This window comes from Pseudoxanthomonas suwonensis (assembly GCF_010093235.1).
Lineage (GTDB): Bacteria > Pseudomonadota > Gammaproteobacteria > Xanthomonadales > Xanthomonadaceae > Pseudoxanthomonas > Pseudoxanthomonas suwonensis.
The window spans coordinates 1-99,233 of sequence record NZ_PDWP01000015.1; the positions used below are offsets into that span (position 1 = coordinate 1).

Below are 99,233 nucleotides of genomic sequence, written 5' to 3' on the forward strand. Positions count from 1 at the left end.
CTATCGCGTTGATCACCTGTTCTCTTCGCATCGATGCCAGTTAACCAAAGACCATGTATACACTCACCTAGTCACTTGATTCTGTTCATCTTTTAAAGCAGAATACGGCAAACGATTTGCTCCGGGGTCGCGTGGGCTCGGAGGTGTGTATAAGCGACAGTGCCGGTCCCGATCGACGCGCACCTGCCGCATCCGCGACCGCGCAGCCCGTCCGCGCTGGTGGTGCTGGCCACCCTGGCGGTGGGCTTCACCCTGTGGGCGGCGCAGGAGGTGATCCTGCCGGTGCTGCTGGCGATGTTCTTCGCCCTGGTCGGCAATCCGCTGATCCGGCTGCTGCGCAAACTGTGGATCCCGCGGTTCCTGGCGGCGCTGCTGGTGCTGCTGGTCGGCCTTGCCGCCACCACCACCCTGGCGGTGCAGCTGGTCGCGCCGGCCACGGCCTGGGCCGAACAGGCCCCGCGCGAGGCGCGCAAGATCGGCCGCGAGCTGCAGAACCTCACCAGGCCGATGCACGAGGCCAACCGCATCGCCGAGGACATGGCCCGCGCCGCTGCCGGCGAGGCCAACCGCAAGGTGCAGGTGGTGCGCACTCGGGTGGACGATCCCTACGCGGTGCTGACCCGCACCCCGCGGCTGCTGGCCTCGGTGCTGGCGGTGATCCTGCTGACGTTCTTCTTCATGGTCTACGGCGAGAACCTGCAGCGGAACGCCATCGCGCTGCTGCCCGGGCGCCAGCAGAAGAAGTTCACGGTGGAGATCCTGCAGTCGATCGAGCACCAGGTCTCGCGCTACGTGCTGACCATCAGCCTGATCAACGCCGCGGTCGGCCTGGTGTTCGCCGGCATCCTGGTGGCGCTGCGCTTCCCGCTGCAGGAGGCGCTGCTGTGGGGAACGATGGTGATGCTGCTGAACTACGCGCCCTACGTGGGGCCGCTGATCGGCATGATCGCGATGCTGCTGGTGGGCTTCATCCGCTTCGACGAGACCCTGGCCTCGGTGACCCCGGCGGTGCTGTACCTGGTGCTGCACACGATCGAGGGCCAGCTGGTCACGCCGATCATCCTGGGCCGCAGCATGGCCCTGTCGCCGCTGGTGCTGATCCTGGCCCTGATGCTGTTCGGCTGGCTGTGGGGCCTGGTCGGCCTGCTGCTGGCCGTGCCGTTGCTGGTGTGCGTGAAGCTGGTGCTCGAACAGCTCGAAGGCATGCAGGGCTGGGCCCGGCTGCTGGAGTAGCCCGGGTAAGCGCAGCGCACCCGGGTCTGGCTCCCCGTCCTTGCCCGGGACCCCGGATGCGGCCTGCGGCCTTATCCGGGCTACTCATATCCCCCCCAGCGCCGCGTAGCCCGGGTAAGCGCAGCGCACCCGGGGCCAGACCCGCGCAATGCGTGCGGTCCGGGAACAGGTGCGGCCTGCAGCCGCGTAGCCCGGGTAAGCGCAGTGCACCCGGGTTCAGGCGCGCGCAATGCGTGCGGCCCGGGAACAGGTTCGGCCTGCAGGAAGGAGCCTCGTACCCCGAGATGGCACGGCCATGGCGACGGCCCGGACCTGATCGCGCCCAAGAGGCGCAGGGGCGCGATACGACCTGCGGCCTTATCCGGGCTACGGATCTCCGTCCCCCGGTGGGAGAGGGCCAACGGAGCGTTCCGCCCACGCCCCCGGCCCCGGGCCTACAATGGCCGCCGTGAGCTTCACCGTCCGCGCCATCACCCTCGACCTCGACGACACCCTGTGGCCGTTCGCGCCGATCGGCGCCCGGATCGACCAGGTGCTTTACGAGTGGATGCTCGAGCACAGCCCGGCCACCGCGGCGATGTTCCCGGTGGCGGCCATGCGCGAGCTGCGCGAGCGCTCCTTCCGCGAAAACCCGCACCTGCACCACGACCTCTCCGCCCTGCGCCGGCTGACCCTCGCCGAGGCGCTGCAGGCCAGCGGCGCGTCGCTGGACCTGCTGGAGCCGGCCTACGAGGCGTTCTACGCCGCGCGCAACCAGGTCGAGTTCTATCCGGACGCGGTCGATGCGCTGGCGCGGATCGCGGCGAAGGTGCCGGTGGCCGCGGTGAGCAACGGCAATGCCGACCTGGAGCGGATCGGGCTGATGCAGCACTTCGCCTTCCAGCTCGGCTCGCGCGACCACGGCTACGCCAAGCCGCACCCGAGCATCTTCCACGCCGCCTGCCAGCGGCTGGGCTGCGGCCATGGCGAGGTGCTGCACGTGGGCGACCACGTGGAGATGGACGTGGCCGGCGCCGCGCGCGCCGGACTGCGCACCTGCTGGATCAACCGCACCGGCGAGGCGTGGTCGCATCCGGAGCTGGAGCCCGACCTGCATTTCGACACCCTGACCGCGCTGGCCGACTGGCTGGACGCACACCTGGCCTGCTGAAGGCCCACACCCGGAACCACCCGCATGAACTCCGCCTACGCCCACGGCCCGCAGGTCCTGCCCGAGGGCGCCTGGGCGCCGCAGGGCGAACTGCCGGCCGACCAGCTGGCCGCGCTGCAGCTGGGCTGGGGCCTGGGCAGCTACCGCTTCGAGCGCTACAAGCGCGGCGGCCGCGCCCCGGCGCAGCTGCTGCTGGAAAACACCGACGCCGAGGCGCTGGACGTGCTGGCCGCCTGCGCGCGCGTGCGCGACTGGGTCAACACCCCGACCGAGGACATGGGCCCGGACCAGCTGGAGGCGATCGCCCGCGAGCTCGCCCAGGCGCACGGCGCCGAGGTCGAGGTGGTCGCCGGCGACGAGCTGCTGGCGAAGAACTTCCCCGCCATCCACGCCGTCGGCCGCGCCTCGCACCGCGCGCCGCGCCTGATTGCGCTGCGCTGGGGCGATGCCTCGCACCCGCACGTCGCCGTGGTCGGCAAGGGCGTGTGCTTCGACACCGGCGGCCTGGACATCAAGCCGGCCGACGGCATGCGCAACATGAAGAAGGACATGGGCGGCGCCGCGCACGCGCTGGCCCTGGCCGGCCTGGTCATGGCCCGCCGGCTGCCGCTGCGCCTGACCCTGCTGGTGCCGGCGGTGGAGAACTCGATCGGCCCCAACGCGCTGCGTCCGGGCGAGATCATCGCCACCCGCAAGGGCGTGAGCGTGGAGATCGACAACACCGACGCCGAGGGCCGCCTGGTCCTGTGCGACGCCCTGGCCTATGCCGCCGAGCAGAAGCCGGGCCTGGTGCTGGACTTCGCCACCCTGACCGGCGCGGCGCGCATCGCCCTGGGCCCGGACCTGCCGGCGCTGTTCGCCAACGACGACGCCGTGGCCGAGGGCTGGCTGGCCGCCGGCCGCGACACCCGCGACCCGGTGTGGCGCATGCCGCTGTGGCGTCCGTATCTGCGCTACCTGGCCAGCAATGTCGCCGACCTGGCCAACGCCGGCTCGCGCATGGCCGGCTCGGTGACCGCGGCGTTGTACCTGGAGCGCTTCCTGCCCGAGGACCTGCCGTGGGCGCACCTGGACACCTATGCCTGGAACGACAGCGCGCGCCCGGGCCGTCCGGCCGGCGGCGAGGCCCTGGGCCTGCGCTCGGCCTACGCCCTGCTCAAGGCGCGCGTCGGCGGCTGAACCCCGGGCCATATCGGCAAGGCCGGAGGGCCGCGCGGCAACGCGCGGCCCTCTGCGTTCCCGGATCCGGCTGCGCGGGCAGACACCGGTGGGCGTGCGCACCCGGTCCTTGCGGCGGGCACGCCGCATGTCGGAATCCGGCGGCAAGCGGCTGAAAGAGGCGTGGCACCTGTGCGATCCTCCCGCGCTCGCACGGCGGGGAGCGCCGCGAAACAACGGCCGTGCGCGGACATTGACTGCAACGGAAGGCAGGATGCTCGACGACCTGGGGATGGCAACGCTCTGGATCAGGGCAACGGCGGTCGCAACGCCGGGCTTGGGGCTGCCCGTCTTGCCTGCCTGCAAGGGGAGGCTGGCCGCCTCCACGTCCAGCCGTCCACGAGCGGCGCATGCAGGACAAGGCGAAGGTCAACACGCGGGTCGGCTGGATCGTGTTCGCAGTGTCCCTGCCGGCCTGGTTCTGGCGGGTATCGCACCGAGCCTGCGCCCACCGCTCCCCCCGCGTCCGGGGGAACGCAGGGCAAGGGCGCACATCGAGAGGGAAGCTGGATGCTGAAACTCCTGCGTGCCCTGTTCCTGATACTGGGCATCCCAAACGCGGTGCTCGGACTGCCTCTGCTGGTGGTGTGGATCCAGCGGTCCAGCTCGGACGCGCCACTTGGACTGGACGCTCTCGTTCCGGCGGGCTCCGCCGGGCTGACCCTGGGTCTGTACTTCCTCCTCAGCCTGCAATTGCGGGTGAAGGGGCAGGAAGCGCTTGACGCCGTGCGTCGCGGCGAAGCGTTCGAGAGCGGCCCCAACCTGATCGTGCCCGCGGCCTGGGCAGGTCTTGGCGTGCTGGTCGTGGCCGTCGTCCATGCCACCCCGGCTGGCCAGCGGGCGCTTCCCGTTGCCTTCGCCCTGCTCTGCCTCTTCCTGTTCGCCTGGCTTGGCTGGCCCGGCATCCGCCCGATGCTGCGCCGCGGCCCGGTGCTGCGGATGGACGCGGAGGGCATCGAGCACTTCCGCTATGGCTACATCCCCTGGCGCGTTGTGGCCGGCATATCGCTTGAAGTCCAGCGGCTGCCACGGGCACGGTGGCTGAAGCTCCATATCTTGTGGCTGGGCGTCCGCGATGCGCAGCGCTACCTGGACAGGTGGCCGCGCGCCACGCTCATCCTGCCTTCCTGGACCCGGCGCGCCCGCGGCACCCGGGAGTACACCCCCCTGCCGGTGCTGTTGCACATGTTCGGCATGCCCCCAGCGGCCATCCACCAGGCCGCATGCAAATTGCGCATGCGCGACCGGGCCCCGCTCCTTGTGAACTGGACGCACGAAATGGACGGGCAGGAAGTAGCCGTCCGGCTGGAACGCGAGACCCTGCTCGCAAAGAACCGGGCACTCGTGCAGCCGGTGCTGGAGGGCGCGGCGGATGGCGTCACCGTGGAAGAGGCCGCCCTCCTTCCGCACGACCGCGAAATCCTCGAACGGGCGCGGGCCATGAAGCCGGCGATGGAGTGGCTGCGGGCAAAGGAAAATGCCCGCAGGAGCAGGCTGCCCTTCTGGCTGGTCCTGACGCTGATCTTCGTGCTCTCCCTCGCCGTGCGCCTGCTGAGGTAGCCGGAGGCAGCGTCGTCACCGCCGGGCCACGCCGGATCCGGCGCGACGGTCGCTCCACCCGTCCGCGAGGTCCTGCATGCGCATGCCGAACGCGCCGCCGCGCGAACGCCGCCATGCCCGCATCGCACGGGTGGTAGATCTGGTGATGCTGGCGCTGAGGAGGGGGCGTGCTGCGCCTGGACCGAGCCACGGCGCGCGGGATCACGCGATCCGCCGAGTGCAGGGGTCGCTGCTACAGCCAGCCCTTCTGCCGCGCCAGGCGGTGCGCCTCGATGCGGTTGGCCGCGCCGAGCTTGCCGATCGCCTCCGACAGGTAATTGCGCACCGTGCCCTGGGACAGGCCGAGCCGGCTGGCGATCTCGGCCGAGGACAGGCCCTCGCCGGCCAGGCGCAGGACCTGGCGCTCGCGCTCGTTGAGCGGGTCGGCTTCGGTCCAGGCTTCCAGCGCCAGCTCCGGGTCGATCGCGCGGCCGCCGCGGTGCACGGTACGCAGGGCCTCGGCCAGGCGCTCCGGTGGGGCGTCCTTGAGCAGGTAGCCACGCACTCCGGCATCCAGGGCGCGACGCAGGAAGCCGGCGCGGGCGAAGGTGGTGACGATCACCACCTTCACCGGCAGCTCGTGGCGGGCGATGCGCGCGGCCAGGTCCAGGCCGCCGAGGCCGGGCATTTCGATGTCGGTGACCAGCAGGTCCGGCTGCAGGCGTTGCAACTCACGCCAGGCCTCCTCGCCGTCGGCGGCCACCCCGGCGACCTCGATATCGGCCTCCATCCCCAGCAGCGCGGCCAGCGCGCCACGGACCATGGCCTGGTCTTCGGCCAGCAGGACGCGGATCACCGGTGGCGGCAGGTGGTGGACATGGCGTGCAAGTTACCAGAGCCGTCCGCGCCGCCCGCAGTAGCCGGGCCGCTCAGCCCTGGGCGGTGGCGGGCTCGGCCGGCGCCAGCGGTTCGCGCGCGGCTGCCTCGCGCAGCGGCACCTCGGCCAGCACGCAGGTGCCGCGCGGACTGGCCGGTTGCAGCAGCAGGCGGCCACCGAGGCCGTCGATACGTTCGCGCATGCCGGTCAGGCCGTTGCCGGGGCGGATCGCACCGCCGCGGCCGTCGTCCTCCACCCGCAGGCGGCAGGTCCCGTCGTCGACCTCCAGCGAGACCTGCACGTTGCGCGCGCGGGCGTGGCGATGGACGTTGGTCACCGCCTCGCGCAGGCACAGCGCCAGCGCGGTCTCCAGCTCCGGCGGCAGCTGCGAGGCGTCGTTGCGCAGCAGGTGCAGGCGGATGCCCTCGCCCTGCAGCAGCAGGCCGGCGGCGGCGAGCTCGGCGGCGAACTGGGCCGAGCGGATGCCGCTGACCGCCTTGCGCACCTGCGACAGGGCCTGGCGGGCGACGCCGCCGAGCTCGTCGATCTCGCGCCGCGCCGCGGCCGGGTCGCGCTCCAGCAGCTTGCCGGCGAGGTCGGCCTTGAGCGCCACCAGCGACAGGGTGTGGCCAAGCAGGTCGTGCAGGTCGCGGCCGATGCGCTCGCGTTCGGCGGTGGTGGCCAGGCGGCGCACCTCGTCCTGCGACAGCTGCAAGGCCTGCTCCTTGCCCTCCAGCACCTGCTGCAGCTGCACCACCAGGCCGATGGCCAGCGAAGTGAACGGCATCCACACCATCGCCGACCACGGGTAGCCGAAGTAGCGGGTCACCCCCACGAACAGCGCGTTCAGCGCCAGCAGCGCAAGCGGATAACCCCACCAGCTGCGCCAGCGGGCCATGCCCAGGAAGATGCAGCCGAACATGAAGTAGCTCATGCCCGCCGGGTACCAGGGCACCAGCACCAGGCACAGGGCGGCCAGGCCCAGGGCGAAGATCGCCACCCGCCGCGCCGGCGCGAGGACGCTGGCGGTGTAGAGCGCCAGGAAGAGCGGGTAGGAAACCAGGGTGAGTGTCGTCCAGCGGCGGTCATAACCGTCGGGAGTGAACACCGGGACGATGAACACCCAGATGGACCAGACCACATGGACGTACTCCGACCACGCCGGGCGACCGCGGCGCATGGCGCAGCCGGCCATGGAATCGGGAGCCGGGCGCAGCATGCGGCCCAGCATGGTTCCGGCAGTTCCGGTGGTGGCAGTGGACATCGCGTTCTCCCTGGCGACGCAGCGATGGTACGCCGCCGGTTGTCTGGGGGCGCCGCGGGGCCGGCTGGGAGTCCGGCGCCGTGGCGCGAAGTGGCCAGTGCCAGGGCCACGGTGGCCAGTCTCCGCGCCGGCGCCGCGGCCGGCCATGCACGCCTGCCACGAAGGACAGGTGACAGCTGTCACTGGGCGCGCGACCGGCGCCGGTCCAGAGTTCGCCCCGCGCCGTCCATCGCGCCGCGGGCCGCCTCCATCGCCCGCAACGCGTCCTCCGCCACAAAGTGACTTCCGGCAACTCGCGCCGGGCAGGCTTAGGCTGGACACTTCCGACGGCTCCTATGCACGGGATTGCAATGAACGACAACGCTGAACTGCTCAAGCAACTGCGCATCGAGCGCAACCAGCCGGAAAAGAAGACGCCTGGCCCGCTGCAGGTGGTGATCCCGCTGGCGATCGCCGGCGTGGTGCTGCTGTCCATCGCGATCGCGTGGTGGCTGCTGCGCGACGGTGGCGGCCCGGAAGTGCGCACCGCCCAGGCCGCGCCCCTGTCCTCGGGCCCGTCCGCGGCCTCGGTGCTCGACGCCAGCGGTTACGTCGTCGCCCGGCGCATGGCCACGGTCTCGGCCAAGGTCACCGGACGCGTGCAGGAAGTGCTGATCGAGGAAGGCATGCGGGTCGAGGAAGGCCAGGTGCTGGCGCGCCTGGATCCGGTCGACGCCGATGCCCAGCGTGCGCTGGCGCAGTCGCAGCTGGCCGCCGCGCGCGCCCAGATCGAGAGCGTGCAGGCGCAGCTGGTGGAGGCCGAGGCCAACGCCACCCGCCTGGAACGCCTCGCCGCCGGGCAGCTGGTCTCGCGTGCGCAGTACGACCAGGCCGTGGCCCAGCGCGACAGCCTGCGCGCGCAGCTGGCCACCGCCCAGCGCAACGCCCAGGTCGCCGGCGACCAGCTGCGCATCGCCGGGCACGGCGTGGACAACACCGTCGTGCGCGCGCCGTTCTCCGGGGTGGTGATCGCCAAGGCGGCGCAGCCGGGCGAGATCGTCTCGCCGCTGGCCACCGGCGGCTTCACCCGCACCGGCATCGGCACCATCGTCGACATGGATTCGCTGGAGGTCGAGGTCGACGTGGGCGAGGCCTACATCGGCCGGGTCAGGGCGAAGATGCCGGTGGAAGCCACGCTCAACGCCTATCCGGACTGGAAGATCCCGGCCGAGGTGATCGCCACCATCCCCACCGCCGACCGCGGCAAGGCCACGGTCAAGGTGCGCATCGCGCTCAAGGAGAAGGACCCGCGGATCGTGCCGGACATGGGCGTGACCGTGAGCTTCCTGGAGCAGGCGCCGGAGAACGACGACGAGCCGCGCACCGGCGTGCGCATCCCGGCCGAGGCGCTGGTCGAGCGCGATGGCCAGGCGCTGGTGTTCGTGCTCGGCGACGACGACCGCGTCAGCGAGCGCCAGGTCCAGGCCACGGCTTCCACCGGCAGCACCCGCGACATCACCTCCGGCCTGGCGCCGGGCGAACTGGTCGTGCTCGATCCGCCGGAAGAGCTGGCCGACGGCGACCGGGTGAAGCCCGCCGGTTCCAACTGACACAGCCGCACTGCGGCGCCCTCCCCTGGCCCGACGGCCACGCATTCCAACGAGGCAAAGCCATGGCAACCCTGGTTTCGATCCGCAACCTCACCAAGACCTACCAGCGCGGCCCGGAGAAGGTCGAAGTGCTGCATGGCATCGACCTGGACATCCAGGAGGGCGACTTCGTCGCGCTGATGGGACCGTCCGGCTCGGGCAAGACGACCCTGCTGAACCTGATCGGCGGACTGGACACGCCCAGCTCCGGCAGCATCGAGGTCGCCGGCCAGCGCATCGACCAGCTCGGCAGCGGCCAGCTCTCGCACTGGCGCAGCCAGAACGTCGGCTCGTGTTCCAGTTCTACAACCTGATGCCGGCGCTGAGCGCGCAGAAGAACGTGGAGCTGCCGCTGCTGCTGACCAGGCTCGGCGCCGCCCAGCGCAAGCGCAACGCGCAGATCGCATTGCAGCTGGTGGGCCTGTCCGAGCGCGTCTCGCACAAGCCCAACGAGCTGTCCGGCGGCCAGCAGCAGCGCGTGGCGATCGCCCGCGCGATCGTCTCCGACCCGACCCTGCTGATCTGCGACGAGCCCACCGGCGACCTGGACCGGCAGTCGGCCGAGGAGATCCTCGGCCTGCTGCAGGCACTCAACCGCGAGCACGGCAAGACCATCGTGATGGTCACCCACGACCCGAAGGCGGCCGGGTACGCCACCCATACCCTGCACCTGGACAAGGGCACGCTGGTCGAGCAGGCACCCCAGGCCGCCTGACGGCGCGGAGGACATGCGATGAAATACCTGCACCTGATCTGGGCGGCGCTGTTCCGGCGCAGGACCCGCACCTTCCTCACCCTCGCCTCGATCCTGGCCGCGTTCCTGCTGTTCGGCATGCTCGACGGCATCCGCACCGCGTTCGCCGACCTGGGCCGCAACTCCGACGGCGCGCAGCGCCTGCAGACCACCTCGCGGCTGTCGATGATCGAGAGCCTGCCGATGTCGCTGGCCAACCGCATCGAGCGGCTGGACAACGTCGAGGCGGTGACCTGGGCCAACTGGTTCGGCGGCGCCTACCAGAACCCGCGCAACCAGCTGTTCACCTTCGCCGTGGCGCCGAACTACCTGGACCTGTACCCGGAGATCGAAGTCGATCCGGCGCAGCGCAAGGAGTGGGACGCCACCCGTACCGGCGTGCTCGTGGGCGAAGGCCTGATGCGCCGCTTCGGCTGGAAGGTCGGCCAGCAGATCCCGCTGCAGTCGACGATCTTCCCCAACAGCGACGGCACCCTGAACTGGTCGTTCGTGATCTCCGGCACGCTGCGCGCCAAGGACGGCAAGAACGCCGGCTTTACCGAGAACATGCTGCTGCTGCACTACAAGTACTTCGAGGAGTCCACGCCGTACGTAAACAGCGACGTGGGCTGGTACATCAGCCGCGTGGCCGACGTGCGCCGCAGCGACGCGGTGGCCAAGGCGATCGACGCGCTGTCGGCCAACTCGCCGCACGAGACCAAGACCATGAGCGAGGCCGCGGCGATGGCCTCGCAGCTCAAGCAGATGGCCGACATCGGCCTGATCGTCGGCTCGATCATGGGCGCGGTGTTCTTCACCCTGCTGCTGCTGACCGGCAACACCATGGCCCAGGCGGTGCGCGAGCGCACCTCCGAGCTGGCGGTGCTGCGCACCATCGGCTTCACCGCGCAGTCGGGGCTGGGCATGGTGCTTGCCGAATCCGTGCTGCTGGTACTGCTGGGCGGCGTGCTGGGCCTGGCCCTGGCCACGGTGCTGGGCCAGATCGTCAACGCCGTCGCCGGCGGGATGATCAACCTGCCGACCATCGGCCTGCAGAGCTGGCTGCTCGGCCTGGGCCTGATGGTGGCGATCGGCCTGCTGGTCGGCGCGCTGCCGGCGATCCGGGCGATGCGCCTGAACATCGTCGATGCACTGGCCGGACGCTGAGGGGAATGATGATGAACCTGATCAAGAAGATGCTCCGTGGCGCCCTGGTCGCGCTGGTGCTGGTGGTGTCCCTGGTGCTGTGGGTCCTGGCCCCGTGGCAGGTGCTGCTGCCGGTGGCCGTTCTATTCGCGCTGTGGATGCTGCTGACCCGCAGCGGCCGCCAGGCCGCCTCGGTGACCACGGTCGGCGTGAGCACCCTGGCCCAGCGCCTGGGTTCGTCCTCGGTGGTGGTGATCGGCATCGCCGGCGTGGTCGGCGTGCTGGTCGCGCTGCTGGCCATGTCCGAGGGCTACCGCCAGACCGTGGGCAACACCGGCAACGACGAGACCGCCATCGTGCTGCGCGGCGGCTCCTCGGCCGAGCTGATGTCGGTGCTGGAGCGCGAGGCGATCAGCACGATCGAGCGCGCGCCCGAAGTCGCCCGCGACGCCGAGGGCCGGCCGCTGGCCTCGCCGGAACTGCTGGTCGCCGCCAACCTGCCGCTGCGCGAGGGCAAGGACGACGGCAGCGTGACCCTGCGCGGCGTCGGCCCGATGGCGTGGCAGGTGCGGCCCAACGTCAGGCTCGTTGAGGGCCGCCAGTTCGAGCCCGGCCGCCGCGAGCTGGTGGTCGGCAAGGGCACGCAGCGCCAGTTCAAGGACCTGGACGTGGGCAAGACCGTGCGCATGGGCAGCAACACCTGGACGGTGGTCGGCGTGCTGGAGTCCGGCGATTCGACCGAGTCGGAGATGTGGGCCGACGCGGAAATCGTCTCCACCACCTACCGCCGTGGCAGCAGCCGCGCCAGCGTGATCGCCAGGCTGACCAGCGCCAAGGCCTTCGACGCGTTCAAGGCCACCCTCGCCGCCGACCCGCGGCTGAAGGTGGAAGCGACCACCACCCGCGAGTACTTCCGCCGCCAGTCCGAGGGCCTGTCGAAGGTGCTGCGGGTGATCGGCATCGTGGTCGGTTCGATCATGGCCATCGGCGCGGTGTTCGGCGCGCTCAACACCATGTTCGCCTCGGTCGCCTCGCGGGCGCGGGAGATCGCCACCCTGCGCGCGATCGGCTTCCGCGGCATGCCGGTGGTGGTGGCGGTGATGCTGGAGACCATGCTGCTGGCGGCGCTGGGCGGCATCATCGGCGGCCTGCTGGCCTGGCTGATCTTCAACGGCTACACCGCCTCGACCGTGGCCGGCGGCGTGGCCCAGCTGACCTTCGAGTTCAAGGTCACCGGCGCCCTGCTGTGGGAAGGCCTGAAGTGGGCCCTGGCCATCGGCTTCATCGGCGGCCTGTTCCCGGCCCTGCGCGCGGCCAGCCTGCCGGTGACGGAGGCGCTGCGGGCGGCGTGATGGCGTAGCGCCACGCGCGGGCCGGGAATACCGCGCGTGGTTGACGATCGAGCCCTGCTGCATCGAACGCCCGGCCTCGTGCCGGGCGTTTTCTTCTGGCGAGTGACCCCGCGTAGCCCGGATAAGGCCGCAGGCCGCATCCGGGGACCGCCGATACTGGAGGACCCCGGATGCGCTTCGCTTATCCGGGCTACGGTGCTGGAGAACCCCCGGATGCGCTTCGCCTATCCGGGCTACGCTGCCACGGCAGCGCCTGGGACGAGCCCCCACACGCGCCCGAAGCAATCGCCGGCATAAAAAAAACGCGCCACCCAGACGCAGCGCGTTCTTCATATCCGGCTGGCCGGAAGCCACACAGGATCCGACCCTCTCCCAATCCCCCCCCCGGAGGAGAGGGCCACTGCCCCTCAGGCCTTCTTCAGCGCGGCCAGGATGCGGGCGGTGATCTCGTCCATGGTGCCGACGCCGTCGATGCGGGTCAGCGTGCCGCGGTTCCCGTAGAAGCCGATCACCGGGGCGGTGGAGTCGTTGTACACCTGCAGGCGCTTGCGCACCGACTCGGGGTTGTCGTCGTCGCGACCTTCGGCCTTGGCGCGGCCGGCGATGCGCTCGACCAGCAGGTCGGTCGCCACGTCCAGCTGCACCACCGCGTCCAGCGGCTGGCCGATCTTGGCCAGCAGGCCGTCCAGGGCGTCGGCCTGGGCGAGGTTGCGCGGATAGCCGTCGAGGATGAAGCCCTTGGCCACGTCGTCACGGCCGAGGCGCGACTCGAGCATGCCGAGCAGGATGTCGTCGGACACCAGCTCGCCGCGGGCCATCACTTCCTTTGCCTGCAGGCCGAGCGGACTGCCGGCGGCGACTTCGGCGCGCAGCAGGTCGCCGGTGGAGATATGCGGGACGCCCAGCGTTTCCTTCAGGCGGGTAGCCTGGGTTCCCTTGCCGGACCCGGGCGGGCCAAGTAGTACAAGTCGCATCAATCGACTCCCTGGATGAATGTTCCGTAGGGGCCCGGGGCGCTAGACTCCCCACCGTCCCTGGCGGCGCGCGCTGCGCCGCACCAAGGTCCGGCAGCTTACCGCATCCGGCCTTCCAGTCCCAGAACAATGTCCCGTCCCCAGGAGTCGTCCATGGCCCGCGCCAAACCCGAAGGCACCCTGCTGTACGCCCAGTCCGGCGGTGTTACCGCTGTCATCAACGCCACCGCCAGCGGCGTGATATCCGAGGCGCGGGCGCGGGGGGTGAAGGTGCTGGCGGCCCGCAACGGCATCCTCGGTGCGCTGCGCGAGGAACTGGTGGACACCACGAAGGAGTCGGCCGCCGCCATCGCCGCGCTCGCCCAGACCCCGGGCGGCGCCTTCGGTTCGTGCCGCTACAAGCTCAAGAGCCTGGACGCCGACCGCGCCAAGTACGAGCGCCTGCTACAGGTGCTGCAGGCGCACGACGTGCGCTGGTTCCTCTACAACGGCGGCAACGATTCCGCCGACACCGCGTGGAAGGTCTCGCAGCTGGCGAAGGAATTCGGCTATCCGCTGACCTGCATCGGCGTGCCCAAGACCATCGACAACGACCTGGCGGTGACCGACACCTGCCCGGGCTTCGGTTCGGCCGCCAAGTACACTGCCGTGTCCGTGCGCGAGGCGGCGCTGGACGTGCAGGCCATGGCCGAGACCTCGACCAAGGTGTTCGTGTACGAGGCCATGGGCCGCCACGCCGGCTGGCTGGCCGCGGCCGCGGGCCTGGCCGGGCAGTCGCCGGACGATGCCCCGCAGATCATCCTGTTCCCAGAGCGCGCCTACGACGAGGCCGCGTTCCTGGCCCAGGTCGACAAGGTGGTGAAGAAGGTCGGCTGGTGCGTGGTGGTGGCCAGCGAAGGCATCCGCGACAAGGACGGCAGGTTCGTCGCCGACGCCGGCGGCGGCAAGGACGCGTTCGGCCACACCCAGCTCGGCGGCGTGGCTTCGTACCTGGCCGGCAAGGTCAAGGACGGGCTCGGCTACAAGGTGCACTGGACCCTGCCGGACTACCTGCAGCGCTCTGCCCGGCACCTGGCCTCGAAGACCGACTGGGAGCAGGCCCAGGCCGTGGGCAAGGCGGCGGTGCAGTACGCGCTGCAGGGCCGCAACGCGGTGATGCCGGTGATCGTGCGCACGTCGTCGACCCCGTACCGCTGGAAGATCGAAGCGGCGCCGCTGCACAAGGTCGCCAACCACGAGAAGACCATGCCGGCCGGCTTCATCCGCAAGGACGGTTTCGGAATCACCGCCAGGGCACGTGAATACCTGGAGCCGCTGATCCGCGGCGAGGCCCCGCTGGCCTACGGCCGCGATGGCCTGCCGAAGTACGTGACCCTGAAGAACACGCCGGTGAAGAAGAAGCTGCCGGCCTGGGAAGGCTGAGGCCATGGCGGCAGGCGACGCGGCCGAAGGGTTGGCCGCGTTGCTCGCCGCGCTGGAGGCCGGGCTGCACCATCCCGGCCGCGACTGCGGCCGCGGGCGGCTGCCTGCTGCATCCGGATTTCCACGAGGTGGGGCGCTCCGGCGCCCGCTACGACCGCGACACGGTCATCGGCGTCCTCGCCAGTGGCACGCCGCGCCCGCAGGTGCGGGCCGGCGGCCACCGCGTGCAGCGGCCTGGCCCGGGCTGGGCGCTGCTGCATTACCACTCGGTGCAGGTGGGCAGGGATGACGGCGCCAGCCATGCCACCTGCGCAGCTCGATCTGGACCCGGGTGGCCGACGGCAGCCGGCAGCTCTCACCACCAGGGAATCCCGGTGGATCGGGACACACTGCCCCTGTACTGAGCGTGCCTGCCGGGGCTGGCTCAGCCGCAGGCGCCGGAAGGCGCCTGCACCACGGCGCTGAACTGCGGCAGCGACGCCGCCGCCGAGGCAGCCTGCTGGCGCCCTTCCTCCAGGTAGACGCGGGTCTGACCCTGGCCATCGCGCGCCACGGTCCCGCCGGCCTTGCGCCAGACCTGCACCACGGCCTCGCGGCCCGCACAGGCCGCCTCCGGGATCCGGACCACGTCGTTGAGCGTCCAGCCGGCGGTGGCCGACGGTTGCGCCCGCGCCGCGTCCACGAAGCGCGCCCGTGGCTGGCAGGCGCCACCGACCGGCACCACCTGCAGGTCGTAGCCGGCCGCGGCGTAGCGGCCTTCCAGGCGCACGCAGGCCTCGGGGATCTGCCGCACCGTGTGCAGCGCGCCAGGCGCCTGCGGCGCGCCGACGCGGGGCGTGGGGCCTTCCGCCTGCGGCTGCGCGCGCAGGGGCATGACCAGCGCCAGGGCGGTGGCCAGCAGGACCAGCAGCAGGGACTGGCGGTAGGCGGCGTGGCTGCGCACGGCCTGGACGCCGGTGGCGCGGTGGGGACGCAGGGGATGGCGGTTCATGTGCAGCGCGCGTGCGGGGGGACTACAGCCTGACGCGACCTAGATGAACGTCGTGTGGCCTTCTGCACTCCGCTGCGGTCATACTCCGCCCACTCCACGGAAGTCGAACACGGTGCGACGCGTCTCGGTAACGGGTCCGTTCCAGTGCTTCATGGCTCGCCAGGCGTGGTCCCTCCCTGTTCGACTCCGGTCGGACGGCATCCACACACCTCGGGAGGGGTCATGCTGGAACAACACGGTCTGACGCTGGCGCTGTCCTGCGCCGTACTCGCAATCCTCTACGGCATCATCTCGGCACGCTGGATCCTGGCGCAGCCAGCCGGCAACGAACGCATGCAGCAGATCGCGGCGGCGATCCAGGAAGGCGCACGCGCCTACCTCAACCGCCAGTACCTCACCATCGCCATCGCCGGCGCGATGCTGTTCGTGCTGGTGGGGCTGTTCCTGAGCTGGTACACCGCGATCGGCTTCGCCATCGGCGCGGTGCTTTCCGGCCTTGCCGGCTACATCGGCATGAACGTATCGGTGCGGGCCAACGTGCGCACCGCCGAGGCCGCGCGCCGCGGCCTGCGTCCGGCGATGGACGTGGCGTTCCGCGGCGGCGCGATCACCGGCATGCTGGTGGTCGGGCTGGGCCTGCTGGGCGTGGCCGGTTACTTCTGGCTGCTGCAGAAGCTGGGGCTGTCGCTGGCCGACAACCTGCACGCACTGGTCGGCCTGGCCTTCGGTTCCTCGCTGATCTCGATTTTCGCGCGCCTGGGCGGCGGCATCTTCACCAAGGGCGCCGACGTTGGCGCGGACCTGGTGGGCAAGGTCGAGGCCGGCATCCCCGAGGACGATCCGCGCAACCCGGCGGTGATCGCGGACAACGTCGGCGACAACGTCGGCGACTGCGCCGGCATGGCCGCGGACCTGTTCGAGACCTACGCGGTGACGGTGATCGCGACCATGCTGCTGGGCGGGCTGATGCTCGACCAGGTCGGGCCCAACGCGGTGCTGTACCCGCTGGTGCTGGGCGGGGTGTCGATCGTGGCCTCGATCATCGGCGCGTTCTTCGTGCGCACGAAGGAAGGCGGCTCGATCATGGGCGCGCTCTACAAGGGCGTGATCGTCTCCGGCGTGCTGGCGGCGATCGCGTTCTGGCCGGTGACCACCTCGCTGATGGGAAGCTCGCCCGTGGGGGCCGGCAACCTCTATGCCTGCGCGCTGATCGGCCTGGTACTTACGGGGCTGATCGTGTGGATCACCGAGTACTACACCGGCACCGAGTACGGCCCGGTGCGGCACGTCGCCCAGGCCTCGACCACCGGCCACGGCACCAACATCATCGCCGGCCTCGGCGTGTCGATGAAGGCGACCGCGCTGCCGGTGGTGGCGGTATGCGCGGCCATCTGGGGCGCGTACGCGCTGGGCGAGCTGTACGGCATCGCCATCGCCGCCACGGCCATGCTGTCGATGGCCGGCATGGTGGTGGCGCTGGACGCCTACGGCCCGATCACCGACAACGCCGGCGGCATCGCCGAGATGAGCGAGCTGCCGCCGGAGGTGCGCGCGGTGACCGATCCGCTGGACGCGGTGGGCAACACCACCAAGGCGGTGACCAAGGGCTACGCGATCGGTTCGGCGGCGCTGGCGGCGCTGGTGCTGTTCGCCGACTACACGCACAACCTGCGCGCGGCCAATCCCGGCACGACCTACGCCTTCGACCTGTCCGACCACACGGTGATCATCGGCCTGCTGATCGGCGGCCTGATCCCCTACCTGTTCGGCGCGATGGCGATGGAGGCGGTGGGCCGCGCGGCAGGTGCGGTGGTGGAGGAAGTGCGGCGGCAGTTCCGCGAGATCGCCGGGATCATGCAGGGCACGGCCAAGCCGCAGTACGACCGCGCGGTGGACATGCTGACCCGGTCGGCGATCAAGGAGATGATCGTGCCCTCGCTGCTGCCGGTGGCGGTGCCGGTCGTCGTCGGCCTGCTGCTGGGACCGAAGGCGCTGGGCGGCCTGCTGATCGGCACGATCGTCACCGGCCTGTTCGTGGCCATCTCGATGACCACCGGCGGCGGCGCCTGGGACAACGCCAAGAAGTACATCGAGGACGGCAACTTCGGCGGCAAGGGTTCGGAGGCGCACAAGGCCGCGGTCACCGGCGACACCGTCGGCGATCCCTACAAGGACACCGCCGGCCCGGCGATCAACCCGCTGATCAAGATCATCAACATCGTGGCGCTGCTGCTGGTGCCGCTGCTTTGATCGTTGGTGGTTGTTGAACGAGGAAGCCCCGGTCATGCCGGGGCTTCGTCTTTTTCCCTCTCCTCCCGGGGAAGGGCGCACGCTCGCGCGGCCCGGGCGCGAGGCAGATGCGTAGCCCGGATAAGGCCGAAGGCCGCATCCGGGACCCTCCAGGTCGTCAGGGCATCGCGGGGACCCCGGATGCGCTTCGCTTATCCGGGCTACGCGCCTGTTGCTGGTGCCGCTGCTTTGATCGTTGGTGGTTGTTGAACGAGGAAGCCCCGGCCATGCCGGGGCTTTTTCGTTCTCCCCTCTCCCTCCGGAGCAAGGCCCGCAAGCTTGAGCGGCCCGTGGGACACGAAGCAGGGATTGGACAAGGAATCGGAGTCCGCGCACCCGCGCGCACCAGATGCGTAGCCCGGATAAGGCCGAAGGCCGCATCCGGGAGCCTCCAGGTCTCAGGCCATCGCGGGGACCCCGGATGCGCTTCGCTTATCCGGGCTACGAGCCTGGCGCCGCTGGCTTGATCGTCGATGCTCGTTGAACGGAAAAGCCCCCTCTCCCGTGGGGAGAGAGGAGCAAGATGCGTAGCCCGGATAAGGCCGAAGGCCGCATCCGGGACCCTCCAGGTCGTCAGGGCATCGCGGGGACCCCGGATGCGCTTCGCTTATCCGGGCTACGAGCCTGGCGCCGCTGCTTGATCGTCGATGCTCGTTGAACGGAAAAGTCAGATGCGTAGCCCGGATAAGGCCGAAGGCCGCATCCGGGACCCTCCAGGTCGTCAGGCCATCGCGGGGACCCCGGATGCGCTTCGCTTATCCGGGCTACGCGCCTGGCGCCGATGCCTTGATCGTCGATGCTCGTTGAACGGAAAAGTCAGCCCGCCATGAAGGCCTCGATCTCGTCGGCCGAGCGGGCCAGGCCCTCGGTGAGCACGCGGTGCCCGTCCTCGGTCACCACCACGTTGTCCTCGGTGCGGATGCCGATGCCGCGCCAGCGCTCGTGCACGGAGGTGTCGTCCGGCATCACGTACAGGCCCGGCTCGATGGTGAACACCATGCCCGGCTCCAGCAGGCGCGACTCGCCGTCGATGCGATAGTCACCCACGTCGTGCACGTCCAGGCCCAGCCAGTGGCCGCTCTTGTGGCGGTAGAAACGCCTGTAGCGCTCCTCGGACAGGTTCTTCTCCAGCGAACCCTTGAGCAGGCCCAGGCGCAGCAGCCCCTCGGTGAGGGTCTCCACCGCCGCTTCGTGCATGGCGATCCACGGCGTGCCAGGCCTGGCCAGGGACAGCGCCGCGGCCTGCGCCTGCCCGACCAGGTCGTGCAGCGCGCGCTGCTCCTTGCCGAAGCGGCCATTGGCCGGGAAGGTGCGGGTGATGTCGGCGGCGTAGCAGCGGTATTCGGCGCCGGCGTCGACCAGCACCAGGTCGCCGTCGCGCACGCGCGCGTTGTTGGCGATGTAGTGCAGCACGCAGCCGTTGGCCCCGGCGCCGACGATGCTGGCATAGGCCGGGCAGGCATCGGAGGCGCGGAACACGCGCTCCAGTTCGGCCTGCAGTTCGTACTCGTACATGCCCGGCCGCACCGCGCGCATGGCCTCCTGGTGCGCGCGGATGCTGATCTCGGCCGCCTTCTGCATCAGCCGCAGCTCGTCGGCCGACTTGAACAGGCGCTGCTCGTGCAGCAGGTGGCCCAGTTCGAGGAATTCGTGCGGCGGCTGTGCGCCGTGGCGGACCTGGGCGCGCACGCGGTTGACCCAGCCGATCAGCTTGAGGTCGAACTCGGCGTCGCGGCCGAAGTGGTAGTACACCCGCGAGCGGCCTTCGAGCAGGCCGGGCAGGATGTCGTCCAGGTCGTCGATCGGATAAGCGTCGTCCATGCCGAACGCCGCCACCGCGCCTTCCTGGCCGAACCGCGGACCGTCCCAGGCCTCGCGCTCGGGATCGCGCTCGCGGCAGAACAGCAGGGCCTCGCCGTGCCTGCGCCCGGGCACCAGCACCAGCACCGCGTCCGGCTCCGGGAAGCCGCTGAGGTACCAGAAATCCGAGTCCTGGCGGTACGGGTAATGGGTGTCGTGGCTGCGCACGCGCTGCGGCGCGGCCGGCAGCACCAGGATGGCGTCGTCGCCGGCCATGCCCATGAGCTGGCGGCGCCGGCGCGCGAACTCCGCGACGGGGATACCGGTGATCGAGCGCATCAGTTGAAACTGCGGCGGTGGCGCGGCCCGAGCACGCAGTCGCCGTGCAGCAGCAGGGTCGCCACCCGCACGAACTCCTCCAGTTCCGAGAGCGAGGCCTCGTCCTCCTCGTCCTCGTCGATGTCCTGGACCCGGGCCCCGGCGAGCTTGCCGAGGTCCTGCAGGGCCTCGCTGCCTTCCTCCGACAGCGGCGGCTTGGCGCCGGCGGCCAGGCCGAAGGCACCGAGGAAGCCACGGCACCAGTCGAACAGGGCCTGCGCGCGCTGGCGCACGCCGGCATCGTCGTCGGCCAGCAGCAGCTGGAACGCGAATTCGCCGTCCTCCAGCTGGGCCACGCTGCCCTCGCGCAGGCGGTCCAGCGCGCTGCCGGCCGGCGGAGCAGGCAGGGAGGCGTCGGCCATCACCCGGGCGGTCCATTCGCGCACGTCGGCGCCGCCCCCGGCCAGCCAGCCGCACAGGGCCCCGTGCAGTTCGGCGGGCGTGGCGGCCAGGCCGAGCTCGCGGCTAGCCGCGGCGACCTCCTGGGGAGTGGGCAGTTGCGACATGTCGGGCGGGGGTCTGGAGGGACGCCAAGTGTATCAATCCGGCCGCGACGGCCCCGTGGCCGGCCGTCCGGGGTCGCTTGACCGGCGCGCGGGGCGCTGCCTATCGTGGCTTCCCATGGAACCCACGCCCGACGCCACCGCCCGCCTCCGCGCCCTCGCCGCGCGGATCGAGGCGCTGGCCGACCGTTGCCAGCGCCTGGCCGACGAGAACCGCAGCCTGCGCCTGCAACAGGAGCAGCTGATGGGCGAGCGCGCGCAATTGCTGCTGAAGAACGAGCAGGCGCGTTCCCGGGTCGAGGCGATGATCGCGCGGCTGCGGTCGCTGGAGCAGCACACGTGAGCACCGAGCCGGTAGAAGTCCGCATCCTGGACCGCGAGTACACCGTCGGCGTGCCGGCCGGCGAGCGCGACAGCCTGCAGGCGGCCGCCCGCCTGCTGGACTCGCGCATGCGCGAGATCCGCGGCAGCAACCGGATGGTCTCGCTGGACCGCCTGGCGGTGCTGGCGGCGCTGAACCTGGCCCACGAGCTGCACCAGGCCCGCGAGGAACGCGACGCGCGCGAACGCGAGCTCACCCGCGTCCTGGACACCCTCGAGCGCCGGCTCGACAGGCTGCTCGGCCCGGCAACGGAAAAGCCACAAGACTGAATGCGCGTCGCGATCGACCGCGTCTTCGCCATCTGAACCCGGCATTGCCGAAATCTCCCGATTTCACGCCGTGCAGGCTAGGCAGGCCGCGCGGCATGGCTATAATCAGCTCGCGTTCTCTGCCGTGTTCGACAGCTGGCAAAACATTCGCCTTGTCCCTTAAAAACGACACCGGGGATGCGACGACGCCGGGTGTGCATGTCCGCCATGTAGCGGGAAGCCCGAAGGTTTCCGACCGTTCCCACTTGAACCTCGGGTTCAAGGTCGTTTCGCCGCATCGGCATGGTGGAGAACCATTCTTCCGACGACGCCTCCCACCGGGAGGCGTCGTTTTTTGTGCGTCGCGCCGCGGCGGCCGGGCTTGGCGCGACCGGCGGCGACGGCCATCATGCAGCGCCACCCCGCCCGGATTGCCATGACCCAGGACCGTCCCACCCTGCGCCGCGAGCTGCGCGAACGCCGCCGCGCGCTGCCGCCGGCCACCCGCATCGCCGCCGCCCAGGAACTGGCCGATCGCATCCTCGCCCTGCCCTTCCTGCCCGAACGCGGCTATGTCGCCGGCTACTGGGCGATGGATGGCGAGATCGGCCTGCACGTGCTGCAGCTGAAGCTGCCAGCGGGACTGGTGTGGTGCCTGCCGGTGCTCGATGGCGAGCGGCTGCGCTTTTCGCCGTGGCGGTCGGGCGACCCGCTGGTCACCAACCGCTTCGGCATCCCGGAGCCGGACGTGGAGCCGTCCTCGGCGCTGGAACCGGCCGACATGGCGATGGTGGTGATGCCGCTGGTCGGCTTCGACGCCGGCGGCCAGCGGCTGGGCATGGGAGGCGGCTGGTATGATCGCAGCTTCGCATTCCGCCGCGACCGCGCAGCGCCTCCCTGGCTGGTTGGCGCCGGTTTTTCCGTGCAGCAGGTGGATGCGCTGGAGGGGGCGGAGTGGGACGTGGTTCCCGACGCCATCTGCACCGAGACCCGGACCCTGCTGCGCCCGACGGCCGGCAGCCCGCAGCACGAGAACGACCCGAAGTGAGCGCCCGCACCCGCTACTGGCTGATGAAGTCCGAACCGGACGCGTTTTCCATCGACGACCTGGAACGGGTCGGCACCGAGCCCTGGAACGGCGTGCGCAACTACCAGGCGCGCAACTTCATGCGCGACGGGATGAAGGTCGGCGACGGCGTGCTGTTCTACCACTCCAACACCAAGGTGCCGGGCATCGTCGGCATCGCGAAGGTGGCCAGCGAGGCCTATCCCGACGAGACCCAGTTCGATCCGAAGTCCGACTACCACGACCCCAAGGCCACCCGCGAACAGCCGCGCTGGTTCCTGGTGGACGTGGCCTTCGAACGCAAGCTGGGGCGCACCATCCCGCTGGAGGAGATCAAGCAGCACGCCGACGAACTGGGCGAAGGCTTCCCCCTGGTGGCCCGCGGCAACCGCCTGTCCGTGTTCCCGGTCACCGCGGCGCAATGGAAGCTGCTGCTTTCGCTCGAAAAACCGTGATTCGGGATTCGTGATTCGGGATTGGCTAAAGCAACAAGCTGCCCCCAGAGTCACAGTCACGAATGACCATCCACTAATCCCGAATCCCGAATCCCATGTCAGAAGCCAAACGCCTGGCCGGCGAAAAGGCCATCGATTACGTCGAGGACGGCATGATCGTCGGCGTGGGCACCGGCTCGACCGTGGCCTACTTCATCGAGGCGCTGGGGCGGATCAAGGGCCGCATCGCCGGCGCGGTCTCCAGCTCCGAGCAGAGCACGAAGCGGCTCAAGGAGCTGGGCATCGAGGTGCTGGACGCCAACGCCGCCGGCCCGCTGAAGCTGTACGTGGATGGCGCCGACGAATGCGATCCGCACAAGCGCCTGATCAAGGGCGGCGGCGCGGCGCTGACCCGCGAGAAGATCATCGCCGAGGCCAGCGAGACCTTTGTCTGCATCATCGATCCGGCCAAGCAGGTGCCGGTGCTGGGCAGGTTCCCGCTGCCGGTGGAGGTGATCCCGATGGCGCGCAGCCTGGTCGCCCGCCGCATCCTGGCCCTGACCGGCGGCCAGCCGGTGTGGCGCCAGGGCGTGGTGACCGACAACGGCAACTGGATCCTGGACGTGCACAACCTGTCGATCACCGACCCGGTGGCGATGGAGACCGAGCTCAACCAGATCCCCGGCGTGGTCAGCGTGGGCCTGTTCGCGCGCCGCCCGGCCGACATCGTGATCGTGGGCGGCGAGCCGCCACGGGTGCTCTGACCCGGACCCGGCGTGCCCGTGCGCGGCCTTGACCGCCGCGCCGGGTTTGCCCCACCTTCCGGCCCAGGTTCCGCTGCTGGTGGTCCCATGACCCGACTGATCCGCCGCCTCGCCGTCCTTTCCGCGTTGCTGCTGCTCTGCGGCTGCGCCTTCGCCCGCACTCCCTGGGTCGAGGTGGGCGGCGAGCGCTTCCAGGTGGAGATCGCCGCTACCGTCGAGGAGCGCGCGCTCGGCCTGATGTTCCGCGACCGCCTGGAGCCGGGCCACGGCATGCTGTTCATCCACGAACGCCAGGAACCCCAGGCGTACTGGATGAAGAACACCCGCATCCCGCTGGACATCCTGTACTTCGACAACGACCGCCGCCTGGTGTCGCAGCAGCGCAGCGTGCCGCCCTGCCGCAGCGGGCGCGGCTGCCCGGCCTACCCCAGCGAGGCCCCGGCCCGCTACGTGCTGGAGCTCAATGCCGGCGAGGCTGCGCGCCTGGGCCTGCGGGACGGGGACGAGCTCATCTTCGGCCCGGGCATCCCGGCCGCCGACTGAGGCCGCAGGCGACGCCGCGTCGCAAACCGTGGCGTACGGGCTTGATTGTGGCCACCGCGGCCCCCAGTCTTGGCGACATGGGGAAAACGCACATCCAACTTCCCGACTGGAACACCCTGGCAGCGCTGGATGACGCGGCGCTGCCCCTGCTGCCGACCGCCCTCCTGATCGCCCGCGACGAATACCCGGGCCTGGATCCGGCCGAGTACGACGCCCTGGTCCAGTCGCACGCCGACCACCTGCGCACCGAGGTGCAGGCGATCGAGTCGACCGCGCTGAAGATGGCGGCGATCAACCGCCACCTGTTCGAGGAAGTCGGCTACACCGGCAACCACGACGCCTACTACGACCCGCGCAACAGCTACCTCAACCAGGTGCTGGAGCGGCGCCTGGGCAACCCGATCTCGCTGGCGGTGGTGCAGATGGAAGTCGCCCGCCGCCTCGGCATCCCGCTGGACGGGGTGTCGTTCCCGGGGCACTTCCTGGTGCGGCTGCCGGTGGACGGCGGCCTGCTGGTGATGGATCCGTTCAACGGCGGCCGTCCGCTGGCGGTGGAGGAGCTGCGCGAACGCGCCCGCCCGCACCTGGGCGGCGAGGCCCCGGACGACAAGGTCCTGCTGCAGATCCTCACCCCGGCCCCGCACCGGGCGATCCTGGCGCGGGTGCTGCGCAACCTGCACGGGGTGTATGCCGAGGCCGGGGAATGGGACCGCGCCGCGCGCAGCGCCGACCGCGTGCTGCGGCTGGTCCCGGAGGAAACCGATGCCTTGCGGGACCGCGGCCTGGCCTACCTGGAGCTTGGCCATATCGAGGGCGCGCGCCGCGACCTGACCCGCTATCTGCAGCAGTCGCCGGATGCGTCGGATGCCGAATCGATCCGCGAGCGCCTGATCGACGTGGCCGGCCGCCGCGCCGTGCTGCACTGAGCCTGCCGCGCCGCCCCTCGGGGCGCGGCGCCGGGCTCAGATTTCCATCATCTCGAAGTCGTCCTTGGTGACCCCGCAATCCGGGCAGGTCCAGGTGTCCGGGATGTCCTCCCAGCGCGTGCCCGGCGGGATGCCCTCCTCCGGCAAGCCTTCGGCTTCGTGGTAGATGAAGCCGCATACCACGCACATCCAGCTGCGGTAGGGGGCGGTGTCGGTCTCGCTCATCGGATAATGCAGGCCTGCGGTTGGGGCGCCATTGTCCCACAGCCCGGTATGACGGAATCGCCATGAACCCTGCCCCGCCCCCCGCCGCCCGCGGCCTGTACCTGATCACCCCGGACGAGCCGGATACCGCGCGCCTGCTGGCGCGGGTGGAACCGCTACTGGGCGCTGGCGTGGCCTGGCTGCAATACCGCAACAAGGCGGCCGGGCCGGCACTGAAGCGCGCGCAGGCCGGCGCCCTCCAGACCCTGTGCGCACGCGCCGGGGTACCGCTGCTGGTCAACGACGACGCCGCGCTTGCGGCCGAGGTCGGCGCGGCCGGCGCCCATCTGGGCGAGGACGACGGCGCCCTGGCCGCGGCCCGCGCCCTGCTCGGACCGGATGCCATCCTCGGTGCCTCCTGCTACGACAGCCTGCAGCTGGCCCGCGACGCGGTCGCCGCCGGCGCCAGCTACGTGGCCTTCGGCGCGTTCTTCCCCACCACCACCAAGGTCGTGACCCGCCGCGCCACCCCGGACCTGCTGCGGCAGGCGGCGGAGCTGGGCGTGCCGCGGGTGGCGATCGGCGGCATCACCCCGTGCAACGGCCGCGCCCTGGTCGAGGCCGGCGCCGACCTGCTGGCGGTGATCGGCGGGGTGTTCGACGCGCCCGATCCGGTGGCGGCGGTGCGGGCCTACCAGCGCTGCTTCGGGGCCGGCGCCGGCTAGCGGCCGCGTGGGGCGGCCCCGCGTGGGCGGGCCTACAATGTGCAGCTTCGCCGCACTGGAACCGCCCACGATGAACCACGACCGCTCCCACGCCCTGTTCTCCCGCGCGCAGCAGCTGCTGCCGGGAGGCGTGAACTCCCCGGTGCGCGCGTTCAAGTCGGTGGGTGGCGAACCGTTCTTCGTGCAGCGCGCCGACGGCCCGTACCTGTTCGACGTCGACGGCAACCGCTACATCGACTACGTCGGCTCGTGGGGCCCGATGATCGTCGGCCACAACCACCCGGCCGTGCGCGAGGCGGTGCAGGCGGCCATCGGCAACGGCCTGTCCTACGGCGCGCCGTGCGAGGCCGAGGTCACCATGGCCGAGACCATCACCCGCCTGGTGCCGTCCTGCGAGATGGTGCGCATGGTCAACTCCGGCACCGAGGCCACGCTGTCGGCGATCCGCCTGGCGCGCGGCGCCACCGGCCGCCAGCGCATCGTCAAGTTCGAGGGCTGCTACCACGGCCACGGCGACTCGTTCCTGGTCAAGGCCGGCAGCGGCATGCTGACCCTGGGCGTGCCGACCTCGCCGGGCGTGCCGGCGGGCCTGAGCGAACTGACCGCCACCCTCAGCTACAACGACTTCGAGGGCGCGACGAGGCTGTTCGGGGAGATCGGCGGCGAGATCGCGGCGGTGATCATCGAGCCGGTGGTCGGCAACGCCAACTGCATCCCGCCGCGCGAGGGGTATCTGCAGCACCTGCGCGAGCTGTGCACGAAGCACGGCGCGCTGCTGATCTTCGACGAGGTGATGACCGGTTTCCGCGTCGCCCTCGGCGGCGCCCAGGCGCACTACGGCATCACCCCCGACCTGACCACCTTCGGCAAGATCATCGGCGGCGGCATGCCGGTGGGCGCCTACGGCGGCCGCCGCGATCTGATGCAGCAGATCGCCCCGGCCGGCCCGATCTACCAGGCCGGCACCCTGAGCGGCAACCCGGTGGCGATGGCCGCCGGCCTGGCCATGCTGGAACTGATCCAGGCGCCGGGCTTCCACGAGCGACTGTCCGCCGCGACCGTGCGCCTGTGCGAGGGCCTGGAGGCCGCCGCGCGCGAGGCCGGCGTCGCCGTCACCACCAACCAGGTCGGCGCCATGTTCGGTCTGTTCTTCACCGACCAGAAGGTGGAGACCTACGCCCAGGCCACCGCCTGCGACACCGCCGCGTTCAACCGCTTCTTCCACGGCATGCTCGAGCGCGGCGTGTTCCTGGCGCCGAGCGCCTACGAGGCCGGCTTCGTCTCCAGCGCGCACGACGAGGCGGTGATCGACGCCACCCTCGAAGCGGCGCGCGCGGCATTCAGGAGCCTGGCGGGATGAGCTCGCCGGCCGGGCCGGCAGCGGAAGCGCGGGACGACGCCCGCGCCGAGGGCGCCAGCCTGTTCGAGCGCGAGCACCTGCCGGCCTCGACCGGGGGCGCGCGCTTCCGCTGGTTCAGGCGGATCTTCCACCACGACGCGCCGGACGAACGCAATTTCGACCTGGTGCTGATCCTGGTCATCCTGGCCAGCGTGGTGGTGGTGCTGCTGGACAGCATGCCCACGGTCAAGGCGCGCTGGCATGCCTGGCTGTATGCGGCCGAGTGGCTGTTCACCCTGGCCTTCGCGTTCGAGTACGGCGTGCGCCTGTGGGTGGTCAAACGCCCGCTGCGCTACGCCTTCAGCTTCTACGGCATCATCGACCTGCTGGCGATCCTGCCCACCTTCCTCTCGCTGCTGTTCCCGGCCACCGCCTCGTTCACCGTGATCCGCGCGCTGCGCCTGCTGCGCGTGTTCCGGGTGCTCAAGCTGGTGGAGTATTCCAGCGAGGCCGGGGTGCTGATCCAGGCGCTGGTGCGCAGCCGGCGCAAGATCCTGGTGTTCATCGCCGCGCTGCTGACCATCGTGGTGGTGTTCGGCGCGCTGATGTACGTGGTCGAAGGTCCGGAGAACGGGTTCACCAGCATTCCCGCCGGGATGTACTGGGCGATCGTCACCGTGGGCACGGTGGGCTTCGGCGACATCGCGCCGGCCACCGCGTTCGGCCGCTTTGTGACCTCGCTGCTGATCGTGATCGGCTACAGCATCATCGCCGTGCCCACCGGCATCTACACCGCCGAACTGGCGCGCTCCCTGCAGCCGCGGCGCCGCCACGTGCGCTGCGGCAACTGCGGCCTGCCCGACCACGAGGCCGATGCCTGGCACTGCCGCAAGTGTGGCACCGTGCTGCCGCGCGAAGAGTGAGCGCGGACGCGGAGGACGGGGCGCCCCGATGAAGCCGCGCATCCACCAGCTGCTGCTGGATTTCGACAACGTGCTGGCGCACTACCGGCGCGAGCAGCGGGTGGCGCACCTGGCTGCCCATGCGGGCACCGGCTTCGAGCAGGTCTGGCAGGCGCTGTACGGCTCAGGGCTGGAAGCGCGCTACGACGCCGGCGAGATTTCCACGGCCGACTACCTGCAGGCACTGGGCGAAGGCATCGGCACGCCCGTGGGCGAGGACGCGTGGCTGGATGCACGCATGGCCGCCACCCGCGCCGATGCCCGGGCGATCGCACGCCTGCTGGCGCTGGATCCGGCCGTACCGATGGCGGTGCTGACCAACAACGGCGAACTGATGGCGCGCGCGATCCCGCACATCGTCGCGCCGCTGCGGCCGCGTCTGGACCGCCGCGTGCTGTGCAGCGGCAGCCTGGGCGGGCGCAAGCCCGATCCGCAGGTCTACCTGCGCGCGCTCGAACGCCTGGGCTGGAACGCCGGCGAAACCCTTTTCGTCGACGACCTGTTCGTCAACGTGCAGGGCGCGCGCCGCGCCGGCCTGCACGCCGACAGCGTGCGCGATGCGCGCGCACTGGGCCGGGTACTGGAACGCTTCGGCCTGGCCTGAATGCACGCCCCTCTCCACCGCGGGAGGGACGCCACCAACCGCGTCGACATCAGCGGACGCGTAGCCCGGATAAGGCCGAAGGTCGCATCCGGGACACGCCATCGCCCAGCCCGCGGGGATCCCGGATGCGCTTCGCTTATCCGGGCTACAGGGCCTACCGGGCTGGGTGCCTCCCCCTCTCCCCCTGTAAAGGGATGGTAGTGACGGTCGCCCCCCTCGCCCGCGCCACTGACCGCGTCGACACCAGCAAATGAGTAGCCCGGATAAGGCCGAAGGCCGCATCCGGGACGCGCCATGGCGCAGCGCCCGGAGATCCCGGATGCGCTTCGCTTATCCGGGCTACGGGGCCTACGGGGCTGGGTGCCTCCCCCTCTCCCGCCGGATTAAAGGGATGGTAGTGACGGTCGGTCCCCTCGCCCGCGCCACTGACCGCGTCGACACCAGCAAGATGAGTAGCCCGGATAAGGCCGAAGGCCGCATCCGGGACGCGCCATGGCCCAGCCCGCGGGGATCCCGGATGCGCTTCGCTTATCCGGGCTACGGGGCCTACGGGGCTGGGTGCCTCCCCCTCTCCCACCGGATTAAAGGGATGGTAGTGACAGTCGGTCCCCTCCCCGCGCCACTGACCGCGTCGACACCAGCAAGATGAGTAGCCCGGATAAGGCCGAAGGCCGCATCCGGGACGCGCCATGGCCCAGCCCGCGGGGATCCCGGATGCGCTTCGCTTATCCGGGCTACCGGGCCTACGGGGCTGGGCGCCTCCCCCTCTCCCACCGGTAAAGGGGATGGTAGTAACGGTCGGTCCCCTCGCCCGCGCCACTGACCGCGTCGACACCAGCAGATGAGTAGCCCGGATAAGGCCGAAGGCCGCATCCGGGACACGCCATGGCCCAGCCCGCGGGGATCCCGGATGCGCTTCGCTTATCCGGGCTACGGAGCCTACGGGGCTGTGTGCCTCCCCCTCTCCCACCGGTAAAAGGGATGGTAGTGACGGTCGTCCCCTCGCCCGCGCCACTGACCGCGTCGACACCAGCAGATGAGTAGCCCGGATAAGGCCGAAGGCCGCATCCGGGACGCGCCATGGCCCAGCCCACGGGGATCCCGGATGCGCTTCGCTTATCCGGGCTACGGGGCTGTTGTGAGCCATCGCTCCGGCACGGCGCTGGGCGTGCCAGGGGCGTTGCATCAGCGCCGGTGAGCGCACGCGGTAGCGGCGCCCGGCGGCATCAGGAGTGCGCGCCCTGCCGCAACTGCTGCCGTAGCGTCAGCGCCAATGCGTCAAGCTGTTCGCGCGGCGCCGGCACCGGGCGCCGGCCGGATAGACGTCCAGCAGGCCATCGCCCATGCGGCGTGGATGCACGTGCAGGTGGAAGTGCGGCACTTCCGGCCGCCGGCCTCGCCGTTGGACTGCCACAGGTTCAGGCCATCGGGATCGAGCGTGCCGCGCAAGGCCAGCGCGATACGGTGCGCCACCCGCATCAGGTGGGCGGCGGCGTCCTCGTCCAGGTCGTAAAGCGTTTCGGCGTGCAGGCGCGGGATCACCAGCACATGACCGGGCACGGCCTGGCGCAGGTCCATCAGCGCCACCACGTGGGCGTCTTCCCAGACGACACTGGCCGGCGCGTGGCCGGCCAGGATCTGGCAGAAGACGCAGCCGCCATTCGTCAGCGCGGGGCGACGAAGGCGGCGATGGCCGCGCGCAGGCGCTTCAGCCCTTCGGCAACGTCCTCGCTGGTGATGTTCAACGCCGGCACCAGGCGCAGCACGTCCGGGCCGGCCTGCAGCAGCAGCAGGCCCTCGTGCGCGGCCAGGTCGAGGATCTCGCCGGCGCGGCCCGCGTATTCGGAGCTGAGCACGGCGCCCAGCATCAGGCCGCGGCCACGTACCTGGGCGAACACGCCGAACTCCTCGCCGATCGCGCCCAGGCCCTCGCGCAGCGCGTTCGACTGGCGCGACACATTGGCCGCGATCTGCGGCGAGGCCAGCTTGCGCAGGGCCACGCGCGCGACCGCGGCGGCCAGCGGGTTGCCGCCGAAGGTGGTGCCGTGGGCGCCGAAGCCCATGGCCTCGGCGACCTTCGGGCCGGCAAGCATGGCGCCGATCGGGAAACCGCCGCCCAGGGCCTTGGCCAGGGTGACGATGTCCGGGACCACGTCGTCCTGCCAGTGCGCGAACAGGCTGCCGGTGCGGCCCATGCCGGCCTGGATCTCGTCCAGCACCAGCAGTGCATTGTGCTTGTCGCACAGCGCGCGCACCTGCTTGAGGAAGCCGGAGGCGGCCGGCATCACGCCGCCCTCGCCCTGCACCGGCTCCAGCATCACCGCGGCCACGTCGCCGGCGGCCATCGCCGTCTCCAGCTGCACGATGTCGTTGAAGTCGACATAGCGGAAACCGCCGGGCAGCGGCTCGTAGCCTTCCTGGTACTTCGGCTGGGCGGTGGCGGTGACCGCGGCCAGGGTGCGGCCATGGAAGCTGCCACGGAAGGTGACGATCACCCGCTGCTGCGGCGGACGCCCCTGGGCAGTGGCCCACTTGCGCACCAGCTTGATCGCGGCCTCGTTGGCCTCGGCGCCGGAATTGCACAGGAACACGCGCTCGGCGAAGCGGCTGGCGGTCACCAGCTCCTCGGCCAGGCGCAGCGGCGGCTCGCTGAAGAAGATGTTGCTGGTGTGCCAGAGCTTGCCTGCCTGCTCGACCAGGGCCGCATGCAGGTCCGGGTCGTTGTGGCCGAGGCCGCACACGGCGATGCCGGCGGCGAAGTCCACGTACTCGCGGCCCTCGCTGTCCCACAGTCGCGCGCCCTGGCCTCGCTCCAGCACCAGCTCGCGCTGCCGGTACACGGGCAGGAAATAGCGGTGGCCAAGGTCGATCAGGGAGGCGGTGTCGCCGGCAGCCGGCGTCGTGGCGTTCATGGCAGTGGAATATCCGTGGAAGAAGGCCGGCACGGGGCCGGTGGGCCATTATCCGCCTCGTTCCGCGACGCTGCCACGCCGGGGCCGCCGGGTACCGTGCTCGCGTCCCATCGGAGGCTATCGCGCCCCGGCGCCCCGCCCCCATCGACCGACGCCATGTCCCGCATCGAACCCCTCGCCGCCCGTGCCGGCAGCCGTCCCGACCCGGCCAGCGGTGCGCTGTCGCCGCCGCTGCAGCTGGCCACCACCTTCGAGCACACGCCCGACGGCCAGCTGCCGCAGGGCTTCCTCTACCAGCGCTACGACAACCCGACCCAGCAGGAGACCGAGCAGGTGCTGGCGGCGCTGGAGGGTGCGAAGCGGGCGCTGCTGTTCCCCACCGGCATGGCCGCTGGCGCCACCGCGCTGCAGGCACTGCCGCCGGGCAGCCACGTGCTGCTATGCGACGACAGCTACTTCACCTTCCGCGTCCTGGCCGCGCAGCAGTTCCCGCGCTGGGGCCTGGAATGCACCATCGTCGACTTCACCGACCTGGACGCGGTGCGTGCGGCGTTGCGGCCGAACACGGCGTTGCTGTGGGCGGAGAGCCCCTCGAACCCGCTGCTCAAGGTCAGCGATATCGCCGCGCTGGCGGATATCGCCCACGAAGCCGGCGCGCGCCTGCTGGTGGACAGCACCTTTGCCCCGGCGGTGATCCAGCAGCCGTTGGCACTGGGCGCGGACATCGTCCTGCACTCGGCCACCAAGTACCTGGGCGGACATGGCGACGTGATGGGCGGCGTACTGGCCTTCGCGGACGACGGCGAGCATGCCGCGGCCTGCCACCAGCTGCGCCTGATGGCCGGCGCCACCGCCTCGCCGTTCGCGGCCTGGCTGATCCTGCGCGGCGTGCGTTCGCTGCCGGCGCGGATGGACTGGCACTGCCGCAACGCGCGCCGGGTGGCGGAGTTCCTCGCCGGCCATGCGAAGGTGTCGGCGGTTCACTACCCCGGCCTGGCCTCGCACCCGCAGCACGCGGTGGCCGCGGCGCAGATGCGCGACTTCGGCGGCATGCTGTCGTTCGAGGTGGCCGGCGGACGCGAGGCGGCGCTGGCCGTGGCCTCGCGCATGCGGCTGTTCACCAATGCCACCTCGCTGGGTTCGACCGAATCGCTGGTCGAGCACCGCGCCTCGATCGAGGGCCCGGCCTCGACCACGCCCGGCGGCCTGCTGCGGCTGTCGGTGGGCCTGGAGCACGCCGACGACCTGGTCGCCGACCTGGAGCAGGCACTGGCAGGCGGCTGATCGCATCCACACCAGCCCGGTACGCGGTACCACCGGCCGGCAAGCAGCGACCCGCGGGAATGCACATCCCCGCAAACAGGCTGCGCCGGTGGTTTGACCGTTCACATGCCGGCCCGCACAATCGCCGCCGAAGGGGAGTAGCTCCCAGCGTGACGGCCGTCATTTCGGGCATTCCGATGCCCCGGTCCCACGGCGGCCCAGGGCCGTGAGCAAGACCTTCGCCGCGACGGCGAAGGTGTGTCCCCGGTTCCCAGAGCAGGGTTCCGCGCCGCCAGCTTCCGCGGCCGTCCTTACTCCTGCCCGGAACATTGATGATGGAAACGATAGGCAACGTCTGGCTGTGGGCCGGATTCTCCGGCCTGGTGCTGCTGGCGCTGGTGGCCGACCTGCTGCTGATGCGCCACGGCGGCGCGCACAAGGTCACGTTCAGGGAAGCGGCGTGGTGGAGCCTGGGCTGGGTGGCCCTGGCCCTGCTCTTCAACCTCGCCCTGTGGTGGTACGTCGGCCAGTCGGCCGGTCCGGAAGAGGCACGGCGCATCGGCCTGGAATTCCTGACCGGCTACCTGGTCGAGAAGGCGCTGGCGGTCGACAACATCTTCGTGTTCCTGATGCTGATGACCTACTTCGCCGTGCCGGAGCAACTGCGCCAGCGCGTACTGGTGATCGGCATCCTGCTGGCGATCTTGCTACGCGCGATCCTGATCTTCGCCGGCGCCGCGCTGCTGGCCCAGTTCCACTGGCTGCTCTACGTGTTCGGCGCCTTCCTGCTGCTGACCGGCGCGAAGATGTGGAGCGCCGCGGGCGAGGAGCCGGACCTGGGGAAGAATCCGGTACTGAGCTGGATGACCACGCACGTGCCGTTCGTGCGCCGCTATCACGGCAACGCGATGTGGCTGGGACGCGGCAGCCGGCGCAGGTTCACCCCGCTGTTCATCGTGGTGGTGATGATCGGCATCACCGACGTGATCTTCGCGGTGGATTCGATCCCGGCGATCTTCGCCATCACCCTGGACCCGTTCATCGTGCTGACGTCCAACGTGTTCGCGGTGCTGGGCTTGCGCGCGATGTTCTTCCTGCTGGCGGGGATGGCCGAGCGCTTCCACCTGCTGCCCTACGGCCTGGCCGTGGTGCTGGTATTCATCGGCGCCAAGATGCTGCTGGTCGACCTCTACAAGATCCCGGTGCTGTGGTCGCTGGGCGTGGTAGGCGCGATCCTGGCCACCACGATTGCCCTGAGCCTGGCACGGCCGGCACGGGCTGCTGCCGACTGATGCGACGGTCCGGCGGGGACGCGTGCCCCGCCGGACCGCACTCGTGCGCTTACCAGGTGCCGGTGTTGGGCATCGACGCCCACGGCTCGGCCGGCGGCAGGGCTTGGCCCTTCTGCAGCAGCTCGATCGAGATCAGGTCCGGGGTGCGGACGAAGGCCATGCGGCCGTCGCGCGGCGGGCGGTTGATGGTCACGCCCAGCGACTGCAGGTGGGCGCAGATCGCGTAGATGTCGTCGACCTCGAAGGCCAGGTGGCCGAAGTTGCGGGCGCTGCCGTAGTCCTCCGGCGCCGAGCCGTCCTCGGGCGGCCAGTTGTAGGTCAGCTCGATCTCGGCCTCCGGGTTCTCCGGGGCGCCGAAGTAGACCAGGGTGAAGCGGCCGGCCTCGTTGTCCATGCGCCGGGTCTGCTTCAGGCCCAGGCCCTCGGTGAAGAAGCGGCTGGTCTTTTCCAGGTCATGGACCCGGATCATCGCGTGCAGGTACTTCATGGTGTTTCCGTAACGAAAATGGGGCCGGCCATTGTAGGAGCGCGCCGCGGCCGGCGGCGGCGCGCGCGGCGCGACTCAGTCCAGGAACAGGTCCGGCAGCAGCGGCTTGGACGGATCGACGGCATAGCCGGACAGGTCGGTCACGCCGGCCTCGGCCAGCACCTCGTCGTCGATCAGGAAGCGGCCGCTGAAACCGGCCGCCTGGCGCACCAGGATCGCGTGCGCGGCATCGGCCATGATCTCCGGGCGGCGGCCGTTGCCGGCATCCACGCCGGGGATCATGTTCAGCGCGTCGGTGGCGATGAGCGTGCGCGGCCACAGCGCGTTGACCGCCACGCCCTTCGGCCCGAACTCCGCGGCCAGGCCCAGGGTGACGAAGCTCATGCCCATCTTGGCCAGGGTGTAGCCGGTGTGCGGCCCCCACCACTTCGGATCCAGCGACGGCGGCGGCGCCAGGGTGAGGATGTGCGGGTTGGCCGCCTGCAGCAGGTGCGGCAGGCAGGCCTGGGCGCAGAGGAAGCTGCCGCGGGCGTTGACCTGCTGCATCAGGTCGAAGCGCTTCATCGGCGTGTCCAGCGTGCCGCGCAGCCAGATGGCGCTGGCGTTGTTGACCAGGATGTCGATGCCGCCGAAGGCGTCGACCGTGGCCGCCACCGCGGCGCGCACCTGGTCTTCCTCGCGGATGTCGCACTTCAGCGCCAGGCCGCGGCCGCCGGCGGCGTCCACCGCCTCGGCCGCGGTATGGATGGTGCCCGGCAGCTTCGGGTTGGGCACCGCGGACTTGGCGGCGATGGCGACGTTGGCGCCATCGCGTGCCGCGCGCAGGGCGATGGCCAGGCCGATGCCGCGCGAGGCACCGGTGATGAACAGGGTCTTGCCGGCTAGGCTGGTCATGCGCGTCTCCGGATGGTGCAGGAACGGCATTGTCGCCCGGGCGTGGCCGCGCGTGGGCGGACGCGCGGCCTTACCGCGCCCGGTCCTCCGTCTCCTCCGCGCCGCCGCCGGCACCGGAGGTGCGCAGCCTCAGCGTGGGCACGCCCGAGACCGGATGCGGCTCGATCCGGTGCGGCAGGTCGGCCACCGCCTCGCGCACCTGCTCCAGCGCGGGATCGGCGTCCGCACGCGGCCGCCAGGTGGCCAGCGCGTCGAATACCGCGGGGCTGAAGTGCAGGGTCTGGGCGGTGCCGATCCACAGCGGTTCGTGTCCCGGGCGCAGCTGCACCGGCGCCGGCCACAGGCGCAGCGCCAGGCGGCGGTCGGGATCCTCGCCCTCGCGCACCATCAGCAGGGTCTCGGTACGCGCGTCCAGCGTGGCCGGCAGCACCGGGACCCCGGCCGGCCATGCATCCTCGTCGAACATGTTCAGCGCCTGCGCCCAGCGCGCCTGCGGCTGCACCCGCCAGCCCTGGGCTTCCAGCCGCTCGCGCAGCGGCGCCAGCGGACCGGCCACCTGCACGTCCAGCGGCCAGCGCTGGGCGTCGTCCAGCTCGTTGCGGCGGGCCGCCTGGTTGCCCCAGTCGTGCTCCCACCAGGCCTGCATGTCCTGGACCACGATCGCCGGGCCCGGCGGCTCGAACTTGGCCAGCTTGGCCTCGATGTTGCGCGGCGCGTACCACAGCGCGGCCACGGCGAAGGTCCCGTAGAACACGCCGGCCACCGGCTTGACCCAGAACGAGCGGTTGAAGCGGCGGCGGTAGGCGATGCCCAGCACCAGCAGCCAGACGATGCCCAGCAGCATCCCGCCGACCACGTCGCTGAGCCAGTGCGCGCCCAGATACAGGCGGGCGAAGCTGATGATCGCCACCACCAGGCCGGAGACCATGTACGGCCACACCCGGTCGCGGCCCGGCAGCTCGCGCGCGATCAGCACGGCGAAGAAGCCGAAGGCGATGGTGGACATGGTCACGGCGATGGAGGGGAAGCCGAAGCCGCTGGCGGCGGAGGGCGGACGCACGACATCCATGGTCGCGCCCAGCAGCCAGGTCAGGGCCAGGCCGAAGGCCAGCGCCGCCAGCCAGTGTCCGGCCGCCATCCAGCGCCGGCGCCAGGCGAAATAGCCCAGGACCAGGGCGCAGGCCGGGGCCAGCACAGGCCAGTCGCCGAGGGAGGCCAGCGCCGCCAGCGGGTAGTCGGCCAGCGGGTTGCGCAGGCCGAGCATGAGCTCGTGCACGGCCAGGTCCACGCCCAGCGGCTCGCCGTGTCCCAGCACCACCAGCAGCAGGGCGAACCACAGCCAGCCGATCGCCAGCAGCAGCACCGCCAGCAGGGCCAGCGGCACCGATTCGCGGCGCGCCGGATCGAACACCGCCGCCGAATGGCGCCCCAGCACCGGATGCCGGTGCGACCACGCCAGCACCCGCGCCAGCAGCGCGTCGGCGTGGTCGGCGAACCAGCGGTAGGTATAGAGCACCAGCGCCCAGGCCAGGCCCAGCCCCACCAGCAGCAGGCCCAGCACCACCACCAGGTGGCCGGCCACCGCCGCCACCGCCTCGTAGGCCTGGCCCAGCACCCAGCCGGGCAGCAGGAACAGCACGCCCCAGGACAGGCAGGCCGCGCCACTGGCAATGAGGTAACGGCGGACCGGCATCCGCGCCATGCCGGCGATGGCCGGGACGAAGGGACGGATCGCGCCGACGTAGCGCGCCACCAGGATGGCGCTGACCGCGTTGCGCCGGAACAGGGTTTCGCCCCGCTCCAGCAGCTGCGGGTAACGGCTGAACGGCCAGACGCCGCGCAGGCGCTCGCCCCAGCGCAGGCCGACCCAGTAGCTGATCGCGTCGCCGGCCATGGCGCCCAGGGCCGCGCTGGCCACCGCGTACGGGCCGGAGATCTCGCCCATGCCGATCAGCACGCCCACCGCGAACAGCAGGGGCAGCGCCGGGACCACGGCCCCGAGGACGATCAGGGCATCGCAGAAGGCGATCGCGAAGATCACCGCGCCGGCCAGGAGCGGGTGTTCCCCGATCCAGGCCAGCATGGCTTCCATCCATGAGGAATTCATCGCGGAATTATAGGCGCCGCATCCCAACGGGCGCTGTAGGGCAACGCCGGACAGGCCTGCCCGGCAGGGGCCGCCATGCGCTGCGGGCAACACCGCCCGACGCGACGTGGTGGCGTGGGCCGGGGCGCGCCCGGCGCCGGATCAGCCGGCATCGCCCTCCGCGGCGGCGCCACCCGATTCCGGAGCCGTCTCGACCTCCGCGGGCAGCTCCCCGTCCGTCGCGGGCGGGGCGGCGGCGGGACCCTCCGCCCGCGACACCCGCCAGACGATGTTGGCCAGGTCGTCGGCGATCACCAGCGCACCGCGCGGATCCACGGTCACGCCCACCGGGCGGCCGCGGGTGGTGCCGTCGTCGTCGCGGAAGCCGGTGGCGAAATCGACCGGATCGCCGGCCGGGCGGCCATTGCGGAACGGCACGAACACCACCTTGTAGCCCACCGGTTCGGAGCGGTTCCAGCTGCCATGCATGCCGACGAAGGCGCCCTCGGCGTATTCCGGTCCCATCACCGGGCTGGAGAAGTCCAGGCCCAGGGCGGCCACGTGCGCGCCCAGGGCATAGTCCGGGGTGATCGTGGCGGCGACCTTCTCCGGGTTCTCCGGCTTGACCCGGGTGTCGACGTTCTGGCCCCAGTAGGCCCAGGGCCAGCCGTAGAAGCCGCCCTCGCGCACCGAGGTCAGGTAGTCGGGGACCAGGTCCGGGCCGATCTCGTCGCGCTCGTTGACCACCGCCCACAGCTGGCCGCTGCCGGGCTGGATCGCCAGCGCCGTAGGGTTGCGCAGGCCGCCGGCGTATTCGCGGTGCATGCCGGTCGCGGTGTCGATCTCCCAGACCACCGCGCGGTCCTGCTCGGCCATCATCCCGCGCTCGGTGATGTTGCTGTTGGAGCCGATGCCCACGTACAGGAAGCGGCCGTCGGCGCTGGCGGTCATCGCCTTGGTCCAGTGGTGGTTGATCTCCGAAGGCAGCTTCGTGAGCACCTGCGGCTTGCCGGCGCGGGCCTGGGTCATGCCCGGCTGGTAGTCGAAGCGCACCACCGCGTCCTGGTTGGCCACGTAGAGGTTGTTGCCGACCAGGGCCAGGCCGTAGGGCGCGTCGAGGTCCTCGGCGAACACGGTCTGCAGTTCGTACTCGCCGTCGCCATCGGCGTCGCGCAGCAGGGTCAGGCGGTTGCCGCCGGGAACCTGGGTGGTGCCGGCGGCCTTGATCGGCCCGGCGATCACGTCCTTGGGCTTGAGCGGCGGCGCGTTGCCGCCCCGGCCCTCGGCCACCAGGATGTCGCCGTTGGGCAGCACCAGGGTCTGGCGCGGGATGCGCAGGTCGCGCGCGATGGCGCGCACCTCGAAGCCCTCCGGCACGACCGGCACCCGGTCGCCCCATTCGGAGGGATCGGCGATCTTCATCTCCGGCAGCAGGCCGCGCCTGGGTTCCGGAAGCCCGGGGTTGGCGCCGTACTGCACCGGTCCGGGTTGGGGATTGCAGGCGGCCAGCACGACGGTGGCGCTGGCGGCGGCAAGCAGCTTGAGGCGGTTCATCGCACACCTCCCGTGCGCAGCGGCCAGGCCGCGAAGAAGGTCGCCACCAGGGCGGTCGCGAAGACCAGCACCGAAAGCACCAGGCCCATCGGCATGCTGGCCCAGGCGTCGCGCGCATGGACCAGGGCGTTGAGGAAGGCCAGGATCCACGCCACCAGCCAGAGCGCGCAGTGCAGCACGGTGCCGCGGGTGCGGCGCGAAGGCGCCAGGCCGAACAGCGAGCACACCAGGGCGATGGCGGCCAGCACCAGGCCGCCGGCGTTGAGCCAGGCGGCGAAGTTGATCCACTGGATCTCGTAGGTGCGCGCGTAGGCGATGTCGGACAGCAGCGTGCCGAGGATCAGCGAGAGCGCGCCGCCGACAAGCAGCGCGTGGACGGGATGGAAGGCGGGTGCATACCGGCGTTCGACGGTTGCGACCATGGCGGGTCCTCCGGGGGTACGCCGCGGGCGGCGGATGGGCGGTGCGGCCTGTCGGCCGTGGCCCATGGTCGCCGTGCAGGCCTCACGGCCGTGTGTAAGCGCGTCCCCGGCGCCCCTGCCCTACTCGTCCATCCACAGCAGCAGCTGCTGCAGGCGCTGGTGCGGATCGTCCTGCTGCAGCAGGGCCAGGCGCTGCTCCTCGCTGATCGGCAGGATCTCGGCCAGGCGCCAGCCGACCCAGTCGGCGTCCTCGAGCAGGCGCAGGTTGGCCACGTCGTGCATCCCGCCGACCTTCTGCAGCAGCTCGCCCAGCAGGGTGCCGAGCACCGCGTGTTCCGGCAGCAGGCGCGGTCCGCTGCCCGGTTCGTGCGCGGCATCGCACCAGCGCACGTGGCCGACCAGCAGGCCGTTGTCGCGGGCGCTGGTGCGGCTGATGCGGAAGCGTCGCGCGCCGCGCACCGACAGGGTCAGCAGCCCTCCGGGCTCGCTGCCGAAGTCCTCGATCACCGCCTCGACCCCGAACGCCGCCGGCGTGGCCGGGGCGCCGCTCTCCTCGCCTTCAAGGATCAGGCACACGCCGAAACTGCGCCCGGTGCGCCCGCATTCGCCGACCAGGTCCAGGTAGCGGCGCTCGAACACGCGCAGGCCCAGGGGTGCGCCGGGCAGCAGCACGGTATGCAGGGGGAACAGCGGCAGGGTTTCGGTGCTGGGCACGGCGCTGGTGGATTCGGCTCGCGGGCAGGGTAACGCCGCCCGTTCAAGGCGGCGTCACGGCGACGTGCTCAGCCCTGCTCCAGCATCGCCACGAAGCGGCGCGGCGCCGCATCGAAACCGCCGTTGGACATGAACACTACATGGTCGCCGGGTCGCACGGTTTCGCGCAGGCACGCCAGCAGCGCGTCGGTGTCCGGCGCCGCCTGCGCCTGGCCGCGCACCGCGGCGATCACCCGGCCCGCGTCCCAGGCCAGTTCCGGGCGGTGCAGGAACACGACCACGTCGGCGATGTCCAGCGACGGCGCCAGCGCCTGCGCGTGCGCACCCAGGCGCATGGAATTGCTGCGCGGTTCCATCGCCACCACGATGCGCGCATCGCCGACCTTCGCGCGCAGGCCTTCGAGGGTGGTGCGGATGGCGGTGGGATGGTGGGCGAAGTCGTCGTAGACAGTGACGCCGGCCGGCTCGCCCAGCACTTCCATGCGGCGCTTTACGCTGTGGAAGCCGGCCAGCGCCGGCGCCACGTCGGCCGGGGACACGCCCACCGCATGCGCCGCGGCCAGCGCCGCCAGCGCGTTCATCACGTTGTGCCGGCCCAGCAGCGGCCAGCGCACGGTCGCCACCTCGCGACCGTCCTGCAGCACCGCGAACGCGCTGCCGTCGGCGGCCAGCAGGCGCGCGCTCCAGTCGAAGCCGGCGCCGCCGCCCGCACGCGCGACCGCCACTTCCGCACCTTCCAGGCCGAAGGTCTCCACCGGGGTCCAGCAGCCCATCTCCAGCACCTGTGCCAGGTGCGCGTCCCCGCCATTGACGACGAGGCGGCCGGCGCGCGGCACGGTGCGCACCAGGTGGTGGAACTGGCGCTGGATCGCGGCCAGGTCCGGGAAGATGTCGGCGTGGTCGTACTCGAGGTTGTTGAGGATCGCCACCGTCGGGCGGTAGTGCACGAACTTGCTGCGCTTGTCGAAGAAGGCGGTGTCGTACTCGTCGGCCTCGACCACGAACTCGCGGCCGCTGCCCATCCTCGCCGAGGTGCCGAAGTCCTCGGCCACGCCGCCGACCAGGAAGCCCGGGTCGCGCCCGGCGGCCTGCAGCAGGAAGGCCAGCAGGCTGCTGGTGGTGGTCTTGCCGTGGGTGCCGGCCACCGCCAGGGTGGTGCGTTCGGGCAGCACGTGCTCGGCCAGCCACTGCGCGCCGGAGGTGTAGCGGCGGCCGTCGTCCAGCACCTGCTCCACCGCCGGGTTGCCGCGCGACAGCGCGTTGCCGATCACCACCTCCTGTGCGTCGGCCGAGATGTTGGCCGGGTCGTAGCCTTGGCGAAGGGTGATGCCCAGCTTCTCCAGCTGGGTGGACATCGGCGGGTACACCGCCTGGTCGCTGCCTTCGACGCAGTAGCCCAGTTCGCGCGCCAGCGCCGCCACGCCGCCCATGAAGGTGCCGGCGATCCCGAGGATGTGGATGGTGGTCATGCCGTGATTGTCGCCCACCGGCGCCGGCTTTTGGTGCGCCGTGGGGTTTTCAGCGCGCCAGGCGGCCGCGCGAACGCCACAGGCCCTCGCCCGCGTACAGCGCCAGGCCCAGCCAGATCGCACCGAAGCCGACCGCGCGGCCTGCGCCGAACGGCTCGTGGAAGAACCACACGCCGAGCAGCAGCTGCAGGGTCGGGGCGATGTACTGCAGCAGCCCGACCATGCTCAGCGGGATGCGGCGCACGCCGTACGCGAAGCCGATCAGCGGCACCGCGGTGACCACGCCGCCGAACACCAGCAGCAGGTCCGTGCCCCAGCCCCAGCCGCTGGCGAAGCTGCCGCCATGGCCGGCCTCGGCCCACAGCACGTAGGCCAGCGAGGGCAGGAACAGGTACAGGCTTTCCAGGCCCAGGCCCGCCACCGGATCGACCGCCACCAGCTTGCGCACCAGCCCGTACAGCCCGAACGAGGCGGCCAGGCCCAGCGCGATCCACGGCGGCGAGCCGGCCTGCACGGTCAGCCAGGCCACGCCCAGCGCGGCGCAGCCCACCGCGATCCACTGCATCCTGCGCAGGCGCTCGTGCAGCACGAGTACGCCCAGGACCACGTTGACCAGCGGGTTGATGAAGTAGCCCAGGCTGGTCTCGACCACGTGCCCGGCGTTGACCGCCCAGATGTACAGGCCCCAGTTGAACGCGATCAGCACCGCGCTCAGGGCCAGCGCCGGCAGCGCGCGCGGCTGCGCGGCGAGCTTGCGCAGCCAGCCGAATCCGTTGCTGAGCAGCAGCCAGGCCACCACCAGCAGCGCGCTCCAGACCACCCGGTGGGCCATGATCTGCATGGCCGGGACGTGCTTCAGCAGGTGCCAGTACACCGGCACCACGCCCCACAGGACGAAGGTGCCGGCGGTGACCGCCAGGCCGCGGCGGTCGATCGCGGTGGACGCGGGCGTGGCGCTCATCGACGCATCACCCGGGCCAGGGTGATGGTCACCACGCCGGCCAGGATCACCGCCATCGCACCGAGGTCGTGCGCGGTGAAGCGCTCGCCGGCCAGCCACGCGCCGAGGGCCACGGCGATGGCCGGGTTGACGTAGGCATAGCTGCTGACCAGCGCCGGGCGCACGTGGTGCAGCAGCCACACGTAGGTGCTGAAGGCCACGATCGAACCGAACACCGCCAGGTAGCCCAGGGCCAGCGTGCCCTGCAGGGTGGGCGCGACGGGCAGGCTCTCGCCGCGCAGCAGGCCCACGGCCACGATCATCACGCCGCCGCACAGCATCTGCCCGGCGGCGGCCATGAACGGCGGCGGCAGGTCGCGTCCGCGCGACCACACCGAGCCGAAGGCCCAGCCGATCGGCGCCACCAGCAACAGGACCAGGCCCACCGGGCTGGCGGTCAGGCTGCTGCCGGCGTTGAGCCAGAGGACACCGGCGAAACCGATGGCGATGCCGAGCCATTCGATCCGGGTTGGACGCTGGCCGTACACGACTCCGAACACGCCCATCCACAACGGCACCGAGGCCACGGCGACCGCGGCCAGGCCGGAGGAGACGCTCTGCTCGGACAGCACCACGCAGCCGTTGCCCAGCAGCAGCAGGGTCAGGCCCATCACCGCCAGGTTCTTCCACTGCGCACGGGTCGGCGCCGGCACGCCGCGCCAGCGCAGGAATGCGTACATCGCCGCGCCGGCGACGATGAAGCGGGCCCCGGACACGGCCAGCAGCGGCGGCCAGCCACCCTCCAGGGCGAAGCGGATGCCGAGATAGGTCGAGCCCCAGACCACGTAGACGATGGCAAGGGCGGATACGACGGCCAGCCCGGCAACGCGTGCCTGGACCTGGGCGGGGGGACTCATGCGGGATCCGGGGAGGAAAAGCAGGCCGACGATTCTAGCTCCCGGGCAGGCCGCGGACAGCGGCCATTACGACCGATGGCGTGCCCACGCCTGCAAAAACAGCGTTCCGCCGACGGGTGGCTGAAGCGACCGCAACGGGGCGCGCCGCGTGCCTTGCCGCCCCCGGGAGCGGGGCGCATATTCGGGTGCAGGTGACACACACCGGAGCGGACCATTGAAAGCCAGATCCATGATCCTGCTGCTGGCCCTTGCCGCCCTCCCGGCAACGGTGCCGGCGGCCAACGTGACCGATCCTGACGCGCCGCGGGCGCTGCCGGGCGATGGCCCGGTCAGCGTGTCCTGGGCGGATCCGTCCGGGTTCTCCGACCTGCGCCACAGCGGCAACCGCTGGGTCGCCGCCCAGGGCGACTGGGTGAGCGAGCTGGCCCGGCACCTGCAGAAGAGCGCCACCAAGCGCCTGCCCGAGGGCGCGCGCATGGAAGTGACCATTACCGACATCCAGCGCGCCGGCCGCTACGAGCCTTGGCGGGGCCCGGACCGCGACCACATCCGCATCCTGCGCGACCCCTACCCGCCGCGCATGCAGCTGGAATTCCGCATCACCGGGGCCGATGGCCAGGTCCTGGCGGAGGGCCAGCGCAAGCTGCAGGACCTGTCGTACCTGCAGCGCGGCATGGTGATGGACCACGACGCACTGCGCTACGAGAAGCGCATGATCGACGACTGGCTGCGCAAGGAACTGCCGGTCCCGGCGACCTGAGGCCGCCGGGACGGCCCACTCAGAAATCCGGCGCCAGGGCCTGCTCGATCTGCTCGCGGCGCAGGTTGGTGTAGTTCTTCGCCACCTCGGCCAGCAGGCGGGTGCGCACTTCCTCGTGCAGCAGCGGGCGCATGTACCCGAGGGTCTGGGGATCGGCCGCCAGCACCAGGTGCTGGAACCGGCCATTGAGCGCGTGCTCGTTGAGGCGGCGGGCCAGTTCGCGGGCGAATCCCGCTTCCTCGGCCTCCTTGGCATTGACCTCGGGTGGAAGGATCGCGGGCATCTCGCCCTCCTTCGGATCCAGGGCGATGGCCGCCTCCTGGTGCAGCACCACCTGTCCCTGTTCGCCGCCGATGTTGGTGAACAACCGCGCCGACGCGCCGTCGGCGACCAGCACCCAGGCACCGCGTGGAATCCTCCTCATGTCGCCTCCTGCTTTGGGATCGCGCCGCCAGCCTAGGCAGGAGGGTGTTAGCGTCCCGCGCAGGAGGTGTCAGCGGATCGTCCGCGGGCGGTTCACCCGCCAGCCCGGCTGGTGCATGCTGGGCGCCCCGCCCCCGGAGCCGCCGATGAGCCGTTTCGACCTCACCCCGCCCGACCCGGAGCAGCTGCAGGCGCTGGCCGCCGCGCTGTCGCCCGAGGAGCGCCACGTGCTGCTGCAGCACGGCACCGAGCGCCCGTTCTGCGGCGTATTCCTGGACAACAAGCGCGAGGGCACCTACGTGTGCAGGCTGTGCGGCCTGCCGCTGTTCCGGTCCTCGGCCAAGTTCGATTCGGGCACCGGCTGGCCCAGCTTCTTCCAGCCCTACGACGAGGCGCACATCGGCCGCATCCGCGACACCAGCCACGGCATGATCCGCACCGAGATCGTATGCGCGCGCTGCGGCGGCCACCTCGGCCATGTCTTCCCCGACGGCCCGCCGCCGACCCATGAGCGCCATTGCCTCAATTCGGTCTCGCTGGGCTTCGTCGACGAGGGCCAGCCGCTGCCGGACCCGCTGCGCCGTGGCGGTGCCGAAGCCGGCCCGCCCTGAGCACCGCACGCCTTTTCCCGCTCCATCGACGGAGACGCTGCATGAAATTCCTGCTGCTGGTGTACATCGACCAGGACCTGCTGGGGCAGCTGCCGCAGCAGGAATACGACGAGCACATGCGCTACTGCGTGCGCAAGGCCGACGAACAGGCCGCCAAGGGGATCCTGCTCGGCGCCAACAAGCTGGAACCGCCTCCGACCGCGCGCACGGTACGGATGCGCGACGGCCAGACGCGGGTCTACGACGGGCCCTTCGCCGAGACCAAGGAAGTACTCGCCGGCTACAACCTGATCGAGGCCGACTCGCTCGAGCAGGCGGTGGAGCTGGCCAAGGAATTCCCTTGGACCCGCTACGGCGCGATGGAAGTGCGCCCGGTGGCCGACCTGGAGGCCGAGCGCGCGCGCGTCGGCGCCTGAGCGCCCAGGGCTTCACGCCGCGCCCCGCGCGCGCCGGCTAGCGTCGCACCATCCTTCCTTTACGCGCGTGTGATGAATGGCGATCCGCTTACTGGTCCTGCTTGCGGCGCTGGCCATGCCGGTGGTGGCCTGGTTCGCCCAGGGCGGCGCCTTCGGCCCGGACAACGGCGAGATCTCCGACCGCTACCCCACCCTGCTGGTGGCGGCTGGCTACGCCTTCTCGATCTGGAGCCTGGTGTTCCTGCTGGACCTGGTGCACGCGGTGCGCCAGTTGCAGCCGCGCTGGCGCGACGACCGCCTGCTCGGACGGATCGCCCCCGCCACCGCCGCCGGCCTGGGCCTGACCACGCTGTGGATGCCGCTGTTCTCGCAGGGCATGTTCGGGACCTGCCTGGCGATCATCTTCGCGGCACTGGCCTGCCTGGCCTGGGTCGCGGTGCAGCTTTCGGACGCCGGACCGCATGGAGGGCCGCATTTCTGGTCCTGGCTGGGACTGTCGCTGCATGCCGGCTGGCTGTCGCTGGCGGCCTTCCTCAACGTCGCCCAATCCGCGCTTGCCTTCGGCTGGACCCACGAGCAGGCGCAACTGGTGCCGTCGCTGCTGCTGCTCGCCGCCGCCTCCTCGCTGCTGCTGTGGCTCAACGCGCGCATGCACGGCACCCTCGCCTATGCCGCCGCCGCACTGTGGGGACTGGTGGCGATGTGGGTGCGCCAGTCCGGTTCCCCGCTGCCCGGCTCCAGCGTCACCGCCGGCAGCGCGCTGGCCGTGGCGACGCTGCTGGTGGTGCAGACCGCCTGGCTGCGCATGCGCGCGCGGCGCCTGGCCGCGGCCGGCCCCGTCGGCTCACCCGGCTCAGGCGCAGTCCAGCGGATCCCGCGCCACCCCGACGCACTGGTCGAAACCACCGGGCAGGCCGCTGACCTGGCGGCGGGCGCCGACGCCAAGATCGAAGCTCTCCAGCTCGCGGCGGTCGCATTGCTGCTGCAGCGGCGTGCCGGCCACCGCCCTGCAGATCTCCTCGTACAGGCGGTAATGGCAGCTTCCACTGCGGCTGGACAGGCAATGGAACGTCGCCAGCCCGTCGGCCAGGGTGGTCTTGCTGAGCAGCACCTCCACGCCGTTCTCGCTGGCGCGGACGATGCGGGTGTGGCTGCTGGGTCCGTCGCCGCCAAGCAGCGACAGCAGGCAGGAAAGCAGTGCGGTCAGCAGTTGCATGGGGACACTCCGTCGTCTCTTGAGGGGATTGGCGCGGCTACATGCCGCGGAACAGGGCCATGAACGGCGCGCTCACCGGCAAGGTCTCGCTGCGGCTGCGCAGGCGCAGCACGCCCTTGCCGCTGTCGTCACGCACCACCGACTGCACCGCCGCCAGGTTGACGATGGTCGAGCGGTGGATCTGGCGGAAGCGTTGGGGGTCCAGCGCGCCCAGCAGCTCCTTGAGCGAGGTGCGCAGCAGCGATTCGCCCTCGGCGGTGACCACCACCGTGTACTTGCTGTCGGCGCGGAAATAGGCCACGTCGTCGAGCATGATCAGCTTCGTCTCGCGCCCGTTGCTGGCGGTGATCCACGCCAGTGGCGGTGGTGCCGATGGCGCCGGCGGGCGCCGGGCCAGGTGCTGCAGCAGCGCGTCGAGCGTGGCCTGGTCGGGACCGCCGCCGGCCGCGCGCGCCTGCAGCCGCTGCACCGTGGCCTGCAGGCGCTCGCGCGCCACCGGCTTGAGCAGGTAGTCGACCGCGCCCTTCTCGAAGGCCTCGATCGCGTACTGGTCGTACGCGGTGACGAACACCACCTGGGTGCGCGGGCTGGACTGGGCCATCGCCGCCGCCACCTGGATGCCGGTCAGGCCGGGCATGCGGATGTCGAGGAAGGCCACGTCCGGCTGGTGGGTGGCGATGGCCTCCAGCGCACCGGCGCCGTCCTCGCACTCGGCCACCACGCGCAGCTCGGGCCAGGCTTCGCCCAGCTGCAGCACCAGGGAGGCGCGCAGCAGCTCCTCGTCCTCGGCGACGATGCACTCAGGCATGTCCATGTCCTCCGTCGGGGAAGCCGGCGGGCAGCGGCGGCGGCACCGCATCGGCCGGCGGCGTGGAGGCGGCCGGTGCCGGCACCGTGATGGTGGCGGCCACGCCGCTGGGGAAGTTGGAGACGATCGAGAACGAGGCCGCGTCGCCGTAGGTCAGGCGCAGGCGCTCGCGCAGGTTCTTCAGGCCGATGCCGGTACCGGCGCTGTCGGCGTTGCCGAAGCCGCAACCGTCGTCGGCCACGGTGATGTTGACCTGGTCGTCCAGCCGGCGCGCCATGATCCACACCGTGCCGCCGCCGGGCTTGGGTTCCAGGCCGTGCTTGATCGCGTTCTCCACCAGGGTCTGCAGCATCATCGAGGGCACAGCCGCGCCCTTCAGCGCGTCGGGCACCTCCACCTGCAGCGCCAGGCGCGCGCCCATGCGGATCCTGAGGATCTCCAGGTAGGCGCGGGTGCGCTCGAGCTCCTCGCCGAGGCTGGACAGGGTGTCGTGCTCGCGCGGCAGCGAGTGGCGCAGGTACTGGATCAGGTGGCCCAGCATCTGGTCGGCGCGCGGCGGGTCGGTGCGCGCGAGCACCTGGGCGTTGGCCAGGGTGTTGTAGAGGAAGTGCGGCTCGACCTGGGCCTGCAGCAGGTTCAGGCGGGCGACGGTGAGGGCATTGTCGGTGGCCTCGCGCTCGGCGCGGGCCTGCTCCTCGCGGCGTTGCGCGGCGACCTGGCGCGACAGCGCGCGCAGCACGCTCTCGGCGTTCTCGTAGTTGCTGCCCTCGTCCAGCGCGAACAGGTCCACCAAGTGCGCCGCGTCCGGCTCGCACAGCACGGTCACGCCGACGGTGCCGGTGCCGGGATGCACGGTGGCCAGCACGCGGTCGTGGGTGACGGCAAAACGCGCCAGCAGGTTCCAGCGCGAGGGCCGGGCGCCGCCGAACGGATCGGAACGGCGCACCCTCGCCCGCAGCTGCAGGCTGCCGCGCAGCGGCTCGATGTCCTCCACGCGCGGCAGCTGGCGCAGGGCGTCGGCGACGAGGTCGAAGGCCGCATCGGCCTCCATCGGCAGCTCGATCCGGCGCTGCTGGCGGTTGGCCAGCACGGCCGCGTCCAGCCGCCCGGCCAGCAGGCGCACCCGGCGGATATGGGTCGCCACGCCCAGTACGGCCAGGCCGAGGGCGCACATCGCCAGCAGCACGAACAGGCCGCCGATGCCGCCGAACAGCCCGCCCCAGACGGAGCCGGCGAGCAGGATCGCCACCAGCCAGGCGAACAGGATGCGCAATACCAGGAAGAAGCTGGAGGACACGGCGTCGGCTCGGGAAGGGACGCGGCCGAGGATAGCGGCCGCCCGCCGCGGCGGAAGCACCCGTGCGACGAAACCCCGGCTGGGCCGACGAAACCCGGGGGGCGTGGCCCGGTGGCGCCGCGCGGACCGGCCGGGTGGCCATGCACGCGTCGCTCAGGCCGAGGTGGCCTCCCGGATCCGCTCCCAGACGTGGGCGAAGACCTGGCCGGCCTCGTCCTCGCTCAGCAGGCTCAGGGCCACGCTTTCGCGGCGCAGGAACAGCTCCAGCCCCTCGCCCGGCTGCGCCCGCGGATGGTTGAGGTAGACGTCGTAGGCCGCACACAGCACCGGCCAGTAGCGGGCGAAGCTGCGCATGGCCCGCGCGCGCGGCAGCGACTGGTAGCGGTGTCGCCAGTGGTCGCGCTCGCGGTCGATGTCGATCATGACCGCCTGCCGCGCCGGCGGGGGTACTTCGGGCATTTTCGCGTTCCTGTTGCTGGCGCCTCCCCGTCGCCAGGGTTCCATCCCCTTGCCGGTGAGGTTTCCAGCGCCGCCGTCACCCGGCGGTGAAACCGCGCGCAGGAAATACCCGCGTGGTTGAACGTTTCAGCCGCCGCGCGCGGCCTGGCCCAGGGCCTGTCCCGCCGCATGCCCTGACGCCCAGGCCCACTGGAAGTTGTAGCCGCCCAGCCAGCCGGTCACGTCCAGCACCTCGCCGACGAAATGCAGGCCCGGCACCTTGCGCGATTCCATCGTGCTGGAGGACACCTCGCGGGTGTCGACTCCGCCAAGGGTGACCTCCGCGGTGCGGTAGCCCTCGGTGCCGCTTGCGACCAGCGGCCAGGCCGACAGCACCTCGGCCACCTTGCGCAGCTGCGGCACGTCGAGCTGGCGCATCGGCCGGTTCTGCAGCCACAGCTCGCACAGGCGCTGCGCGAACCGCCGCGGCAGCACCTCGGACAGCACCGTCTTCAGTTCCGCATCCGGGCGCGCCTTCTGCTGCGCGCGCAGCCACTCGGCCGCGTCGCGGCCGGGCAGCAGGTCCAGCAGCAGCTCGTCGCCGGGCTGCCAGTAGGAGGAGATCTGCAGGATCGCCGGACCGCTGACGCCACGGTGGGTGAACAGCATCGCCTCGCGGAAGCTGCGTCCGTTGCAGCGGGCCTCCACCTCCAGCGCCACGCCGGACAGGTCGGCCAGTCGTTCCTGGTGGCGGCCGGACAGGGTCAACGGCACCAGGCCGGCGCGGGTGGGCAGCACCTGGTGGCCGAAGCGCCGCGCCAGCTCGTAGCCGAAGCCGGTCGCGCCCATGCTCGGGATCGACAGGCCGCCGGTGGCCACCACCAGCGACGGCGCGGCGAAGCGGCCGTGGGTGGTGCGCAGCAGGAAGTCGCCGGCATCGGCCTGCTCCACCGCCTCGACCGTGCAGCTGGGGCGCAGCTCCACGCCGGCTTGGGCGCACTCGTCCAGCAGCATCTTCACGATCAGCTTGGAGGAGACGTCGCAGAACAGCTGGCCCGGGGCTTTCTCGTGGTACGCGATGCGATGCTTCTCGACCAGGTCGATGAAGTGCCACGGCGTGTAGCGCGCCAGCGCCGACTTGCAGAAGTGGGGGTTGGCGGAGATGTAGTTGGCGGGCGTGGTGCCGGTATTGGTGAAGTTGCAGCGACCGCCGCCGGACATGAGGATCTTCTTGCCCGGCTTGTTGGCATGCTCGACCACCAGCACGCGCAGGCCGCGCTGGCCGGCGGTGAGCGCGCACATCAGGCCGGCGGCGCCGGCGCCGATGACGATCGCGTCGTAGCGGGCGGGCGAGGCGGCCATCAGCCGCGCGCGGACTGCGCCGCCATCCGCGGCACCGGCTGCAGCACGGCCTCGGCGCCGCGCTCGTCGAGCACGCGCACCTCGCCGTCCTGGACCTGCACGTCCAGGCGCATGCCGCGCGCGTACATGGCCACCAGCGGCTCCAGCTGCGCGGCCGGCAGGTCGAGCACGGTGAGGTTGCGGTGGCGCGAAAGCGCGCCTTCGTTGCGCTCCCACCACAGGTCGGCGGCGCGACCGCCGTAGTTGAGCACCACCACCTGCGCGGCGCGGTTGCAGGCCTTGCGCACCCGCGACTCGTCCGGCTGGCCCAGCTCGATCCACAGCTCGACGTCGCCGGTGTAGTCGCGCAGCCACAGGTCCGGATCCTCGTCCGTGCTCAGGCCGCGGCCGAATTCCAGCCGCTCCTGCGCGTACAGGGCGAAGGCCAGCACCCGCACCATCAGCCGCTCCTCGGTCTCGGACGGATGCTGGGCGAGGGTCAGCGAATGGGCGGCGTAGTAGTGCCGATCCATGTCGCTGATCTGCAGGTCCACGCGGACCACGGTGGCCTTGAGCGCCATGGGGTATGTCTCCGTTGCTGCGACGGGGCTGTGCCGCGGGAGGCGCATGATACGCGCCCCGGGGTATCCTTCCCGCACCGCGCCGGCGGTTCCGGCACGCACGCAAAGCTTCCGACGATGACCGATACGCCTCCCGACCGCCTCGCCCTGGATCCACGCAGCCCGTACTACGACGCCGCCATGCTCGACCGTGGCGTGGGCGTGCGCTTCAACGGCCAGGAACGCGACAACGTCGAGGAATACTCAGTCAGCGAGGGCTGGATCCGGGTCCAGGTCGGCCGCTCGCGCGACCGCCGCGGCAACCCGATGACGATCAAGGTCAAGGGCGTGGTCGAGCCCTACTTCCTGCCGCAGGAATAAGCCGCACCACCGGACCGCCGCCTCAGCCGCGGCAGTCCTGCAGCTGCTGGCGCGCATGCCACAGCGCGCGCCGGCCCTGGTCCCAGGCGGCGTCGGCGGTCGAGGGCAGCTGGTGCCGGGCCCGTACCGGGTCGGCGCCCTTCGCCATCGCGTACTCCACCGACTGCAGCCGGGCCAGCGCCTCGCGCACCGGCTCCATCAGCTTCTCCATCCGTCCGCGCGGGCAGCGGCCATGCTCGCGTTCCAGCGCCGCGACCTGCTCGCGCAGGCTGCGGCTTGCGCGGCCATCCAGGCCCGGCGCCGGTTCCGAAGCGACCGGCGCGGCGCGCCAGGCATCGCCGGTGGCCTCGCTGCCGAGGTCGGAAGGACGCTCGTGGCGGGCCGGGTTGAAGGCCACCCCTGGCGGGCGACGCGCCTCGGCATGCTGGATGTCCTTGCCCATCAGGAGCTGGGCGATCCTGCGCTGGCCGCGGCCGATGGCCTGTGCGGCCACATCGGCGGCGTCGCCGTCGCTTACCCAGTCGTCCTCGAAGCGGGTCCCCCGGTAGTCGACCGGATTGGGCCGGTCCAGGCGCGCGGTGCCATCGTTGCCCGGCACGGGGGCGGCGGCGACCGTGCCCGGCGGGAGGACGACGCGGCCCTCGGCGTCGTACAGGGCCGGCCGCCCGCCGGCAGGCGCCTCCGGTGCCGCCGGGCGCGCAGCGACAGCCGGCCCCGTCGCGGCCGGATCCTCCCGGGCAGGCGGCAGCGCTGGTGCAGGCGCCGGCGGCGCTTCCGGCAGGGGGCCGCGCGGCACCAGGCGCAGCTGCAGGCGCTCCTCGACTCCGGCCGGGCTTCCCGGCGGCGGCATCCAGAGCAACGCCCGGGCCGCCAGCGCCAGCAGCATGGCGGTCAGCACCGCGGATACGACATGGGGCAGGAACTGCCTGGCGGAGGATTCGCGCAAGCGGGGGACCGGGGGAAACGGGACTCCACCTGACCATCGATGGCGGCCCGGGGTTCCCGGGTGCCGCCTGCCCGGACAGCCGCCGGTCGGCCTTCCCTCCGGCGTGATCACGCACCGACACCGGCTATGCGAGCATCGCGCGCATCTCCCCACCGCCAGCGCGCATGACGCCCTTCCAGCCCCTCCTGGTCCCCGGCACGGAGTTCCTGCGCGATGGCGGCTACATGGCCCGGAGGCTGGTGGAGCACGACTGGACCGGGCACCCGCTGGGCCCGCCGGAGCGCTGGCCGACCGAGCTGAAGACCTCGTTGTCGATGATGCTCGGCTCGCGCTTCGCGATGTGCCTGGGCTGGGGACCGGACCTGCTGCTGTTCTACAACGACGCGTACATCCCGGTACTGGGCGCCAAGGAGCCGACCGCGCTGGGGCGGCCCATCCGCGAGGTCTGGCACGAGCTGTGGGATGCGGTCCGCGAACTGGCGGAGACGGCCATGTCGGGCACCGCGACCTGGGTGGAAGACATGCACCTGCGCATGGAGCGCAGCGGCGTCCCCGAGGATACGTGGTGGACCTTCACCTACAGCCCGGTGCGCCAGGCCGACGGCAAGGTCGTGGCGATGCACTGCATCACCCACGAGACCACCCGGCGGGTGCTGACCGAGCGCCGCCTGGCCGACGAGCGCGCGCGCCTGGCGCGGATGTTCGACCAGGCGCCGGCGTTCATGGCCATGCTGCGCGGGCCCGAGCACCGCTTCGAGTTCGCCAACTCCGCGTACCTGCGGCTGGTCGGGCGCGGCGACATCATCGGCAAGCGCGTGGCCGAGGCCCTGCCCGAGGTCGCGCAGCAGGGCTGGATCCCCGTGCTCGACCAGGTCTACGCGAGCGGACGGCCACACGTGGAGCAGAACGCGCGCTTCGTGGTCGAGCCCGTCGGTGGCACGCCGCAGACCCATTACCTGGACTTCGTGTCCCAGCCGTTCATCGACCAGGACGGCCGCATCGGCGGGCTCTTCGTCGTCGGCATGGACAACACCGAGCGCACCCGCACCGAGCGCGCGCTGCGCCAGCGCGAGGCGGAACTGGAACAGCTAAACCGGGACCTGGAACGGCGGGTGGCCGAGCAGGCGCAGGAGCGCTCGCTCAACTGGCAGGTCACTCCGGACATGCTCGGCGTGATGAACCACGAGGGCATGCTCGAGCGCAGCAACCCGGCCTGGGAGCGGGTGCTGGGGTGGACGAGCGAGGAACTGATGCGCCAACCCCTGCGCACGCTGCTGCACCCGGACGACCGCGAGGCCGCGTCCGCCGCGCGCGCGCGGCTGCATGCCGGCGAACCGCTGCTCGGCTTCGAGGCCCGGTTCCGGGCCAGGGACGGCAGCTATCGCACGCTGTCGTGGGTGGCCACGCCACAGGGCGGCAAGTTCTACTGCAGCGCACGCGACGTCACCGCGCACCGCAGCGCGGTGGCGGCGCTGGCCGAGTCCCAGGCACAGCTGCGCAACCTGTTCGAGACCAGCTTCCAGCTGCAGGGCATGTGCGCGCTGGACGGTACCCTGCTGGATGCCAACCAGACCTCGCTGGCGATGATCGAGGCCCGACGCGAGGACGTGGTCGGCAGGCCGTTCTGGGACACGCCGTGGTTCACCGACACCCCGGGCATACCGGAGAGGGTCCGCGACGCCGTCCTGCGCGCCGCCGCGGGCGAACTGGTGCACGACGAGTTCGAACTGGACCTGCCGGTCGGCCGCCGCGTGCTGGAACTGTCGCTGCGTCCGTTCCGTGGCGCCGACGGGAACATCACCGGCGTGGTCCAGGAGGCGATCGACATCACCCAGCGCCGCACCGCCGAGGAGGCGCTGCGCCAGTCGCAGAAGCTGGAAGCCATGGGCCAGCTCACCGGCGGCGTCGCCCACGATTTCAACAACCTGCTGGCACCGATCATGGCGGCCCTGGACCTGGCCGCGGACCCGGCCGCCGATCCCGGACGCCGCGCACGCACCATCGCCGTGGCCCAGCAGTCGGCCGAACGCGCGGCGCTACTGGTCCAGCGCCTGCTGGCGTTCGCGCGCAAGCAGCCGCTGCAGACCGTGGACGTGGACGTGCGCGCGCTGCTGGAGGGCATCGGCGGGCTGATGCGCTCCAGCTTCGACCCGCGCATCCGGGTCGTGGTCGACGCCGCCGCGGACACGCCGGCGGCCTGCGGCGACCGCAACCAGCTGGAGATGGCCCTGCTCAACCTCGGGGTGAACGCGCGCGACGCCATGCCCGAAGGCGGCACCCTCATCCTGGCGTCGCGCGGCGCCGAGGTGGCGGGCGGGCTGGCCAGCAGCCCGCTGCGTCCCGGGCGCTACGCGGTGATCACCGTGTCCGACACCGGCACCGGCATGGATGCGGCGACCTGCGCCCGTGCGATCGAGCCGTTCTTCTCCACCAAGGGCATCGGCAAGGGAACGGGCCTGGGACTGTCCATGGCGCACGGCCTGGCGCTGCAGCTGGGCGGCTGCCTTCACATCGACAGCGCACCCGGTGCGGGCACCATTATCGAGCTCTGGCTGCCGGCCGCCGGCAAGCCCTGATTCCGTAACCGGAGAGTCCCGTGGCAAGCGTTTCCCCGTCGCCCCAGCCCCATGTCGCCCTGGTCGTGGACGACGAACCGGGCGTGCGCATGTGCACCGCCGACGTCCTGCTGGACATGGGCTACGAGGTGGTCGAAGCCGGTTCGGCCGAGGAGGCGCTGGCCGAACTGGACCGCGGCCTGCAACCCAGCCTGCTGGTGACCGACCACCTGATGCCGGGCATGTCCGGCGCCGATCTGGCGCGCGAGGTGATCGCGCGCGATCCGCAGACCGCGGTGATCGTGGTCTCCGGCTACACCAACGTGGAGCTGGATCCGGCGCTGGTGCGCCTGTCCAAGCCTTTCCGGCTCAACGACCTGCGCGAGTGTGTGGTCGCCGCGACGAGCCGGGGTTCGTGATTCGTGATTCGGGATTCGGGATTCGGGATTCGGGATTCGTGATTCGGGATTCGGGATTCGGGATTCGGGATTGGTGACGGTCCCGTTGTTGGGCGATTCGCTTTCACGGCGGACGACCGGCTGGATCACTCGGGGACCCGCGCGTAGCCCGGATAAGGCCGAAGGCCGCATCCGGGGGAATTGGGCCCCAATCACGGATGCTCGTGCGCGCGACATCCTCGTTCCCGGGTGCGCTTCGCTTACCCGGGCTACGCAGGTGCACCGCGACTGGTGGCGCCTGCAGAACCCGAACCCCTCGCTCCTCGATCCCCCAACGGGAGAGGGGAATCGAGGGGGTAGCCCGGATAAGGCCGAAGGCCGCATCCGGGGAGTGGGCGCCAATCACGGATGCTCGTGCGCGCGACATCCTCGTTCCCGGGTGCGCTTCGCTTACCCGGGCTACGCAGGTACACCGCGACCGGCGGCGCCTGCAGAACCCGAACCCCTCACTCCTCGATCCCCCAACGGGAGAGGGGAATCGAGGGGGTAGCCCGGATAAGGCCGAAGGCCGCATCCGGGGAGTGGGCGCCAATCACGGATGCTCGTGCGCGCGACATCCTCGTTCCCGGGTGCGCTTCGCTTACCCGGGCTACGCAGGTACACCGCGACCGGTGGCGCCTGCAGAACCCGAACCTCGCCCCTCGATCCCCCAACGGGAGAGTGGAATCGGGGGGCGTAGCCCGGATAAGGCCGAAGGCCGCATCCGGGGAATGGGCGCCAATCACGGATACTCGTGCGCGCGACATCCTCGTTCCCGGGTGCGCTTCGCTTACCCGGGCTACGCAGCTACACCACGACCGGTGGCGCCTGCAGAACCCGAACCCCTCACTCCTCGATCCCCCCAACGGGAGAGGGGAATCGAGGGGGTAGCCCGGATAAGGCCGAAGGCCGCATCCGGGGAAATGGGCGCCACCACGGATGCGCGTGCGCGCGACATCCTCGTCCCCGGATTCGATCGCACACAGGCGTGCCTCTCCTCCTAAGGGAAAGGAGAGTGCACGCAACCGGGGTTGGGAGCCCAGACGAAAGCGGCCGGCGCAAGGCCGGCCGCAGTGGCTTGAAGCAGTGAAGGCTCAGCCCGCCAGATCGACCACGTCGAACCCGGCGACCGGATCGACCTCGGCGTCGTAGTCCACGTCGTCGCGCTCGAAGCCGAACAGCTTCAGGAAGTCGTGCTTGTAGCTGGCGTAGTCGGTGACCTGGAACAGGTTCTCGGTGGTCACGGTCGGCCACAGGTCGCGGCAGGCCTGCTGCACGTCGTCGCGCAGCTCGCGGTCGTCCAGGCGCAGGCGGTTGGACTCGTCGGCCGGCGGTGGGTTGTCGCTGTACAGGTGTTCGCGGAAGGTGCGCTCGAGCTGCTCGATCGGGCCCTCGTGCAGGCCCTTCTCCTTCATGATGCGGTAGACGATGGCGATGTACAGCGGCATCACCGGGATCGCCGCGCTGGCCTGGGTCACCACCGACTTGAGCACGGCCACGTTGGCCGAGCCGCCGGTCGGCCGGAGCTTCGCGTCGATCGCGTGCGCGGCGCGGTCCAGGTCTTCCTTGGCCTTGCCCAGGGCGCCATGCCAGTAGATCGGCCAGGTGATCTCGGTGCCGATGTAGCTGAAGGCCACGGTCTTGGCGTCGGGCGCCAGCACGCCGGCCTTGGACAGCGCGTCGATCCACAGCTCCCAGTCCTCGCCACCCATCACCCGGATGGTGTCGGCGATTTCCTGCTCGGTGGCCGGCTCGACCGTGGCCTCGATCACCTGGTCGCGGTTGGTGTCGACCGCGGTGGCCTTGTAGGCCTGGCCGATCGGCTTGAGCGCCGAGCGCTTGAGCTCGCCGGTATCCGGCAGGCGGCGCACCGGCGAGGCCAGCGAGTACACGACCAGGTCGACCGGGCCGCCCATCTCGCCGATCAGCTCGATGGCCTTGGCACGGACCTCGTCGGAGAAGGCGTCGCCGTTGATCGAACGGCTCCACAGCCCCGCGGCCTTGGCCTGGCGGTCGAACTCGGCGGAGTTGTACCAGCCCGGGTTGCCCGGCTTCTTCTCGGTGCCCGGCTTCTCGAAGAACACGCCCAGGGTGGCGGCGCCGTAGCCGAAGGCGGCGGTGATGCGGGCGGCCAGGCCGTAGCCGGTGGAGGCGCCGATCACCAGCACCCGCTTCGGCCCGCCCTCGTGCCTGCCCTGGGACTGCACGTAGCGGATCTGGTCCTGCACGTTCTTCGCGCACCCTTCGGGGTGGGCGGTGGTGCAGATGAAGCCTCGGACTTTGGGATGGATGACCACGCGGACTCTCTCTGAAGCGGAAAGGGACGCGGGCGCGCGGGCGCCGCGGAAGCGCCACAGTCTAAGTGGTCCGGCCGGAAAACGACCCTCCCGGGGCGTATGGACCGCGGGAGCCGGGCGTGGGGCTCAGGCCGCCGGGCAGCAGGCCTCGGCCTGGCGGCGACGGGCGCGGGTACGCGCGGCCCAAAGGTACAGGCCGATGCCCGCCACCGCGGGGATGGCACCGACCGGACCGGTCGAGGTCCAGCCGAAGCCGGCGCTGATGGCCATGCCGCCCAGCAGCGGACCCAGGGCATTGGCCGCGTTGAACGCGGCGTGGTGCGAGGCGGCGGCCAGGGTCTGGGCCTCGCCGGCCACGTCCATCAGGTGGGACTGGAGGATCGGGCCCAGCGCGCCCATCGCGCCGATGCACACGGTCGCCAGCAGCAGGCTCCACGGCGCCTGCGCCGCGAGCGGGAACAGCAGCAGCATCACCAGCGCCCAACCCAGCACCACCGGCACCGCGCGGAAGCGCAGGCGGTCGAACAGCCAGCCGCCGACCATGTTGCCGATCAGGCCGCCCAGGCCGAAGCCGGCCACACCTACCGGGATCCAGGCCGGCGCCACGCCGGTCACCTGCACCATGGTCGGGGCCAGGTAGCTGAACACGCTGAACATGCCCGCGAAGCCGATCGCGCCGATCAGCAGGCCCTGCCACACCGGCAGCCGGTTGAAGGCGCGCAGCTCGTCCAGCACCCGGGTGCGCGGCGCCTTGCCGTTGGCCGGCAGGTAGATCGCCAGCAGGGTGACGGTGGCCAGCGCGACCAGCGAAACCGCGGCGTAGGTCCAGCGCCAGCTGGCCAGCTGGCCCATCCAGGTCGCCAGCGGGGTGCCCAGCAGGATCGCCAGGGTCAGGCCGAGCATGCTCAGGCTCACCGCGCGACCCCGCGCTTCCGGCGAGGTGATCGCCACCGCGGTCAGCGCCGCCACGCCGAAGTAGGCGCCATGCGGCAGCCCGGCGATGAAGCGGAACAGCATCAGGCTCAGGTAGTCCGGGCCCAGCGCGGTGGCCAGGTTGCCGGCGGCGTAAAACGCCATCAGCGACAGCAGCAGGGCCTTGCGCGACAGCCGCCCGCCGAGGATCGCCAGCAGCGGCGCGCCGACCACCACGCCCAGGGCGTAGGCGCTGATCAGGTGCCCGACCTGCGGCTCGCTGACGCCCAGCTCGGCGACCATGTTGGGCATCAGGCCCATGCTGGCGAACTCGCTGGTGCCGATGGCGAAACCGCCCAGGCTCAGGCCGGTGAGGATCAGGGCGCGCTGGCGCGGACCCACGGCAAGCGCCGGGGCGCCCATTGGGGCGTCGGGGATCGGGGAGACGGACATGGGCGCATTATGCTGCATTGCACAACGACATGCAGCCATCCTTTCCCACGACCGCGTAACCCCGGCAGGCGGATATTCAGGCCAGTGACCGGTGCCGGCTGCCACCCCTGCCCCGCGCCGCAGGCAGGCGGCCCTCCTTGACCGCGATCAATGCCCCCGGCCGCAGCGGGTCCGAGGATGGGTCCACGGCGGCAGCACCGCCGCCGAGGAGGGACGGAGATGGACATTTCCTTCATGGGACTGGGGCACGCGCTGCTGCTGTTCGCCCTGCCGGCCGCGCTGGTCGGCGTGGGCAAGCTGGTCTCGCCGGGGCATCGCGGCTTCGAACGCGGCTGGTGCGGGGTGCTGTTCATCGCGCTGTGCGCGGCGGTGGCGGCGCAGGCGGTGCTGTCGCGGGTCGCGCTCTAGCCTCGTCAGGCATACAGCCGCTGGCAGCGACTGCACCAGAACGCCCGCCGGCGCGCCTGGCCCAGTTCCTTGCGGTAGCTCAGTTCCGTGCCGTCGCGCGGGCAGGTCTTCTTCGCGTGCACCTGCCAGTGCCTGCGCAGGACGAAGGCCTTCTTCCATTCCAGGAAATCGAAGCTGTACTGCCGCGCCTCGGCCACCAGCTGGCCCAGCTTGCGCGGCGGCAGGGCACCGACCCGGCTCTCCGGATGCACCCGGATCCGGTGCAGCACCTCGTTCTTGATGATGTTGCCGACCCCGGCGAACACGTCCTGGTCCAGCAACGCGTCGGCCGCCAGCGCGTCCGGCCGCGCGCGCAGCTTGCGCCGCGCCGCCGCCGGATCCCAGGCGTCGTTCATCACGTCGGCGCTCCAGTCGTAGACCTCGTCCAGCGGCTGCTCGATGAAGCGCACCGAACAGGCATAGAAGTTCAGTTCCCTGCCGCCGGTGAACTCCAGGCCCAGCCGCGCCGGCGTGGCCTTGCGCTCGTCGATCCGGTAGCTGCCGAACAGCATGAAGTGGATCCGCACGGCGAAGCCGTCGAACTCCATCAGGAAGTGCTTGCCCCAGCTGCGCAGCGCCACCAGGCGCTTTCCCGCAAGGCGCTGGATCGGCTCGCGGCTGTTGCCATGCACGGCGCGCACCCTGCGTCCGGCAAAGCCCGCGGCGGCTTCCCTGATGATGACGATGGAAGGGCCTTCGGGCATGGCTGGCAGTATCGCGGCCAGCGGTGAGGCGGGCGTCAACCATGGCTTGCGTACAGCCTCGCGGCGGCGGCGCGTGCGAAAATCGCCGCGATGAACTACCTCGCCCCCACCTACCTGGCCGCCCCGGATCCGGAGGCGATGCTGGGCGCGCTGCTGGGCGACTTCGTGTTCGGCCTGGCCGCACTGGCCGACTACAGTCCGGTGGAGCGGCGCGAGATCCTGGTCCACCGCCGCGTCGACCGCTACACCGACGACCATCCCGTGGTCGCCGGCGCGCGTGCGCTGTTCGCGCCCGGCCTGCGCCGCTATGCGGGCATCGCCCTGGACGTGTACTACGACCACCTGCTGGCGCGCGACTGGACGCGGCATTCGGGCGAGCCGCTGGACCGCTACACCGCGCGCTTCTACGGCCACCTGCTGGCGCAGCGCGCGCGCCTGCCGGAACGGCTGCAGGGCCTGGCCCCGCGGATCGCCGCCCACGACTGGCTGGGCTCGTACCGCCGCCGCGAGAGCGTGGACCTGGCCGTGACCCGCATTGCCACGCGCCTTTCGCGCAATGGCGAGCGCCTGGTCGCGTGCCTGGACGACCTGCGCCGGCACGAAGAGGCGATCGCCACCGGATTCGAGGTGTTCTTCCCGCAGCTGGAGGCCTATACGGTGCAGGCACGCGCATCGGTGGTGGAGGCCGCGGACGTAGCCTGAGGGCAGCCTTGCCGCTTCCATCGCATGGCCGGTGCGAACATCGCCCGGTCACGCGTCCCGGAGGCCCGCCATGCAATGCCATCCCGTCCGCCGGTTGCTGCTCGTGCTGCCCCTGCTGCTTGGCGCCTGCGCGGCGCGGCCGCCCGCCGACCAGCTCCCGGCGCTGCAGCCGCGGGCCGTGCCGGTGGCCGATGCGCGCGGCGCGACCACGCCCGACCAGGCCTGGCCCCAGGTGTTCGCCGCGGTGCAGGAAGCACGCCTGTTCGACGACCAGAAGTTCTTCGTCGATGCCGTGCCACGCACGGACCCGGCGACCGTGGAAGCGGCGTTCGAGCGGCAGCGCGGCACGCCAGGCTTCGACCTGCGGCGCTTCGTGGAGGGGCACTTCGTGCTGCCGACCGAAGGGGCCGGCACCGACATCCCCAGGCGCGACAGCCTGCGCGCGCATATCGAGGCGCTGTGGCCGCTGTTGACCCGGCGCAGTCCCGAACCGCTGCCGCACGACTCGCTGCTGCAGTTGCCGCATCCCTACGTGGTCCCGGGCGGGCGCTTCCGCGAGGTCTACTACTGGGATTCCTACTTCACCATGCTGGGCCTGGCCGAAAGCGGCCAGCACGCGCTGGTGCGGCAGATGCTGGACAACTTCGCCCACCTGGTCGACACCTGGGGCCATATCCCCAACGGCAACCGCAGCTACTATCTCAGCCGCTCGCAGCCGCCGTTCTTCTCGCACATGGTGATGCTGCAGGCGCGGCAGGATCCGGGCGCCCCGGTGCATTACCTGCCGCAGCTGCGGCGCGAGCATGCCTTCTGGATGGACGGTGCGGAAGCGCTGCGGCCGGGCCAGGCGCATCGGCGGGTGGTGCGCCTGGCCGATGGAAGCCTGCTCAACCGCTACTGGGACGACCGCGATACGCCGCGTCCGGAATCCTTCATGCAGGACCGCCAGACCGCGGCGGCCTCCACGCGCCCGGCCGCCGAGGTCTACCGCGAGCTGCGCGCCGGCGCCGAGAGCGGCTGGGACTTCTCCAGCCGCTGGCTGGACGAGCCGATGCGGCTGGACACGATCCATGTCACCAGCCGGGTACCAGTGGATCTCAACAGCCTGCTGCACCACCTGGAGACCACCATCGCCCTGGCCTGCGGCCAGGGCGGCGACGAGGCCTGCGCAGGCGACTACAGGGCGAGGGCGGACGCGCGCGCCGCGGCGATCGAATCCCACCTGTGGCATGCGGACGGCTACTACGGCGACCTGGACCTGCGCGACGGCCAGGTGCATGCGCAGCTGACCGCCGCGGCCCTGTTCCCGCTGCATGCCGGCATCGCAGCGCCGGAGCGCGCGAAGCAGACCGCCGCCGCGGTGCGCGCGCAGCTGCTCAAGCCCGGCGGCCTGGTGACCACGGCGATCGACAGCGGCCAGCAGTGGGACGCCCCGAACGTGTGGGCGCCACTGCAGTGGATCGCGGTGGATGGCCTGCGCCGTTGTGGCGAGGACGCGCTGGCGAGGGATATCGCCGCCGGCTTCCTGGGCAACGTGCAGACCCTGTTCGCGCGCGACCACCGGCTGGTGGAGAAGTACGACGCCGACGGTGCGCTGCAGGGCGGCGGCGGCGGCGAATACCCGCTGCAGGACGGCTTCGGCTGGTCCAACGGCGTGGCCCTGGCGCTGATGGCGCTGTACCCGGAGCTGGAGAACGATGGCGGGCCCGTGTCGATCCGCGATGGCGCCGGACGTCGGGACAGGGACACCCGCCCGCGAGCCAATCCATGACCTTGGCCCTGTACGCGCATCCGTTCTCCTCCTACTCGCAGAAGGTGCTGGTCGCGCACTACGAGAACGCCGTCCCGTTCGAGTACCGCAACCTCGAGGATCCCGCGCACGCCCGGCAGCTGCAGGCGCTGTGGCCGATGAAGCGCTTCCCGGTGCTGGTCGACGACGGACGCACCGTGCTGGAGGCCAGCACCATCATCGAGTACGTGCAGCTGCGCCATCCCGGCCCGGTGCCACTGCTTCCGGCCGATCCGCTGCAGGCGGTGGAGGTGCGCATGCTCGACCGATTCTTCGACAACTACGTCTCGACCCCGCAGCAGAAGGTGGTGTTCGACGCGCTTTGCGCCGAGGGCGACCGCGACCCGCATGGCGTGGACCAGGCGCGGCGCATGCTGGAGACCAGCTATGCCTGGCTGGAACAGCACCTCGCCGATGGCCGGCCGTGGGCCGCCGGGGCGGACTTCAGCCTCGCCGACTGCGCCGCCGCACCGTTCCTGTTCTATGCCGACTGGACGCACCCCATTCCGTCCGGGCATGCCCGGGTGCACGCCTATCGCGCACGGCTGCTGGCCCGGCCCTCCATGAGGCGGGCGGTCGACGAGGCCCGGCCATACCGCAGTTACTTCCCGCTCGGGGCGCCGGACCGCGACTGAGGCGGTCACGCCTCCTGCGGCTGCGGCTTGCTGCACCGCAGCTGGGTTGCCCTGCCGGCCGATGTTAGCGTTCACATCAAGCCTGAGGGGAGCCAACGCATGACGACGCCACGCCGCAGTCCGCGATCCATCCGCGCCCGTTCGATCCTGGCCGCCGCGCTGGTCGCGGCCCTGCCTTCGGCCCTGGCCGAACCACTGCGACTGAACGAGCAGGAATACTTCAGCCGGCCCGGGCTGGACGTCCTGGTGTTCAACAACTACTACGACGGCCTGTTCTCCGACGCCAAGCACGCCGGGGTGGAGCTGATCCACCACGGCGTGCGCACTGCCACCAATGGCGACGTGCGCCTTTCGCCCACGCCCGAGCAGTGGGATCCGGTGGCGCAGCTGGTCGAGCGCAAGGTCGATACGCGCACGGGCACGGTCACCACCCGCCTGGCCTATCCGCAGGAGAACTTCGAATACAGCATCCAGGTCGCGCCGCAGGGCGACGGCGTGCGCATCCAGGTCCTGCTCGACAGGCCGCTGCCGAAGTCGCTGCAGGGCCGCGCCGGCTTCAACCTCGAGTTCCTGCCTTCGGCCTATTTCGGCAAGTCCTGGACGGTTGGCGATGGCGACCGCAGCGGCCAGTTCCCGCTCTACCCCACCGGTCCCACCGGACGCGATGCCGAGGGCAGGCCGGTGCGCCTGCCAATCACCAGCGGCAGGCGCCTGGTGCTGGCGCCGGAGGATCCGCAGCGGCGGGTCGCCATCCAGAGCAACAGCGGGGATCTGGGCCTGTACGACGGGCGCAACCAGGCGCAGAACGGCTGGTTCGTGGTGCGCACCCTGCTGCCGGCCGGCAAGCGCGGCGCGGTGCTGGACTGGACCGTGGAAGGCCACACCCTGCCGGGCTGGACCCGCGACCCGGTGATCGGCCACTCGCAGGTCGGCTACCACCCGGCGCAGCAGAAGGTGGCGGTGCTGGAGACCGATCCGCGCGCACCCGCGCCCGGCACCGCGCGCCTGCTGCGCATCGGGGCCGACGGCAGCCAGACCGAGGTGCTGGCCTCCACGCCTTCGCCGTGGGGACGCTACCTGCGCTACCAGTACTACACCTTCGACTTCTCCTCCGTGCGCGAGCCGGGCCTGTACCAGATCGAGGCCGCCGGACAGCGCACCCACGCCTTCCGCATCGCCGCCGACGTGTATGCCAGCGCCTGGCATCCGACCGCGGACGTTTTCTTCCCGGTGCAGATGGACCACATGTTCGTCAACGAGGCGTACCGGGTCTGGCACGGCCGCTCGCACATGGACGACGCGCGCCAGGTCGCGCCCAACCACGAGCACTTCGACCTGTTCGGCCAGGGCCCGGAGCTGGATTCCCCGTTCCAGCCGGGCGAACACATCCCCGGCCTGGATTACGGCGGCTGGTTCGACGCCGGCGACTTCGACATCCGCACCCAGACCCACTACGCCACCGTGCTGTCGATGGTCGACACCTGGGAGCGCTTCCGCCCCGGGCGCGACGAGACCACGATCGACCAGCGCCGCAAGCACGTGGAGATCCACGTGCCCGACGGCAAGCCGGACCTGCTGCAACAGATCGAGCACGGCACGCTCGCCCTGGTCGCCCAGCACCGTGTGTTCGGCCACGCCATCCCCGGCATCGTCGAGCCCGACCTGGGGCAGTACACCCACCTGGGCGATGCCTCCACCAAGACCGACGGCAAGGTCCACGACCCCAGCGATCCCGATTCGCCGGCCGACGACCGCCTGGCCTTCACCACCGCCACCACCGCGCTCAACTACGGCTCGGCCGCCGCGCTGGCCGCCGCCAGCCGCGCCCTGCGCGGCTACAACGACGCGCTGGCCGAGGAATGCCTGGCCACCGCGCGCAAGGCCTGGGAGTTCGAGCAGGGCCGCGAGCCCAACCTGTTCCGGGTCGGCAACACCACCGGCGGGCATCCGGACGACGAACAGCTGCGCGCGGCGGTGCAGCTGCTGCTGAGCACCGGCGAGGCGCAGTACGCCGAGGCGATCCGGGCGCTATGGCCCTCGGTCGGCGGCGAGCGCTTCGGCTTCAACATCCCGGCGCTGGTCGCGGCCCTGCCGAAGATGGACCAGGGCTTCCGCGACCAGGTGCGCGAACGCGCGGTGCAGCTGCGCGAGCAGTTCGCGCCGATGGCCGCCGAGAATCCCTACGGCGTGGTGATCACCCGTGGCGGCTGGGCCGGCAACGGCGCGGTGGTGGGCATGGCCATCGCCAACTACCACCTGCACAAGGCCTTCCCGGACCTGTTCGACGCCGCGCCCACGCTGCGCGGCCTGGACTACCTCTACGGCACCCATCCGGACTCGAACATCTCCTTCGTGTCCGCGGTCGGTGCGCGTTCCAAGCAGGTGGCCTACGGCAGCAACCGCGCCGACTTCAGCTTCATCGCCGGCGGCGTGGTGCCCGGCGTGCTGGTGCTCAAGCCGGACTTCCCGGAGAACAAGGAGGACTGGCCGTTCTTCTGGGGCCAGAACGAGTACGTGATCGACCTGGCGGCCAACTACATCTTCCTGGTGCACGCGGCCCAGGACGTGCTCGGCGAAGGCGCCACCCCGACGGCGGAATGACGCCGTCCGCGGCGTGCCGGCCACGGCCGGCGCGCCGCCGCTTCCCATGCAGTGCGCCCGCGTCCCTGCCGCGCGATCGCCGGCGGCAGGCACGCGGCAGGTGGAAAGCGGTTGGCTCAGGCGCGCAGTACCGGGCGCCGGCCGCGCTGGAACATGACGCGCTCCGGCCGGTGCAGGGCGAAACCCTGGGCCAGGTCCACGCCGTGGCCGCGCAGCAGCGGCAGCATGCGCGGGTCGTCGACCCACTCGGCCACCACCCGCAGCCCGCGCTGGTGGCCGATCTGGGCGATGGCGCTGACGATGATGCCGCTGACCGGGTCGGACTCCAGGTCGCGGATGAAGCTGCCGTCGATCTTGATGATGTCCACCGGCAGGTTCTTGAGGTAACCGAACGAGGACATGCCGGCGCCGAAGTCGTCCAGGGCGATGCGACAACCGGCGGCGCGCAGGCGCTCGATCACCGGGACCACGTGGCGCAGGTTGCGTACCGCCACCGTCTCGGTGATCTCCAGGCACACGCGCTCGGCGGCCACCCCGTACTCGGCGATGCAGGACAGGATGTAATCGGCCAGGCCCTGGTCCTCGATGCTGGCGCCCGAGAGGTTGATCGCGAACGAGCACAGGGCGCTGCCGCGCGGGTGCAGGCGGTCGGCGTGGGCCAGCGCGGTGCGGATCACCCAGCGGTCGATCGCCGGCATCAGTCCGTAGCGCTCGGCCGCCGGCAGGAAGGCGCCCGGCGCGACCTCGTTGCCGAACTCGTCGCGCAGGCGCAGCAGCAGCTCGATCCGCGGTGCGTGGTCGCCCGGCTCGGGCGCCAGCGGCACCACCTCCTGGTAGTCCAGCAGCAGGCGGTCCTCCTCCATCGCCCGGCGCAGGCGCGTGGCCCATTCCATCTCACCCTGGCGGCGGGTCGTGTCCACGTCCTCCAGGTACAGGTGCACGCGGTTGCGGCCGTTTTCCTTGGCCTGGTAGCAGGCGCTGTCGGCCCAGGCGAGGATGTCCTTCAGGGTGGCGCCGGGCTGGTCGGCCACCACCACGCCGATGCTGGCGCTGACCGTGTAGGTGCGCCCCTCCCACGGGAACACCACCTCCTCGATGCACTGGCGCATGCGCTCGGCCAGCGCGCGCGCCTGCGAGGGCCCGGTCGCCGGCGCGAGCAGGCCGAACTCGTCGCCGCCCAGGCGCGCCAGCAGGTCCTGCGGACGCAGCTGCGTGCGCATGGAGTGCACCAGCTCGACCAGCAGCTGGTCGCCGGCCATGTGGCCGGAGAGGTCGTTGACCAGCTTGAACTGGTCCAGGTCGATGTACAGGACCGCGAAGCTGGCCGCGGAGTCGGCCTCCAGCCCCGCCAGCGCCTTCTGCAGGCGGCGTTCGAACTCGCGGCGGTTGTACAGTCCGGTCAGTTCGTCGTGCGCGGCCTGGTAGCCCAGCCGTTCGGTCAGCTTGCGCTGCTCGCTGACGTCGTTGGCCACCATCAGCAGGTGCGGCACGCCATCGACCACCACCCGCGCCAGCGAGGCGTGCGCCCAGAAGGGTTCGCCATCCACCGGCACGATCAGGGCCTCGCGCCCGCTCCAGTCGCCGCCGGCGGCGGCCACGTCCACCGCCTGCTGCCCCAGCGCCGGATCGGCGAACAGCGATGTCAGCCCGCAGCCATTGACCGCGCCCAGGTGGCGGCGCGCGGCCTGGTTGGCATAGGCCACGCGGCCGTCGCGGGCGTCGGCCAGCAGCACCAGGGCCGGCAGCAGCTCGTTGAGCACCTGGAAGCGCGCCTCGCTCTCGCCGAAGCGCTCGCCCATGCGCAGGCCCAGTTCCACAGCGCGGCGCCGGTTGTAGGCCAGGGTCCCCAGCAGCAGGGCCAGCAGCAGGCTGATCACCGTGCCGGCGACGGCGGTCGTGACCACGCTGGAATAGCTGGTGGCGCCCGGTCGCGGCCACATGACCAGCTCCCAGCGGCGGCCGCCGAATTCGACCAGGCGCCGCTGCGCATCCGCCGGCGGGCGGGCGCCGGGGTCGTCGGTCGCGTAGACCAGCCCGTCGCCAGGCAGGTCCAGGTCGCGCACCTGGGCCTGCATCAGTTCGCGGATCCGGCCATCGAGCACGCCCTGCAGCATCGGCGCCACCCGCAGGCTGATGGCCAGCGCGCCCAGCTCACGCTGCCGCCGCTCCTCCAGCGTGGTCGGGGCCGAACCGTGGCTGTATACCGGCAGGCGCACGATCACGCCCATCCCGGGATGCTCGCCGTCCTGGAACTGCACCAGCGGGATCGGCGCGGACATGGCGATCGTGTCGGTATCCCGGGCCAGCTCCAGCGCGCGCCGGTTCTCCGGCTGGGTGGCGGCGTCGAAGCCGAGCAGTACCTCGTTGCCCTCCAGCGGGGAGACCAGTTCGTACGGATAGGACGGCCCGGGATGGCGGCGGGCGAACGCGGTCACCACGTGGCCGCGCAGGCGGTCGCTCAGGCGCAGGTTGCGCTGGTAGCGGTCGAAGACCGCCTGGTCAATCTGGTCGTTGCCCAGCAGGACGGTCTGCATGGCGCGCAGGATGAAGGCGGCGCGCCCCAGGTCCTTGGCCATCTGCTCGCGCGCCGTATCGGCCATGGACTCGTGCATGACCCGCGCATCGGCCTCCACCGCGGCCAGCTCGCGCCGTGCCGCCTCGGCCGTGCACAGCAGGCCGCCTGCCAGAACCAGCAATGCCCAGGTACGCGGCGCCAGTCGCGGAGCGCGCAGCGTCTCGGCGTCGCCGGAGCGTCCCCGGGTGGGATCGTCGATCGTCATCCCTGCGTTCCTGCCTGGCCCATGGAGAGTGGTTGGTCGCGAAGCCGCGAGCCCCGGGCGGCCCCCTGCAGCGTCCGGCCCGACCATCCTGTTGTATCGGTCCCCATGGCCCATTCTTGACCGTAACCTCCCCGGGCGCACGTCCGGGTCGGCCCCGGCGGGCGCTCCGGTTACGATGCCACGCCCTGTCCGCGGCCCTCCGCCTTCCGATGCCCCGCCTCCCCGTTCCCCTGCTCACCCTCGAAGCCGCCCGCCCGCTGCTGGCCTCGCGCGATGCCGGCGACGGCGGCTGCGAACTGTCCCTGGACCTGGGCCGCAGTCGCAGCCGCGTCGAGACCGGACCCGGGGAATGGGCCTGGCAGGGCCGCGCCTTCCCGTATCCGGGCAAGCTGCGCGACCGCACCATCTACTACCCGGATGGCGATGGCTGGGAGCCGGTCTCGCGCTACGCCGGCTCGCTGATCAAGCTCGTGCCCACCCCGTGGGGCGCGCCGACCTTCGAGATCGACGGCATCAAGATGCTGCCCACGGCGAAGGAATCGCCGCTGGAGGACGCACGCCGCAAGGTCGCCCTGGTGCAGCCGCGTGGACGCACCGTGCTGGATACCTGCGGCGGCCTGGGCTACTTCGCGGCCTGCTGCCTGGAGGCGGGCGTGGCGCGAATCGTCTCCTTCGAGAAGAACGAGAGCGTGCTGTGGCTGCGCACGCTCAACCCGTGGTCGCCCGACCCGGAAAGCGCCGAGGCCGGGGGACGCCTGGAGCTCAATCACGGCGACGTGTCCCGGGCCATCGCCGGCCTGCCGGATGCTTCGTTCGATGCCCTGCTGCACGACCCGCCCCGCTTCGGCATCGCCGGCGAGCTGTATTCGCAGGAGTTCTACGGGCAGCTGGCGCGGGTGCTGCGTCGCGGCGGTCGCCTGTTCCACTACACCGGCAGCCCCAACCGCCTCACCAGTGGCCGCGACGTGCCGCGTGAAGTGGCGAAGCGCCTGGAGAAGGCGGGCTTCCGCGCCGAGCTGGCCCTGGACGGCGTGCTGGCGACGCGACGCTAGCGCATCCACGATCCCGCCCCCGACGCACCGGGGATGGCTTTGCCGCCGGCAGGGGCAGCGGAGGCGTGGCAGCGCCAGGGCGCGACCCCGGCACTCGACGCCTCTCCGGGGGACAGGCATGGATTGCCGCACCCTCCTTGCCGCCGCATCGCTCGCTGCCGCTGGCGTCGCCCTTGCCGCCACCGGCATCGCCAGCCGTCACCGCCCCGGCGCTGCCTCCGCGTGGTGGTGCTGGCGCGCCAGCTGCTGCAGGGCCATGCCGGCGTCGCCGACCACCAGCGGCGCCGGCACCGAAAGCATCAGGTTCAGCGGCAGGCCGAACTCCTCGATGTTCCAGCCATGTACGTCCAGCAGGCCATCGGCACCGATCGCATGCGGGTGCCGCAGGCGGATGCGCTGGGCCAGGCTGCCGTGTTCGGGGATGTAGCCATACACCGGCTTGCCCCTGGCAACCGCATAACCGACTTCGAAACAGGTGCCGCTATCCGGCTCCGGACCCCGGAAGAAGTCGAGGTTGGCCAGCACCGCGTCGGCCCGCTCGATCAGGGCGATGTTGTTGCGGTAGATCCACTGCGCCTGCGCGGCCGGTTCGGTGATCCCGGCGGGAACCTCCTGGTCCAGCGGGAACAGGCCTTCGAAGCCGTGGCGCGCGCAGAGCGCCTTCAGCTCGCGCCCACGCTCCCGTGCATCGGGGCGGAAGACATCGGGGCCGGCGAGGTAGATGGAACGGATCATCGGAAAAAAAGCGCGCGCCCGAGGCGCGCGAAAAGACCTGGCACGCCGCCCCAACCGAGGGGCGGAGTTGGAACCGGGGCGGCGTGCCGCTGCAGGTCAGTGGACGGGCGGTCGATAGACCAGCACCGGGAGATCGGAATGGGTAAGCACCTTGGCGGTGACACTGCCCAGCACCAGGGCCTTGATGCCGCGGCGGCCGTGCGAGGCCATCGCCACCAGGTCGCAGCCACGTTCGCGCGCGGTCTGGATGATCGCCTCGTGCGGATCGTCGGCGCTGAGCGCCACGGTGTCGTGCTGGACGCCAGCGGCCTTGGCCAGTTCGGTGGCCCGGGCCAGGCGCCGGTCCGCCTCCTCGCGCGCGTACTTCTCGTAGGCATCGCGGGTGGCCGCCACCTGTTCGGGTTCGTAGGCGACCACCTGGAAGGGCTCGATCACGGTCAGCACCGTGACCTTGGCGCCCATCCCCTTGGCGAGCCTGAGCGCCTGCTCGAGCGCGCTGTCGGACAGCGGCGAACCATCGGTCGGAACCAGGATATGCGTGTACATGGCACTGCCTCCTTCCCTAGGGTGAGAGGCATTCTCGGCCGGCGCGGCCGGCACGTCCTTGATCCGGATCAAGCCGGGCGCGGACGCCCGGATCTCGCGGTTCAGGTGTCGCGGCCGTCCTGCACCCCGAGTACGGTTCCGCCCTGCGCATCGGTCTGGCAGGTCCATGCGCTGCGCAGCTCCTGGCGCTGCACCCGCACTTCCACGCCGGTCTGGGTGCGCGCCGTCCCGGTGACGACCAGCTCCGCCGCCGGCGTGCCGGACAGGTTCGCCACCTCCTCAAGACAGGTGCGCTGCGCGTCCGGATAGCGGTCAAGTGCGGTGTCGCCCGCTTCCGCCCCGGCGCCGCCACCGTTGGCAACCTCGCCGGCAGCCGCCGCGTTGCCCGCCGCCACCGCGGCGTCGGTAGGCGCGTCCTGCAGGGTGCCGCCCTGGGTAGCGTCAGGGCCGGCGCCATTGCCGCAGGCCGACAGCGATAGGGCGGCCACCACGGCCGCGGCGAGGATCCGGCTGCGTTGCATGGTCATCTCCCGGTTCAATGCGGACGCGCCACGCCGCGCAGCAGCTCCTGCGAGGCCTCGTCGTCGCGGCTGTGGGCGAAGTTGGCCAGCGACACGATGCCGACCAGGCGCATGTCGCGGTCGAGTACCGGCAGGCGCCGTTTCTCCAGCCCGGCCATGTTGGCCGCGACTTCATCGACATCCTCGTCTTCGAAGCAGTACTTCACCTCCGGCGTCATCACCTCGCCCACCGGGCTGTCCGCGCTGCGGCCTTCGCTGATGCCGCGCAGGACCATGTCGCGGTCGGTCACCATCCCCACCAGGCGGTCGTTTTCGCCCACGGGGAGGCAGCCGATGTCGCGCTCGGCCATCCGGCGCGCGGCATCCTGCATCGAGGTGGACGGGGAGATGACGCAGACATCGCGGCTCATCACGTCGCCGATACGCATGGCGCTGCTCCTGCTGGGAATGGACTGCCATCGTCGGCAACGGCGGATTAACCACCCGGCAAGAATCGCGCATGGATAACGTTAATAGGCGATCCGGCCGGCGGATCTGACGCAGCCGTGACGCCCACGCGCCGAAGATGCCGGCATGGAGAAGAATCCCGCCATCGAAGCCGAGCTGCAGCGCCTGGAGAAGCTCATTCCCGGGCTGAAGGCCGAAAGCGACACCAAGGCCGCACTGGAGCGCTTCGCCGAGGCATCCGGACCGCTCACCCGCAATGCGCCGGCGGAACAGGAGGCCTACATCACCCAGCGCCTGACCTGCATGCTGGTGGACGCGGGGCTGGTCGCCGGGGACCCGGAAGGCGAACCGTGCGTGCGCGGGGACGAGGCCGAGCCCCCGGACACCCCGCGCGGAGGCGACGCGTGAATCGCACTCCCAGCGCGCGCCGCCCGCTGCGGATCATGGCCATCATCATCGGCGGAATCGTCGTGCTTGGCGCCGTGCTGCTCTGGATCTTCCTCGACTCGGGGATCGTCAACCGCTGAGCGGGCTCGGCGGGACCCGTCCGCGACATCACCGCGCGCACCACCCACGGCGCTGCAGGAAAGCCGTCCCGCCAGCCAACCGGGGCCTGCGACCGACATCAGCCGCCCGCGTGCTTATCGACGCAGGTCGCCGCCAGCGGCCGCGGCGGGGCCGGCATCCGCGAGGGCGCGGCCAGGGTAACCACGCGCGGCCTGTGACCCGGGAGCAGGCCGGCCCAGCGCGGGAAACGCCGCAGGACGTGGTAGAGCACCGGCTGCGGCACCGGCCAGCGCGGGCGTCGCTTCAGCCCCTCCAGCGTCACCGGCTCGCAGTGATGCTCCCACAGCCGGTCCAGCGAATCGGCCAGGTCGGCGGCGAAGCCCCGGTCGCGCACCACCAGGTTCGCCTCGAGGTTCAGCGACAGGCTCAGCGGATCGAGGTTGCTGGAACCGACCGTCGCCCAGTCGTCGTCCACCACCGCGACCTTGCCGTGGAACGGGCGGGTGCAGTACTCGTGGATGCGCACCCCGTCGCCGATCAGCTGCCGGTAGAGCGTGCGCGCGGCCATCATCACCGCCGGCATGTCCGGCTCGCCCTGCAGGATCAGGCGCACGTCCACCCCGCGACGCGCCGCCGCCCGCAGCTCGTGGAGGAATCCGTGGCCCGGGAAGAAATAGGCGTTGGCGATGATGATGCGCTGGCGCGCGCCGCGGATGGCCTCCCGGTAGGCCTGCTCGATGTCATCGCGGTGGGCATGGTTGTCGCGCACCACGAACATCGCGCGGGCATCGCCGCCCTGCTCCACGCCAGCGTGCGTCCGGTCGCCATCCGCGCCGGGCGCGCCCTCCTGCGCACGCACGAAGGCATGGATGTCGGCCACCACCGGTCCGTGCACCTCCACCGCGTAATCCTGCTTGGACTCCGGACCGCCCAGCAGGAGATGGTCGGCCGAGTAGTTGATGCCGCCGACGAAGGCGATCCTGCCGTCTATGACCAGCAGCTTGCGATGCATGCGCCGGAACAGGTTCAGGCGGATGCCCAGGGGATGCGTTCCCGGGTCGTAGCTGCGCATGACCACCCCGGCCTCGGCCAGCGGGGCGAGGAAGTCGCCGGAGAATCCAGGCGAGCCGTAACCATCGACCAGGACCGAGACCCGTACGCCGCGCCGGGCCGCCTCCACCAGGCGCGCGTGCAGCGCGTGCCCGACCTCGTCCTCGAACAGGATGAAGGTCTCCAGCAGGATCTCGCTGCGTGCCGCCTCGATCGCCTCGAACGCGCGCGCATAGAAGCCCTCGCCGTTCTCCAGCAGCCGTACCCGGTTCCCTTCGCGCCAGTGTCCTTCGACGCTCATGCCGCCACCTCGCCGGAGAGCCGCGCGTGCAGCGGCAGGTGGTCGGACAGCCGGGTCCACGGCGCGCCGCGCGGCGTGGTGGCCTCATGCACCTGCAGGCCACGGACGTAGATCCGGTCCAGCGGCAACACGGGCAGCAGCGCCGGGAAGCTGCGCGCCAGTCGCCCGCGCCGCTGTTCGAAGACCTCGGCCAGGCCGCAATCCAGCACCTGGCGGTGGGCGGCGCCGCGCCAGTCGTTGAAGTCGCCGGCCACCACCACGGGAGCATCGGCGGGCACCTGCTCGCGCAGCACCGCGCCGAGCAGCCCGACCTGGCTGCGGCGGTGCGCCTCGCGCAGGCCGAGGTGCACGCAGATCGCATGCAGGTGCACGGGATGGCCGGGCAGCTCCAGTTCGCAGTGCAGCAGGCCGCGGTTCTCGTGGCCGGCGACGGAAACGTCGTGGTTGGCGTGGCGCACGATAGGCAGGCGCGAGAGCAGCGCGTTGCCGTGGTGGCCGTGCGGATACACCGCGTTTCGGCCATAGGCGAACTGCGGCCACAGGGTATCGGCCAGGTATTCGTAATGCGGCACGTCCGGCCAGTGGCGATAGCGCCGGGCGCGGTCGCGGTGGTGGCCCTGCACTTCCTGCAGGAACACGATGTCCGCACCCAGGCCCCGGATCGCTTCCCGCAGCCTGGGGAGGACGAAGCGCCGCTGCAGCATGTCGAACCCCATGTGGATGTTCGCGGTCAGCACCCCGAAGCCGGGCAGCGGGAGCGGGCTTGTGCTGGAAGCCGGCTGCATGGATGGGATGCGTCAGCGCCTGCCCTTGCCGGCACCCTTGCCGGCGTCACCCGCGGCGGGATTTCCAGCCTTGTCGAGGCGGTCGGTAGGCGCGGCCTTGTCGCCGGCCTGGCCGTAGCTGCCGCTCTGGCCAAAGTTCGGCTGCGTGCTGCCGTCGCGCTGGGTCTCTTCACCCGGCTCGCCCTCGCCCAGCACGCCGCCCTTGCCGTGGCCGCGCGGATGCCAGCCTTCGTCGCTGCGTTGCTCCGGCAATGCCGCGGACGGATCGTCGCGGCCGTGGCCAGTGGGGTCGGCATCGGGTCCATCGCCGCGGTAGGCGGACTGGCGTTCGTCGTGCGTTTCCAGTGGCTTGGTCATGGCGCGCTCCATCGGCGGGAATCCATGCAAAGCCTGCGCCGCCAGCGATGAAACGCCTGTGGATTCGCGGCCCCACGCACATGTGCCATTCATGCGCGCGCGGCATGACGGCGCATGCACCAACGGGTCACGCGCGGATAACCGCAGCCACGCCAACCTCGGTCGTCCTTCCCCCAGGAACAGAGGAACTCGATATGGGAATCCTGCGCACCGTGGCAGTAGCCGCACTTGGCGTGGTGGCCTACCGCGCATGGCAGCGGCACAAGGCCGGCGGCTGGTCCACGCAATCCGAGCCGGACGATGCCGGCACCACCCCGCCGCATGGCGATCCGCGCGCCGACGACCTGCCCGGCGCCTACGAGGCCGGGGCGACGGCCACCAGCGACGTGGTCGGCCTGGGTGGCACGGCGGAGACGGCGACGGTGGATGGCGAGGAGATCGAGCCGCCGCGCCCTGGCCAGTCCAGCCCCGGATTTGGCGGCTGAATCCGCGCACCGGGCGATTGGTAGCGAAGATTCCGGATCGCCGCCGTGCCGACGGATGCACGGGCGGCGACGTGGTGCGCGCCACCGCCGGCGGGGATCATTGCGGAAACGAAGGACGCCGGCTTTCGCCGGCGTCCTTGCATCGTGCGTCCCGCGCCGCGCGAACCCCTCGCGGCCGGCACGACCCACCGGCTTACCAGGGCAGCGGCGCGCCGTTGGCGTGCCAGAAGGTGCCCGTTTCGGCCAGGGTCAGGCTGTCCAGCCGCGCGATCAGGTTGGCCGCGGCCTCGTCCGGACCGATGTCACCCTGCCCGCCCAGCATGTCGGTGGCCACGCGGCCCGGATGCAGCAGGAACACCGCAATGCGACGCGGCGCCAGGTCCACCGCCAGCGACTTGCCGATCGCGTTCACCGCCGCCTTCGACGCGCGGTAGCCGTAGTACGCGCCGGACCCGTTGTCGGCCACCGAGCCCATGCGGCTGGTGATGATGCCGATCTTGCCGCCGTCCGTCAGGAGGGCCTGCAGCGCCGCGGCCACGCGCAGCGGACCGAGGGTATTGACCTCGAACTGGCGCTGGATGCGCGCGAACGCATCCTCGTCCATCGCCTCGAGGGTCTCGTTGGTGAAGATGCCCGCATTGAGCACCAGCACGTCGATGCGACGGCCCTGCAGCTTGCCGGGCAGGCTGGCGACGGCCTGCGCGTCGGCCACGTCGACGCCCTCGATCACCTCGGCGCCGCTGGCGCGCAGCGCCTCGCTGGACTGGCGGCACACGCCGATGACGTGCTCGCCGCGGGTGCGCAGCTGCTGGGCCAGCGACAGGCCGATGCCGCGGTTGGCGCCGGTGATCAGGTAGGTGGCCATGTGGACTCCTTGCAAATCGTGGGGGCGGACATTCTAGGCCAGCCCCCGCGCCAGGGATGCTCAATCCGCCGCCTGGCCGCGGACGTGGCGCACGACTTCGCCCTCGGGCCACACCAGCTCCAGGGCCACCGGCACGCCGTCGGCACCGCGATCGAAGCGCAGCCGCCGGGCAGGATCGGATTCGAAGTAGAACAGCCCAGCTGCGTCCAGTGCGCGCAGCCGCTGCGGCGGCCGGCGTCCCTGGCGCAGCTGCAGGCCGTCGGACAGCGCCTCGATCCGCAGCGTGCCGTACTCGCCGGCCAGCACCTGCACGGTCGCCGGGTCCGGCGCCGGGGCGCGGCTGCGCAGCGCCTCCAGCACCCAGCTTGCACCCTGGTCGCCCCCGCCGTCGGCCACCAGCCTCGCCAGCGCCAGTTCCTGTGCACGGACCAGGGCTTCGGCGGCCTCCACCTCCACCTGCGGCTGCACGCCGCTGCCTTCCCAGTTGCGTCCGGTGATCGGACTGACCGGCGAGCCGGTGGAGACGAACACGCTGAATCCGCCGCCCACGTCGAACGGCCGGCCGGGATTGGCCGCACCACCGGTAGCCTCGCCGACCAGCACGGCGCGGCCGGCATTGCCAAGCGTGTAGGCGAAAGCCTCGGCCGCCGAGCCGGTCCGGCCGCTGGTGAGCACGTACAGCGGCACCGTGGTGCGCGGTGCCGGATGCTCGTAGCCCGGAGCCTCCGAGGCACCGCCCTCGCGCCAGCGGAAGGTGTTGTAGATCTTCGCCCCGGGAGCGACGAAGGCACTGGCGAGGTAACCGACCATCGCCGGCGAACCGCCGCCGTTGTCGCGCACGTCCACCACCACCGCATCGGCATGGGCCAGCAGCTGCAGCGCGGCGTCGATCGCCACCCGTGCCGGCGCGGCCGGGTCGTCGAAGTCGATGTCGGCGAAGTAGCCCAGCTCCAGGTAGCCGATGTTGCCGGGCAACAGCTGGACCCTGCGGATGCCGAAGTTGCTTGTCGCCGGATCGCGTACCGGTCCGCGCTGCGGCCCTGGCGGCTCCGTGCCGGGCGGCGACCAGCGCACCACGAAGTGGCGGTCCAGCGGCCTGAGGCGGTCGCTGAGCGCGGTAGCCAGTTCGCGCGGGTCCTGCAGTCGGTCGAAGGCGCCGTTGTCGGAGGCGCGACGCAGCTCGCCCGCGATCCGCGTGCCCGCGGCTGGATCGAAGTACTCGTTCTCGATGGTCGCGGCGATCCGCCCGGCCACCTCACGTGGTGGATCGGCTGCCAGCAGGGACACTGGCGACAGCAGGCCGGCCAGCAACAGCACGAGGGATCTGGACATGGCCGGGCTCCATCCGGGGAATGACCCGATCCTGCGCCGCGCGGCGTAGCCGCCGCAGTGCCCGAAGTCATGGATGCCCTGCCGGCCGTTCATGCCCGCCTGACGCAGGGCACACGATCCGTGAACGACCCGGATGCAAGTGTTGTCAAAGGGCCCACGAGGGCAATGCGCAGGAGGTATCCCATGAGCAACGAACCCCGTGACCTCAACCGTGATCCGATCACCGGCGCACCGGGCTCACACCCGGTAGGCGTCGGCGTGGGCGGAACCGGCGGTGCCGTGGCCGGGGCGGCGGTCGGATCCCTGTTCGGCCCGATCGGCACCCTGGTGGGCGGCGCCGTCGGCGCGATCGCCGGCGCGGCCACCGGCAAGGGCGTGGCCGAGCGCCTGGATCCCACCGCCGAGGAGGAGTACTGGCGCACCAAGCACGCCAACCGCCCGTACACCGATCCCGGTTTCGAGTACGACAGCGACTACGCCCCGGCCTACCGATACGGCCTGGAAGTGCGCGAGCAGTCCGGCAGCGCCCCGTGGAGCGACAGCCTCGAGGCCAGGGCGCGCTCGGGCTGGGATGCCAGCCGCGGCCGCTCGCGGCTGACCTGGGAGCAGGCGCGCGATGCGGTACGCGACGCCTTCGAGCGTTCCGACCGCACCTACCGCGCCTACGAGGCCGCCGACGGCTATTACGCGGACCAGTACGAGTCGGCCGACTACTACCTCAGCGACTACGACTTCGACGACTACCGCCCGGCCTACCGCTACGGCACCTATGCCCGCAGCAACCTGCACGGGCGGGTGTGGGACGCGGAGCTGGAGCAGGAGCTGGAGCGCGGCTGGGACACCGCGCGCGGCGCCTCGCGCCTGGACTGGGATTCGGCACGCGACGCGGTCCGGGATGCCTGGCACGGCGCCGACCGGCTGTGGTCGGACGAGGACGACAGCCGGCGCTGACCGGGGCCGCCCGGTCCGCTTGGGGAAAGGCCCCGCCATGCGGGGCCTTTCCTTGCGGCGGGAACATCCGCCGAAGAAAAACAGCGGAGACGCGAGGGGCCACGCCTCCGCCGCCCCCTTTGCCTGGCCGGCCTCAGCCGAGGTCGACCTTTGCCACCTTGTCCTTGTAATCCTTCTTCGGGTCGATGCCCATCAGCATCTTCACCCCGGCGAACAGGCTGTTCTCGTTGAGCCAGACCTCGCCCTGGTCGGGATCCAGGCGCAGCAACACGAGTTTCGGATCGTCCTTGCCCTCGTACCAGGCGGCCACGAAGGGATTCCACAACCGCTCCACGACGGCGCGGTCGGTATCGACCGAAAGCTGCCCGCCGATGCTGGCGAACAGGTCGTGGCCCTTCGACACGAAGGCCGCCGTCGCCCGGCGCGGAGCGGACAGTTCGCGCACCAACGCGTTGTCGGTTGAGGTGAAGAACCAGATCGGCCCGTGGGCCTCATGCTCCAGCTGCGCGGTCATCGGCCGGGTGTGGCCGTCCTCCATGCCGTCGACGCCGAGCATGACCGTCATGTCCGATTTCAGCGCCTTCCAGAATTTGCGTTCGAGTTCCTCGGGGTGCGACATCTGCAGCTCCTGTGGGTGCGGGCTCAGCGCCAGACGCGTTCGCAGCGGGTTTCCACCACGCGCTGGCCACGGCGCTCCTGGTTGTTGCCCTGGACGTTGCGGCCGATCGCTCCACCGGCCACGGCACCACCGACGGTCGCCAGCTTCTTGCCCTTGCCGCCACCGACCTGGTTGCCGAGCAGGCCGCCGATCACGGCGCCGGTCGCGGTACCGGCGATGCGGTTGGGATCCTTGGTGTCGCGCGCGACTTCCACTTCCTCGCACACCACGCGGCTGCCGTCGCTGAAGCGGCGACCTTCGTCCTCCGGTCCATAGGTCTGCGCGCTGGCCATCGCGGCGGTGGCGGCCAGCGGCAACGCAGCCAGTACGGCAACGATCCTGAACGTTTTCATCGGGCCCTCCTCTTCTTCCTTTCGGATGGGGCCAGCCTCCCGCAGCGCAGAGGACGCGATGGTGAAAAAACCGCTCGGGCTGCTTCCATGGCGGAGCGGGGGTTCACGCATGTGAGTTTTCAGGACGGATCCGGCGACATCGGTGAACTGGTAAGAAAACCCTGATACCGCGGCGCCGGACAAACGTGGATCCTTTTCTTCACAGTGAAGCCACGGGCCTCCACGATGCGCACACCACAGACACCGGCCGCCACGGGTGGCGAGCGATTCCCCCTCGATCCGGGGAACCGCCTGAACAGTCGCAGGCACCGTTATCACTGGTCGCCCTGGATCACTGCGTGCGTGTTCGGCGCGGTCCTCGCGATGGCGTTGTGGCTCTCCGGAATCGCCGCGCCGGAAATCGCCTCGCTGGCCGCGTTGACCGACTACGAAGGATGGGACAACGCCTTCCTGGGCCTGCTGTTCGGCCAGGCCGCGGTGGTCGTGGCGCTGCTGGCACGTGGACGCGCCGCCATCCGGCGCCAGCGCCAGCTGATCGCCTCGGCGCTCGGACTGCTTGCCATCGCAAGCCTGCTGTTCGGTGCGCGCGGCGCGATCTTCATGCTGCTGGTGGAACTGGCGATGCTCGCCTCTTTCCCCCGCAAGGGACGCTACTAGTCGCGTCCGGCGTCACCGGCCCCGGAGTCAGGCGCCGGCGACACCTTCCGGCAGGTCGCCGTTCCCTTTCCTGGGCGCCGGCTCGTCCTGCCCGACATTCCCGCCCGTGGTCACCACGGTGGCATGGCGGCCGCCGGCCTTGGCCTCGTAAAGGGCCTGGTCCGCACGCAGCAGTGCTTCGGTCACGGTCCTGACCGGCATGGGCTGCAGGTAATGCAGGCCGATGCTGATGGTCAGGCGCGCGCCAGGCACGTGCGAACCTTCGTGCCTGATGCCCAGTCCGGCGATGTCGGCATGGATCGCCGCGAGGGTGGCTTCCACCTCTTCCAGGCTGGCGTCGTACCACACGCAGACGAACTCCTCGCCGCCGTGCCGCGCCACCATGTCCAGCGGCCCGCGCGCGTGGCGGGCCAGCACGCGACCCACGGCACGCAGTACGCGGTCGCCGGCCTGATGGCCATAACGGTCGTTGTAGGCCTTGAACCAGTCCACGTCCATCAGCGCGATGCCCAGCGGCCGCTGCTGCTCGCGCGCCTGTTCCCATACCGCATCGATGCGCTCGGCGAAGGCGCGACGGTTCAGCAGGCCGGTCAGGTAGTCGCGATGGGCCATGCCACGCAGCTGGCGGGTCATCAGGAAGTTGCCGCGCCCTTCCTGGTCCAGCACCCAGGCGGTAATGATGCCGATCACGTTGGTGGTGACGATGAACAGCGTGCGCATCGCCAGCTGCTCGTGCGGCAGGCCGGCCCAGAGCTCGGCCAGCGGATACACCACCGTGGTGGCGGTGCCGCAGGCGATGGCGGTGTGCAGGCGCATGGCGCCGCAGCCGTACAGGTACATCAGCACCAGCAGCACGCCTTCGTAGTCCAGCGGCATGCCCAGCTTGCGCGTGCGCGCGATCAGCGTCACCGCGCCCATGGCCACGCACAGGCAGGCCAGGCCGGTCATGGTGTCCAGGCTTGCACGCCACCGCTCGCGGTAGGAGGCGGCCAGCAGCACGACCAGGGGCAGCACCATCATCACCAGGCGCAGGGTGACCACCTCGGCCATGATCGGCTTCGGTGCCACGAACAGGTCCAGCAGCGCATAGACGATCAGTACCCCGACCGCCCCACCCAGCGCCCAGCGGATGCGCACCACCAGGGCCGCCTCCAGGAACTGCCGGTACTCGGCCTCCAGCTTTGGCTCGAAGTGACGCAGCAGGCCATGGCGGCGTGGCTGGTCGATGTTGTCGCCGTCGCCGGGGGAGCGGAATGCAGTGGAAACCATCGCGGGAAGGTCGTTCTAAGGGGGGCGCCGGACGACTTCGGGCGTAACCCGGCGACGTCGGTAGCGGCGGCCCCCTGCCGAACTTGAACATCGCGCATGGTGTGGACGGGCCGCCCGATGCGGCCGGCGGCCATGGGCGCCTTCGCGGGCACCGCATGGCGGTGCGTGACTGACCGGAGGCTTCGCGTGCGGGGCTAGTGTCGCCATGGCCGCACCCGCCCGCCATCGGGGATTTCCCTACAGGAAGCCACCGCCGATCAGGCCGCCGCGCTCCCCGATGCGGGCCATGGCCGGCGGCGGGCGCGGCCACACGCGCGATGCTGCCCGGGCACTATTCGCAGCCGATGCCGTCGTTGTCCCGGTCCAGATGCGGTCAGTAGCCCGGCTCGCCACGGCGCACGGGAGCGGCACCTGCCGCACGCGCCTCGGCGCAGTTGCGGAAGGGCCGGCGGCCCTCTCCGGTCTCGCGCGCCGGCTGCCCACGCAGCGACTGGACCGGCGTCGCCTGCCTGGGAGGCGTGGCGGACGGCCCACGGTGGCAGTGGTAGCCACCATTCCTGCGGTCGTTGTGGCAGCCGTTGGCGTCCAGGCCACCCGGATGGGCCTGCGCCACCGGCGCAAGCACGGCCACCGCGGCCACCAGCCAACGTTTCCCGCGCCCCATGATCCATCGCCCGCCCATCGTCCCTCCTGCCAGCCGCCCCGGGGCCGGCATCGCGATGGGCACAGCTAACGCCAAAGCGGCTTGCGTCGCAAACCACCGCCCGGCGATTGCCGCCTCACCGCTTCGCAGCGGTTCCGGATGCGGCCTTGGCCGTGTCCGGCTACGCCTCGGCACGCCCCACCTGACAGCCACCGATACCGAGGCGCACCACGCCGCTGCGACGCCCAGGCGCCCGCGACATCGACGGGTCGCCACGCCTGCAGGGTTACTGCACCGCGTACGCGCGTAGAACGCGGCTTCAGCGGGCGGCTTTACCCCGGATGCGGCCCTTGGCCGTGTCCGGGCTACGCCCTTGGTGCCACCTGCCGCGGCGCGGCCGCGCCCTTCCCCGACGCCCACGAATCCGCAAGGCGTTGACGCAGGTCAGGGCGGCGGAGGTACGCGGCGATCACTCTCGCGCTGTGCCGGGGACGGCCGCGCATCCGGCGGCCCATCGCCCGGTGCCCGCAAGCGAAAGAAGGCAACACGCAATGAACATGGACCGCTACCACCACGACCACGCCGCCATCCTGGAGCAGATCGATACCCTGCGTTCGCTGTCACGGGCCGGCGTCCGCGAGAACGCCGAACAGATCAGCCAGGCCATCGTCGGCACCGCCAGCCTGATCAAGTTCCACCTGGCCGCAGAGGACCAGGTGCTGTACCCGCGGCTGGCCCGCTCGGGACTGCCCGCGCTGGAGTCCCTCAGCGCGCGTTACCAGGCGGAGATGCAGGGGCTGGCCGAGGCCTTCGGCCGGTTCGTGGAGCGCTGGCGGGTGCCGTCGCGGCTGCAGGGCGACCCCGACGGGTTCCGCCACGACGCCAACACGGTGCTGCGGGCGCTGTACGACCGCCTGCGCCGCGAGGACCGGGAGCTCTATCCGGCCGCCAGCGGGATCTGAACGCGGCGCACCGGCCGGTGCCATGAACGCCGCCGCGAAGAAGGCCAGGGAAGCCAGCCCGGGACACAGTCCACCCATGTCCACGAGAAGCGCCGGATCCATGGCACCAGGCTGCAGCGTGCGCATTCATGCCTCCCGCGCCACCGGCGGCAGTTCGGGAGCATCCAGGCCCGCGAACGGATCGGACCATGCCGGCAACGCCTCGATCCGCGCGTACCACGCGCGCAGGGCCGGATGGTCGTCCAACGGCAGTCCGGCCTGTTCGTGGTGCGGCAGGAAGCTGGCCATGCGGAAGTCCGCATAGGACATGCCGTCCTCCAGCAGCCAGGGCCGGCCGGAGAGCTGCTCCTCCAGCAGGGCGGCGCTTTCGGCGAACAGCTCCAATCCTTTCTGCACTTCGCCTGCGTCCACCGGACCGAGGCCGTAGCGCTGTTTGGTCACGTACTCGAACCGGACCATGTCGCAAGCACGGACGAAGTTCTGCTTGCCCCAGCTGAGCCACTGGATCATCGCCGGCTCGTCGGCGCCGCTGCGCCAGAACGACGAACCGGCCTCGCGCGAGAGCCGGCAGGCGATGGCGTCGGCTTCCCACAGGCTGCGCCCGTCGTCGTACACCAGGATGGGCAGGCGCAGGGCCGGGTTGAGCGGGCGGTAGCGTGCGGCCTGGCCCGGCGCCAGCGGCGCGGCGAACTCGTATTCCACCGGCGCCTGCAGGTGCCGCGCCGTGGCCACCGCCAGGCGCGGGTTCGGGTTGCGGCTGTACAGCAGCTTCATGCACCAGCCTCCTGCCGCGCGCGATGCCAGGCCACCAGGGCATTGGCGTGTCCGTGGCCCAGGCCGTGGGTCTGCCTGAGCAGGGCCACCTGGTCCATGTGACCGAGAGCGGCGGTCTGCTCCAGCACCGCCATCCAGTGGTCGATGGGCCTGCCGTAGGTGCGCTCGATCGAAGGGAAATAGGACGCGGGGCCCTTGGCCTTTTCGTTGCTCATGGCGTGCTCCTTGCTGTTCATCGCAAACACGACGTCCAGCCCCACCCCATTTCGACACCGGGGTCAGAGTGCCCTTTTAGGGTTAATCCCACAGGACAGTCGGAGACTGGCTGACAGATTTGGTCCCGCCCCTTCGCAGCACTCGAAGAGGGCTCGAAGTTCAGGCGCAATCCCACACCCCACGCGGGCGTTGCCTGACGGATGAAAGCTGCACCTCCGGCCACACTGGGCAGGCCAGCCGGCGTCCGCTCCCTTCCATGGCCCGTCGTCCACGCTTCGATCTCCCCGGTTTCCCCCAGCACGTCGTCCAGCGCGGCAACGACCGCAAGCCCTGCTTCTTCGCCGACATCGACCGGCATCGCTACCTGGATGACCTGCGGCACCTCGCGCTGGAGCTGGACTGCCCCGTGCACGCCTACGTGCTGATGACCAACCACGTGCACCTGCTGCTGACCCCAAGGCAACCACGCGCCCTGCCGCGGCTGATGCAGGCGCTCGGCAGGCGCTACGTTCGCTACGTCAACGACCGCTACCTGCGCACGGGCACGCCTTGGGAAGGCCGCTACAAGGCCTGCCTGGTGGACGACGATGCGCACCTGCTGAACTGCTACCGCTACATCGAGCTCAATCCCGTCCGCGCCGGCATGGTGGCCGATCCGGCGGACTACCCCTGGTCCAGCCACGGCGCCAACGCACTGGGCAAACCCGATCCGCTGGTCCAGCCGCATACCCGGTACCTGGCGCTTGCCGGTGAGCCACCCCAGCGCCGGCAGACGTATCGCTCACTGGTGCTGGCGGGCCTGGAACCGGCCGAGCTGGAGCGGATCCGGCGCGCCGTGCAGGGGCAGCAGGCACTGGGCGACCACCGTTTCCGCTACGAGATCGAATACCAGCTGTCGCGGCGGGTCGGGCCGGCACCGATTGGGCGGCCGAGGAAATCGCAGGTGTCCGCAAAGCCCGCCACCGCACCGGAACCGGAACCGCAGGGGAAGTGCCGGCGCAACCGGCAGACTGCAGGAGGCCAATCCCCGTCCGGTGCTTGACGTGCACGCGCCCACGCCAGGCCATTCCACCTAACCGCGTAGGAGTTTCCCTAAAAGTGCACTCCGACCCCGGATGCGAGCGAGGCGGCCTGGAAAGAATACTTGCATGCCCACCCGTACGGAAAACTGCTGGAAACGCGCAGAAAACCGCCTTGCAGCCCAAAAAGCACCAACAACGTGCAAAACAACCGCTTGAAGCCTGACCCCTTTCAAAACGGCCGCAACAATATGGCCGGTGAAGGCGACGCGAAATCAGTTTCATCGGGCATGATCCAGATCCCCACATCGCAGTAGCGCAGTACGCATGGATAGCGTTTTTTCGTGGTTCCTCGTCAATCCCGCACGGGCCATGGTGGCCATCTCGATATTCCTGACCCTTTCCGTCGGCTGGGCGGAATATGGGGGACGCAGCAGTGGCGGCTCGGGCTGGCTGACCCTCGCCCGCATGTCGATCGGCCTGGTATGGACCGTGGCGACCGCGGGTGTCGCGGCGATCTTCGGCGGCGTCGGCGCCTTCTTCGGCTACCTGGCCCTGCAGGCCCTGATCTGCATCGTCACGCCGATGCTGCTGGTCGAGGCGATGTAGCCGGACCGCAAGCAGCCAACCGGAATGCCCCGGGCACCCGCGGGCAACAGGCGCCAACGAGCGACGCAATGAATGCCGGAGGCCCGGCGCCGACGGCGCGCGGACCAGCACCCCATCCGGTTTCCCACCGGCTTCAGGCGTATTCGACGCCGCACTCGACGCGATTGCGCCCGGCATTCTTGCCACGGTAAAGCGCCGCGTCGGCGTCCTGCATCGCGCGATCGAGCGCAGCCTGGTCGGCGAACCGTCCGGAGATGCCGATGGTGGCGGTGCAGTGCAGGCACTCGCCGTCGGGCTGCCGCAGCACGACCGCCGACTGCAGGGCCGCACGCAGGCGCTCGGCTATCCGCAACGCGGATGCCTCGTCGGCGTCCATGCACACCACGGCGAACTCCTCGCCGCCCATCCGGCAGACCAGGTCGCCGCCGCGCGCCGCGCCGCGCAACACGTCGGCCACCGCGCACAGCACCGCGTCGCCGGCGTGGTGGCCGTAGCGGTCGTTGATGCCCTTGAAGTGGTCGATATCCAGCAGCAACATGCGCGCCCCGGTGCCTGGCTTCCGGAAGCGCGCATCCAGTGCCTCGCGCAGGCCGCGGCGGTTGAGCAGCCGGGTCAACGGGTCGCGCGCGGCCATGTCGCGCAGCGTATCGGTCAGGCGGCGCAGCACCAGCCACACGATCGAAGGCGACATGATCGTCGCCAGCGAGCACATGTAGATGTAGAACACCATCTGGAAGCGGTCGTCCATGTCCAGCGCAGCCAGGCCACCGGACAGCAGCTTGGCCAGCTTCATGGCGTTGAGCACGCAGATGCCGCTGATCAGCACGATGAACAGCACGACCTCCGCGCGCAGGGCGCGGGCGTAGGTGCGCAGCCCGCCCAGCAGCACCACCACCATGCCGGCGAAGAACACGACGCAGGTCGCCGAAAGCAGGGCGTAACGCGCCACCGGACCCCACACCGAGTACACCAGCACCTGCAGCGCGGCATAGCCCAGCGCCAGTGCCAGCAGGGGCCTCCACAGCGGCGCGGGCCGACCGAAGAACCGCGCCCCGCCGATGGCATAGGCCAGCAGCGAGCACAGGGTGAACGAGTGGTTGACCACGCCCATCCAGCCCCAGCCAGCCGGACCTTCCAGCAGCTGCAGCACGTAAGCCACGCTGAGGACGAGGTTGCCCATCGCGAACGCGTCCATGCCCATGCGGTCCGCGCCCAGGCGCCGACTGATGAGCAGGAACATGATCGAGAAGCTCAGCGCGTAGACGCAGAGCATGCCGACGAGAACGGTGGCGACCATCGTGGGTTCGACTCGGGACGGGGCGGATATGCGAACCGCCGGGATGCCGCGAACCCGACGCGCCCAGCACGGTCGGCTCCCCTCGCAGCGGCCGATGGCGGGACGGCCGGGCGCTATCGTAGCAATCGCCTGCCCGGCCGGACGGGTCCGGGCAGGACAAATCGCCTGGTTGGGCGGGGCATGGGGCGGTCGGAGGACGCTCTTCCGAGCCAGTTTCTGAGTGCCGTGTAGGAATTCTCCTAAAAGGCGACTCTGACCCCGGTTTTAGTTGGCGGGCTGCCAGCCTTTTTCGGTCTTGGCGAAGTACTGCCAGGCGTTGCGGTCCACGCCGTCGCCGACCTTGAAGCCATCCTCGAAGGCCATCTCCTCCAGGTGGCTCCAGGCGACGATGAAGGCCATCCGGCGGGTGTCGGCCTCGGCCGGGGCGTCGGCGCTTTCCCAGAAGCTAGCGCAGGGGGCGCAGGACGCGAGCATGGCGTCGCGACGCTCCGGGAAGCGGCCGTCCTGGGCATTGATCCACTGGCTCGCCAGCATCGCCAGCTGCATCTGCTGCACGGACTGCTCCAGCGCGCTGAAATCGAGGTCGTGCGCCGGCTCGCGCGCTGGGGCGATCTCCTCGAGCAGGCCCTGGGCCAGGCCCAGGATGACCTCGCCATAAGGCCTGGTCAGCTGCAGGCGGTAGGAATAGGTGACCTTGTAGCGGTTGGCCGAATCCGGATCGACCTGGCCATTGGCGCGCTTGAAGTCGACGATCTCCAGCCCGTCGGCCAGGTCGCCCTCGGCGATCTGCCGCACCGCCGGCTCGGCCACCTTGTCGCCCGGACGGTCCTCGCCGCAGCCCGCCATCGACAGCACCACCAGCGCCGCCATCGCGGCCTTGAACATCAACTGCTTCACGAATCACCTGCTTGCGGATGCCCTTGCGGAAGGCAGGGGCTGGGCAAGCCTTATCGGCCGGGTTGGCGCGCGGCTTGAGCGGGGTCAGGTTCACTTCCTGCTCGCCGACGACCACCAGTCAAGCGCCCTCGCCACATAGCCACCTATCCCGCTGAAGCGGGGCGACCGACTCCACATTGGATTGGTGCGACCTGTGCCCGAGGCTTGAACGGGGTCGGGGCTTGAACGGGGTCAGGTTCACTTCCTGCTCGCCGGCGACCACCAGTCCAGCGCCCTCGCCGCATAGCCACGTATCCCCGCCGAAGCGTGGCAGCCCGACTCTCCATCGGATTGAGTAGCCCGACCTGTGCCCGGCAGGATTGCCGCGCGGGTCGGCGGGCTTGAACGGGGTGGCTTGAACGGGGTCAGGTTCACTTCCTGCTCGCCGGCGACCACCAGTCCAGCGCCCTCGCCACATAGCCACGTATCCCACCGAAGCGGGGCGACCGACTCCCGATCAGGTTGGGCGTGCGACCTGTGCCCGGCAGGATTGCCACGCGGGTCGGCCGCCGGGCACGGCGCCATCAACGGAAGGCCAACCCGTCCCGTCTGTCCGGAAAAAGTCGACTCTGACCCCGGTTTTTCTTGCTCAGCGGGGCTCGACGCGGAAGCGGAAGGCGTAGTCCTCGCCGTTCCAGTGGGCGACGATCTCCACGTCGTAGGGCGCGCGACCGATCGCGCGGCCGACCACGATCTGGCCACCCCAGGATTCCTGCGGGCGGACCGTTGTGGTCTGCAGGATCGTGTCGCCAAGACGGTCCAGGGTCTCGTGCAGCTCCTGGTCGATCAGGTAGAGGCCACCGGCGGTCAGCACCGTGGCCGCAGCGGTTCCGGCCGCGGCGGACGCGGGGTCGTACCAGGTGGTGCGCACATGGCGCGGGCCGCGCCGGGTGTAGATGGTGGAGTCCACGGTCCGGTGCGCATCGTGGTGGGCCGCCACCGCGGTCGCCACGCCGGTGACGGCCACCGCCACCGCCGCCCAGGTCGCCGCCGACTCGGCCTCGCGCCCCAGGTCCTCGTACGAGTACACCGGCACCCAGACCCCGCCCACGCGGGCGCGGAAGTTCTCCGGACCGAGGTTCGAAGGCACGTCGAGCTTGTTGTACGCGGCCACGGCGAAGCTGATCCGCCCGTTGACCTCCACGCCCAACGGCGTGACCTGCACCGCTCCGTTCCGGAGCTCCAGGTCGGCCGTCGGCCGGCCGTTGTAGTAGCTCAGATGCGCCGCACCGGTGTCGATCGGCGTGATGGAATATTTCGTCGTCGCACACGAGGTCAGCGCGAGCGCAGCCACCACGCCCACCAGCAGTTTCCCGGACACGCGCTTCCCCTCTGTTCCCGCACCATGCGGCTCGGGCGACTCTAGGGCCTGGCGGTCCTCCGTAGAAGCCGACCTCGATCCGCCGTTTGGGTGCCGTACGGCCAGCGCCCGGCCATGCCGATCGCAAGGCCCACCCGAAGCAGACACCTGGCCATAGCGAACCCGTGCCCGTCCGGGGCTGTCGCTACGCGACATGGCAAGGGCGAACCTGCCGTTCCAGCGGGGCATGCGTTCTGGCCGGAACGCTTCCCGCGCCCCGACCGGCACGCGCGCCCTTATCGCGGGCGCGAGCCCGACTCCGTTCCTCCGAGCACGGTGGCCACCGCCGCCGCGACCGCTTCCGGTGCGTCCAGCTGCACGTCGTGCGAGCTGTCCGGCACCTCCACGCGGCGCCCGTTGCGGGAAGCCGCGACCAGGCGGGCATGGGTCTGTTCGCGTGCGGCGCGCAACACGTTGGCGACCTCGTCAGGCACACCCGGCATGTCGGCGGCCGGGGCCGCGACGACCACCAGCGGCAGGTCGCCATAGGATTCGGTCTCCGGCACCGGTACGGCGAAGATCGCGGTGTTGGCGTCCAGCTCCGAACGCAGCGTGCGCCAGTACGCGGCCTCGAGCTTGTACGCCCGCGTCGCGGCGGCGACCGGCGCGCTCTGCCACGGCGGTGCGGCGCGCAGGCAGGCCCCAAGCGGGCCCTCGCCCCGGTCCAGCGTGCCGGCCTCGGCCGCGGCCAGGCAGGTATCCAGGAACGCATTGCGCTGCACGCGCCCCGCCTCGCCCTGCTGCTTCCAGTCCGGCGGCAGCTGCGCCTCGGCGCCCTGCTCGGGCGGATCCACCAGCACCAGCCCGGCGACGTCCTGCGGATGCTGCTGCGCGTAGGCCCGCACGATATTGCTGCCGAGGGAATGCCCGACCAGGACCAGCGGCGTCCGCAGCCCCGCCGTGGCGCCCAGCGCCGACAGGTCGGCGACATCGGCGTCGAGATCCCGCGGCAGCGGACCTTCGTCGCTGAACCCATAGCCGGCACGGTCGTAGGCGCACACGCGCGTCTGCGGCGCCAGCAGGGACTGCACCTGGAACCAGGTGGCCGAATCGGCATTTCCGCCGGCTTCCAGCAGCACGGTCTGCGGCCCTTCGCCGCTGCAGCGCAGGTTCAAGGCCCGGCCCGGAGCGATGGTGATGCGCTCGCCCGCAACGGCGTATGTGTCGGGCGTCTGCTGCGGCGCGTCCGGCGCCGCCAGCGCCGGCGCGGACAACACGTTCGCGGAGAAGAGTACGGCGCATGCGATCGACTTCATCCAGGATCTTCCTTGCAGGGCCGGAGAGCGCGTGCCTGCGGCAACGCGAGCGAGCGCCGAGCGTAGCGCCCGGCCGGAGCCAGGTTCAACGGAACGGGGTCAGGTTCACTTCCTACCGCATGTGGCACAGGATCCTGACAGAGGCGCCGGAAGGCCCGGACAGACCTAGTGCGAGGCCATGCGCATCCTTCCGGCATGGCCCGCCTGCCGCGCTTCGACCTCCCCGGCATTCCCCAGCATGTCGTACAGCGCGGCAACAACCGGCTGCCGTGCTTCCTGGATGACGATGATCGCGTGCGCTACCTGCAGTTGCTGGCTGAAGCGCTGCCAGCCACCGGCTGCCAGCTGCACGCCTACGTGCTGATGGACAACCATGTCCATCTGCTGGTCACACCGCCAGAGGCAGGCGCAATCGGCAGGATGATGCAGCGGCTGGGTCGCAACTATGTCGCCTGGTTCAACCGCCGACACGGACGAACCGGCACGCTCTGGGAGGGTCGCTACAAGGCCTGCCTGGTCGACAGCGAGGCCTACGTCCTGCGCTGCTACCGCTACATCGAACTCAACCCGGCGCGCGCCCGGCTCACCGACGACCCGACGTCCTGGCGCTGGTCCAGCTGCGCCATCAACACGGGGCAGCGCCCGCGTGCAGGCCTGGCACCCCACCCCAGCTGGCTGGCGCTCGGAAGCACCGATGCCGAGCGTGCGTCGGCCTACCGGGCGCTGCTGGACCAAGCACTGGACGACGACACGCTCGCCGAAATCCGTGACTACCTGCAGCAGCAACGCGCTCTCGGCCGCGACGTCTTCCGCGCCATGGTCGAGGCCAAGACTCGGCGCTTTGCCGGAACCCGACCCGCCCATCGGCCGCCACGCCTACCCTCATCGCGGAAGTGCCGGAAGTGAACCTGACCCCGTTCGGCGGTGCCGGGACCACAGTGGAGCATTGCCCGAAGTGAACCTGACCCCGTTACCCGCGAAGAAGCTCGTAGGTCTCCTCGTCATTGATCGCCCCGAACTTCTCATACTGGGCCGCAAGCTGCAGCAAGATTGGCGCTGTCTGCGTCAATTTGCGGCCATTGACCTCCAGCACCGGAATTTCACCCATCGGATTGACCGTGCGCCGCCACTGCGGCGTCCACGTCACGCGCGAGCCGAAATCCGTCCAGACGGGCTCAAAGGTTTGGCCGCAGAGCGTCAGCATCAGCGCCAGTTTGTAGCTGTTGCCTGACTCGGGGAAGTAATGGAGGCGATACGTGTCCATCGCAGTTCCTTCTTTGGCGGGGCGACTGGTGAATAGCAGTTCTAGGCCGGCTTCACGATCGCCAAGATGGCGATGACCAACATCGCAACGACGATGCCGAGTTCAGCACCAGGAATCTTCTCTACAGATGCTCCAGTTCGAAGGCAACGTCGTATTCGACCGGAACGTACGCCGTGAAACGCCGATAGGGCGACGACGAAGATCAGCTTGACGATCAGCCATGGGGATGACAGCCATCCCGCGCCGAGCGCCAATGAAAATCCGAAGATCCAGGTCAACAGCAATGCGGGCGTGGTGACGGTACGTTCAAAACGCTGCAGCGCGGCCAACATCCCCGCTTGTTCTTCTGGTGGTGACAGCGAGATGGCGTTCACCATCCGTTCTTGCGCAAGCAAGCCGCCCACCAGAAATACCACCGCCGTGACGTGTGCTGCCACCAAATAAGGGTAAATCGCTGCCAAGCTCATCGAGCCTCCTTGCCATCGGCGAGCGTTCTCGCCCGTTCGCGCAGCCACCGGAGATTGGCGTACCCGCCGAATGGCACAAACGCGACCAGAAACAATCGAGCCACTTCACGGCCATGCCAGCCGCCGCCGGACACGGTTTGCAGTACCGTCCAGATGTACGCCAGAAATGCGATCCCATGTATGGGCCCGAGGAACTTCGAGCCATACGGCCAGCCCCAGAGATGGCGCAGAGGGACCGCAACGAACACCAAAAGAACCAGCGTTGTTGCCTCGATGATCGAGGCCATCTCAAGGCGCTTCAGTTGCTGGCTCTCAAGAGCCGCGATGGGTTCATGTGGATGACGCGGGTCCTTTTCTGCTTGTCCGTCTTTGACCATGTGGTTTCTCATGAAAGGCTTGCATTCATGAAAGTCACGTCGGGCATTTCTCACCGGGCCGCAAGGTCAGGACCCGGGCACCGTGAGCCGTGACGGCAACGGTATGTTCGAATTGAGCCGACAATTGCCCATCGCAGGTGACCACCGTCCAACCATCCTCCTCGGTTCGAACGGTGCGCCGTCCTTGATTCACCATCGGCTCGATGGTGAACACCATCCCTTCGCGCAGTACTAGCCCCGTTCGCGGTTTGCCCCAGTGCAGCACTTGTGGCGCCTCGTGCATCTCACGACCGATGCCGTGGCCACAGTATTCCCTGACGATCGAATAGCCATTCCTGCGGGCATGTCGCTCGATGGCGTGGCCCACGTCGCCAAGCGTGGCACCTGGGCGCACGGCCTGAATGCCTTTGCACATCGCCTCATAAGCCACGTGCACGAGCCGCCGCGCCGGCTGCGACACCTCGCCCACCAGATAGGTTTTGCTGGAATCGGCGATGTAGCCGTTCTTCTCCAGTGTGATGTCGAAATTGACGATGTCCCCGTCTTGCAAGATGTCTTCGGCAGAAGGAACGCCATGGCAGACCACATGATTGCGCGAGGCGTTCAGCGCATAGGCGTACCCGTATTGCCCCTTGCTGGCCGGGCGCGCGCCGAGCTCGTGGACGATGAATGCATCGACCAGATCGTTGACCTGCAGGGTCGACATGCCGATCAGGTTCAGCCGATCGAGATAGTCGAACACCAGCGCCAGCAGTCGGCCCGACTCCGCCATCAGCGCGATTTCTTCGGGTCGCTTGGTCATGTCGAACCCATCTTGATGGGTTGCGCCACTACACCCGCGGCCCGCAGTTCACGCGTGACGATGTCGTTGAAGCTCAGTGTCGGGTTCATTTCGCACAGCATGCCGATCCGGATCCAGAAGGCCGCTTGCGCGTTGATCGACCGGCACGACACCGCGCTGGCCTTGCGCAGTTGGTCATGCAAATCGTCGTCGATGTTCACGATGCCCATATGCCGTCCACTTTATACGAAACATATACGCATCATATACTTTTCTGACTGCGACGCAAGGGAGCCGCAGGCCTGCCCGCGCCCGTCAAAACAGCGTCGAGCGATGCGCGGCCAGGCCCGCCAGTGCGCCGTCGCCCACGGCCAACGCCACGCTGCCCGCCGCTCTTGCGGCATCGCCACAGGCGAAGACCCCTGGCACGCTCGTCTCCTGTGCAGCGTTGACCTTGATGAACTCGCCCAGCGGACCTTTCTCGATCTCGCAGCCCAGTTGTTGCGCCACAGGGCTGCTGAGGTGGGCTCGTGTCTGGGTGAACAGGCCATTCATCGACAGGATGCGTCCGTCTGCCAGCACCACGTCAGCCTCGCCTTCGATGCGCTCGATGGGCGTTGATTCGACACGCGTGCCCCTCCTGGCGAGCGCGGCCAGATCCTCTGGCGTCGGCGCATAGGCGTCGTTGAGGAACAGTGTCGGCTTGCCCCAGTCGGGCAGCATGAGGCCGTGGTGCTGCGCCATCGGCGACGCGGCCACGATGCCGATGGGCCCGGCGTCCAACTCGTAGCCATGGCAGTAGGGGCAATGGAATACGCTGCGGCCCCAGCGCTCGGCCAGGCCCGGCACCGGTGGCAGCTCGTCGCGCACGCCAATGGCTAGGATCAATCGACCGGCGCTGACCACTTGGCCTGAGACGCAGAACTCGAAGCGGCCATCCGGGCCGCGACGCGCCTCCTCGGCCAGAGCGTCCAGCCAGCGCACGTTCGGGTAGCGCAGCAACTGGCTGCGGCCCTCGGCCGCCATCGCGCCCGGGGACTGGCCGTCGCGCGTGAGGAATCCATGCGAATGCCCTTGCGCCTCGTCAACGAAGCGGTTGCGGCGCTGTCCGGCATCGACCACCAGCACGTCGCGGCGCGCCCTGGCGAGCTGAAGCGCGGCGGACAGCCCCGCATAGCTGCCACCGATGACCGCGAAATCAACCTTCATGGACGTGCTCCACAAGCCGGTGCGGGGCATGGCGATGAGCCTTCAAGCGTCGCCGGAAGTCGCTGGCGAGATCGGCCAGCGTCACCTCACCGAGTCGCTCCAGCAGCAATCGCTCGGCGTCCTGCACCGCCACGCCCAAGGCTTCGTTGACCGCCTGTGCGACGAGGCACTGCGGGTGGTTCTCCCGGAAACCCAGCGAGACGAGGGATGGCTCGCCGAGCGCTTCGTAAACGCTGCGCAGCGTGACCGCCTCCAGCGCGCAGGACAGCACCCAGCCGCCGCCGTGGCCTTTGGATGATCGGACGAAGCCCTTGTCCCTGAGCCCGGCCATCAAGCGGCGCAGCACGACGGGGTTCGTCTGCATGGCCGCGGCAAGCAACTCCGAGGTCGCGGGCCCTTCGGCTTGCGCCATATGCAGGAGGACATGCAAAACGTCCGAGAGTTGGCTATTTTTCTTCATGCAACATTATGAGTTGCATGATATGCCTTTTGTCAAGCAACGAACTTCGCCTGATCAACCTGGAAGGGCGTGAAGTGGACGCTGGCTTTCCTGCGTGATGCTCAAAGGCACGCCGGAACGCATCGGCGAACCAGAAGTTCCCGCGTGGTTCGCCATTGCGTCCCTCGTATGTTCGCCACCCGAAGCCTGCAATGACACCTGTTCCTCAACAGCGTCATAGGAGGCTTCCATGCCGACAACGGCAAGCACCATCACCCGGTCGCCGGTCGATGCGATCAATAGTCTGTCTCCCGGCGACCGTCGGGTCCTCAACGAGAACGAGCTCGCGCAGCGCTGGGGCCTGAGCCCCAAGACCCTGCAGCGCTGGCGCAGCGAAGGTCGCGGCCCGCGCTACCTGAAGCTGTCCAAGCGCGTCAGCTACCCCCCTGGAGTCGGTCATCGAGTTCGAGCGTGGCGCCCTGCACGACTCGACCTCCGAGCGCGTGGCGCGCTGAAGGGGGGGCGATGAGCGATTTGACCCTTTACCCCGCCGACATTGACGGAACGGGGTCAGGTTCACTTCCGAGGTCGGAACGGGGTCGCGGAACGGGGTCAGGTTCACCTCTTACTGGACGTGGCACAGGATCCTGCCAGATGCGCCGGAAGGCCCAGACAGACGTAGTGCGAGGCCATGCGCACTCTTCCGGCATGGCCGGCTGCCGCGCTTCAACCTCCCCCGGCATTCCCAGCCCGCCGTACAGCGCGGCAACAACCGGCCGCCGTGCTTCCTGGATGGCGATGATCGCGTGCGCTATCTACAGCTGCCGACCCAAGTGCTGCCAGCCACCGGGTGCCAGCTGCACGCCTACGTGCTGATGGCCAAGCAAACGGGGCCGGGGTTTACCTCACGGCGTGGGCCTGGGCCACCCCGGCGAGTGGCCCTGCCGGTGCCGGGACACCCCGTGGAGCATTGCTCGAAGTGAACCTGACCCCGTTTTCGCACCGGCACCCAGACCCCGCCCACGCGGGCGCTGAAGTTCTCCGAGCCGAAGTCCACCGGTTCGTCGAGCTTGTTGTAGCCGGCCACGGCGAAGCTGATCCGCCCGTTGACCTCCACGCCCAGCGGAGTGACCTGCACCGCGCCGTTGCGCAGCTCCAGGTCGGTGGTCGGCCGCCCGTTGTGGAAACTGACCTGGGCGCCGTGGGTCTCCAACGGCACGACGGTGTAGCGGGTAGTGGTGCACGCACTTAGCGCGAGCGCGATCGCCGCGCCCGCCAGCAGCTTCCCGGACATGCTTCCCCCTGTCCCGCCAATGTTCGTTCCGGCGACTCTATGCGTTGCCGGGGGCCCCGTGAAGCCGGCGCCCGGCAGGCGTTTGGCCGCCGTATGGGTCGAAAACCGGGGTCAGAGTGCAATTTCCCCTCGACTGGAGCCGACCACCCGGGCCGCACCCGGGAGAAATTGAACTCTGACCCCGGTTTTCCCGCGCCGCCTACCGCGCGCTGGTCATCGCCGGGCTGGACCCTGACGAAATCGGGCAGATCCGCGCGACGCTCCAGCGCCAGCACTTCTCGGCAACGACCGCTTCCGCCAGGCCATCGAGCGCCAGCTGGGACGCCGCGCCGGCCCGGCCAGGATCGGACGGCCGCCGAAGCCAGGCAGCCCGCAGGAAAGTGTACTCTGACCCCGGTTTCAACCCGTCGCCACGGCGAGTGCCCCCCGGCTCGGCCTGCTGGCGCCGGATCCCGGTCGTCGCACGCGACGCATATCCTTGCGACATCGCATCGCAACCGCCAACGGAGCACAGAATGCCCTTGAAGCACGCCGCCGCCGTCCCGTTCGTCTTCGCCGCGCTTTGCACCGCTCTCCCGGCATCGGCCAGCGAGGCGGCGCCGAAGCGGCCCTCGGTGCAAACGCTGGAGCGCATCATCGCCTCGCGCACGCCGCAGACCCGCGTGGACGCGCCGGACCACGAGCGCATCACCGCGCGCCGCATCGACATCGTCGACGAGGATGGCGTGATCCGGATGACGCTGGCCGGCCGGACCCCGGCCCCCATCATCGACGGCATCCAGTACCGGCGCGCGTTCGACGTGGCCGGCATGGTGCTGTACGACGACAAGGGCAGCGAGCGCGGCGGCTTCGGCACGGCCGACGTGGAGGGTGGCATGGCCGTCCTGGCCCTGGACCACCCGGCGATGGATGCGGTGGGCTGGCGCGTGTCGCCGGACGGCTCGGTCGCGTTCTCGATCAACCAGGCACCGCCCCTGGTGCGCGAACCGGCGCTGGACAACCGGCTGATCCCCGGCGTGGCGGCCCCCACCCGGATCCGCATGCAGGTGGCGGCCGACGGCACTCCCAGCGTCGCCCTCAACGACAAGGCCGACCGCGCCCGCCTGCGCCTGACCGTCACCGACGCCGGCTACGGCGCCATCGAGTTCCTCGATGCGGAGGGCAAGGTCGTCCATACGATCGCGCCGGAAGCGGGGCTTCGCTGATTACCGGCAACCGGGGCGGCAAACAGCTGCTGCAGCGGGAGCACGGGCCTTGCGGTCTACCGCCGCGTCCGTCGCCAGGGATGCCGGGCGGGGCGCGCACTCTGACCCCTGTTTTCGACGCCCCGACTCGCCGCGCCGCCTACCGCGCGCTGGTCATCGCCGGACTGGAAGCTGCCGGGATCGAGCAGATCCGTGCGACGCTCCAGCGCGACGACCTCGGCAGCGACCGCTTCCGCCAAGCCGTCGAGCGCCAGCTGGGGCGCCGCGTCGGGCCGGGCCGGGCCGGGCCGAGGAGGATCGGCCGCGGAAACGGAGAAGCTTCGAAGAAAGGGCACTCTGACCGGGCTTCTGAGGAACGTGCACTTCGTCCCCGGTTTCACTGACCCTGGTTTTCAGCCGTCCGAGCGCAACCGCACCGGTGGCGGCGCATCCGGCGGCTGCACTTGGTAGATCGCCTTCACCAGCGAGGCATCGCCGACCTGGAACAGCAGCAGCGCCACCTGCGTGTCCGCCACCTGCCAATGCACGCGACGTCGCTCGAAGGGCTCGTCCTCCTGCGTGCTGCCTGCCGGCGCACCGTGCTGGGCCTCCAGCGCTGTGGCCACGTCCTGGAACACCTGCAGGTCCGCGCGCCCGGCCCGCGCGGCCCGTTGCACCAGATCCACCTGCACAAGCGCGCCGCCGGCGAAGAAGTACGAAGCCTGGAACCGGTGGCCGGCCACCTCCACGCCCTCCACCCGCAGCCCCTCGCTCTCGCCACCGGCCAACTCATCCGGGCTCTCCGGCACCCGGGCCTGCGGCACCTTCGCCTGGACCTGCGCCAGGTCCATCCCGTAGGCCGCCCCGCCCCACAATGCCTGCGCAGATGCCGCCGACGCCTGCAGCGCGATCGCTAATATCGTCAAGTGGATCACGGTCTTCATGGTCCCTCCGTGGATGGGCGGTTGCAGCCGCCAGAGTTTGGCGGGGGGCACCGACGTCCCCCCGCTTTCAGTAGCGGGGCTCTTTAGAGTCCGGGTTTCATCGTAGCGGCTTTGGCCGCCAACTGTTCGGCATAAGCGGCCGGCGTCAGACCGCCCAAGGTCTTCTTCGGTCGTTCCT

General features: G+C 70.6%; 102 protein-coding genes, 1 other RNA gene and 2 pseudogenes. 47 read left to right on the plus strand and 58 right to left on the minus strand.

What is annotated here, in order from left to right; all coding sequences use genetic code 11:
- Positions 1 to 159 precede the first annotated feature (159 nt).
- From CSC68_RS08640 to CSC68_RS08655, 4 genes and pseudogenes are all read left to right on the plus strand, one after another.
- Positions 160 to 1,233 carry an AI-2E family transporter gene (locus CSC68_RS08640; RefSeq protein ID WP_162203164.1) on the plus strand — a complete coding sequence of 358 codons (1,074 nt, stop codon included), beginning with the start codon at positions 160 to 162 and terminating at the stop codon, positions 1,231 to 1,233.
- Between the two features lie 448 nt (positions 1,234 to 1,681).
- Positions 1,682 to 2,383, plus strand: coding sequence for an HAD family hydrolase (locus CSC68_RS08645; protein WP_162203165.1), 702 nt, complete (start codon positions 1,682 to 1,684; stop codon positions 2,381 to 2,383).
- 33 nt (positions 2,384 to 2,416) lie between these two features.
- Positions 2,417 to 3,562, plus strand: a pseudogene (locus CSC68_RS08650) (leucyl aminopeptidase family protein); the annotation flags it as partial.
- Positions 3,563 to 4,111: 549 nt separating this feature from the next.
- The gene (locus CSC68_RS08655; RefSeq protein WP_162203166.1) at positions 4,112 to 5,161 is read left to right on the plus strand and encodes a hypothetical protein; all 1,050 of its coding nucleotides are present in this window, start codon (positions 4,112 to 4,114) and stop codon (positions 5,159 to 5,161) included.
- Between the two features lie 232 nt (positions 5,162 to 5,393).
- Here CSC68_RS08655 and CSC68_RS08660 read toward each other — a convergent pair whose 3' ends face one another.
- Both CSC68_RS08660 and CSC68_RS08665 read right to left on the minus strand, forming a co-directional pair.
- Positions 5,394 to 5,996, minus strand: a complete 603-nt coding sequence (locus CSC68_RS08660; RefSeq protein WP_162203167.1) for a response regulator transcription factor — start codon at positions 5,994 to 5,996, stop codon at positions 5,394 to 5,396.
- A gap of 73 nt (positions 5,997 to 6,069) precedes the next feature.
- Positions 6,070 to 7,281, minus strand: coding sequence for a sensor histidine kinase (locus tag CSC68_RS08665; RefSeq protein WP_162203168.1), 1,212 nt, complete (start codon positions 7,279 to 7,281; stop codon positions 6,070 to 6,072).
- A 350-nt stretch (positions 7,282 to 7,631) separates the two neighbouring features.
- On the opposite strand from CSC68_RS08665, the gene CSC68_RS08670 reads away from it, so the two are divergent.
- The 4 genes and pseudogenes from CSC68_RS08670 (at position 7,632) to CSC68_RS08685 (ending at position 12,140) form a co-directional block, all read left to right on the plus strand.
- Positions 7,632 to 8,870: an efflux RND transporter periplasmic adaptor subunit gene (locus CSC68_RS08670; RefSeq protein WP_162203169.1), complete on the plus strand. Its 1,239-nt coding sequence runs from the start codon at positions 7,632 to 7,634 to the stop codon at positions 8,868 to 8,870.
- Positions 8,871 to 9,049: 179 nt separating this feature from the next.
- Positions 9,050 to 9,624, plus strand: a pseudogene (locus CSC68_RS08675) (ABC transporter ATP-binding protein).
- 18 nt (positions 9,625 to 9,642) lie between these two features.
- Positions 9,643 to 10,809: an ABC transporter permease gene (locus CSC68_RS08680; protein ID WP_162203170.1), complete on the plus strand. Its 1,167-nt coding sequence runs from the start codon at positions 9,643 to 9,645 to the stop codon at positions 10,807 to 10,809.
- Positions 10,810 to 10,820: 11 nt separating this feature from the next.
- Entirely contained in the window at positions 10,821 to 12,140 is a 1,320-nt protein-coding gene (locus tag CSC68_RS08685; RefSeq protein WP_211365725.1) for an ABC transporter permease, read from the plus strand.
- Between the two features lie 407 nt (positions 12,141 to 12,547).
- On the opposite strand, the gene CSC68_RS08690 is transcribed toward CSC68_RS08685, so the two are convergent.
- Positions 12,548 to 13,114, minus strand: a complete 567-nt coding sequence (locus CSC68_RS08690; protein WP_162203171.1) for an adenylate kinase — start codon at positions 13,112 to 13,114, stop codon at positions 12,548 to 12,550.
- A 153-nt stretch (positions 13,115 to 13,267) separates the two neighbouring features.
- On the opposite strand from CSC68_RS08690, the gene CSC68_RS08695 reads away from it, so the two are divergent.
- The gene (locus CSC68_RS08695) at positions 13,268 to 14,536 is read left to right on the plus strand and encodes a 6-phosphofructokinase (RefSeq protein WP_162203172.1); all 1,269 of its coding nucleotides are present in this window, start codon (positions 13,268 to 13,270) and stop codon (positions 14,534 to 14,536) included.
- Positions 14,537 to 14,960: 424 nt separating this feature from the next.
- Here CSC68_RS08695 and CSC68_RS08700 read toward each other — a convergent pair whose 3' ends face one another.
- On the minus strand, positions 14,961 to 15,410 hold the full coding sequence (locus tag CSC68_RS08700) for a hypothetical protein (RefSeq protein WP_246193507.1): 450 nt from the start codon (positions 15,408 to 15,410) through the stop codon (positions 14,961 to 14,963).
- A gap of 339 nt (positions 15,411 to 15,749) precedes the next feature.
- Between CSC68_RS08700 and CSC68_RS08705 the strand changes: the two genes are divergently transcribed.
- Positions 15,750 to 17,777, plus strand: coding sequence for a sodium-translocating pyrophosphatase (locus tag CSC68_RS08705; protein ID WP_162203174.1), 2,028 nt, complete (start codon positions 15,750 to 15,752; stop codon positions 17,775 to 17,777).
- 855 nt (positions 17,778 to 18,632) lie between these two features.
- On the opposite strand, the gene CSC68_RS08710 is transcribed toward CSC68_RS08705, so the two are convergent.
- Both CSC68_RS08710 and CSC68_RS08715 read right to left on the minus strand, forming a co-directional pair.
- The gene (locus CSC68_RS08710; RefSeq protein WP_162203175.1) at positions 18,633 to 19,955 is read right to left on the minus strand and encodes an aminopeptidase P N-terminal domain-containing protein; all 1,323 of its coding nucleotides are present in this window, start codon (positions 19,953 to 19,955) and stop codon (positions 18,633 to 18,635) included.
- Positions 19,955 to 20,500, minus strand: a complete 546-nt coding sequence (locus tag CSC68_RS08715; protein ID WP_162203176.1) for a UPF0149 family protein — start codon at positions 20,498 to 20,500, stop codon at positions 19,955 to 19,957. Before CSC68_RS08715 ends, CSC68_RS08710 begins: the two co-directional genes overlap by 1 nt.
- A gap of 115 nt (positions 20,501 to 20,615) precedes the next feature.
- On the opposite strand from CSC68_RS08715, the gene CSC68_RS08720 reads away from it, so the two are divergent.
- The 8 genes from CSC68_RS08720 to CSC68_RS08755 all read left to right on the plus strand — a co-directional run bounded on the left by CSC68_RS08720 (position 20,616) and on the right by CSC68_RS08755 (position 24,860).
- Positions 20,616 to 20,840 carry a TIGR02449 family protein gene (locus CSC68_RS08720; RefSeq protein WP_162203177.1) on the plus strand — a complete coding sequence of 75 codons (225 nt, stop codon included), beginning with the start codon at positions 20,616 to 20,618 and terminating at the stop codon, positions 20,838 to 20,840.
- Complete coding sequence (locus CSC68_RS08725; protein ID WP_162203178.1) at positions 20,837 to 21,148, plus strand: cell division protein ZapA; 312 nt, start codon at positions 20,837 to 20,839, stop codon at positions 21,146 to 21,148. The genes CSC68_RS08720 and CSC68_RS08725 overlap by 4 nt, the downstream gene beginning before the upstream one ends.
- A 113-nt stretch (positions 21,149 to 21,261) precedes the next feature.
- Positions 21,262 to 21,444, plus strand: a non-coding RNA gene (gene ssrS, locus CSC68_RS08730) — 6S RNA.
- Positions 21,445 to 21,563: 119 nt separating this feature from the next.
- Positions 21,564 to 22,175 carry a 5-formyltetrahydrofolate cyclo-ligase gene (locus tag CSC68_RS08735; protein ID WP_162203179.1) on the plus strand — a complete coding sequence of 204 codons (612 nt, stop codon included), beginning with the start codon at positions 21,564 to 21,566 and terminating at the stop codon, positions 22,173 to 22,175.
- On the plus strand, positions 22,172 to 22,648 hold the full coding sequence (locus tag CSC68_RS08740) for an EVE domain-containing protein (protein WP_162203180.1): 477 nt from the start codon (positions 22,172 to 22,174) through the stop codon (positions 22,646 to 22,648). The genes CSC68_RS08735 and CSC68_RS08740 overlap by 4 nt, the downstream gene beginning before the upstream one ends.
- A 95-nt stretch (positions 22,649 to 22,743) precedes the next feature.
- Entirely contained in the window at positions 22,744 to 23,391 is a 648-nt protein-coding gene (gene rpiA, locus CSC68_RS08745) for a ribose-5-phosphate isomerase RpiA (protein WP_162203181.1), read from the plus strand.
- An 87-nt stretch (positions 23,392 to 23,478) separates the two neighbouring features.
- Positions 23,479 to 23,934 (plus strand): DUF192 domain-containing protein, encoded by a 456-nt coding sequence (locus tag CSC68_RS08750; RefSeq protein ID WP_162203182.1) that lies wholly within the window; start codon positions 23,479 to 23,481, stop codon positions 23,932 to 23,934.
- 77 nt (positions 23,935 to 24,011) lie between these two features.
- The gene (locus CSC68_RS08755; protein ID WP_162203183.1) at positions 24,012 to 24,860 is read left to right on the plus strand and encodes a SirB1 family protein; all 849 of its coding nucleotides are present in this window, start codon (positions 24,012 to 24,014) and stop codon (positions 24,858 to 24,860) included.
- A 36-nt stretch (positions 24,861 to 24,896) separates the two neighbouring features.
- Here the strand turns inward: CSC68_RS08755 and CSC68_RS08760 are convergent, their stop codons facing one another.
- Entirely contained in the window at positions 24,897 to 25,085 is a 189-nt protein-coding gene (locus CSC68_RS08760; RefSeq protein ID WP_162203184.1) for a rubredoxin, read from the minus strand.
- A 62-nt stretch (positions 25,086 to 25,147) separates the two neighbouring features.
- On the opposite strand from CSC68_RS08760, the gene thiE reads away from it, so the two are divergent.
- The 4 genes from thiE (at position 25,148) to CSC68_RS08780 (ending at position 28,694) form a co-directional block, all read left to right on the plus strand.
- Positions 25,148 to 25,789, plus strand: a complete 642-nt coding sequence (gene thiE / locus CSC68_RS08765) for a thiamine phosphate synthase (protein ID WP_162203185.1) — start codon at positions 25,148 to 25,150, stop codon at positions 25,787 to 25,789.
- 70 nt (positions 25,790 to 25,859) lie between these two features.
- On the plus strand, positions 25,860 to 27,149 hold the full coding sequence (gene hemL / locus CSC68_RS08770) for a glutamate-1-semialdehyde 2,1-aminomutase (protein WP_162203186.1): 1,290 nt from the start codon (positions 25,860 to 25,862) through the stop codon (positions 27,147 to 27,149).
- Positions 27,146 to 28,051 (plus strand): ion transporter, encoded by a 906-nt coding sequence (locus CSC68_RS08775; RefSeq protein ID WP_246193500.1) that lies wholly within the window; start codon positions 27,146 to 27,148, stop codon positions 28,049 to 28,051. The genes hemL and CSC68_RS08775 overlap by 4 nt, the downstream gene beginning before the upstream one ends.
- 28 nt (positions 28,052 to 28,079) lie before the next feature.
- A complete protein-coding gene (locus CSC68_RS08780) occupies positions 28,080 to 28,694 on the plus strand; it encodes an HAD-IA family hydrolase (protein ID WP_162203187.1) in 615 nt (204 codons plus the stop codon).
- Between the two features lie 1,278 nt (positions 28,695 to 29,972).
- Here CSC68_RS08780 and CSC68_RS08785 read toward each other — a convergent pair.
- Together CSC68_RS08785 and CSC68_RS08790 are read right to left on the minus strand one after the other, a co-directional pair.
- Complete coding sequence (locus tag CSC68_RS08785; protein ID WP_246193508.1) at positions 29,973 to 30,362, minus strand: HIT domain-containing protein; 390 nt, start codon at positions 30,360 to 30,362, stop codon at positions 29,973 to 29,975.
- The gene (locus CSC68_RS08790) at positions 30,359 to 31,606 is read right to left on the minus strand and encodes an acetylornithine transaminase (RefSeq protein ID WP_162203188.1); all 1,248 of its coding nucleotides are present in this window, start codon (positions 31,604 to 31,606) and stop codon (positions 30,359 to 30,361) included. The genes CSC68_RS08785 and CSC68_RS08790 overlap by 4 nt, the downstream gene beginning before the upstream one ends.
- Before the next feature lie 156 nt (positions 31,607 to 31,762).
- Between CSC68_RS08790 and CSC68_RS08795 the strand changes: the two genes are divergently transcribed.
- Positions 31,763 to 32,890 carry a trans-sulfuration enzyme family protein gene (locus CSC68_RS08795; protein WP_162203189.1) on the plus strand — a complete coding sequence of 376 codons (1,128 nt, stop codon included), beginning with the start codon at positions 31,763 to 31,765 and terminating at the stop codon, positions 32,888 to 32,890.
- A gap of 314 nt (positions 32,891 to 33,204) precedes the next feature.
- Positions 33,205 to 34,161: a TerC/Alx family metal homeostasis membrane protein gene (locus tag CSC68_RS08800; RefSeq protein ID WP_170296347.1), complete on the plus strand. Its 957-nt coding sequence runs from the start codon at positions 33,205 to 33,207 to the stop codon at positions 34,159 to 34,161.
- 49 nt (positions 34,162 to 34,210) lie between these two features.
- On the opposite strand, the gene CSC68_RS08805 is transcribed toward CSC68_RS08800, so the two are convergent.
- The 9 genes from CSC68_RS08805 to yedA form a co-directional block, all read right to left on the minus strand.
- Positions 34,211 to 34,648 carry a VOC family protein gene (locus CSC68_RS08805; RefSeq protein WP_162203191.1) on the minus strand — a complete coding sequence of 146 codons (438 nt, stop codon included), beginning with the start codon at positions 34,646 to 34,648 and terminating at the stop codon, positions 34,211 to 34,213.
- 75 nt (positions 34,649 to 34,723) lie between these two features.
- A complete protein-coding gene (locus CSC68_RS08810) occupies positions 34,724 to 35,542 on the minus strand; it encodes an SDR family oxidoreductase (RefSeq protein WP_162203192.1) in 819 nt (272 codons plus the stop codon).
- A gap of 70 nt (positions 35,543 to 35,612) precedes the next feature.
- A complete protein-coding gene (locus CSC68_RS08815) occupies positions 35,613 to 37,649 on the minus strand; it encodes a bifunctional DedA family/phosphatase PAP2 family protein (RefSeq protein ID WP_162203193.1) in 2,037 nt (678 codons plus the stop codon).
- Between the two features lie 141 nt (positions 37,650 to 37,790).
- The gene (locus CSC68_RS08820) at positions 37,791 to 39,182 is read right to left on the minus strand and encodes a PQQ-dependent sugar dehydrogenase (RefSeq protein WP_162203194.1); all 1,392 of its coding nucleotides are present in this window, start codon (positions 39,180 to 39,182) and stop codon (positions 37,791 to 37,793) included.
- Entirely contained in the window at positions 39,179 to 39,604 is a 426-nt protein-coding gene (locus tag CSC68_RS08825) for a DUF2231 domain-containing protein (protein WP_162203195.1), read from the minus strand. The genes CSC68_RS08820 and CSC68_RS08825 overlap by 4 nt, the downstream gene beginning before the upstream one ends.
- 120 nt (positions 39,605 to 39,724) lie before the next feature.
- Complete coding sequence (locus CSC68_RS08830; protein WP_162203196.1) at positions 39,725 to 40,318, minus strand: LON peptidase substrate-binding domain-containing protein; 594 nt, start codon at positions 40,316 to 40,318, stop codon at positions 39,725 to 39,727.
- A gap of 68 nt (positions 40,319 to 40,386) precedes the next feature.
- A complete protein-coding gene (gene mpl / locus CSC68_RS08835) occupies positions 40,387 to 41,787 on the minus strand; it encodes a UDP-N-acetylmuramate:L-alanyl-gamma-D-glutamyl-meso-diaminopimelate ligase (protein WP_162203197.1) in 1,401 nt (466 codons plus the stop codon).
- Positions 41,788 to 41,836: 49 nt separating this feature from the next.
- Positions 41,837 to 42,748, minus strand: a complete 912-nt coding sequence (gene rarD, locus CSC68_RS08840) for an EamA family transporter RarD (protein ID WP_162203198.1) — start codon at positions 42,746 to 42,748, stop codon at positions 41,837 to 41,839.
- Positions 42,745 to 43,644, minus strand: coding sequence for a drug/metabolite exporter YedA (gene yedA, locus CSC68_RS08845; protein WP_162203199.1), 900 nt, complete (start codon positions 43,642 to 43,644; stop codon positions 42,745 to 42,747). The genes rarD and yedA overlap by 4 nt, the downstream gene beginning before the upstream one ends.
- A 229-nt stretch (positions 43,645 to 43,873) precedes the next feature.
- Here yedA and CSC68_RS08850 point away from each other — a divergent pair, with 229 nt between their 5' ends.
- Entirely contained in the window at positions 43,874 to 44,404 is a 531-nt protein-coding gene (locus CSC68_RS08850; protein WP_162203249.1) for a DUF3016 domain-containing protein, read from the plus strand.
- A 19-nt stretch (positions 44,405 to 44,423) separates the two neighbouring features.
- Here CSC68_RS08850 and CSC68_RS08855 read toward each other — a convergent pair whose 3' ends face one another.
- Positions 44,424 to 44,828: a baeRF12 domain-containing protein gene (locus tag CSC68_RS08855; RefSeq protein ID WP_162203200.1), complete on the minus strand. Its 405-nt coding sequence runs from the start codon at positions 44,826 to 44,828 to the stop codon at positions 44,424 to 44,426.
- Between the two features lie 145 nt (positions 44,829 to 44,973).
- Here CSC68_RS08855 and msrB point away from each other — a divergent pair, with 145 nt between their 5' ends.
- The 3 genes from msrB (at position 44,974) to CSC68_RS16080 (ending at position 47,133) form a co-directional block, all read left to right on the plus strand.
- Positions 44,974 to 45,438: a peptide-methionine (R)-S-oxide reductase MsrB gene (msrB, locus tag CSC68_RS08860; protein WP_162203201.1), complete on the plus strand. Its 465-nt coding sequence runs from the start codon at positions 44,974 to 44,976 to the stop codon at positions 45,436 to 45,438.
- Between the two features lie 41 nt (positions 45,439 to 45,479).
- Positions 45,480 to 45,854, plus strand: coding sequence for a YciI family protein (locus tag CSC68_RS08865; RefSeq protein WP_162203202.1), 375 nt, complete (start codon positions 45,480 to 45,482; stop codon positions 45,852 to 45,854).
- Between the two features lie 76 nt (positions 45,855 to 45,930).
- A complete protein-coding gene (locus CSC68_RS16080; RefSeq protein ID WP_343039880.1) occupies positions 45,931 to 47,133 on the plus strand; it encodes a hypothetical protein in 1,203 nt (400 codons plus the stop codon).
- Here CSC68_RS16080 and CSC68_RS08875 read toward each other — a convergent pair.
- The 5 genes from CSC68_RS08875 to CSC68_RS08895 form a co-directional block, all read right to left on the minus strand.
- Positions 47,108 to 47,878 carry a LytR/AlgR family response regulator transcription factor gene (locus tag CSC68_RS08875; RefSeq protein WP_162203203.1) on the minus strand — a complete coding sequence of 257 codons (771 nt, stop codon included), beginning with the start codon at positions 47,876 to 47,878 and terminating at the stop codon, positions 47,108 to 47,110. The two genes, CSC68_RS16080 and CSC68_RS08875, sit on opposite strands and share 26 nt — an antisense overlap.
- A complete protein-coding gene (locus CSC68_RS08880) occupies positions 47,871 to 49,175 on the minus strand; it encodes a sensor histidine kinase (RefSeq protein ID WP_162203204.1) in 1,305 nt (434 codons plus the stop codon). The genes CSC68_RS08875 and CSC68_RS08880 overlap by 8 nt, the downstream gene beginning before the upstream one ends.
- Before the next feature lie 153 nt (positions 49,176 to 49,328).
- Positions 49,329 to 49,634, minus strand: a complete 306-nt coding sequence (locus CSC68_RS08885) for a hypothetical protein (protein WP_162203205.1) — start codon at positions 49,632 to 49,634, stop codon at positions 49,329 to 49,331.
- 126 nt (positions 49,635 to 49,760) lie between these two features.
- The gene (locus CSC68_RS08890) at positions 49,761 to 50,975 is read right to left on the minus strand and encodes a BaiN/RdsA family NAD(P)/FAD-dependent oxidoreductase (RefSeq protein ID WP_162203206.1); all 1,215 of its coding nucleotides are present in this window, start codon (positions 50,973 to 50,975) and stop codon (positions 49,761 to 49,763) included.
- Positions 50,975 to 51,535, minus strand: a complete 561-nt coding sequence (locus tag CSC68_RS08895) for a YaeQ family protein (RefSeq protein ID WP_162203207.1) — start codon at positions 51,533 to 51,535, stop codon at positions 50,975 to 50,977. The genes CSC68_RS08890 and CSC68_RS08895 overlap by 1 nt, the downstream gene beginning before the upstream one ends.
- Positions 51,536 to 51,652: 117 nt before the next feature.
- Here CSC68_RS08895 and CSC68_RS08900 point away from each other — a divergent pair, with 117 nt between their 5' ends.
- Positions 51,653 to 51,895, plus strand: a complete 243-nt coding sequence (locus tag CSC68_RS08900; protein WP_162203208.1) for a DUF3297 family protein — start codon at positions 51,653 to 51,655, stop codon at positions 51,893 to 51,895.
- A 22-nt stretch (positions 51,896 to 51,917) separates the two neighbouring features.
- Here CSC68_RS08900 and CSC68_RS08905 read toward each other — a convergent pair whose 3' ends face one another.
- Positions 51,918 to 52,841 (minus strand): hypothetical protein, encoded by a 924-nt coding sequence (locus tag CSC68_RS08905; protein WP_162203209.1) that lies wholly within the window; start codon positions 52,839 to 52,841, stop codon positions 51,918 to 51,920.
- A gap of 164 nt (positions 52,842 to 53,005) precedes the next feature.
- Here CSC68_RS08905 and CSC68_RS08910 point away from each other — a divergent pair, with 164 nt between their 5' ends.
- Both CSC68_RS08910 and CSC68_RS08915 read left to right on the plus strand, forming a co-directional pair.
- Complete coding sequence (locus CSC68_RS08910; RefSeq protein WP_162203210.1) at positions 53,006 to 55,417, plus strand: PAS domain-containing protein; 2,412 nt, start codon at positions 53,006 to 53,008, stop codon at positions 55,415 to 55,417.
- A 20-nt stretch (positions 55,418 to 55,437) separates the two neighbouring features.
- Positions 55,438 to 55,815, plus strand: a complete 378-nt coding sequence (locus tag CSC68_RS08915; RefSeq protein WP_162203211.1) for a response regulator — start codon at positions 55,438 to 55,440, stop codon at positions 55,813 to 55,815.
- A gap of 1,112 nt (positions 55,816 to 56,927) precedes the next feature.
- On the opposite strand, the gene fabV is transcribed toward CSC68_RS08915, so the two are convergent.
- On the minus strand, positions 56,928 to 58,130 hold the full coding sequence (fabV, locus tag CSC68_RS08920) for an enoyl-ACP reductase FabV (RefSeq protein WP_162203212.1): 1,203 nt from the start codon (positions 58,128 to 58,130) through the stop codon (positions 56,928 to 56,930).
- Between the two features lie 126 nt (positions 58,131 to 58,256).
- On the minus strand, positions 58,257 to 59,495 hold the full coding sequence (locus CSC68_RS08925; protein WP_425501229.1) for an MFS transporter: 1,239 nt from the start codon (positions 59,493 to 59,495) through the stop codon (positions 58,257 to 58,259).
- A gap of 219 nt (positions 59,496 to 59,714) precedes the next feature.
- Between CSC68_RS08925 and CSC68_RS08930 the strand changes: the two genes are divergently transcribed.
- Positions 59,715 to 59,903, plus strand: a complete 189-nt coding sequence (locus CSC68_RS08930; protein ID WP_125111882.1) for a glycosyl transferase — start codon at positions 59,715 to 59,717, stop codon at positions 59,901 to 59,903.
- 5 nt (positions 59,904 to 59,908) lie between these two features.
- Here CSC68_RS08930 and CSC68_RS08935 read toward each other — a convergent pair whose 3' ends face one another.
- Positions 59,909 to 60,646: a DNA-formamidopyrimidine glycosylase family protein gene (locus CSC68_RS08935; protein ID WP_162203213.1), complete on the minus strand. Its 738-nt coding sequence runs from the start codon at positions 60,644 to 60,646 to the stop codon at positions 59,909 to 59,911.
- Between the two features lie 90 nt (positions 60,647 to 60,736).
- Here CSC68_RS08935 and CSC68_RS08940 point away from each other — a divergent pair, with 90 nt between their 5' ends.
- From CSC68_RS08940 to CSC68_RS08955, 4 genes are all read left to right on the plus strand, one after another.
- A complete protein-coding gene (locus CSC68_RS08940; RefSeq protein ID WP_162203214.1) occupies positions 60,737 to 61,348 on the plus strand; it encodes an acyl carrier protein phosphodiesterase in 612 nt (203 codons plus the stop codon).
- Positions 61,349 to 61,418: 70 nt separating this feature from the next.
- Positions 61,419 to 63,119 (plus strand): alpha,alpha-trehalase TreA, encoded by a 1,701-nt coding sequence (gene treA, locus CSC68_RS08945; protein WP_162203215.1) that lies wholly within the window; start codon positions 61,419 to 61,421, stop codon positions 63,117 to 63,119.
- Positions 63,116 to 63,772, plus strand: a complete 657-nt coding sequence (locus CSC68_RS08950; RefSeq protein ID WP_162203216.1) for a glutathione S-transferase family protein — start codon at positions 63,116 to 63,118, stop codon at positions 63,770 to 63,772. The genes treA and CSC68_RS08950 overlap by 4 nt, the downstream gene beginning before the upstream one ends.
- 99 nt (positions 63,773 to 63,871) lie before the next feature.
- Positions 63,872 to 66,373 (plus strand): glycoside hydrolase family 9 protein, encoded by a 2,502-nt coding sequence (locus CSC68_RS08955; RefSeq protein WP_162203217.1) that lies wholly within the window; start codon positions 63,872 to 63,874, stop codon positions 66,371 to 66,373.
- A gap of 116 nt (positions 66,374 to 66,489) precedes the next feature.
- Here the strand turns inward: CSC68_RS08955 and CSC68_RS08960 are convergent, their stop codons facing one another.
- The gene (locus CSC68_RS08960; protein WP_162203218.1) at positions 66,490 to 69,153 is read right to left on the minus strand and encodes a bifunctional diguanylate cyclase/phosphodiesterase; all 2,664 of its coding nucleotides are present in this window, start codon (positions 69,151 to 69,153) and stop codon (positions 66,490 to 66,492) included.
- Between the two features lie 209 nt (positions 69,154 to 69,362).
- Here CSC68_RS08960 and CSC68_RS08965 point away from each other — a divergent pair, with 209 nt between their 5' ends.
- Entirely contained in the window at positions 69,363 to 70,205 is an 843-nt protein-coding gene (locus tag CSC68_RS08965) for a class I SAM-dependent methyltransferase (protein ID WP_162203219.1), read from the plus strand.
- A 198-nt stretch (positions 70,206 to 70,403) separates the two neighbouring features.
- Here CSC68_RS08965 and CSC68_RS08970 read toward each other — a convergent pair whose 3' ends face one another.
- From CSC68_RS08970 to CSC68_RS08985, 4 genes are all read right to left on the minus strand, one after another.
- Complete coding sequence (locus CSC68_RS08970; protein ID WP_162203220.1) at positions 70,404 to 70,940, minus strand: nucleoside 2-deoxyribosyltransferase; 537 nt, start codon at positions 70,938 to 70,940, stop codon at positions 70,404 to 70,406.
- 96 nt (positions 70,941 to 71,036) lie between these two features.
- Positions 71,037 to 71,486, minus strand: coding sequence for a universal stress protein (locus CSC68_RS08975; RefSeq protein ID WP_162203221.1), 450 nt, complete (start codon positions 71,484 to 71,486; stop codon positions 71,037 to 71,039).
- A 101-nt stretch (positions 71,487 to 71,587) separates the two neighbouring features.
- The gene (locus CSC68_RS08980; protein ID WP_246193502.1) at positions 71,588 to 72,013 is read right to left on the minus strand and encodes a hypothetical protein; all 426 of its coding nucleotides are present in this window, start codon (positions 72,011 to 72,013) and stop codon (positions 71,588 to 71,590) included.
- Positions 72,014 to 72,021: 8 nt separating this feature from the next.
- Positions 72,022 to 72,435, minus strand: coding sequence for a CBS domain-containing protein (locus CSC68_RS08985; RefSeq protein WP_162203222.1), 414 nt, complete (start codon positions 72,433 to 72,435; stop codon positions 72,022 to 72,024).
- Between the two features lie 145 nt (positions 72,436 to 72,580).
- Between CSC68_RS08985 and CSC68_RS08990 the strand changes: the two genes are divergently transcribed.
- Together CSC68_RS08990 and CSC68_RS16040 are read left to right on the plus strand one after the other, a co-directional pair.
- On the plus strand, positions 72,581 to 72,862 hold the full coding sequence (locus CSC68_RS08990; RefSeq protein ID WP_162203223.1) for a hypothetical protein: 282 nt from the start codon (positions 72,581 to 72,583) through the stop codon (positions 72,860 to 72,862).
- Positions 72,859 to 72,981: a hypothetical protein gene (locus CSC68_RS16040; protein ID WP_281353851.1), complete on the plus strand. Its 123-nt coding sequence runs from the start codon at positions 72,859 to 72,861 to the stop codon at positions 72,979 to 72,981. The genes CSC68_RS08990 and CSC68_RS16040 overlap by 4 nt, the downstream gene beginning before the upstream one ends.
- A gap of 98 nt (positions 72,982 to 73,079) precedes the next feature.
- On the opposite strand, the gene clsB is transcribed toward CSC68_RS16040, so the two are convergent.
- From clsB to CSC68_RS09005, 3 genes are read right to left on the minus strand one after another with little or no spacing between them, the layout of a single operon-like run.
- The gene (gene clsB, locus CSC68_RS08995; RefSeq protein WP_162203224.1) at positions 73,080 to 74,312 is read right to left on the minus strand and encodes a cardiolipin synthase ClsB; all 1,233 of its coding nucleotides are present in this window, start codon (positions 74,310 to 74,312) and stop codon (positions 73,080 to 73,082) included.
- The gene (locus CSC68_RS09000; RefSeq protein ID WP_211365726.1) at positions 74,309 to 75,097 is read right to left on the minus strand and encodes an endonuclease/exonuclease/phosphatase family protein; all 789 of its coding nucleotides are present in this window, start codon (positions 75,095 to 75,097) and stop codon (positions 74,309 to 74,311) included. Before CSC68_RS09000 ends, clsB begins: the two co-directional genes overlap by 4 nt.
- A 12-nt stretch (positions 75,098 to 75,109) precedes the next feature.
- Positions 75,110 to 75,454, minus strand: a complete 345-nt coding sequence (locus CSC68_RS09005; protein WP_162203225.1) for a hypothetical protein — start codon at positions 75,452 to 75,454, stop codon at positions 75,110 to 75,112.
- A 194-nt stretch (positions 75,455 to 75,648) separates the two neighbouring features.
- On the opposite strand from CSC68_RS09005, the gene CSC68_RS09010 reads away from it, so the two are divergent.
- Positions 75,649 to 75,939: a hypothetical protein gene (locus tag CSC68_RS09010; RefSeq protein ID WP_162203226.1), complete on the plus strand. Its 291-nt coding sequence runs from the start codon at positions 75,649 to 75,651 to the stop codon at positions 75,937 to 75,939.
- Positions 75,940 to 76,132: 193 nt separating this feature from the next.
- On the opposite strand, the gene CSC68_RS09015 is transcribed toward CSC68_RS09010, so the two are convergent.
- A complete protein-coding gene (locus tag CSC68_RS09015; protein ID WP_162203227.1) occupies positions 76,133 to 76,804 on the minus strand; it encodes an SDR family oxidoreductase in 672 nt (223 codons plus the stop codon).
- 60 nt (positions 76,805 to 76,864) lie between these two features.
- A complete protein-coding gene (locus tag CSC68_RS09020; protein ID WP_162203228.1) occupies positions 76,865 to 78,136 on the minus strand; it encodes a S41 family peptidase in 1,272 nt (423 codons plus the stop codon).
- A gap of 183 nt (positions 78,137 to 78,319) precedes the next feature.
- On the opposite strand from CSC68_RS09020, the gene CSC68_RS09025 reads away from it, so the two are divergent.
- Complete coding sequence (locus tag CSC68_RS09025) at positions 78,320 to 79,087, plus strand: hypothetical protein (RefSeq protein ID WP_162203229.1); 768 nt, start codon at positions 78,320 to 78,322, stop codon at positions 79,085 to 79,087.
- Between the two features lie 133 nt (positions 79,088 to 79,220).
- Here the strand turns inward: CSC68_RS09025 and CSC68_RS09030 are convergent, their stop codons facing one another.
- On the minus strand, positions 79,221 to 79,706 hold the full coding sequence (locus CSC68_RS09030; protein WP_162203230.1) for a pyridoxamine 5'-phosphate oxidase family protein: 486 nt from the start codon (positions 79,704 to 79,706) through the stop codon (positions 79,221 to 79,223).
- 23 nt (positions 79,707 to 79,729) lie between these two features.
- Positions 79,730 to 80,038: a glycine zipper 2TM domain-containing protein gene (locus tag CSC68_RS09035; RefSeq protein ID WP_425501230.1), complete on the minus strand. Its 309-nt coding sequence runs from the start codon at positions 80,036 to 80,038 to the stop codon at positions 79,730 to 79,732.
- Positions 80,039 to 80,440: 402 nt separating this feature from the next.
- Between CSC68_RS09035 and CSC68_RS09040 the strand changes: the two genes are divergently transcribed.
- Positions 80,441 to 80,755, plus strand: a complete 315-nt coding sequence (locus CSC68_RS09040) for a hypothetical protein (protein WP_162203232.1) — start codon at positions 80,441 to 80,443, stop codon at positions 80,753 to 80,755.
- A 27-nt stretch (positions 80,756 to 80,782) separates the two neighbouring features.
- Here CSC68_RS09040 and CSC68_RS09045 read toward each other — a convergent pair whose 3' ends face one another.
- Positions 80,783 to 82,024, minus strand: a complete 1,242-nt coding sequence (locus CSC68_RS09045) for a GGDEF domain-containing protein (protein ID WP_246193503.1) — start codon at positions 82,022 to 82,024, stop codon at positions 80,783 to 80,785.
- 373 nt (positions 82,025 to 82,397) lie between these two features.
- Complete coding sequence (locus CSC68_RS09050) at positions 82,398 to 82,706, minus strand: YHYH domain-containing protein (RefSeq protein ID WP_211365727.1); 309 nt, start codon at positions 82,704 to 82,706, stop codon at positions 82,398 to 82,400.
- Between the two features lie 512 nt (positions 82,707 to 83,218).
- Between CSC68_RS09050 and CSC68_RS09055 the strand changes: the two genes are divergently transcribed.
- Complete coding sequence (locus CSC68_RS09055) at positions 83,219 to 83,629, plus strand: hemerythrin domain-containing protein (RefSeq protein WP_162203233.1); 411 nt, start codon at positions 83,219 to 83,221, stop codon at positions 83,627 to 83,629.
- Between the two features lie 126 nt (positions 83,630 to 83,755).
- Here the strand turns inward: CSC68_RS09055 and CSC68_RS09060 are convergent, their stop codons facing one another.
- Together CSC68_RS09060 and CSC68_RS09065 are read right to left on the minus strand one after the other, a co-directional pair.
- Entirely contained in the window at positions 83,756 to 84,403 is a 648-nt protein-coding gene (locus CSC68_RS09060) for a glutathione S-transferase family protein (RefSeq protein WP_162203234.1), read from the minus strand.
- Positions 84,400 to 84,618 carry a DUF4287 domain-containing protein gene (locus tag CSC68_RS09065; RefSeq protein ID WP_162203235.1) on the minus strand — a complete coding sequence of 73 codons (219 nt, stop codon included), beginning with the start codon at positions 84,616 to 84,618 and terminating at the stop codon, positions 84,400 to 84,402. Before CSC68_RS09065 ends, CSC68_RS09060 begins: the two co-directional genes overlap by 4 nt.
- A 257-nt stretch (positions 84,619 to 84,875) precedes the next feature.
- On the opposite strand from CSC68_RS09065, the gene CSC68_RS09070 reads away from it, so the two are divergent.
- On the plus strand, positions 84,876 to 85,661 hold the full coding sequence (locus tag CSC68_RS09070; RefSeq protein ID WP_246193504.1) for a transposase: 786 nt from the start codon (positions 84,876 to 84,878) through the stop codon (positions 85,659 to 85,661).
- A gap of 304 nt (positions 85,662 to 85,965) precedes the next feature.
- Positions 85,966 to 86,247 carry a hypothetical protein gene (locus CSC68_RS09075; RefSeq protein ID WP_162203236.1) on the plus strand — a complete coding sequence of 94 codons (282 nt, stop codon included), beginning with the start codon at positions 85,966 to 85,968 and terminating at the stop codon, positions 86,245 to 86,247.
- A 133-nt stretch (positions 86,248 to 86,380) separates the two neighbouring features.
- Here CSC68_RS09075 and CSC68_RS09080 read toward each other — a convergent pair whose 3' ends face one another.
- The 4 genes from CSC68_RS09080 to CSC68_RS09095 all read right to left on the minus strand — a co-directional run bounded on the left by CSC68_RS09080 (position 86,381) and on the right by CSC68_RS09095 (position 91,096).
- Entirely contained in the window at positions 86,381 to 87,544 is a 1,164-nt protein-coding gene (locus tag CSC68_RS09080) for a GGDEF domain-containing protein (RefSeq protein ID WP_170296346.1), read from the minus strand.
- 264 nt (positions 87,545 to 87,808) lie between these two features.
- On the minus strand, positions 87,809 to 88,441 hold the full coding sequence (locus CSC68_RS09085) for a hypothetical protein (protein WP_162203237.1): 633 nt from the start codon (positions 88,439 to 88,441) through the stop codon (positions 87,809 to 87,811).
- A gap of 628 nt (positions 88,442 to 89,069) precedes the next feature.
- Positions 89,070 to 89,801, minus strand: a complete 732-nt coding sequence (locus CSC68_RS09090; RefSeq protein WP_246193505.1) for a hypothetical protein — start codon at positions 89,799 to 89,801, stop codon at positions 89,070 to 89,072.
- 275 nt (positions 89,802 to 90,076) lie between these two features.
- Positions 90,077 to 91,096, minus strand: coding sequence for an alpha/beta hydrolase (locus tag CSC68_RS09095; RefSeq protein WP_162203238.1), 1,020 nt, complete (start codon positions 91,094 to 91,096; stop codon positions 90,077 to 90,079).
- Positions 91,097 to 91,291: 195 nt separating this feature from the next.
- Here CSC68_RS09095 and CSC68_RS09100 point away from each other — a divergent pair, with 195 nt between their 5' ends.
- A complete protein-coding gene (locus CSC68_RS09100; RefSeq protein ID WP_162203239.1) occupies positions 91,292 to 92,002 on the plus strand; it encodes a transposase in 711 nt (236 codons plus the stop codon).
- 64 nt (positions 92,003 to 92,066) lie between these two features.
- Here the strand turns inward: CSC68_RS09100 and CSC68_RS09105 are convergent, their stop codons facing one another.
- The 9 genes from CSC68_RS09105 to CSC68_RS09145 form a co-directional block, all read right to left on the minus strand.
- Positions 92,067 to 92,360, minus strand: a complete 294-nt coding sequence (locus CSC68_RS09105) for a glutathione S-transferase N-terminal domain-containing protein (RefSeq protein WP_162203240.1) — start codon at positions 92,358 to 92,360, stop codon at positions 92,067 to 92,069.
- Positions 92,361 to 92,401: 41 nt separating this feature from the next.
- The gene (locus tag CSC68_RS09110) at positions 92,402 to 92,827 is read right to left on the minus strand and encodes a CopD family protein (protein WP_162203241.1); all 426 of its coding nucleotides are present in this window, start codon (positions 92,825 to 92,827) and stop codon (positions 92,402 to 92,404) included.
- On the minus strand, positions 92,824 to 93,204 hold the full coding sequence (locus CSC68_RS09115) for a DUF3817 domain-containing protein (protein WP_162203242.1): 381 nt from the start codon (positions 93,202 to 93,204) through the stop codon (positions 92,824 to 92,826). The genes CSC68_RS09110 and CSC68_RS09115 overlap by 4 nt, the downstream gene beginning before the upstream one ends.
- Before the next feature lie 34 nt (positions 93,205 to 93,238).
- On the minus strand, positions 93,239 to 94,006 hold the full coding sequence (gene map / locus CSC68_RS09120; RefSeq protein WP_162203243.1) for a type I methionyl aminopeptidase: 768 nt from the start codon (positions 94,004 to 94,006) through the stop codon (positions 93,239 to 93,241).
- Entirely contained in the window at positions 94,003 to 94,215 is a 213-nt protein-coding gene (locus CSC68_RS09125; RefSeq protein ID WP_019399043.1) for a ParD-like family protein, read from the minus strand. Before CSC68_RS09125 ends, map begins: the two co-directional genes overlap by 4 nt.
- Before the next feature lie 85 nt (positions 94,216 to 94,300).
- On the minus strand, positions 94,301 to 95,194 hold the full coding sequence (locus tag CSC68_RS09130) for an NAD(P)/FAD-dependent oxidoreductase (RefSeq protein WP_019399042.1): 894 nt from the start codon (positions 95,192 to 95,194) through the stop codon (positions 94,301 to 94,303).
- Positions 95,184 to 95,654: an Rrf2 family transcriptional regulator gene (locus tag CSC68_RS09135; RefSeq protein ID WP_125165826.1), complete on the minus strand. Its 471-nt coding sequence runs from the start codon at positions 95,652 to 95,654 to the stop codon at positions 95,184 to 95,186. The genes CSC68_RS09130 and CSC68_RS09135 overlap by 11 nt, the downstream gene beginning before the upstream one ends.
- A gap of 54 nt (positions 95,655 to 95,708) precedes the next feature.
- Positions 95,709 to 95,933: a hypothetical protein gene (locus CSC68_RS09140; protein ID WP_162203244.1), complete on the minus strand. Its 225-nt coding sequence runs from the start codon at positions 95,931 to 95,933 to the stop codon at positions 95,709 to 95,711.
- A 565-nt stretch (positions 95,934 to 96,498) separates the two neighbouring features.
- Positions 96,499 to 96,927, minus strand: coding sequence for a hypothetical protein (locus CSC68_RS09145; protein ID WP_246193506.1), 429 nt, complete (start codon positions 96,925 to 96,927; stop codon positions 96,499 to 96,501).
- Positions 96,928 to 97,442: 515 nt separating this feature from the next.
- On the opposite strand from CSC68_RS09145, the gene CSC68_RS09150 reads away from it, so the two are divergent.
- Positions 97,443 to 98,132 (plus strand): hypothetical protein, encoded by a 690-nt coding sequence (locus tag CSC68_RS09150; protein ID WP_162203245.1) that lies wholly within the window; start codon positions 97,443 to 97,445, stop codon positions 98,130 to 98,132.
- Positions 98,133 to 98,524: 392 nt separating this feature from the next.
- Here CSC68_RS09150 and CSC68_RS09155 read toward each other — a convergent pair whose 3' ends face one another.
- The gene (locus CSC68_RS09155; protein WP_162203246.1) at positions 98,525 to 99,055 is read right to left on the minus strand and encodes a hypothetical protein; all 531 of its coding nucleotides are present in this window, start codon (positions 99,053 to 99,055) and stop codon (positions 98,525 to 98,527) included.
- Positions 99,056 to 99,233: the final 178 nt, after the last annotated feature.

Excerpts from the sequence above, each read along its gene's own strand:
- CSC68_RS09125 (WP_019399043.1), bottom strand. The coding sequence starts at position 94,215 with ATGGGCATCGTGAACATCGACGACGATTTGCATGACCAACTGCGCAAG.
- hemL (WP_162203186.1), top strand. The coding sequence starts at position 25,860 with ATGAACCACGACCGCTCCCACGCCCTGTTCTCCCGCGCGCAGCAGCTG.
- CSC68_RS08865 (WP_162203202.1), top strand. The coding sequence starts at position 45,480 with ATGAAATTCCTGCTGCTGGTGTACATCGACCAGGACCTGCTGGGGCAG.
- CSC68_RS08910 (WP_162203210.1), top strand. The coding sequence starts at position 53,006 with ATGACGCCCTTCCAGCCCCTCCTGGTCCCCGGCACGGAGTTCCTGCGC.
- CSC68_RS08895 (WP_162203207.1), bottom strand. The coding sequence starts at position 51,535 with ATGGCGCTCAAGGCCACCGTGGTCCGCGTGGACCTGCAGATCAGCGAC.
- CSC68_RS09065 (WP_162203235.1), bottom strand. The coding sequence starts at position 84,618 with ATGAGCAACGAAAAGGCCAAGGGCCCCGCGTCCTATTTCCCTTCGATC.
- CSC68_RS08685 (WP_211365725.1), top strand. The coding sequence starts at position 10,821 with ATGAACCTGATCAAGAAGATGCTCCGTGGCGCCCTGGTCGCGCTGGTG.
- msrB (WP_162203201.1), top strand. The coding sequence starts at position 44,974 with ATGAGCCGTTTCGACCTCACCCCGCCCGACCCGGAGCAGCTGCAGGCG.
- CSC68_RS08815 (WP_162203193.1), bottom strand. The coding sequence starts at position 37,649 with ATGAATTCCTCATGGATGGAAGCCATGCTGGCCTGGATCGGGGAACAC.
- CSC68_RS09005 (WP_162203225.1), bottom strand. The coding sequence starts at position 75,454 with ATGACCAAGCCACTGGAAACGCACGACGAACGCCAGTCCGCCTACCGC.
- CSC68_RS08935 (WP_162203213.1), bottom strand. The coding sequence starts at position 60,646 with ATGCCCGAAGGCCCTTCCATCGTCATCATCAGGGAAGCCGCCGCGGGC.
- CSC68_RS08990 (WP_162203223.1), top strand. The coding sequence starts at position 72,581 with ATGGAGAAGAATCCCGCCATCGAAGCCGAGCTGCAGCGCCTGGAGAAG.
- CSC68_RS08925 (WP_425501229.1), bottom strand. The coding sequence starts at position 59,495 with ATGTCCGTCTCCCCGATCCCCGACGCCCCAATGGGCGCCCCGGCGCTT.
- CSC68_RS08700 (WP_246193507.1), bottom strand. The coding sequence starts at position 15,410 with ATGCCCCTGCGCGCGCAGCCGCAGGCGGAAGGCCCCACGCCCCGCGTC.
- CSC68_RS08820 (WP_162203194.1), bottom strand. The coding sequence starts at position 39,182 with ATGAACCGCCTCAAGCTGCTTGCCGCCGCCAGCGCCACCGTCGTGCTG.
- CSC68_RS09135 (WP_125165826.1), bottom strand. The coding sequence starts at position 95,654 with ATGAAGAAAAATAGCCAACTCTCGGACGTTTTGCATGTCCTCCTGCAT.
- CSC68_RS09155 (WP_162203246.1), bottom strand. The coding sequence starts at position 99,055 with ATGAAGACCGTGATCCACTTGACGATATTAGCGATCGCGCTGCAGGCG.
- CSC68_RS09100 (WP_162203239.1), top strand. The coding sequence starts at position 91,292 with ATGGCCCGCCTGCCGCGCTTCGACCTCCCCGGCATTCCCCAGCATGTC.
- mpl (WP_162203197.1), bottom strand. The coding sequence starts at position 41,787 with ATGACCACCATCCACATCCTCGGGATCGCCGGCACCTTCATGGGCGGC.
- CSC68_RS09055 (WP_162203233.1), top strand. The coding sequence starts at position 83,219 with ATGAACATGGACCGCTACCACCACGACCACGCCGCCATCCTGGAGCAG.
- CSC68_RS09080 (WP_170296346.1), bottom strand. The coding sequence starts at position 87,544 with ATGGTCGCCACCGTTCTCGTCGGCATGCTCTGCGTCTACGCGCTGAGC.
- CSC68_RS08655 (WP_162203166.1), top strand. The coding sequence starts at position 4,112 with ATGCTGAAACTCCTGCGTGCCCTGTTCCTGATACTGGGCATCCCAAAC.
- CSC68_RS08825 (WP_162203195.1), bottom strand. The coding sequence starts at position 39,604 with ATGGTCGCAACCGTCGAACGCCGGTATGCACCCGCCTTCCATCCCGTC.
- CSC68_RS08955 (WP_162203217.1), top strand. The coding sequence starts at position 63,872 with ATGACGACGCCACGCCGCAGTCCGCGATCCATCCGCGCCCGTTCGATC.
- CSC68_RS08900 (WP_162203208.1), top strand. The coding sequence starts at position 51,653 with ATGACCGATACGCCTCCCGACCGCCTCGCCCTGGATCCACGCAGCCCG.
- CSC68_RS08940 (WP_162203214.1), top strand. The coding sequence starts at position 60,737 with ATGAACTACCTCGCCCCCACCTACCTGGCCGCCCCGGATCCGGAGGCG.
- CSC68_RS09075 (WP_162203236.1), top strand. The coding sequence starts at position 85,966 with ATGGATAGCGTTTTTTCGTGGTTCCTCGTCAATCCCGCACGGGCCATG.
- rpiA (WP_162203181.1), top strand. The coding sequence starts at position 22,744 with ATGTCAGAAGCCAAACGCCTGGCCGGCGAAAAGGCCATCGATTACGTC.
- clsB (WP_162203224.1), bottom strand. The coding sequence starts at position 74,312 with ATGAGCGTCGAAGGACACTGGCGCGAAGGGAACCGGGTACGGCTGCTG.
- CSC68_RS08710 (WP_162203175.1), bottom strand. The coding sequence starts at position 19,955 with ATGCGCTCGATCACCGGTATCCCCGTCGCGGAGTTCGCGCGCCGGCGC.
- CSC68_RS09095 (WP_162203238.1), bottom strand. The coding sequence starts at position 91,096 with ATGAAGTCGATCGCATGCGCCGTACTCTTCTCCGCGAACGTGTTGTCC.
- CSC68_RS08795 (WP_162203189.1), top strand. The coding sequence starts at position 31,763 with ATGTCCCGCATCGAACCCCTCGCCGCCCGTGCCGGCAGCCGTCCCGAC.
- CSC68_RS08790 (WP_162203188.1), bottom strand. The coding sequence starts at position 31,606 with ATGAACGCCACGACGCCGGCTGCCGGCGACACCGCCTCCCTGATCGAC.
- CSC68_RS08665 (WP_162203168.1), bottom strand. The coding sequence starts at position 7,281 with ATGTCCACTGCCACCACCGGAACTGCCGGAACCATGCTGGGCCGCATG.
- CSC68_RS09020 (WP_162203228.1), bottom strand. The coding sequence starts at position 78,136 with ATGTCCAGATCCCTCGTGCTGTTGCTGGCCGGCCTGCTGTCGCCAGTG.
- CSC68_RS08780 (WP_162203187.1), top strand. The coding sequence starts at position 28,080 with ATGAAGCCGCGCATCCACCAGCTGCTGCTGGATTTCGACAACGTGCTG.
- treA (WP_162203215.1), top strand. The coding sequence starts at position 61,419 with ATGCAATGCCATCCCGTCCGCCGGTTGCTGCTCGTGCTGCCCCTGCTG.
- CSC68_RS09035 (WP_425501230.1), bottom strand. The coding sequence starts at position 80,038 with ATGGCCAGCGCGCAGACCTATGGACCGGAGGACGAAGGTCGCCGCTTC.
- yedA (WP_162203199.1), bottom strand. The coding sequence starts at position 43,644 with ATGAGTCCCCCCGCCCAGGTCCAGGCACGCGTTGCCGGGCTGGCCGTC.
- CSC68_RS09145 (WP_246193506.1), bottom strand. The coding sequence starts at position 96,927 with ATGTCCGGGAAGCTGCTGGCGGGCGCGGCGATCGCGCTCGCGCTAAGT.
- CSC68_RS08855 (WP_162203200.1), bottom strand. The coding sequence starts at position 44,828 with ATGAGGAGGATTCCACGCGGTGCCTGGGTGCTGGTCGCCGACGGCGCG.
- CSC68_RS08705 (WP_162203174.1), top strand. The coding sequence starts at position 15,750 with ATGCTGGAACAACACGGTCTGACGCTGGCGCTGTCCTGCGCCGTACTC.
- CSC68_RS08950 (WP_162203216.1), top strand. The coding sequence starts at position 63,116 with ATGACCTTGGCCCTGTACGCGCATCCGTTCTCCTCCTACTCGCAGAAG.
- CSC68_RS08735 (WP_162203179.1), top strand. The coding sequence starts at position 21,564 with ATGACCCAGGACCGTCCCACCCTGCGCCGCGAGCTGCGCGAACGCCGC.
- CSC68_RS08810 (WP_162203192.1), bottom strand. The coding sequence starts at position 35,542 with ATGACCAGCCTAGCCGGCAAGACCCTGTTCATCACCGGTGCCTCGCGC.
- CSC68_RS08695 (WP_162203172.1), top strand. The coding sequence starts at position 13,268 with ATGGCCCGCGCCAAACCCGAAGGCACCCTGCTGTACGCCCAGTCCGGC.
- thiE (WP_162203185.1), top strand. The coding sequence starts at position 25,148 with ATGAACCCTGCCCCGCCCCCCGCCGCCCGCGGCCTGTACCTGATCACC.
- CSC68_RS08980 (WP_246193502.1), bottom strand. The coding sequence starts at position 72,013 with ATGACCATGCAACGCAGCCGGATCCTCGCCGCGGCCGTGGTGGCCGCC.
- rarD (WP_162203198.1), bottom strand. The coding sequence starts at position 42,748 with ATGAGCGCCACGCCCGCGTCCACCGCGATCGACCGCCGCGGCCTGGCG.
- CSC68_RS08975 (WP_162203221.1), bottom strand. The coding sequence starts at position 71,486 with ATGTACACGCATATCCTGGTTCCGACCGATGGTTCGCCGCTGTCCGAC.
- CSC68_RS09150 (WP_162203245.1), top strand. The coding sequence starts at position 97,443 with ATGCCCTTGAAGCACGCCGCCGCCGTCCCGTTCGTCTTCGCCGCGCTT.
- CSC68_RS08985 (WP_162203222.1), bottom strand. The coding sequence starts at position 72,435 with ATGCGTATCGGCGACGTGATGAGCCGCGATGTCTGCGTCATCTCCCCG.
- CSC68_RS08715 (WP_162203176.1), bottom strand. The coding sequence starts at position 20,500 with ATGTCGCAACTGCCCACTCCCCAGGAGGTCGCCGCGGCTAGCCGCGAG.
- CSC68_RS09025 (WP_162203229.1), top strand. The coding sequence starts at position 78,320 with ATGAGCAACGAACCCCGTGACCTCAACCGTGATCCGATCACCGGCGCA.
- CSC68_RS08750 (WP_162203182.1), top strand. The coding sequence starts at position 23,479 with ATGACCCGACTGATCCGCCGCCTCGCCGTCCTTTCCGCGTTGCTGCTG.
- CSC68_RS08680 (WP_162203170.1), top strand. The coding sequence starts at position 9,643 with ATGAAATACCTGCACCTGATCTGGGCGGCGCTGTTCCGGCGCAGGACC.
- CSC68_RS09045 (WP_246193503.1), bottom strand. The coding sequence starts at position 82,024 with ATGGTTTCCACTGCATTCCGCTCCCCCGGCGACGGCGACAACATCGAC.
- CSC68_RS09105 (WP_162203240.1), bottom strand. The coding sequence starts at position 92,360 with ATGGACACGTATCGCCTCCATTACTTCCCCGAGTCAGGCAACAGCTAC.
- CSC68_RS08800 (WP_170296347.1), top strand. The coding sequence starts at position 33,205 with ATGGAAACGATAGGCAACGTCTGGCTGTGGGCCGGATTCTCCGGCCTG.
- CSC68_RS09000 (WP_211365726.1), bottom strand. The coding sequence starts at position 75,097 with ATGCAGCCGGCTTCCAGCACAAGCCCGCTCCCGCTGCCCGGCTTCGGG.
- CSC68_RS08970 (WP_162203220.1), bottom strand. The coding sequence starts at position 70,940 with ATGATCCGTTCCATCTACCTCGCCGGCCCCGATGTCTTCCGCCCCGAT.
- CSC68_RS08775 (WP_246193500.1), top strand. The coding sequence starts at position 27,146 with ATGAGCTCGCCGGCCGGGCCGGCAGCGGAAGCGCGGGACGACGCCCGC.
- CSC68_RS08690 (WP_162203171.1), bottom strand. The coding sequence starts at position 13,114 with ATGCGACTTGTACTACTTGGCCCGCCCGGGTCCGGCAAGGGAACCCAG.
- CSC68_RS08930 (WP_125111882.1), top strand. The coding sequence starts at position 59,715 with ATGGACATTTCCTTCATGGGACTGGGGCACGCGCTGCTGCTGTTCGCC.
- CSC68_RS08720 (WP_162203177.1), top strand. The coding sequence starts at position 20,616 with ATGGAACCCACGCCCGACGCCACCGCCCGCCTCCGCGCCCTCGCCGCG.
- CSC68_RS08850 (WP_162203249.1), top strand. The coding sequence starts at position 43,874 with ATGATCCTGCTGCTGGCCCTTGCCGCCCTCCCGGCAACGGTGCCGGCG.
- CSC68_RS08885 (WP_162203205.1), bottom strand. The coding sequence starts at position 49,634 with ATGCCCGAAGTACCCCCGCCGGCGCGGCAGGCGGTCATGATCGACATC.
- CSC68_RS09050 (WP_211365727.1), bottom strand. The coding sequence starts at position 82,706 with ATGGGCGGGCGATGGATCATGGGGCGCGGGAAACGTTGGCTGGTGGCC.
- CSC68_RS09130 (WP_019399042.1), bottom strand. The coding sequence starts at position 95,194 with ATGAAGGTTGATTTCGCGGTCATCGGTGGCAGCTATGCGGGGCTGTCC.
- CSC68_RS08760 (WP_162203184.1), bottom strand. The coding sequence starts at position 25,085 with ATGAGCGAGACCGACACCGCCCCCTACCGCAGCTGGATGTGCGTGGTA.
- CSC68_RS08875 (WP_162203203.1), bottom strand. The coding sequence starts at position 47,878 with ATGCCTGAGTGCATCGTCGCCGAGGACGAGGAGCTGCTGCGCGCCTCC.
- CSC68_RS09110 (WP_162203241.1), bottom strand. The coding sequence starts at position 92,827 with ATGAGCTTGGCAGCGATTTACCCTTATTTGGTGGCAGCACACGTCACG.
- CSC68_RS16080 (WP_343039880.1), top strand. The coding sequence starts at position 45,931 with ATGGCGATCCGCTTACTGGTCCTGCTTGCGGCGCTGGCCATGCCGGTG.
- CSC68_RS08670 (WP_162203169.1), top strand. The coding sequence starts at position 7,632 with ATGAACGACAACGCTGAACTGCTCAAGCAACTGCGCATCGAGCGCAAC.
- CSC68_RS08965 (WP_162203219.1), top strand. The coding sequence starts at position 69,363 with ATGCCCCGCCTCCCCGTTCCCCTGCTCACCCTCGAAGCCGCCCGCCCG.
- CSC68_RS08755 (WP_162203183.1), top strand. The coding sequence starts at position 24,012 with ATGGGGAAAACGCACATCCAACTTCCCGACTGGAACACCCTGGCAGCG.
- CSC68_RS09070 (WP_246193504.1), top strand. The coding sequence starts at position 84,876 with ATGGCCCGTCGTCCACGCTTCGATCTCCCCGGTTTCCCCCAGCACGTC.
- CSC68_RS09115 (WP_162203242.1), bottom strand. The coding sequence starts at position 93,204 with ATGGTCAAAGACGGACAAGCAGAAAAGGACCCGCGTCATCCACATGAA.
- CSC68_RS08890 (WP_162203206.1), bottom strand. The coding sequence starts at position 50,975 with ATGGCCGCCTCGCCCGCCCGCTACGACGCGATCGTCATCGGCGCCGGC.
- CSC68_RS09010 (WP_162203226.1), top strand. The coding sequence starts at position 75,649 with ATGGGAATCCTGCGCACCGTGGCAGTAGCCGCACTTGGCGTGGTGGCC.
- CSC68_RS09030 (WP_162203230.1), bottom strand. The coding sequence starts at position 79,706 with ATGTCGCACCCCGAGGAACTCGAACGCAAATTCTGGAAGGCGCTGAAA.
- map (WP_162203243.1), bottom strand. The coding sequence starts at position 94,006 with ATGACCAAGCGACCCGAAGAAATCGCGCTGATGGCGGAGTCGGGCCGA.
- CSC68_RS09060 (WP_162203234.1), bottom strand. The coding sequence starts at position 84,403 with ATGAAGCTGCTGTACAGCCGCAACCCGAACCCGCGCCTGGCGGTGGCC.
- CSC68_RS08805 (WP_162203191.1), bottom strand. The coding sequence starts at position 34,648 with ATGAAGTACCTGCACGCGATGATCCGGGTCCATGACCTGGAAAAGACC.
- CSC68_RS09015 (WP_162203227.1), bottom strand. The coding sequence starts at position 76,804 with ATGGCCACCTACCTGATCACCGGCGCCAACCGCGGCATCGGCCTGTCG.
- CSC68_RS08960 (WP_162203218.1), bottom strand. The coding sequence starts at position 69,153 with ATGACGATCGACGATCCCACCCGGGGACGCTCCGGCGACGCCGAGACG.